We start from the raw sequence: 110,206 nt of genomic DNA, 5'->3' as shown, positions 1-110,206 counted from the left end.
GCCCTCGGCCTGGAACCCGACCTGGACGTGGTGTTCGCCGCCGACCCGCGGGGGGTGTCCGACGCTGATCTGGTGGTGCTGCCCGGAACCCGGGCAACCATCAGCGATCTGGCCTGGCTGCGGTCACGCGGAATCGATTCCGCGATCGCTGGGCACGCCGCCGCGGGCAAGCCCGTGCTCGGGATCTGTGGCGGCTTCCAGATGCTGGGCCGAAAGATTCGCGACCCCGAGGGAATCGAGGGAGCGCCCGGTGAAGTGGCGGGGCTGGGACTGCTGGACGTCGAAACATGTTTCGCCGCAGAGAAGGTGCTGCGGCTGTCCGATGGCGGTTACGAGATCCACCATGGCCGGATCAGCCGCGGAGACGTCGCAGATGCGTTTCCCGGTGGAGTCCGCGCCGGCCAGGTTTTCGGCACCATGCGCCACGGCTGTCTGGAGGTCGACGCGCTGCGCGCGGCGTTCCTGGCCGAAACCCTCGGGGTGGCGCCGTCGCAGGTGTCCTTCCCCGCCGCCCGGGAGCGCCGGCTCGACCTGCTCGGGGATCTGATCGAAGAGCACCTGGACGTCGACGCCCTGCTGGAGCTGGCGGGCGGCGGGCCACCGTCTGGGTTGCCGTTCTTGGCGCCGGGGGCACCGTGACGCGCGTGCTGCTGCTCGGCGGCACCGCCGAAGCCCGGGCCCTCGCCGATCGGCTGGTCGCTGCGGGTGTCGACGTCACGACGTCGCTGGCCGGCCGGGTCGCCGATCCACGATTGCCGGTCGGGGAGGTGCGGATCGGCGGGTTTGGCGGAATCGACGGTCTGCGAGCGGCATTGGTCGACTACGACGTCGTCGTGGACGCCACCCATCCCTTCGCGACGACGATGTCGGCGAACGCGGCCGCCGCGTGTGCGGCGGCCGGGCGGCCACTGTTGCGCCTCGAGCGGCCCGGCTGGTCGCAGCGTGCCGGGCAGTTATGGCATTGGGCCGACTCACACGAGCAGGCCGCGCAGATCGCCGCCCGGCTGGGCCGGCGGCCGGTGCTGACGATCGGGCGTCAGCAATTGGCGTCCTACCTGCCGGCGCTGGCCGACGCGACGGTGCTGGCGCGCGTGGTCGAGCCACCGTCGATCAGCCTGCCGCCCAGCTGGTCGGTGATCAGGGACCGCGGACCCTACGCGCTGCCCGGAGAACTCGCGCTACTGCGCGATCACCGCGCCGACGTCGTCGTAACGAAAGACTCCGGCGGCGAATACACCTGGCCCAAGATGCTGGCCGCCGAGGAACTCGGCCTGCCGGTGGTCGTCGTGCGCCGCCCGGCCCGGCCGGCGGGTGTGGCCACGGTGAACGACGTCGAGCACGTGTTGGCCTGGGTGCGTCAGCAAAACTAGGGTCCCAGCGGATCTGGACGAGCGGATGGTGGAGGGAGTGTCGTTACTATGCCGCCCTGGCTGGCCCTACCGCCGGAGGTTCACGCAACGCTGCTCAGTTCCGGCCCGGGGGTGGGGCCTCTCCTGGCGGCAGCGCAGTCCTGGGCGGCGTTGAGTGCCGAGTATGACGCGGTGGCAGCCGGCTTGGGCGACGTGCTCGATACGGTCCGGGCGGAGATGTGGCAGGGGGTGGCCGCGGAGCGTTATGTGGCCGCCCATACGCCGCATCTGGAGTGGTTGACGTCAGCGAGGGCGGCCGGGGCACGAGCGGCCGCTCGCCACGAGATCATGGCCGCGGCTTACACTTCCGCGTTGGCGAGCATGCCGACGCTGGCCGAGTTGATCGCCAATCGCACCGGCCATGCGACGTTGGTTGCGACCAACTTCTTCGGTGTCAACACCATCCCGATTGCGGTCAACGAAGCCGACTACGGACGGATGTGGCTGCAGGCGGCCGCCACCATGGAGACCTACCAGGGGGTTGCCGACGCGACGTTGGCTGCTGGGCCAGGTGGCATGCCCGCACCGGCGGTCGTCGGCAGAAGTGATTTCAGCCCCGACGGTGACGATGACAATGACCCCTATGGCATCAAGGAACTGATCCGCAAGTTGACCGACCTCTACCACCTGCTGTTCGACGGTCCCTTCGACGAGATCGCCGAAATCCTGGCGTCGACATTGCCCGGGATCGCTGCGGCCGCAGCCGGGGCCGGTCAGGTAGGCGCCGGCGCGGTGCCGACGGTCGCTCCCGGCCTTGCCGCCGCACCGGTCACCTCAGGTCGCCCACCGGCGGCGCCGGCCGTGTTGGCGGGCACCCGGGGCTGGCCGGGCGTTGCGACTGTTCCGACCGCTCCGGCCGGTTCCGCGACGACGTCCGTCTCGAGCCCCGGTGCTGCGGCGTCCCCCAGCGTCGCCGTGGCGCCCGCCGTGGCCCCGCCACGGCGGGCGCGCCACGCGGTTGCCGGGAGCGGCCCCGACACCCCCAGCGATCCGACGCTCACCGACGGCGAGAAGGCCCCGGCGGCAGCGATCCGTGCTATCGAGTCGAGCCGTAAGCCGGCGCGGCGGCGCCGCCGCAAACCGGCGGCGGTGCACGAGACCGTTACCGCTGCGGGGACCATGTCACCGCCGCCGGACTCCGCGCCTGGCGCCGAGACTTCGGGGCGTTCCGGTGGCCGGCGTTTGGCTGCCGCTCCGCGTGCCGCTGGTTTGACGACGACGAATGACGGCCACGTCGGCTCCACGCGGAGAGTCCCAATGCTTCCGGCGACCTGGACAGAGCCGACCGGCGAGGAACGGGCCTGAGCGTCGTCGCGGTGTGACGAACTACCAGCTGGCTGCCATGGCTTGCAGTGAGATTCCCGCGGTCAGCAGTGCACCGACCTTGACCACCTCCAGCCCCGCGTAGGCGTAGTGGGCACGGGAACGCTCGATGATCCCGCCGGGCGGGGCGGTCTGCGCGGCCAGCACCGCATCCGAGCGGCGGCGCAGCCGGGGCCGGACCACCAATATCTGCACGCTCAGCACCGCCACCGCAACGCAGACCCCGGCCAGCGAAATCGGTCCGGGGAGAGCGGTGGCCACCGCTAACACCACCACCGTCGCCAACACGATCTCCACCGCATTGAGGGCCCGGAACACCAATCTGCCGATACCCAACCCCAGTGGGATGGTGATTCCCGGCGCGCGGAACTTCAGGGGCGCCTCCAGAAACGAGATCGCCAGCACCATGCCCAACCAGGCAAAGACGACTGCCGCCGCGAGAGCGCTCATCCCATCGCCTCCTCCAGATGTCTGTGCCTGCCAGTTGCAGGTAACCTATCTGTGTCATTCGGTAACAGACAAGGGTCTTTAGGCGGTAATCCAGGCCACACGTCGTCGGGCACACTGACAGGCGTGATTGTGGAACATGGAGTACTGCCCATCCGGCCCGGCAGCGAAGCCGACTTCGAAGCAGCGTTCGCTAAGGCGCGGCCGTTGATCGCCGCCCAGCCCGGATTCCTCGGGATTTCGATGTCCCGGTCGGTTGAGTCGCCGAACCTCTACCTGTTATTGGTGCAGTGGGAGAACATTGAGGCGCACACCGAGGGATTTCGGAAGTCGCCGGAATTCGAGCAGTGGCGCGCATTGCTGCACGGCTTCTACGACTCACCACCGGTGATCGAGCACTTCGTCGGTATCGACTGAGGAGATGGCCGCCCGTGGACACACAGCGCACCCTGGAGTTCAACGCCCGTAACATCGCGGAATTCCGCAGCAGCGGTGGGAAATTGGGCGGACGGTTCGAAGGAGCCCCGGTCCTGCTGCTGACCACCACCGGTGCCAAATCCGGACAGCAGCGCACCAGCCCGATGATGTATCTCCCCGAGGGCAACCGGATCATCGTGTTCGCCTCGAACGAGGGCAAGGACAACCATCCGAGCTGGTACTACAACCTGCGGGCGAACCCCTCGGCGACTGTCGAACTCGGCACCGACACCTTTGCGGTCACGGCCACCGAGATCACCGGCGCCGAACACGACCGGCTCTATGGGATCCAGGCCGAGCGTTACCCGGGCTTCGCCACCTACCGCGAACGCACCCAGCGGGTCATCCCGGTGGTGGAGCTGATCAGATCCGACGCCTGACGCCTGCTAGGCGGCTTCGTCGCCGGGTGGGTCGGTATCACCCCGTAGGAGTTCTTCGGGGTGGTGGGCGTGGTTGATTTGGGGTGGTCCGGTGCCGTCGGTCCAGCCGAGGCGTCCGTTGGTGGGGATGGTGTGTTGGTGGCCGTCGGTGGTGTCGGTGTGGTCGCAGCCGCAGGCGAAGAACAGTTCGTCGGCGTTGGTGCGTCCGCCTTTGGCCCAGGGTGTGGAGTGGTGCACTTCGCAGTGATAGCCCGGCTGCAGGCAGTTTGGTCGGGTGCAGCCGCGGTCGCGGGCGTAGCAGATGAGGCGTTGGTCGGCGGTGGCGATGCGTTTTTGGCGGCCGAGGTAGAGCGGGCGTTTGGTGTGGTCGTCGAAGACGGCGAGGTAGTGAATCGATTGGGCGGCCATGGCGATCAGGTCGCGCATCGGCAGTCGGGATCCGCCGCCGGTCAGTGCCGGCGGTGGCATCGGGACCGAGGGGTCGCTTGTGGCGTGGGCGGCTTGGTTGAGTTCGGCCAGGGTGGTGGTGACCACGACGGTGACGGGGTGGCCGCGGTGGGTGCCGAGTTTGCCGGAGGCGATGGCGGTCGATAGGGCTAGGCGCAGGGCGTCGTGGCAGCGCTGCGCTGGACTGCGGGTATCACCGGCGGCCGGGGCGGTGGCATCGGGGTTGTGGCGTCCGGGGCGCACCGCGGCCGCAACCGCTTCGAAGTAGGCCCGGGTTTGAGGGTCCAGGAGGCCGGTGAGTTTGGACATACCGTCGGGTCCTTGGCGGCCCAGTGTCAGTGCGCGCCGTCGTGCGCGGTCCGGTCGCTGAACAGGCCGTCGGGGTTGAGGTGATCGGCGATGCGTTGCCCGATCTTGGTGAGCACCCCGGCATCGACTCTGCTGGCGTGGGAGACCAGGGCGGCCTCTGCCTGCGCGATCTGGGGCGGAGTCACCGAGGTGGGCAGAACATCGACGGCTTGGCAGATCGCGCGGATGTGGTCCTCCCCAATAGAACCGGATTCGACAGCGGTGGCCAGTGCCGGGAGCTCTGGTGGGATCACCGCGCCGGTCAGGGAGCGTCGGGGTCGAATGCGGGCCGCCAGGCGGCAACGCCGGGTGATCTCGCGTGGGGTGATGCGCAGCCGTTTCCAAACGGCGGCTCGTGCTTCGGCGATCGAACCGCAGCCGTCGGGTGGGTCGGCCAGTTCGCCGAAGATCCGATACATCAACCCGCGATTCACACGTTCCTGGTTTTCTAGCCGGTCGGCGACCTCGATGCGAATGGCGTTGCCCACCAGATCGGTCGAGGTCGCCCGCAACACCGCGTGGGCGGCGTCAATGGCATCGAGGGCAGCGCAGATCTGCTCTCGCGCCGCCACCGCACCCAAGGCTGTTGCCATACCCCGACGCTAAAAACCACCCCCGACACCAACACCAACGCCAAGCACGCAAAACGCCCGACTGTGGATCAACCCGCAACTGTGGATAAATCCCGTAGCATCGCGACCCATGGTTCGCTGCGCCTATGCCCATGACGCGGTCGTGGTGATGGAGCCCGGCGGTAGCCCGAACGCGCCCGGCGGAGCAATCGCCCGAGCATTGTGCGGCAGTTGGGATCACGCGCCGCCGTGCCCGCTAGCGCCCCACCACGTCGCCCACCATGTTGTCGGCGACGAAGTGGTATTGCGGGTGCTGTTCGCCACGGAAGCCGCCGACGAGCCACGCGTGCGAAGCCTGATCGGCGAAGCGCTTACTGCCGGTGAGCTGACCGGCCCCGACGGGCTAGTCAGCACCTGGCGGCTGAAAACGACAGCTGCCAGCAATATTCGGTCGAGCGAAGAGGACCACGCCGCGGACCTGACACGCGCCTGAAGGTGTCAGTCCCGGATATGCGCCAGCCGACTGGGGCGTTCCATGAATCGCGCATCGGGGGCAGCGAAGCCGAATTGCTCATACAAGCTGTGCGCGTCAGCGGTGTGCAGCGTCCACCGGAATTCCCGACCGGGGCCTTCGTCGATCATCGTCCGCAGCAACCCCTTGCCTATCTCCTGGCCGCGCTGATCACGAGAGACATAGACGTCATTCAGGTACGCGAAGGCAGCACCGTCGGACACCGCGCGGCAGAAACCGATCATCGCGCCGTCGTCGGCCCGGTAGGCGCCCACCATGCGCCACGCGCTGTCGAGCTGACGGTCGAACATGGCGCGGGTGCGGTACTTCGCCCAATAGGTGTGCTCGACCAGCTCGTTCCAGAGCCAGTCTCGATCCACGCGCGCCACGTCGGTCGAGAACTCAACACCGTCGAGGTTCGCCACCGCTACCTCCTCATCAGCCTCGGGTCAGGCACCACGCCACCGCGGTCAGCAGGGCGCCCATGCCCACTCGCCGGGCCAGCCGCGTCGTCCGCGGAATGTCGGACGGCGCAGGCGCCCGACCGTAGCCCATCCGGGCGCGATCTTCACGCCGATTTCCGTAGTACGTGTTGACCCCGCCGAGTTGCAGCCCCAGCGCCCCGGCGAAGGCGGCCTCGACCACCCCGGCGTTGGGGCTGGGGTGATGCCGGGCGTCGCGGTGCCACGCCCGCAGCGCTCCAGCGGGATCAGGACCCAGGGCAGCCGCCAGGCCACCGCTCAACCGGGAGGCCGGCAATCCCAGCAGGTCATCCAATCGTGCTGCCGCCCAGCCGAACCGGTCGTAACGGGTATTGCGGTGCCCGATCATCGCATCCAGGGTGTTCGCGGCGCGGTGTGCGACCAGGCCCGGAACACCGGCCACCGCACCCCACACGAACGACGCCACCACCGCGTCGGAGGTGTTCTCCGCCACCGATTCGACGACGGCACGCGCGACCTCATCCGGACCCAACGCGGTCGTATCACGCCCGACCAGGTTGCGTACTCGGGTCCGGGCCGACTCCAGGTCGCCGGCGGCCAGGAAGGCGTGCACCGTTTCGGCTTCGCGTTCCAGGGACCGGCCGCCGAGCACCGCCCAGGTGGTGAGGGCGGTCAGCGCCATGCGCACCAACGGATTCCGAGCCCTGCGCTCGGCGAGATACGCCAGACCGGTGACGCCGCCGACCAAGACCAAGACGTGGGCGACCCCGCTGGCCCGATCGTCGCGGTAGATCCGCCGCTCCAACGCCAGCGCACACGTCCCGAACCCGGCGACCGGATGCAGCCGCCGCGGATCGCCCCAAGTGCGGTCGGCGGCGTAGCCGAGCGCCAGCCCGAGTGCCCGGACCGCAATCACCGCCGCGTCCGGTCGAGTACGGCCAGCAGTCGATCGGTCAGGTCCGGGGGCCGTACCGCTATCCGCACCCAGGTGTCATCCAGGCCCGGAAAAGTGTCGGCACGTCGCACCGCAATACCGTGCTCGCGCAACGCCGTATGCACTCCGCGGCCGACCTGGGCCAGAACGAACGGGGCCAAGCCTGCGACGAACCGCACCTCACGCGCAGCGAGTCCCTCATCCAAGTGCGCCCGCCAGGACATCAACTGCTGTGCCCGGCACTCACTCTCGCGCAGCGCTCGCTCATCCGAGCAGGCCAGCATGGCGGCCAGTGCCGATGCGGACACCGACCAGGGAATCTGCAGTCGCGCCGCGTCGGCGAGCAGTGCGGGATCGCCGAGCAGGTATCCCGCGCGTACCCCGGGTATCGACCAGTGCTTGGTCAGGCTGCGGCTCACTAGCAGCCCCGAATGCCGCTCGCCGGAAAGGGTTTCCGGCTCGCCGGGAATGGCATCGAGGAATGCCTCGTCGATCAGCACCACCCGGCCCGGACGCAACAACTGACGCAGCGTCTGCGCCGGATGCAAAACCCCGGTCGGATTGGTCGGATTACCGACCACGACGAGGTCGGCCTCCTCGGGCACCGCATCCGGGTGCAGCGCGAAGCCGTCGTCGGCCGTGCACAGCACCGTACCGACGCTGTGGCCCGCGGCGGTCAATGCGGCATGCGGGCCGGTGTACTGCGGATGCACCACCACCGGGGAGCGCCACGGTCGCATGCGAGCCACCAGGTCGAAGGCCTCCGACGCGCCCGCCGTGGGCAGTACCTCAGCGGCGGTGCGACCGTGCCGGGCGGCCAACGCGGCGCGGGCCGCCGACGCCTCGGGGTAGGACACGGCGTCATCGAGGGAGGCATGTAGGGCGTGCTCGAGCCAGTCCGGGCGGGGCCCGGCATAGACGTTGACCGCGAAATCGAGCAGACCCGGCGCGGCCTCGACATCGCCGTGATGGTGCAGATCCGGACCGCCGAAGCCGTGCACCGCGTCGGCGAACCGCTGCGCCAACCCGGGATACCCGGCCCAATGGGTATGCAGGTAGGACGCATTCAGGCTCGTTGAGGCAAAACCGTCCGGGCCGCCGGGAAGTTGCCAGGCCGCGCTGACAGCGCGGTCGAAAACGGCCTGGGTGCGGTGAAATTCGTGCCCGGTGACCCGATCTCCCGCCCGCGCCAGCAGATTGTCGGCCACCGCCGTGGCTTCCCGATAGCCCAACGTCAGGCGCGGGGTCATCGCCGCATCCCCCGGCAGTGCGCCGACCCCGGCGTCATCACCCACCCGACGACACAGGTACGCCAGCCCGCCGCACTCGGCGACGGTCGGCACGCCCGCCGCGATCGCTGACCGCAGCGCACCCAGCAGCGCGGCGTTGGCGCCCAACGGTTCTGCGTAGATCTCCGGAAACCCGCCGCCCAGATAGATCCCGGCGGTACCGGCCGGAAGGCACGTGTCGGTGAGCGGGTCGAAGCTGACCACCTCGCAACCGGCGGCGCGCAGCAGCTCGAACGTCTCGGTGTAGCCGAAGGTGAAGGCGCGCCCCGCGGCGACGGCCACCACTGGGCGGCGCCTGGACGCCGCGCTGACCTCGGCAGCCGGATCCCAGGCGCTGTCGGACAATTCCGGAGCCTGACCCGCCACCGCCAGCAACGCGTCCAAGTCCACGTGCTGCTCCATCAGCTCGGCAAGACGAGCGGCCATGGCCGCCGACTCGTCGCGCTCGGCCGCCGGCACCAGCCCCAGATGCCGTGACGGTGTCTGTACGTCCGCGTCGCGGGGCAACATCCCGAGCACCGGAATGCCGCTGGGGCGCAATGCGGTCACGACTTCATCGGCGTGCCGGGCGCTGCCGGCCTTGTTGAGCACCACCCCGGCGATGCGCACCGCCGGGTCGAAACCGGCAAGGCCCGCCACGACCGCCGCGTGTGTCCGGGAGGCATGCGAGACGTCGACGACCAGGACCACCGGCGTTGCCGTCAACGCCGCGACGTGGGCGGTGGAGGCCTCGCCGTCGGTGCCCAGGCGCCCGTCGAAAAGCCCCATCACGCCTTCGATCACGGCGACATCCGCGCCGGCGGCGCCGTGCAGCAGCAGCGGCACGATCCGGTCGGCGCCCACCAGATACGGATCCAGGTTGCGGGCCGGCCGGCCGGTGGCCAGCGCGTGATAGCCGGGGTCGATGTAATCCGGGCCTACCTTGTGTCCGCTGACTGCCAAGCCGCGGGCGGTGAGCGCGGCCATCACTCCGACCGCCACCGTGGTCTTGCCGTGCCCGGACGCGGGCGCGGCGATGACCAGCCGGGGAAGGGAGGCGGCCACCACACTCACCATTCGATGCCGCGCTGGCCCTTCTGGCCGGCGTCCATCGGGTGCTTGATGTTGGTCATCTCGGTGACCAGGTCGGCGACCTCGATCAACCGCGGATCGGCCCGCCGGCCGGTGATGACGACATGCTGATGGCCCGGACGGTTGGCCAAGGTCTCCACCACGTCCTCGACATCCACCCAGCCCCAACCCATCGGATAGGTGAACTCATCGAGGATGTACAGGTCGTGGGTCTGTGCCGCCAGACGTTCCTTGATCTGGGCCCAGCCCTCGGCGGCGTCGCCGGCGTGATCCTCCACGCCTCCGGCCTTGCGGCTCCACGACCAGCCCGAGCCCATCTTGTGCCACTGCACCGGGCCGCCCTCGCCGGTCTCGGCGTGCAGTGCGCCGAGGCGCTCGAGCACGGTCTGTTCGCCGACCCGCCACTTCGCGGACTTCACGAACTGGAAGACCCCGATGTTGAATCCCTGATTCCAACCGCGCAGCGCCAATCCGAATGCGGCAGTGGACTTCCCCTTGCCGTCGCCGGTGTGCACCATCAGCAGTGGCCGGTTGCGACGCTGGCGGGTGGTCAGGTTGTCGTCGGGCACCGTCAACGGTTGTCCCTGCGGCATCAGGCGGCTCCTCTTCCGGTGGCATCGCGAACGACGTCGGTCAGTGCCTCGGCGCTGACCTGCGGCAGCGGCACGTATTCGGCCCGCAAGTGCTCGGCCAGCGTCCGCGCCAACCCCAGTCGCATCCGGCCGTTCTCGCAATCCACCACGACCGCCGAATATCCCTGTCCGGCAAGCTGGTCGGCGGCCAGAAGCGAGCGCTCGACCGGTTCGGCTCCGGCGGTGGCCCGCCCATCGGTCAACACCACCAGCAGCGGACGGCAGGCCGGCTCACGCAGCCGCTCCCGGCGAATCACCTCGGCAGCCTCCAGCAGTCCCTCGGCCAGCGGGGTGCGGCCACCGGCGGGCAGCTCGTCGAGCCGGACGGCGGCAATCTCCACCGATCCGGTCGCGGGCAAAACCAACTCCGCCTTGGTGTCCCGGAACGTCACCACCGCCACCCGGTCGCGGCGACGGTAGGCGTCGAGCAGCAAGGACAAGATCGCGGTCTTGACATGGCGCATCCGTTCGATGGCGGCCATCGACCCGGACGTGTCGACCACGAACAGCACCAGGTTGGCCTCCTGGCCTTCCCGGACGGCGCGACGAAGATCGTTCGCCTGCAGGATCATCCGGCCTTGAGCACGGCCCCGGACGCCCTGATGCGGCGCAGCGGCGCGCAGCGTCTCGAACAGGTGCAATCCGCCGGCGCTGCCGGATGCGGTGGCGCCCACCCGGCGTCCGGAGCTGGTGCGGGCCCTGCTGCGCCGGCCGGCGCGTCCGGAACCCACGCCGTCGACCGAGAAAAGCCGTGCCCGGTAAGGGGAGTCGGCGCCCACCGTCGAGGTGGAGCCCGGCTTGGAGTGCCCAGACGGCGTCGGCCCGCGCTGTTGGTCCGGCGGCGGCGAACCACCTTCGGGCGGACCATCGGGCTCGGGACCGTCGGGTCCGGGACCGTCCGGGTCAGGCTCGGGCTCCTGCGGTGGCAGCAGTTCGTCGAGTTCGGCCTCATCGAGACCCGGCGCGTCGAACGGCTTGCGTCGCCGCCGATGCGGCAGGGCCAACCGGGCGGCCACCCGCAGGTCCTCGACATTGACCGCGTCGCGCCCCTGCCACGCCGCATGAGCCACCGCGGTGCGGGCACAGACGATGTCGCCGCGCAGGCCATCGACGTCGAACGCCGCGCAGATCTCGCCGATCTTCACCAGCGCCGCGTCGGTCAGCGCCACCTTCCGCAGTAGCTCCTGGGCTTGATGGATCCGGGCCCGCAGCCGGTCTTCGGCCGCGGCGTAGGTCGCGGCGAAACCCTCCGGGTCGGCGTCGAACGCCAGCCGCCGCCGTACCGCCTCGGCGCGCAGCACCGGGTCGCGCGGGGCCGACACCTCGACGGTCAGACCGAACCGGTCGAGCAGTTGCGGGCGCAGCTCGCCCTCCTCGGGATTCATCGTCCCGACGATCACGAACCGGGCGGCGTGGGTGACCGACACCGAATCGCGCTCCACCGTCAGCCGGCCCATCGCCGCGGCGTCCAGCAGCAGGTCCACCAGGTGGTCGGCCAGCAGGTTGACTTCGTCGACGTAGAGGATGCCGCGATTGGCGCGCGCCAACAGCCCGGGTTCGAAGTCGACGGTGCCGGCGGTCAGCGCCCGCTCCAGGTGGATGGAGCCCACCACCCGGTCCTCGGTGGCGCCGACCGGCAGCTCCACCAGGCGCACCGGGCGGGTCTCGACGGCGGCGTCGCTGGGGAACGGGCCATCGGGGGAGAGCGAATTCGCCTCAGCGGGATCGGAAGAGAACCGGTCGCCGGCCACCACATCGATGGGCGGCAGCACCTGGGCAAGCGCGCGAACCAGCGTCGACTTGGCGGTGCCCTTCTCGCCGCGGATCAGCACCCCGCCGATACCGGGGGAGATCGCGCTCAGGACAAGCGCCAGCGCCATATCGTCGAGGCCGCCCGGGGCATCCGGGTCGCCGCCGAGGACAGCGGGAAAGGGGTACAGCTGTTGCATTGAGGCTCCGCTCGTGTGGCCAACACCTGTGTGTTGGCGACGCGAAGCCGGTATTCGGACTGACCGTGGCGCACGGAAATGCGCCGCGGAACACCGTAGCGGGCCTGCGTCGGAGTCACACCGACTTCCCTGGCGCTTCGCGCCGATACCCTAACACCGACGGAAAGGACACCAGTGATGACCGCACCCGAAGCAGACCTGACCGGATGGGTCGCCGAGCCGTTCACCGGCGGCGAGTTCACCCACGACGTATACCGCAAGGGCGAGGGTCCCGGCGTGGTGCTGATCCCGGAGATCCCGGGGATACACCCCGGCGTGCTGGCGCTGGGAAATCACTTGGTGGACAACGGCTTCACCGTGGCGATTCCTTCGTTGTTCGGCGAGCCGGGTAAAGCGATTACGCCGGGCTACGCCGCGGCCACGATCGCCCGGGCCTGCGTGGCCCGGGAGTTCGCCGCGTTCGCCACCGACAAGCAGCGCCCGGTCACCCAGTTCCTGCGGGCGCTGGCCCGTGACCTCAACGAGAAGACGCCGGGCAAGGGCGTCGGGGTGATCGGCCAGTGCTTCACCGGCGGCTTCGCGCTCGCCGCGGCCGTCGACGACGCGGTGCTGGCGCCGGTGCTCAGCCAGCCGTCCGTGCCGATTCCGCTGACGCTCAAGCAGCGCCGTGACCCGGGGCTCTCCGAGGTTGAGCTGGGCGTCGTCGCCGACCGGGCCGCGGGCGGCGGCCTGTGCGCTCTGGGTCTGCGGTTCAGCGAGGACAAGATGGCCCCCGGTGACCGCTTCGCGACGCTCAAAGCGCGGCTCGGGGACGCTTTCGAGGTCATCGAGATCGATTCCTCGTCGGGCAACGCGCACGGTCTGTCCCGGATGGCGCACTCGGTGCTCACCGACCAGGTCCGCGAAGTCGACGGCCACCCCGCCTACGAGGCACGCAAACGGGTGGTGGAATTCCTCACGCAGCGTTTGACCTAGCTACGATCGCCGCTGTGCCAGCCCAGCCCAGCCCAGCCGAACGCATCGCCGTAGTGGGCATCGGCGCCGACGGCTGGACCGGCCTCGGCGAGCCGGCGCGGCAAACGGTGCTGGCGGCCGACCTCGTGATCGGCGGGCCGCGTCACCTGGGCCTGCTGCCCGCTGTCGACGGTCAGCAGCGCCACGCCTGGCCGTCGCCGCTGCGCGCCGGGCTGCCCGCGCTGCTCGACGGGCTGGACGGGCAGCGCGTGGTCGCGCTGGCCTCGGGCGATCCGCTGCTGTCCGGTGTGGGCAGCACGCTGATCGAGCTGTTCGGAGCGCAGCGGGTTGCGGTGATTCCGGCGGTCTCGTCGGTCACGCTGGCCCGGGCCCGGTTGGGCTGGCCCGCGGACTCCGCCGCGGTGATCCGGTCCGCCGACGTGCACGCGGTGCTGCGGGAGTTGGCGCCGGGCCGGCGGGTGCTGGTGCTGTCGTCCGACGAGTCCACCCCGGGGCAGCTGGCCGCCCTGCTGACCGTGCGCGGCTACGGAGCCAGCCGGATGGTGGTGCTCGGCGATCTCGGCGGTACGGCCGAATCGCGGCTGGAAACCTCCGCCGCCAGCTTTGCCGGTTCGGCCCCGCGGCTCAATATCGTCGCGCTGGAACTGGCCGGGCCGCCGGCGTACGGCTGGGCGGCCGGCCTGCCCGATGACGCCTACGACCACGACGGGCAGCTCACCAAACGTGACCTGCGGGCCGCCGCGCTGGCGCGACTGGCCCCGGCCCCCGGGCAGCTGCTGTGGGACGTCGGTGCCGGCGCCGGCTCGGTGGGCATCGAATGGATGCGCTCGCATCCGACTTGCCGTGCCATCGCTGTCGAGGCGAACGACACCAGGGCACAACGCATCTCGGGTAACGCCCGCAATCTCGGCGTGCCCGCGTTGCAGGTGGTACGCGGCGCGGCCCCGCACGCGTTGGCTGACTTGCCCGCACCGGACGCGGTGTTCATCGGCGGCGGTCTGAGCCGCGAGGGGGTGCTGGCGGCCTGCCTGGCCGCACTGGCACCCGGCGGCCGGGTGGTCGCCCACGGCGTCACGCTGGAGACCGAGGCGCTGCTGGCGGCGGCCTACCGCGAACACGGCGGCGAATTGACCCGCATCCAGGTGGAGCACGCCGCGCCGCTGGGTTCCTTCACCGGCTGGACGCCGGGCCGGACGGTCACCCAGTGGGCGTTAACCCGGTCCTGAGCGGTCTCGTGCCGGGTCATAGAGATGGCTCTCGCCGGCGCACGGATCGGGCAGATCGGCTACCGCGCGGCCGACCAGGATGACCGCGGCCGACCGCAGGCCCGCCGCCTCGACCGCGTCGGCGATGTCGGTGATCGTCCCGCGCAGCACCAGTTCCTCGGGCTGCGACGCGCGATAGACCACCGCGACCGGGCAGTCCCCGCCGTACTCGGGCGCCAGCTCGCCCATCAGCGCCCGGATGCGGGTGATCGCCAGGTGCAACACCAGCGTGGCTTGCGTCGCGGCGAATGCGGACAGCGCTTCGCGCTGCGGCATCGCGGTGGAGGCGACTTGCGTGCGGGTCAACACCACCGACTGCGTCACCAGCGGCACCGTGAGCTCACGGCCGAGCACCGCCGCGGCCGCCGCGTACGCCGGCACTCCGGGCGTCACATCCCAGGGCACCCCGGCAGCATCGAGACGGCGGGTCTGCTCGGAGACCGCGCTGTACAGCGAGGGGTCCCCGGAGACCAGCCGCACCACCGCACGACCCGCCCGATGCGCGGTGACCAGCCGGTCGGTGATCGCATCCAGATCCAGGTCGGCGGTGTCGACGAGTTCGGCCGCCTGCGAGCAGTGCGCGAGCACCTGCGGGTCCAGGTAGCTGCCCGGGTAGAGCACCACGTCGGCGGCGGCCAGCAGGCGGGCGGCCCGCACCGTCAGCAGATCCGCCGCGCCCGGGCCGGCACCGACGAACTGGACCGCTAGCGCACCCATCGCGGCGTCCACACCCGCCCAGCCGCCGTCGCCCGGGTCGACGAGGCCCCTACCAGGACAAGGCATTTCATGTCGATGCTGTCGGTGTCCAGCTCACCCAAAGTGGTCACGGTCAGCGCCTCGGACTCCCGGCCGATGTCACGCCCGATCACCACCACGGTCGCCGCGTCCCGGTGTTCCAGCAGCACTTTGCGTGCGATCGCGATCTGGTCGGGGCGGGCGCGAGACGCCGGGTTGTAGATCGCCAGCACCAGATCGGCCTCGGCGATCGCCCGCAGCCGCGACTCGATGACCGCCCAGGGCTTGAGCCGATCCGACAGGCTCAGCACCGCGAAGTCGGCCCCGATCGGGGCCCCGGCCGCCGCAGCCACCGCCTGCACCGCAGAGACCCCGGGCAGCACCCGCACCGAAACGTGTTGATACTGAACATCGGAGGCCGCCTCGAACACCGCAGATGCCATCCCGAACACCCCGGCATCTCCGCCGGAGACCACCGCCACCTTCTCGCCCCGGGCGGCCAGATCCAACGCGAAACGGGCCCGGTCCAGCTCGACGGTGTTGCCCGAGGTGTGTCGCTGCAGACCTTCCCGCTGCGGAACCCGCGCGACGTAGGGGCCGTAGCCCACCACGTGGTCGACGGTGGCCAGAGCCTCGGCAGCCTCGCCGGTCAGCCAGCCCTCGGGGCCCGGGCCCAGCCCGATCACCAGCAGCTCGGCGGCGGCACACACCGGCTCAACGATCGCAGCGGTCTGGTCTGACGGGGCCACCGACGTCCTGGAGCGCCGCCCGTTGCGGGAGTCCCCGTCCACCACGATCAGCGACAGGTAGGGGACGCTGGCCTCCTCTACCTCGGCGACCGGCAGCCAGCGCTGCTGAGGATGACTGGCTCGCTCGACGTAGTACGCGTGCTCCAACCGGCCCGCGGCGGCCAGGGCCCGGCGCACGGCCGGGAAGGTGCGGCCCAGCTTCATGATGATGGCGCCGTCGGTGTCGGCCAGCCGCATCGCCAGCTCATGCTCGGGCAAGGTGCCCGGCAGCACGGTCAGCACGTCGGTCTGGCGCACCAGCGGCATCCCGAGCGCGGCGGTGGCGGCGCTGAACGCCGGCACGCCGGGGATGATCTCGGTGTCGAAGCGCGTCGACAGCCGGTCGTGCATGTACATGAACGAGCCGTAGAACAGCGGATCGCCCTCGGTCAGCAGCGCCACCGTGCGGCCCGCATCCAGGTGGGCGGCCAGCCTCGATGCCGAGGCCTCGTAGAAGTCGGCGAGCGCTCCGGCGTAACCGCCGGGGTGATCGGTGACCCCGGTGGTGACCGGGTAGCGCAGCTCTTCCTCGAGGACACCGGGCCGGATCAGGTCGGCGGCGATGGTGCGCGCATACGACGCCTTGTTGACTCCGGCGTGGTAGGCCACCACGTCGGCGTCGGCGATGATCCGGGCCGCCTTGCGGGTGATCAGCTCGGGGTCACCGGGGCCCAGGCCCACGCCATAAAAACGGCCGGTCATTCGGCATCCGAGGCGAGTGCGTTCAACGCCGACGAGGTGATCGCCGACCCGCCGCGCCGGCCGCGCACGGTCACGAACGGGATGTCGATGCCGTGGTCGCGGTGCAGTGCGGCCAACGCCTCCTTGGACTCCGCGGCGCCGATGAACCCCACCGGGCAGCCGACGATCACCGCTGGGCGCGGCCCGCCGTCGATGATCGTCTCCAGCAGGTGGAACAGCGCGGTCGGCGCGTTGCCGATCGCCACGACGGCGCCGGCGAGCTCGGGTTCCCACAGCGAGACGGCCGCCGCCGAACGGGTGGTTCCCCATTCCTTCGCCAGCTCTGGCACCCGCTCATCGCGCAGGTAGCAACGCACCTCGTTGCCGGCGGGCAGCCGCCCGGCGGTGACGCCGACGGCCACCATCCGGGCATCGCAGAGGATCGGCGCGCCGCCGTCGAGTGCGGCCCGCCCGGCCGGCACCGCGTCCGGGTGAATCAGCAAGTCCTTGGCGACGTCGGTCTGCCCGGCACCGTGGATCATTCGCACCGCGAGACGCTCGGCGGTCGCCGGGATGTGCGACAGGTCGGACTCGCGGCGGATGGTCGCGAACGATTCGACGTAGATGGCCGGACCGTCGGCGATGTAGTCGTAATGCCGAGACGGGCGCGTGGGCCTGCTCACGGGTTCGCCTCCTGAGCTTGGGGGATGAAGACACCCTGCCACGGCGTCACCACGAGCTCGGTGTGCTCCATCAACGATCGCCCGTGGTCCGCCGTGAGCACGCCGTCGGGCACGTGCACGTGGGTGCCGCCGGGCACGCTGCCAAACGGTAACGGACCCGACCGGGCCGGGACGCGCGGGTCGGCAGCGAGGGCGGGTTGCAGAGGTCGATCGAGTTCGCGGACATGCCACGGCGCATCCGGCCGCCCGCCGCGTGCTCTCTGGAATGCAACCGCCAGCTCGGCGAGCCGGGCGGCGGCGTCATCGAGGCGGATTACGGCGCCCCAGTCGTCACCGATCCGCAGCTGTGCCTCAGTGTCACTGAGCGCCACCAGGCCCGCGTCGCTTTTCCGATCGATCAGGTCGCCGCGGCCGTCGTCGAGGACGAACAGGAAGCGGCCGGGCAACCGGGCGAGTCGCGGATCGGCGCACAGCAGCGCGTCCAGCCGAGTCGCCACCGGGCGCAGGTCCGCCCGTCCACCGGCATAGCCGGTCTGCGGCGAGACCAGGATGTTGCGGACCAGCTCGTGGCTGCGCGACGGCAACAGCCCGGTCGATTCCAGGGCGGCCACCGCGTCGGGGGCGAGTGCACCGGCGTGATCAGCCAACCCGCGCAACTGCAGGTTGGCCCGTTTGGTCAGGTACACCGAGCCGTCGGCGAACTCGGCACTGACCTGCAGCAGCCGGGCCAGCGAGGCGGCCGGCAGCCGGCCGCCGACCAGGCGCAGCCGCACCAGCAGTCCGTCGTCGGCCACCCAGGGGCGCAGCACCCCTGGGCATCGATCGGCGCGCGTGCGCGGCGTGATGATCACCGGTCGATTCTCACACCCCCGCGATTTCGGCGCGGAAATCGTCGCTGCGCGGGCAGAACCGCGCCGAAATCACGTGCCCGTCAGCGCCGCGGCGCCAGCAGAAGCTCATCTGAATGCGCGCCGTCGACGCGGAAGGTGACGGCAGGGAACAGGTCTGGCCGCTACCGGTCGGCAAGGCCAACCTCCTGAAGCTGCTCCCGGCATGGAATCAGCTGGAACTGTGGAATCGGCTGCGTTCGGAATTCCTCGGGCTGGGGCCCGATCCGCTGGACCGGACTGGCACGCGCATCACCTGCGGCTGAGAAGCCCGACCAGCCGAAAATTGGCCGGATCCATGCGGTCCCGGCGGGTTAGTATCGAGGCTTAGCGCGTGACAAGTATGGCCGTGGGCCGTTAGTCAATGCGGCCGGCGACCGTTATCGAGGATCGCCCATGACAACTGCTGCCGAACGTGAAGAACGCCTCTCGCTGATTTCGAGGTTGCATACCACTTTCCCGGAGGACCCGGAGTGGCCCTTTCCTGACCAGGTTCGACCGGACCACTACTGGGCCTATCTGAAGACATGCCACGACGTCGGCGGTGAGCTGGACGTGCCGGCGGTCTACGAGAACAAGGAAGAAGAGCACTGGGAGCTCATGACCTATGTGCTCTGCGAAACGCTTGGCTGGCGCGGGATTTGGGTCTCCGAGGAACGCCGGCGCATCGGTAACGTCGACGTGGGGCGCCCGATCTATCTCGGTTTGCCCTACTACGCGCGCTGGTTGTGGTCGGTGGGCCGGGTGCTGATCGAAAAGAAGCACATCACGTGGGGCGAGCTGACCGATCGTCTGGCACAGGTGCAGCAGCGGTATGCCGGATGCCCCGCGGGCACCCACCTGGACGCCCAGCCGAAATTCCAGGGCGACGGATCAAACGTGGTTCGCAACAAACATCATCTCGAAGCAGTGGGCATCGGCGATCCGCAGAAATTTGCCGGACTCGCCGATCCCGCGCGATTCGCACTCGGTGACCGAGTACGAGTCCGCAACCTGCCGGCGATGTTCTACACCCGCACCCCGGAATACGTGCGGGGCGCTCGCGGGACGATCGCCGAATTGGCTTATGAGAGTCCTGCTCCGGAGGACGAGACCTGGGAGCGTGAGGACGCCAAGCCTGAATGGTTCTACATCGTGCGGTTCAACCAGACCGAATTGTGGGATTCCTATACCGGTCCGGCTAACGACACCTTGCAGACCGAGATCCCGGAACGTTGGTTGGAGCCGGCCTAACCACCCCATCCGACGGAAAGAACAGACTATGGCCGATCACGATCACGATCACGCCCGCACGGTGAAACCGATGGTCGACGAGATCACCGAGTTCGAAGTTCTTGAAATCGCGTTGCGCGAGTTGTGCATCGAAAAGGGCCTGTTCACCGCCGAGCAGCACCGCCACCTCACCGAGTTCGCCGAGCAGATCGGCCCGACCGCTGCTGCTCGGCTGGTCGCCAAGGCGTGGCTCGACCCGGAGTACAAGGCGCTGGCCTTGAACGATCCAATCGCCGCCTGCAAACAGGTCGGTGTCGACTGGCTCGAACCCACCGGATTCGGCACCCCCAGTGACTTCGTCGCCTTCAAGATCCTCGAAGACACACCGACGGTCCACCATGTCATCTGCTGTGCGCTGTGCTCCTGCTATCCACGACCGATTCTCGGCAACTCGCCGGAGTGGTATCGGACCCCGAACTACCGGCGCCGGATCGTGCGCTGGCCGCGGCAGGTGCTCTCCGAATTCGGCCTCGAACTGCCGGAAGGCGTTGCGGTACGTGTCGAGGACTCCAACCAGAAGCACCGATTCATGGTGATGCCGATGCGGCCCGCGGGTACTGAAGGCTGGTCGGAGGACCAGCTGACCGAGATCCTCACCAGGGACTGTTTGATCGGGGTCGCGTTACCCAAACCCGGGGTCACCACCAACGTCATCACCAAGACCCGGCCCGCGAACAATCCGGTCGGCAGCAGCGGCGCGGCATCGTGAACCCCGTCGCGGACCGCCCATCGTTCGACGGTCTGGTGGGCGAGACCATCGCAACCCTCGCCCAGATCGCCGAGAGCAACCAGACCTGGCCCGTCATGGCGGCCAAGTACGGCGTGGAGAACCCGCTGCCGCCCTGGAAGACCAGCCTCGACGGCTTATGCGATGCGCTCGACACTACGTCATGCCAGATCGATGACTTCGACTTCACGTTCAAAGATCGCCGAGACGAGGAAGACGAATTGTCGGCGACGCGCTATCAATGCCTGCCCTACCCGGAAAGCCAGCTCATGGCGCTGGCGCATTCGCTCGTGGCTCGGGGCGTGATCGACGAGACCGAACTTCGGCAGCGGCTGGCGGTGATTCGCGCTCGGTTGGAAGCAGAGTAGCGCGCGGGATCAACCCGTCGTCAGCGCAGCCACCGCCGGCCCGAACATGGTGTCCTTGATCGCGCCCAGGGTGCCCGAATCCTTGCCGGCCAGCGGTCGCAGAAACTCGGTCGCGGCCGGAGTCACCGCGCCCTCGGCGGCGGTGGTGTCCACGATGCCGAAGGTTGCGGCGTCCACCCCGCCGAACCGGCGGCCGGTGGTCATCGACGCCACCTGAGCCTGCGGGGTGAGCTTGGCCTGAATCAGCGCCGCCATCCCCGGCGTGAACGGAATCCGGATGTCGACCTCGGGCAGACAGAAGAAACCGCGGTCGGCCCGCATCACCCGGAAGTCGTGGGCCAGTGCCAGCATTGCGCCGGCCCCGAAGGCGTGGCCGACGACGGCCGCCGCGGTGGGGATCGGCAGCGTCAGCACCCGCGCGAGCAGGGCGTGCACCCGGCCGACGTACCAGTCGGTGCGGTCGCCGTTGGCCATCAGCCAGTCCAGGTCCAGGCCGTTGGTGTAGAACTTGCCGCCCGCGGTGGTCACCAGGCCCTGCGCCTTGCCCTCGGCGTTGGCGGCCAACACGTCATCGAGCACCCCGTTGATCTCGTCGAGGAAGTCGGGGGAGAACCGGTTTTCGTCGTCGCCGAGGTCCAGCACGGCGATCGTGTCGTCATAGGTCAGGTTCATGGGGTGGATCCTTTCTGATTCATGCGGCGGTCCCAGCTTCGGCTCTCCTCCGTCGAGCCTTGCTGAACCGCCGGGGGTGGCCCGACCGACAGCACGGCGCGGACCGCCGCATGCAGGTGGGCGCGGGCGGTGGTGCTGCCCAACCGGTTCCGGCTGAGCACGATAGCGGTGGGTAGATCGACGACGCAGGTGGTGATGGCGTCGACCGCGGCGGCGTCGCGGCGCTGCCACAGGGCGTCCGCGAGCCGGATGAGCAAGCCGACCAGCTCGGCGTCGGCACCGCGGAGCTGCTCGGCCAGTTCCGGAGACAAATCGTCGTCGGGTAGATCGTCGCGCTGGATCGCGAACAGCAGCTTGCAGGCGTCGGGATGACGCTGCGCGAATGCCACCGGAGCGTCGGCGGCGGCAACGACCGCCTCGAGGGGGTCGCAGGCCGCGTCCACCAGCTCGCCCTGCACCGCCAGGAAGCGCCGGGTGGCCCGCAGCCAGGCGGTGGCGACCAGCCCGGCCCGCGAGCCGAACCCGTGGTAGACCGCACCGTTGGACGCGCCGGTGGCCTCCCCGATGGCGCGAATCGTCACCGCGGCAGGGCCCGACCGTGCGGCAAGTGTCTCGACGGCGTCGAGCACCTGCTCGGGGTCGTACACGCGCGGGCGGGGCATGGCCGTCACCGTAACAGAGCGAACGCTCTGTTACCAGGTGCGGTCGTCCGGACACCGGCGTGACAGGATCGGACAATCATGAGCACTCCCGGATCCCGTCCCGTCGTATTCTCCGGCGCCCAGCCGACCTCCGACTCGCTTCACCTCGGAAACGCCCTCGGCGCGGTCGCTCAGTGGACCAGCCTGCAGGACGGTCACGAGGCGTTCTTCTGCGTCGTGGACCTGCACGCGATCACCGTGCCGCAGGACCCGGCGACGCTGCGTCGCCGCACGCTGGTGACGGCCGCCCAGTACCTCGCGTTGGGCATCGACCCGGCCCGCAGCACCGTCTTCGTGCAGAGCCATGTCCCGGCCCATGCCGAACTCGCCTGGGTGCTCGGCTGTTTTACCGGTTTCGGGCAGGCGTCGCGGATGACGCAGTTCAAAGACAAGTCGCAGAAGCAGGGGGCCGACTCCACCACCGTCGGTCTGTTCACCTATCCGGTGTTGATGGCCGCCGATGTGCTGCTCTACGACACCGAGGTGGTGCCGGTCGGGGAAGACCAGCGCCAGCACCTGGAGCTGGCACGCGACGTCGCCCAGCGCGTCAACGCACGCTTCCCGGAGACCTTCGTCGTGCCCGAGCCGATGATCCCGAAGGCCACCGCCAAGATCTATGACCTGCAGGACCCGAGCGCCAAGATGAGCAAGTCGGCGGCCACCGACGCCGGCCTGATCAGCCTGCTCGACGAACCGGCGAAAAGCGCCAAGAAGATTCGTTCGGCGGTCACCGACTCCGAGCGCGAGATCCGCTACGACCCGGAGACCAAGCCCGGCATCTCGAATCTGCTGACCATTCAGGCCGCGGTCACCGGTTCGGATGTCGAGTCCCTGGTCAACGGCTATGCCGGACGCGGCTACGGAGACTTGAAGAAGGAGACCGCCGAGGCCGTCGCCGAGTTCGTCACCCCGATCAAGGCCCGGGTGGATGAGCTGCTCGCCGACCAGGCTGAGCTGGAGGCTGTGCTGGCCGCCGGCGCGAGCCGGGCGCGCGCGGCGGCCGCCGCCACGCTTGCGCGGGTATACGACCGGGTGGGATTCCTTCCAGCCCGGCCATGAGCAAAGCCGTGACCGACCAGTCCGACCCGGCCAAGCCCGGCGTCATCGATCGCCTGCGCACCAGGTACGGCTGGTTCGATCACGTCATGCGTGCTCAGGAACGCTACGACGACTGTCAGGGCAACTTCTTCGCCGCGGGGATGAGCTACTACACCATCTTTGCGCTGTTCCCGCTGGCGATGGTCGGCTTCTCCGTCGGCGGTTTCCTGTTGTCGCGTCGGCCCGAGGTGCTCGACGAGATAGAGAACCGGATCAAGCATTCGATCCCCGGCGAGTTCGGCAATGAGCTCGTCACGCTGATGGACAGCGCGATCTCCTCCCGTGCCTCCGTCGGGGTGATCGGCCTGGCGACCGCAGCCTGGGTGGGGCTGACCTGGATGGCCAACCTGCGCGAGGCACTGTCAGAGATGTGGGAAACCCGCTCGGACAAACAAAGTTTCGTCTCTTCCAAGCTGTCGGATCTGCTGGCGATGGTGTGGGCGTTCGGGGCCATGCTGGCCACCATCGCCCTGACCGCCCTGTCCGACCCAAAGCTGATGCGAAGTGTCCTGCGCTGGCTGGGCGTACCTGATTTCACCCTGCTGGGTGGGCTGTTGCGGGTCGCGTCGCTGATCATGGCGGCCGGGGTGTCGTGGCTGCTGTTCACCTGGATGATCGCGAGGCTGCCCCGGGAGTCGGTGAGCTTCGGCAGCGCGATGGAGGCCGGTGCTATCGCCGCGGTCGGCTACGAACTGTTCAAGCAGGCCGGCTCGGTGTATCTGCAGTCGGTGATCAACGGCCCGGCCGGGGCGGTGTTCGGACCGGTCCTGGGCCTGCTGGTGTTCGCCTACATCACCGCCCGGCTCATCTTGTTCGCCACCGCGTGGGCCGCGACCGCCCACGACCGGGCGGACAACCTGCGGGCCGACTGACGGTGTGACCGGCTCCCGAAACGGGTAGTAGGGGACCATGACGCGCGAATCCACCTGGCCGAGTCTTCGCGTCGAGGACTGGGGCCCGACTCGGGACACCCTGCACATGTGGGCGCAAATCATCGGCAAGGTCCGCCTGGCGCACGCACCCCTGCTGAACCACTGGTGGCAGGTGACGATGTATGTCACCCCGCGAGGCCTGACCACCTCGGCGATCCCTTATGGCAGCGATGTTTTCGACATCGAGTTCGACTTCATCGACCACCGGTTGGTGATCCGAAGCAGCTCTGGTGCCACCCGGGTCACTCCGCTTCGGGAGCAGTCGGTGGCGGAGTTCTACACCACGGTCATGTCCATGCTGGCCGAATTGGGCTTGCAGACGCACATCCAGTCGCACCCCAACGAGGTCGAGCCCGCCGTGCCGTTCGCCGACGACGTCGAGCACGCCTCCTACGACCCGCACGCCGCCCACTTGTTCTGGCGGCAACTCGTGCAGGCACATCGAGTGCTGGGACAGTTCCGATCTCGGTTCATCGGCAAAGTCAGCCCCGTGCATTTCTTTTGGGGGGCAATGGATCTTGCCTGCACCCGGTTCTCGGGCCGAAGCGCTCCGACGCACCCCGGGGGCGCACCCAACTGCGGCGACTGGGTGATGGTCGAAGGCTACTCACACGAACTCAGCAGCTGTGGCTTCTGGCCGGGCGGTGGCGTCGAAGGTGGCTTCTATGCGTACGCCTACCCCGAACCTGATAGCTTCGCCGATCATCCGGTTCGCCCCGCCGACGCGTTCTACAGCAAGCAGATGGGCGAATTCGTGCTGCCCTACGAGGTGGTGCGGCAAGCACCCGACCCGGACCGAGTCCTGCTGGAGTTCCTGCAAGACACCTACGAAGCGGCGGCTGTGCGTGGCAACTGGGATCGCGCTGCCCTGGAAGCTGACCCGGACCGTTGGCGGGTGCAATCACGTGGGTGAGCCGCACCCGCCACGCTCAGATCACTCCGGGCGGTGCGCGGTCAGCAGGAAGCCGGGCATCTGGCCGATCGTGGCGAACAGCGGTGCCGGCCGAACCTCATCGACGACCCAGCACGCGGAAACCTCGTCGCGCAGCTGCTCTTCGGTGAACTGGGTGGGTGTCGGACCCTCATGGTCGGCGAAAGCACCGGCGCCGAAGGCCAGAATGTAGAACCTCGCTCCCGGAGCGGCCGCGCGGTGCATGGCCCGCAGATAGTTCTCCCGCAGCTCGTCCGGCAGGGCGTGCAGCAGCCCGCTGTCGAAGATGGTGGAGAACCGGCCGTCGTAGCCCGTCAATGCGGTGATGTCGGCCGCGGCGAAGGTGGCCGTGCTCAGGCCGCGCTCGGCGGCGGCAGCGGTAGCGGCCGCGACCGCGGTGGGGGACAGGTCGATGCCGACCACCGTGTGACCGCGCGCGGCCAGTGCCAGCGACAGTTCGGCGTGGCCGCAGCCGGCGTCGAGCACGTCGTCGCGCACCGTGCCCGGCCGCGCGATCAGCGCCGCATACTCCGGTTGCGGCGCACCGATGTTCCACGCCGGTGTCTGCTGTTGCCGGTAGGCGTCGTCCCAGTCGATCTTGTGTGTCATGGTGTGTTCCTTTCGTTGTCGGTCACATCGCGGGCGGTGGTGCCCGGAGAGTCGAGGCCCCAGGCCACGATCCGCCGCGGGCGGATACGGATGATGTCGCCGGACAGCCCGCCTTCGGTGCTGCCCGCACCGGGTAGTGCGGTACCGATGCCGCGGATCTCGATGCCGCGGGCCTGCGGTGGCTGTATCGAGATCACGGTGTCGACGATGAAGGCCACCTGAGGTTCCCGGATCACGTTGCGCCACTTCTGGGTTTTCGAGAGTGCATGGCCGACGATGTCGATCGTGGTCTCGTCCGGCCCGAGGTGGACGCCGACCGGCCTGATCTGCGGGTCGCCGCTGGGGCCGAGGGTGGCCAGCCGGCCGATCTGCTCCTCGCGCAGGTAGGCCAGCTCGGCGGGGGTGAATATCATGCTCGCACCTTTCTTTCGTCGCTGAGCCGGTTGCGTAGCCGGCTGAAGATGCGCTCTACGCAAGCCAATTCGTCTGCGTCTAAGTCATCGAGGAACAGCTCGCGAACCGAATGGGCGTGCTGGGGCATTGCCTGCTGAAGGATCTCCAGGCCGGTGGCGGTGAGCACCGCGCGGTAGCCCCGCCGGTCGTCGGGTGCCGACTCGCGTACCGTCAGCCCGCGTTTGGTCATCGAATCGATCTGGTAGGTGATCCGGCTGCGGGAGAAGACCATCCGGTCGGCGAGTTCGCTCATGCGCATGCGCTGTTCGGGTGCCGTGGCGAGCAGCATCAGCAGGTGATAGTCGATCAGCGTGAGGCCGGTCCGCGCGCGCAGCAGCTCGTCGAGCCGGGTCTCGAGGTGGATGCTGCTCTCGATATAGGCGCCCCAGGCCTGTGCCTGTCGGTCGGACAACTTCTGGTCGGACATCGGTCACCTCGTCTCCAGCGGAAAGTCGTACGTTTTTTGATCAACGACGATTGTCGGGGCCGCTGCACCTGCTAAGCGGCTGTATGACACCACCATAGCTACACTAACCAAGTAATACAAATTTTAACTACAGGGCCAAGCTGGGCCGCGTTCCAGCCCGACGTGGGAGGCGGTTTCTTACTTCTCGGCCCGCACCGGGTAGCGGCTCATGATCGATACGCGGTTGAACGCGTTGATCGTGATCGCCGACCAGATCAACAGCGAAACCTGATCGTCGGTGAGGTGCTCGCGCAGCAACGTGTACTCGTCGTCATCCAGGTGGGTGTCGGAGATCCAGGTGACCGCTTCGGCGATCTCCAGGGCGGCCCGTTCGGTGTCGGAGAACAGTTGGGTGTCTCGCCAGGCCGGCAGCACCGCGATCCGCTGCACGGTGTCACCGGTCTCCAGTAGCGCCTTGCTGTGCAGGTTCAGGCAGAACGCGCACCCATTGATCTGGGATACCCGCAGATTCACCAGCTCCAGGACGGTCCGCGACAATCCGGCTTCTTCGGCGCGTGCTCGCACCTCTGCTGCGGCGTCCAGGTAGGACCGGTAGACCGAGGCGGACTGCTTGTTGACGGGGATCCGCGTCATGATCAGTCGCCGGCCGGGTCGACGAGGTCGGCGAACTCCGGGTGTTTGGTGATGTAGGCCTCCACGAACGAGCAGGTCGGTACGACGCGTTTGCCGGCCGCGCGGGTGTCGGCCAGGGCTGCGCCGATCAGTGTGCTGGCCAGGCCGCGCCCGCCGAACGCCTTGTCGATCACGGTGTGGTGGAAGACCCGCTGATCGCCGCGTTCGATGTAGTCGGCGAACCCGGCCTGCTCGCCGTCGACGGTGATCTTGTACTGCCCGTTGTCGTGGGTGACGGTCGGTTCGCTCATCTTTGCAGCCTATCGGAGCCAGGCGCCGCGCCGCATTACTCGCCAGACCCGCCAATCCCGATCCAGCACAACCAGGTCGGCGTCACGTCCGGCGGCCAGAACACCGGCCCGGTGCAGCCCGAGGATGTGCGCCGGCGTGGACGAGGTCATGCGCACGGCTGCGGCAATGGCGGCCTCGATGCCGATCTCCGCCCCGAGCAGTCGCACCGCGGTCGCGAACAGCCGGTCCATGGTGGCGGTGCTGCCGGCGATCGTCGCCGTACCGCGCAGGCGGGCCACCCCGTCGGCGACGTCGACGTCGAGCCCGCCCAGACGGAACGCACCGTCACCGACTCCGGCGGCGGCCATGGCATCGGTGACCAGTGCGACCCGGTCGGGGCCGGCCGCAGCCACCACATGCCGGATCGCCCCCGGGTGCAGATGCACGCCGTCGGCGATCAGCTCGACGGTCACCCGGGGATCGGACAGCAGTGCCGGAACCGGTCCCGGCTCGCGATGATGCAGTGCCCGCATCGCGTTGAACAGGTGCGTGCCGACCCTCGCTCCGGCGTCGATAGCCGCCTGCGTCAGTTCGTAGCTCGCGTCGGTATGTCCTACGGCCACAACGATTCCCGCATCCACCAAGCGCCGGATGATCGGAAAAGCGCCGGGTAGCTCGGGTGCCAGCGTGACCATCCGGATCGTGCCTCCGCCGGCGACCAGCAGCGCGTCAACCTCGGCGTCCGAGGGGGCACGCAGTTGTCCGCTGTCGTGTGCGCCGCAGTGCAGCCGGCTCAGCCACGGCCCCTCGAGGTGGATGCCGTCCACCACACCCCGCCGGGTCGCGGCAGCCAGTGTGTGCACCTGTGCCAGCAGGGTTTCCGGCGATGCGGTCACCAAGCTGGCTAGGCCGCCGGTAGTGCCGTGCGAAGCGTGCAGGGCCGCCGCGCGGTCCGGATCGTCCGCATAGGAGACGCCGGCGCCGCCGTGGGAGTGCATATCGACGAAGCCGGGCACCAGCACGCAGCCACCGAAATCGGTAGCTGGCCGAACCGGTGCTGGTCCGGCCCCGCAGTCGGCGATCCGCCCCTCGGCCACGGAGACCCAGCCGGGCCGGTGCACCGCGCCGTCGAGCACGACGGTGCCGGCGGTGATGACGGTCATGCCGAGGCCTCGCTGTCTGCAACCAGGGCGCTCGTGTCCCGGGCAGGCCCAACGTCCTCGGCGGGCCAGCGTCCGCCGTTCTCCCAGAAGTGCCGGATGTCTTCCAGTTGGCGGCCCTTGGTCTCCGGGGCGTAGCGGTACACGAAGCCCAGACTGAGCATCGCCAGCACACCGAACACCGCGAACGTCCCGGCGCCGCCCAGCGAGGAGAGCATGGTCAGGAAGACCGCCGCGACGATCGCATTGGCCACCAGATCAGAGGTCAGCATCGCCGAGGACCCCATGGCTCTCATCCTGGCCGGCAGGCTCTCGCCCGCATACACCCACACCAGGGAGCCGAACCCGAAGGTGTAGCCGACGGTGAACAGCAGCACTCCGCCGAACTTGACCGCCGCCAGTGCGGCACCGAACGTCTCGCCGGCGGCGAACACCGCGACCAGCAGCAGGTTGGCCACGACCATCGCGGCGATCCCCGACAGCAGGATCGGCCGCCGGCCGACGCGGTCGATGATCATCAATGAGACGACCATCGCGGCCAGGGCGGCGACCTGCACCAGCGCCGGCAGGACCAGCAACGCGAAATCGCCTTCGAAGCCCATCTTCTCGAACAGCCGGGGGCTGTAGTAGACGATCGCGTTGATCCCGGTGATCTGGATGAAGAAGCCCAGTGTCACCACGAACAGCGTCGCCCGCAGGTAGGGCGGCCGCAGCATCTCGCGCAGCACCCCGACGCCGCCGGCCCGCTCCTCGGCCAGAGTGCGGCCGATCTCGGCCAGCTCGCGCTGTGCGTCGGTGCCCGGCTCGATCCGCCGCAGTGTACGTTCCGCGTCGTCGACGCGGCCCTTGAGCAGATACCAACGGGCGGTGTCGGGGATACGTGCCAGCAGCAGGGCAACAAGCACCGCCGGGACCGCGGCCAGCCCCAGCATCGCCCGCCAGTTACCGGTGCCGGCCAGCAGGTAGGCGAACAGGTAGCCGGCGATGATCCCGATCACGGTGGCCACCCCGTAGGTGACCAGCAGTGCGCCCCGGGCGTGAGCCGGCGCCGACTCGGCCACGAACACCGGAACCACCACTACCGATACTCCGATGGTGATGCCGAGCAGCAGCCGCGCCACAGTCAGCGTCGACACCGACGTCGCCGCCGCCCCCAGCACCGCGAAAACCGCGTAGCCCAGCGCCACCGACACCATCGAGCGTTTGCGACCGATCGCGTTGGCCAGCCACCCGCCGGCCATGGCCCCGGCGATCTCGCCGATCACCGTCGCGGTGGCGATCATCTCCTGCTGGGACTCGGTCAGCCCGAAGTCACGTTCGATGAACAACAGCGCGCCGGCGATGTTGGACAGGTCGTAGCCGTAGATGACGCCGACACTGGCGGCGGCCACGCCCACCAGCAGCGCCAGCGGCGAGGAGCGGCGCAGTTCGGCGAATCGGCCCATCTGGCTCACGGTAGGGGATATGAATCCAGCCGATCAGGTGCGGGTGAGAACCCGAGGGCCGATCTGATGGGCGAGTTCGAGCGCGAGCTCCACCGCCAACCGTCGCGCGCTCGGCGGGTGACCCAGCAGCTCGGTGGCGCGCGCCACCCGCTGCAGCACCGTGTTCCGGTGGGCATGGAGGCGGGCCGCGGCCCGCGGCGCGTTCTCGGCCTCGTCGAGGAACACCCGCAGCGTCTCGCGCAGGCGCTCCGCGCTGGGGTCATCGGCAGCCAACGGACCGAGTGTGGTGGCCACGAATTCGGCTGCGCGGTCCAGGTTCTGGGCCGCCAGTTCGGTGACCTCCAGCTCGTCGTAGAGCCCGACCCGGGCCCCGGCAGGATGCGCGACAAGCACCCGCTGCACAGCCAGTGCCGCGGTGTGGGTGCGGCGGAAGCCGCCGATTCCGTGCCGGGCAGGGCCCACCGCGACGCGGATAGTGGGATGGATGCGATTGATCGCCTCCCGCAGTGCATCCAGCGCCGGGGCGGCCTCGCTGCCCACCCAGGCCCACAACGTGGACGTTCCGGCCGGCAACGTCAGGGGCCGCCGCGCGCCGGCGGCCTGCGCCAGCACCCCGGCGGCGGATTCCAACGCGCCCTGGATCTCGCCGAGCGGGGGAGCCCACAGCACCAGCGCGGTGTGGTGCCGGCCCAACTCGTAGCCCAGCTGGCCGCTGGCCCGACGGCTGTCGATCGGGGCGTCGTCGAGGATCAGCCGAATGGTCTCGGCGCGGCGCGCCAGCGCACCTCCGAGCACCTCCTCGCGTTCCCGCTGGGCCTCGGCGATGACCTGGCTGACCACGTGGTCGACGTACTCGAACATGCGTTGCGAAGAGGCGTTCAGTAGCTGGATGAGCAGTGGACCCGGCGGCACGATCTGGGCGGCGTGCGCCATGTAGCGCTGCCAGCCGACGTTCTGGCCGCGGCGGTAGGACTGGAACAGCACGTCGAGGCCGATGCCGCGCCGCGCAATGGTGCGGGCGACGTCCAGGGCCTCGGGTGGAACGTCGAAGGGGGCGGGCCGGTCATCACGGCGGGCGAACATGGTCATCACCCGGGCGAGATTGGCGCGGTTGCTCGCCGACATCTCCGCGGTCAGCGCCGCGTCAGCGCCCAGGAACGGCGACAGTTCGATCTCGGCGGCGTCCATCTCGGCGACCAGGTCATCGATTTCGGTCAGCATCAGTTCCGCCACGTCGCCCATCAGCGCGGTGACGTCGGCGGACAGCGGCGAGGACGGTGAAGCATCCATGGAATGAGTGTGCCATCGCACATATATCTGCAAAAGATCTGAGCGTACGGACATACCGCGGCCGGTCGTTGCGACTTTAACGTGAACCACGCCACACCCGGTGCTCAGAGGAGACATGCGTGACAATCACGACCGCCAGCCAGACGCAGACCGCCGACTTCGACGTCCTCATCGTCGGCGCCGGCATCTCCGGGATCGGCGCGGCCTACCACCTCAAGACTCGCCGGCCGGGCACCTCGTTCGCGGTCCTCGATGGCCGGGACTCCATCGGCGGCACCTGGGACCTGTTCCGGTATCCCGGCATTCGTTCCGACTCCGACATGGCCACCTTCGGCTTCGGCTTCGCGCCCTGGACGCACCGCAAGGCGATCGCCGACGGGTCGATCATCTTGGACTACCTGCGTCAGGTGGTCGTCGACAACGAGCTGTCCGACCACATCCGGTTCGGCTACCGGGTGCTGACCGCGGACTTCTCCCGGGAACGGGGCCGCTGGAGCGTCACCGCGCAGCACTCCGGAAGCGGCGCGACAGCCCGATTCACCGCACGATTCCTGTACCTCGGCACCGGCTACTACGACTACGACGCGGGCTTCACTCCCGAGTTCGCCGGGGTCGACGAGTTCGCCGGCCAGGTCATCCACCCGCAGCACTGGCCGCAGGATCTGGACTACACCGACAAGCGGGTGGTCGTGATCGGCAGTGGTGCAACGGCGGTCACCCTGATCCCCGCGATGGCCCCCAAGGCCGGTCACATCACCATGCTGCAGCGCTCGCCGAGTTACGTGTTCTCGATCCCGGCCGAGGACCCCGTTGCCAACATCTTGAACAAGGTGCTGGGCCCACAGCGCGCCAACCCGATCATCCGGCGCAAGAACATCGTGCTCAACCGCGGAATCTTCAAGGCCTGCAAACGCGCGCCGGGGCTGATGCGCCGGCTGCTCATCGCCAACGTGCGCCGCCAACTGCCGAAGAACTTCGACGTCGACACCCACTTCACCCCGCGTTACGACCCGTGGGACCAGCGGCTGTGCATGGTGCCCGACGGTGACCTGTTCAAGGCGATCTCGTCCGGGCGGGCCAGCGTGGTCACCGATGTGATCGACAGATTCACCCCGACCGGTATCCGGCTGGCCTCGGGCCGGGAGCTGGCTGCCGACCTGGTCGTGACCGCCACCGGACTCACCATGTCGGCCTTCGGCAAGATCACTCTCAGCGTCGACGGCCAGGCGGTGAATCCCGCGGATACCACGGTCTACAAGTCGATGATGCTGTCCGGGGTACCGAACCTGGTGTTCGCCTTCGGCTACACCAACATCTCCTGGACACTGAAAGTCGACCTGGTCTGCGAACACTTCTGCCGGTTGCTCGACCACATGGATGCCCACGGACACCAGCGCGTCGAGCCGGTTCTCGACGAGGACATGCAGCGGGTGCCACTGCTCGATCTGGGCTCGGGCTACGTGCAGCGCGGCGTCGCACATTTCCCGCGCGCCGGAACGACCGGGCCGTGGACGGCCGACATGGCCTACGAAAAAGACGTCGAACGGCTACGTATGGGGCCGGTCGAAGACAGTGCGCTGCACTTCAGCGCCAACCGGCCTGCTGTGCGGGCATCGGTAGCGCGGTAGTCCTATCGCCACATCACAGACCCCAAACACCCACTCAGAACCGACCTTTCATCACCTTTTGGAGAATCCCATGACACACATCGCAGTCACCAGCTGTTCCACCGTCGCCAACCGTGAGGAGCGCCGTCGGCTCTCCCGCCGGCTGGTTCGCGTCGCCAGCGTGGCCGGCAGCATGGCCGCCGGCGGGCTGGCCATGGCGCTGACGGCGCCGCACGCGGCCGCCGAGGCCGCCGCCCTGCAGGGTGCCGTGGCGGCCCTGGAGCAGGCGCAGGCCAGCATCGCCGAGTTCGATGCCAACAACCCGCTGTTCGACTTCATCAATCACGGTGCGTCGGATGGCATGCTGCCGCAGTACGTGCAGAACATGTCGGCAACCACCCTGGCGCTGCTGCTCGCCCAATACAACACCGGCATGCTCAAATTCCCTGGCCTGGGCGAACTTCCGGTCCTCAACGGCGCCGGCTACCTGGCGGCGCCGTTCATGTGGAACGCTTCGGCCGCCGACCCGCAGTCGTACCTGATCTACGGCAACCCGGACAACCAGTACGGTCTGATGCCGCTGGACCCGAACGCCAGCTACACCATCACGGTGCACCCCGGTGACGGTTCCATCGGCGGCGGCCTGGCCACCTACTCCGGCAGCGTCGTCAACTCGAACTTCGCCCCGATGGAGAGCTTCAGCTTCGCGGGCGCCACCCCCAATGCCGATGGCAGCTACACCATCATCGTCAGCCCTACCGACCCGGGCAATGGCGCCAACTGGTTCAGCAGCGCCGGGGCTACCTCGCTGCTGGTCCGCGACACCGTCGGTGACTGGGGTCAGATCCACAACGACGTCCACATCGTCAAAGACGGTGCGGACCAGAGCGTTCCGTGGCTCAACGATGACCAGATCACCACCATCCTGGGCATCACCGGCAAGGTGCTGCCGCTGGCGAACATGTCCGACACCTACTACCACCAGATCCAGTACCCGCTGCTGAACGACCCGAACGAGTTCAGCAAGCTCGGCGACACCGCCGCCAACGTCCCGGGACTGACCCTGCCAGGCCAGGTCACCAGCCTGGGCAACTTCGCGCTGGAGCCCGGCCAGGCGCTGGTGCTCAAGGTGCCCGAGCTCGAGGCCGGCTACCACGGCCTGCAGGTCACCAACGAATGGGGACAATACGTTCCGTTCGCCAGCGCGACCGGCAGCCTGAACAACACCCAGATCTTCCAGGGCAACGACGGCTACACCTACTACATCCTGAGCAACCAGAACCCGGGCTACGCGAACTGGGTGAACATCGGTGACCTGACCAACGGCGGCGTCATCCTGCGCTGGCAGGACGTCAGCGGGGAGATCACCAACCCCAACATCGAGACCAGCGTGGTGCCGATCTCCGAGGTCAAGGATTACCTGCCGGCGGACATGCCGACGGTCACCCCGGAGGAGTACGCCACCCTCGCCCAGGAGCGGCTGCTCGAGTACGGCTACTCCTTCCACCAGTCGTCGAACATCAACTGGCTCTGGGACAACCTGCAGATCGGCCAGATCAAGGCCGCGATCGGCTCGGACACCTTCGACCAGCTGTTCGGCGGCCAGGACTCGGTGCCGTCGGTCTTCGACCGGATGACGTCGACCGACCTCGGGCCCAACTGGGGCAACGTGTTCAACAACGTGCTGGCCCACCCCGAAGGCGCCTTCAACGCGCTGATCAACAACCTGCCGCTGGCGATCAAGGACGTCGAGTTGCCGAGCGTGCTAGCCGGGCTGCAACTGCAGCACCTCACCGAGCAGACATTGGCGGCGATGCAGACCGGCGAGTACTGGTCGGACTCGTCGAACCTGTTGTCCAGCTTCAACGCGTTCGGCACCGTCATCAACGACGCGCTGTTCGACCCGGCCACCAGCATCACCGCCGGCTTCCTCAACGCGCGCGACGACTTGTCGGTGGGGCTGCTCAACGCCACCGACGACACCGCGCTGACCAATACCTTGTGGGCGCAGCTGTCGGAGCTCAACGACACGCTGGCGCAGGCACTCGGCGGTATGGCGCTGTGAAAACCACTGCGGCGGTACTGCTGGAGCCGGGCAAGCCGTTCGAGATCATGGAACTCGATCTCGACGGCCCCGGCCCCGGGGAGGTACTGATCCGGTATGTCGCTGCCGGACTGTGCCATTCGGATCTGCACCTGACCGACGGTGATCTGCCACCGCGGTATCCGATCGTCGGCGGGCATGAGGGCGCGGGGATCATCGAGGACGTCGGCCCCGGGGTGACCAAGGTCGCCCCGGGTGATCACGTGGTGTGCTCGTTCATCCCCAGCTGCGGCAAGTGCCGCTACTGTGCCACCGGTCGCCAGAGCCTGTGCGATATGGGGGCCACCATCCTGGACGGCTGCATGCCGGACGGCACCTTCCGATTCCGGGGCGCCGGAGAGGAATTCGGTGCCATGTGCATGCTGGGCACGTTCTCCGAGCGTGCCGTGATCTCTGAGCATTCGGTGGTCAAGATCGATGACTGGCTGCCGCTGGAGACCGCGGTGCTGGTCGGCTGCGGGGTGCCGACCGGTTGGGGTGCGGCCGCCTACGCCGGTAACGTCCGGCCCGGGGACATCGCGGTCATCTATGGGGTCGGCGGTATCGGTATCAACGCCGTGCAGGGCGCACTGCACTCGGGAGTCAAGTACGTCATCGTGGTCGACCCGGTGGAGTTCAAGCGCGAAACTGCCCTGAAATTCGGTGCCAGCCATGCGTTCTCATCGGCGAGCGAAGCGGCCGAGATGGTCCACGAGCTGTCCTGGGGGCAGGGCGCCGACCAGGCGATCGTCACCGTCGGCACGGTCGAGGAGGAAGTGATCGCCGCGGCGTTCGACGTCGTCGGCAAGGGCGGGACCGTGATCGTGGTCGGCCTGGCCAGCCCGGAGAAGCTGACGGTCCATGTCTCGGGCATGATGCTGACGTTGATGGAGAAGACGATCAAGGGATCACTGTTCGGCTCGGCCAACCCGCAGTACGACATCGTGCGGCTGCTGCGGCTCTACGACGCCGGTCAACTCAATCTCGACGAGTTGGTGACCGCTCGGTATCGGCTCGAGGACGTCAACCAGGGCTATCAGGATCTGCGGGACGGCAAGAACATTCGCGGAATCGTGCTGCACGCCGGAGCGTGACCCTTCAGCGCGACAGCGGGTGCTCGGCCAGGGTCGCATACCAATAGGTCAGCGCGGCCGCGACGAATTCGACGGCGCAGGCCGCGGTGAAGGCCGGATGCGGCATGCCGACGTCGGCCATGGACATCAGCCGGGACACCCCGAGCAGCGCCATGGTGGCGGCCAGCAGGCGTACCGCTCCGGTCGGGATCGGGGAGCGCCGAAAGGCCTCGAGGTAGCCGACCCCGAAGCCGATCAGCAGGGCGCCGGCCGCGCGGGCCTCACTGTCGACGGTCGCGTTGACGGCTTGGCCGTCGGGAATGGAGTCCAGCGAGAACGCCATGCGGCTGATCCCGATCCCGACCAACAGCAGGCCGGTGAGCCAGCCGAAGATCCGTAGGGATCGGATCACCATGCCGAGCCCCTGCCGGGGCGGCGGTTCACCGCCCGGGCACCCATGATGAGTCCGAACACCACGATCGTCCCGAAGATGCCCACCCCGACGCGCACCGGCACCGTGTCGTCGGACGGCGCCAGCAGCATGGCCTGCGGGTTCGGGGCGTCGGCGGGGCTGCGGGCCGCCACCAGCGACGGGTCGGGCTCGATCAGCGTCCCGACTCGGGTGCCGGCCGGGACGGCGAAGCCGTAGTCGAGCAGCTGCGCGGCCTGCTGCCAGGGCGGGATCGGCTGCCGGGTGCCGCGCAGCAGCACTGCCACCAGCCGGCGTCCGTCCCGGGTTGCGGCCCCGACGAACGTCTGCCCGGCGTCATCGGTGTAGCCGGTCTTGCCGCCCAGTGCGCCCGGGTAGTTGTAGAGCAGCTGGTTGTCGTTCTCCAGCTGGTAGCCGGGAGTGTCGCCGTAGCCCGGGAAGTCGAAGGTGCGGGTCGCGACGATGTTGGCGAACGCCGGGTTGTTCCAGGCGTACCGGTAGAACAGCCCGATGTCGTAAGCCGAGGTGCTCATGCCGGGCCCGTCCAGCCCGGAGGGGGTGGCGGCGCGGGTGTCGCGGCCGCCGAGCCGCGCGGCCAGGGTGTTGATCTTCTGTAGCGCCACATCCCAGCCGCCGAGCTGCATGGCCAGGGCGTGCGCGGCGTCGTTGCCCGATCCCATCAGCAGGCCGTGCAGCAGTTGGTCGACGGTGAAGCGGCCGCCGGGGCCGACGCCGACCCGGGTGCCCTCGGCGTTGGCGTCTTCCTGGGTGCCGAGAACCACCATGTTGGGGTCGAGCTCGTTCAGCGACGCCATCGCGGTCAGCACCTTGATCACACTGGCGGGCCGGTGTCGGCCGTGCGGATCGCGGGCGGCGATCACCGCACCGCTGTCCAGATCTGCCACCAACCAGGACTCGGCGGAGACCTCGCTGGGAACCGGCGGGGTGTCGGGTGCGACCACGATTCCACAGCCGGCCAGGGCCTCGCCGCCGACCGGGGTGGCCGGCACGGGCAGCGGCAGCGGGGGAGCGCCGGCTTGGGGCACTTCGGAGGCGTCAACCGCGGGCGGGGTGCTGACCTGGTACGGGCAGCCGACCGTTCCCGCGTTCAGGCCGGGGGTGGGATCCGCGGTCGCCAGGGGCGCGGCCGTGGCGAGAAAACCCGCCGCCACCAGGGCTGACACCGAGCGCAGAGAAGTCATCGTGTGTGCAGGGTAGGTCACCGGCGGGGCGAAATCCGGGAGCCACGCTGTGGCTGGTGGGACGGAAGTTACAGCGGGAGGCTACAGCCGGAAATACGCCAGGCCCGGCCCGGCGATCCGGCCCATCCAGAGCCGGCCGTCGGCCTCCACCACACCGGTGGCCAGCCCGAAGTCGGGGTGTTCGGTGCGGTACTGGGCCAGCACCCGCCCGTCGCCGGCGTCGAAGCCGACCACCCACACCACTGACTTCGGGTCGGGCAGCCAGCGATACGGCAGCAGCCGCCACAACAGCCGGCGCAACACCGGCGAGCGCGGGCTCAGCCAGTCCGACAGCGCGTTGCGGTCGGAGACCATCGCGACCCAGATCCGTCCGTCGGGCCCGGTCGAGATGTTGTCGGGATGGCCGGGTAGTTCCTCGACAAGCGGGCCGATCGAACCGCGGTGCGGACCGGCCAGCCAGTACTTGGACAGCCGCCGGCCGGTGCTCTCGGCGAACACCACGGCCGATTCGTCGGCGGTCAGCGTCACCCCGTTGGCGAAGTGCAACCCCGTTGCCAGCACGCTTACCGTGCCGTCGGTGCTGCGCTGCATCAGCGATCCGCTGCCGCGGGCTTCGATCACCGAGCCCTTGTAGTGCTCGTAGTGGAACCGGCTGGTGGATTCGGTGAAATAGATTGTGCCGTCGGCTGATTCGACGGCGTTGGAGCAGAACGTCAGCGGCCGGCCGTTCACCTCGCTCACCAGGGTCTCCAGCTGTTGGGTCTGCGGGTCATAACGCAGCAGGCCGCGGTGGCTGTCGCAGATCAGCAGCCGGTGATCGCGGGTGAACGCCAACCCCAACGGACGCCCGCCGGTGTTGGTCACCACCCGCGGCGTTCCGTCGGCACCGACCGCGATGATCCGCCCGTCCTCGACTCCGGTCCAGACGGTGCCGTCAGCGTCGACCACGACGTCCTCGGGGGCGTTGCCCGGAATGTCGACGAGTGTCAGTGCCGGTGCGGGATCCGGCGGCGGCAACGGCCGTGATCCCGGGGGCTGCCAGCGGACGGGGTCGATACGCGGCTTGGACACTCCTGCATTGTGTCGCAACGCTCTTAGTCCAGGCAGGCCTAGGCTGGTGGCGATGACCGCATCGGTGGAGGACTTCGAGGCGCTGCGGCCTCACCTGCTGGCGGTGGCCTACCGGCTCACCGGCATGTTCGCCGACGCCGAGGACATCGTGCAGGACGCCTGGCTGCGGTTCGACGCCGCCGAACGTGACCACATCGTCGACCCGCGGGCGTGGCTGACCACGGTGGTGAGTCGCCTCGGCCTGGACCGACTGCGTTCGGCGGCGCGGCGCCGCGAGTCCTATCTCGGCGAGTGGCTGCCCGAACCGGTGGTGACCACCACCGACGACGCCGATCCGTTGTCGTCGGTGGTGGCCGGTGAAGACGCCCGATTCGCCGCCATGGTGGTGCTGGAGCGGCTGACTCCCGATCAGCGAGTGGCGTTTGTGCTGCACGACGGGTTCGCGGTGCCGTTCGGCGAGGTGGCCGGGGTGCTCAACACCACCGAAGCCGCAGCCCGCCAGCTGGCGTCCCGGGCGCGCAAGGCCGTCACCGCTGATCCGCCGCCGCGGCCCGATCCGCGCCACGACGAGGCGGTCGGCTCACTGATGGCCGCGATGGCATCCGGCGATCTGGCGGCCGTGGTGGCGCTGCTGCATCCCGACGTGACGTTCACCGGCGACGCGAATCGCCGGGCGCCGACCGCCCCGCGGGTCATTCGCGGTCCAGAGAAGGTGGCGCGGTTCCTGCTCGGCCTGGCGCGCCGCTACGGCCCGACCCTGATCACCGCAAACCAGCTGGCCCTGGTCAACGGCGAACTCGGCGCCTACACCCCAGGCGCGCCCGGCGCCGACGGGTTCCCCGAGCTGATGCCGCGCGTCACCGCGATGACGGTGCGCGACGGGCGAGTGGTGGCGATCTGGGATATCGCCAATCCGGACAAGTTCACCGGGTCCCCGCTGCGCCCCGCCAACCGATCGGAGAGGGAACGTGGCCAATAGCATCTCAAAGAAAATGGGGGCGTTGATGTTTCGCGCCATGGACAAGATGCGCCACCGCGACGCCTTTGACATCGCCGAACCGACCGGCACGGACTTCACCGGTTTCGACAAGTCCCGCCAGATCCTGCTGGTCACGTTCAAACGGTCGGGGGAGGCGATGCCGAGCCCGATCAACCACGGCGTCGATGCCGGAAAGCTCTACGTCCGCACCGACGCGTCCACCGGCAAGGTCAAACGAATCCGCAACAACCCGAACGTCGTCGTGGTCCCCAGCAGCTTGCGCGGCAGACCCGAAGGGCAACCGGTGGCCGCGATCGCCCGGATTCTGCCCGAGTCCGATCATGCACTCGCCGAACGTGCGATCGCCGCCAATTGGAGTCCTGCGATGCGGCTCTTCGAGCGCGGTCTGGACAAGGGCAGTGCGGCGGCCGGCCTCCCGATCGCTTACATCGAGATCACTCCGGCGAGTCAGCCTCGTTGATCTTCGGTGGCCCACGGCACCCGGCATGCGTCTCCGGAGTTGAAGCCCTGCTCGGTGATGCCCAGCGCCGAGTACATCCGGGATCGCATGTTCTCCACCCCGATCTGGTAGGTCAGCTCGATCACACCGGCGTCGCCGAACCGGTGCTGCAGATCGGCGACCTGTTCGTCGGTGACCGAATGCGGATCGGTGGTCATCGCGTCGGCGTAGGCGATCGCGGCCCGCTCGTCCTCGCTGTAGAGCGGGGAGGTCGCGTAGTCGTCGATGTGCTTCAGCCGGTCGGTGTCGATGCCTTCCAGGCGTTGCAGCATGGATCCGAAGTCCACGCACCACGAGCAACCGACGGTGCGGGCGGTCCAGAACACCGCCAGATCCCGCGGGCCGGGCGGCAACTTGCGCGACGCGGACTGCAGCAGGCCTTCGTGCACCGCATTGGCCACCAGCAGTCGCGGGTGATGCGCGGCGACGGCGAAGGGCTCCGGCACTTCACCGAAGCGCCGCTTGGCATAGCGGTACATGGCACGCACCAGCACGTTGGTGCGTTTCGGCGGTAGTGGGTCGATGCGAGGTTTGGTAGTCATACCCCTTAGACGGGACAGCCCGGGAAAGTGTGACGAGCAGACGCGGCCCTCAGATCAGGAAGGGAACCAGCGCCTTGCGGTCGGTCGGGTAGTCGACGAACTTCTCCTGGTACCACTTGTGGGTGCCCAGGGCCCGGGGGATCAGATTGCCGGCGGTGATCAACAGGATGGCGACGCCGGGCAGCGCCCAGGTCAGGATCGCAAAACCGGCCCACGCCGTCATCTCGCCCAGGTAGGCCGGGCTGGTGACGAAGCGGAAGCCGCCGCCGAACGGGATCTTGTACTCGGCGCCGCCAGGGTTGTTCTTGTCTCGCAGGTTGCGCACGATCGACTCGGAGTTGACCAGCAGCGCGAACCCGCACAGGTAGACCGCCAGGCCCACCAGGAACCGCGGGTCGGTCAGCCAGCCGGTGCCGTACTGGTGAAAGTAATCGTGGCTGAACAGCGCACCGTTGAGGTAGCCGTGCATGGACGTGACGAGCATGCCCATCACCACCACCGAGATGTTGAAGGTGCTGCGCTTGCCGGGCACCTGGCGGATCGCCAGCGGGAAGAACCAGCCGCGGTTGGCGTAGTGCAGCGCCCAAATGCCGGCCAGCACCAGCGACGTCGGCTCGAAGCGGGCCGGTCCGCTGAGGTAGGCGACCAGAAACACCACGGTCGCCGGGATCTCCATCAGCCACCAGCCGAACTTGGGGTTCAGGTTCAAGCCGAGCTTGGTCGTCGAGAACCGGCCGTACGAGCTCTGGCCGAAGAAGCCGCCGACGATCACGAACGCCGCGAAGGCGAACGCTGCGGTCAGGACGGTGTCGTAGACGGTGTTGCCGGTGTACCAGTGCATCCCTGTGTCCTATCACGCCTTCGGATCTAGCTGGCGAGCAGACGCCAAAGCCCCCATTTCGTGGCGGAATAGGGGGCTTTCGCGTCTGGTCGCGGAGGGTCAGCGAGCGAACATCAGCGCCCGCTTGACCTCCTGAATCGCCTTGGTGATCTCGATACCGCGAGGGCAGGCGTCCGTGCAGTTGAACGTGGTGCGGCAGCGCCACACCCCGTCCACCTCGTTGAGGATGTCCAGGCGCTCGGCGGCGGCCTCGTCGCGGCTGTCGAAGATGAACCGGTGGGCGTTGACGATCGCGGCCGGCCCGAAGTAGGCCCCCTCGCTCCAGTACACCGGGCAACTCGTGGTGCAGATGGCGCACAGGATGCACTTGGTGGTGTCGTCGTAGCGTGCACGGTCGGTCTGGCTCTGGATGTGCTCACGGGTGGGGTGGTTGCCCGAGGTGATCAGGTACGGCTTGACCGCCTTGTAGGCATCCATGAACGGTTCCATGTTGACCACGAGGTCTTTTTCCACCGGGAGCCCGCGCAGCGGCTCGATGGTCAGCGTCAGTTCCTTGCCCGGCTTTTTGGGCAGGATGTCGCGCATCAGCAGCTTGCACGCCAGCTTGTTGTTGCCGTTGACCCGCACCCCGTCGGAGCCACACACGCCGTGCGCGCAGGACCGGCGGAAGGTCAGCGTGCCGTCCAGGTAGCTCTTCACGTAGATCAGCAGGTTGAGCAACCGGTCAGTCGGCAGCGCCGGAACCCGGAAGCTCTGCCAGCCGCCGGTGGCGGCGTAGGCGTCCGGGTTCTCCGGGTTGTAGCGGGCGATCTTGAGCGTGACCATCTGCGCGCCCTCGGGAACCGGGGGCAGCGGCGGGTCACCGGCGGGGGCAGAGTCGACCAACGCCGCCGGTGCAGCGCTCGACGGCCCGGGGGAGCAGCAACCGCCCTCGGACGAGCAGCAACCGGAGTCAGCTGAGGAGGACATCAGTACTTCCGTTCCTTCGGTTCGTAGCGGGTCTGCACCACCGGCTTGTAGTCCAGCCGGATGTCGGCGATCAGTTCGGAGCCCTGCTTGTAGGCCATGGTGTGGCGCATGTAGTTGACGTCGTCCCGGTTGGGGTAGTCCTCGCGCGCATGCCCGCCGCGCGACTCCTGGCGGTTCAACGCACCCAACACGGTGACCTCGGCCAGCTCCAGCAGGAAGCCCAGCTCGATCGCCTCCAACAGGTCGGAGTTGAAGCGCTTGCCCTTGTCGTGCACGGTGATCCGGGCGTAGCGCTCCTTGAGCGCGTGGATGTCGCTCAGCGCCTGCTTGAGGGTCTTCTCGGTGCGGAACACCGCGGCGTTGTTGTCCATCGACTGCTGCAGCGCGCCACGGATGTCGGCTACCCGCTCGTTGCCGTGCTCGGAGAGGATGTCGGCCACCCAGCCGGTCACCATGTCGGCGGGGTTCTCCGGCATATCGATGAACTCGTGCGTGTTGGCGTACTCGGCGGCGGCGATGCCCGCACGGCGGCCGAACACGTTGATGTCCAGCAGCGAGTTGGTGCCGAGCCGGTTGGCGCCGTGCACCGACACGCAGGCGCATTCGCCGGCGGCGTAGAGGCCCGGCACGGTGTTGGTGTTGTCGCGCAGCACCTGGCCGGTGTTCGTGGTCGGAATGCCGCCCATGACGTAGTGGCAGGTCGGGTAGACCGGCACCAGTTCCTTGACCGGGTCCACGCCCAAATAGGTGCGGGCGAACTCGGTGATGTCGGGCAGCTTCTCCTCGAGCACCTCTTCGCCGAGGTGACGCACGTCGATGTAGACGTAGTCCTTGTTCGGTCCGGCGCCGCGGCCCTCGAGCACCTCGAGCACCATCGAGCGGGCCACGATGTCGCGCGGGGCCAGGTCGACGATCGTCGGGGCGTAGCGCTCCATGAACCGCTCACCGTCGGCGTTGAGCAACCGGCCACCCTCGCCGCGCACGGCCTCGGAGATCAGGATGCCCAGGCCGGCCAGACCGGTCGGGTGGAACTGGTGGAACTCCATGTCCTCCAGCGGAAGACCCTTGCGGAACACGATGCCCAGGCCGTCGCCGGTCAGGGTGTGCGCGTTCGAGGTGGTCTTGTACATCCGGCCCGAGCCGCCGGTGGCGAACACGATGGCCTTGGCGTGGAAGACGTGGATGTCACCGGTCGCCAGCTCGTAGGCAACGATGCCGGTGGCCACCGGGCCCGACGGCGTCTCGGTGAGCACCAGGTCCAGGGCGTAGAACTCGTTGAAGAACTCCACGCCGTGCTTGACGCAGTTTTGGTACAGCGTCTGCAGGATCATGTGGCCGGTCCGGTCGGCGGCGTAACACGCGCGGCGCACCGGGGCCTTGCCGTGATCGCGGGTGTGCCCGCCGAACCGGCGCTGGTCGATGCGGCCCTCGGGGGTCCGGGAGAACGGCATACCCATGTTCTCCAGGTCCAGCACCGCGTCGATGGCCTCCTTGGCCATGATCTCCACGGCGTCCTGGTCGGCCAGGTAGTCGCCGCCCTTGACGGTGTCGAAGGCGTGCCACTCCCAGTTGTCGTCCTCGACGTTGGCCAGCGCGGCGCACATGCCGCCCTGGGCCGCGCCGGTGTGGCTGCGCGTGGGGTACAGCTTGGTCAGCACCGCGGTGCGGGCCCGCGGGGCCGCCTCGACGGCCGCGCGCATCCCGGCGCCGCCGGCACCGACGATCACCACGTCGTATCGATGTTCTTGAATCACCGCGATATCACCCGTTCGCTACCGAATCTGCCGTCAAGAAATGTTCGCGTCGAAGCTCAGCAGCACGTAGCTGCCCAGTGCCAGCGTGAAGATGATCGACACCGCCAGCAGCGTCATCAGCCAGAACCGGCTGCGGGCGCTGCGGGTGTAGTCGCCGATGATCGTGCGCATGCCGTTGCCGCCGTGCAGTTGGGCCAGCCACAACAGGAGCAGGTCCCAGATCTGCCAGAACGGCGAGTGCCAACGCTCCGCCACGTAGTTGAAGTCAATGCGGTACACGCCGTCCTGCCACATCAGCATGACGAACAGGTGCCCGAGCACCAGGAAGATCAGCACGGCGCCGGAGAACCGCATGAACAGCCAGGTGTACTTCTCGAAGTTGGGCATCCCGCTGTGCCGCTGCGGCGCGCGTGGGTCGCCGAGGCTGGCCGGACGGTCGCGGTCCAGGCCGCGAACGGGGGCTATCGGGCCCCGGCTGCCTTGTACGTCAGTTGTGCTCATAGGAACCGCTCCACCATGTGCATGCCGATCCGAACCACGACCGGGACCATTACCACCAGCCAGATGGCGCCGACGGCCACCAGCATCTGGCGGTGCCAGCGGGTGCCCTGCCACCAGAAGTCGATCAGGATCAGCCGGACCCCGTTGAGGCCGTGGAACAGCACCGCGGCCACCAGGCCCAGCTCCATCAGGCCGACCAGCGGGGTCTTGTAGGTCGCGATCACCTCGGTGTAGGCCTCCGGGCTTACCCGCACCAGGGCCGTGTCGAGCACGTGGACAAACAGGAAGAAGAAGATCGTCGCACCGGTGATCCGGTGCAGCGCGAACGCCCACATTCCCGGGTCGCCCTTGTACAGACTCTGCCGCCGGAACCGCGTCGCATCCGACCGCGGCCCCGGCGCCGCAGTCGCATCGGCGGATGTCGCCGTCATCAGCGCCTCCAAATTTTCTGCAGCGGCCCGCTGCGCCCGGCTATACCGCGCGTACGGTCGCTCCGCAACGCCATCGCTGTCAATAAACCTCGGCAAGGACTCTAAACCCAACAACAGGTCCGAAACGACCACACGAAAGTTACTGACGAGTAGCCAGGGCCTGCGACTACGCTGAAATTTGATCGTTGCTGACGGACGGACGAGGTGATGTGGTGCACTCAGGTCGACAAGAGATCTGTTGAATGTCCCACGAAATTGACTGGGATATGTTGCGGCGCAACGCAATCGATGTTTCGACTAATGCCTACGCGCCATACTCGGGACTGCGCGTCGGCGCGGCCGGACTGACCGATGACGGCCGGGTCGTCACCGGCTGCAATGTGGAGAATGTCTCATATGGGCTGGGCCTCTGTGCTGAGTGCGCGGTGGTTTGCGGGCTCTACGCCGCCGGCGGCGGACGGCTGGTGGCGCTGTCGTGCAGCAACTCCGACGGAGATCTGCTGATGCCGTGCGGCCGCTGCCGTCAGGTACTGCTCGAACACGGCGGTGCCGAGCTGCTCATCGACCACCCGGCAGGGGCGCGGCCGTTGGCCGAGCTGCTGCCGGACGCCTTCGGGCCCGACTTCTTGCCGAGAACCGCGCTGCCATGACCCTGCTGACCGCCTTCGACGCCCCGACGCTGATCGCCACCAAGCGTGACGGCCACCGGCTGCCCGACGCCGGGATCGACTGGCTGATCGACGGCTACACGGCAGGGCTGGTTGCCGAAGAGCAGATGTCGGCGCTGCTGATGGCTATCTACCTGCGCGGGATGGACGCGGCCGAAACCGTGCGCTGGACCTCGGCGATGATCGCCTCGGGGGAGCGGATGGACTTCACCGACCTGAGCCGCGACGGCAAGCCCCTGAAAACGGTGGACAAGCATTCCACCGGCGGCGTCGGCGACAAGATCACGCTGCCGCTGGTTGCCGTCGTTGCCGCCTGCGGAGCTGCGGTACCCAGCGCGTCGGGGCGCGGCCTGGGCCACACCGGTGGCACCTTGGACAAGCTGGAGTCGATACCGGGCTTCGAGGTGGCGTTGTCCACCGCGCGGCTGCGCGAGCAGTTGGCCGGGGTCGGCGCGGCCGTCTTCGCCGCCGGCGCTCTGGCACCGGCCGACGCCAAGCTCTACGCGCTGCGTGACGTCACCGCCACCGTGGAATCGCTGCCGTTGATCGCCAGTTCGGTGATGAGCAAGAAGCTCGCCGAGGGCACCGCGGCCCTGGTCTTGGACGTCAAGGTCGGGTCGGGCGCGTTCATGCGCTCCGCTGAGCAGGCTGGGGAACTGGCCCAGATGATGGTCGGACTGGGCGCGGCGCACGGGGTTGCCACCCGAGCCCTGCTCACCGACATGAGCACGCCGCTGGGGTGCGCGGTCGGCAACGCCATCGAGGTGGCCGAAGCCCTGGAGGTGCTGGCCGGCGGCGGCCCGGCCGATGTGGTGGCGCTGACGGTTCGGCTCGCCGAAGAGATGCTGGCCTTGGCCGGGATCGACGGTGCCGACCCGGCGCAGACCCTGCGGGACGGCACCGCGATGGACCGATTCGGCGCGATGGTCGCCGCCCAGGGCGGGGATCTGGGGATGCCGTTGCCGGTGGGTGCGTGCGCCGAGACCGTGAACGCGCAGCGCGGCGGCTTCATGGGCGACATCGATGCGATGGCGGTGGCCCTGGCGGCATGGCGTCTCGGCGCGGGCCGGTCCCGGCCGGGGGAGCGGGTGCAGCACGGCGCCGGGGTGCGGATTCATCGCCGGCCCGGCGATCCGGTGGCGGCCGGCGACACCTTGTTCACGCTGTTCACCGACACCCCCGAGCGCATCGCCCCCGCACTGGCCGAGCTCGGCGGCGGCTACTGCGTCGGCGACACACCGCCGCAGCCGCGACCTTTGATCATCGAGGCGACCCCATGATGAAGCCATGAGCACACCAGTGAGTCTGGAGACCGTGGGGCGGGTCCCCAAGGCGCTGCTGCACGATCACCTGGACGGCGGCCTGCGCCCGGCCACCGTCGTCGACATCGCCGGCCAGGTCGGCTACGACGACCTGCCGGAGACCGATCCCGAGGAACTGGCGACCTGGTTTCGAACGCGCTCCCACAGCGGCTCGCTGGAGCGTTATCTCGAACCGTTCAGTCACACCGTGGCCGTGATGCAGACCCCCGACGCGCTGTATCGGGTCGCTCGCGAATGCGTCGAGGACCTGGCCGCCGACGCCGTCGTCTACGCCGAGGTGCGATTCGCGCCCGAACTGCACATCGAGGGCGGGTTGTCGTTCGACGAGGTGACCGATGCGGTGCTGGCCGGTTTCGCCGACGGCGAGCGTGATGCCGCGGCAGCCGGCCGGGAGATCACGGTGCGCTGCCTGGTCACCGCCATGCGCCACGCGGCGCTGTCCCGCGAGATCGCCGAGCTGGCCATCCGGTTCCGCGACAAGGGGGTGGTCGGTTTCGATATCGCCGGCGCCGAAGCCGGCTATCCGCCGAGCCGGCATCTGGATGCGTTCGAGTACATGCGTGACCACAACGCGCGCTTCACCATTCACGCCGGCGAGGCATTCGGGCTGCCCTCCATTCACGAGGCGATCGCGTTCTGCGGGGCCGACCGGCTGGGGCACGGGGTGCGCATCACCGACGACATCACCGTCGACCCGGAAGACCCATCAGGGACGGTGCGGCTGGGCCGGCTGGCGGCGATCCTGCGCGACAAGCGGGTCCCGCTGGAGCTGTGCCCGAGCTCCAATGTGCAGACCGGGGCGGTCGACAGCATCGCCGAGCACCCGTTCGATCTGCTGGCCCGCGCTCGGCTGCGGGTGACGGTCAATACCGACAACCGGCTGATGAGCGACACCACCATGAGCAAGGAGATGCTGGTGCTGGCCGAGACTTTCGGGTACGGCTGGGCCGATCTGCAGCGGTTCACGGTGAACGCGATGAAGTCGGCGTTCATCCCGTTCGATCAGCGGGTGCAGATCATCGAAGAAGTGATCAAACCGCAATATGCGGCATTGATCGACTGATTCACCGCCGAAACTGGCGAAGGCCGGACAATCGCGGTGGCGATTGCCCGGCCTTCGATCCAGGGATCAGTGCTCGGTGACGGTGGCTTCGGCGTCGCCCTCTTTCCACGTGACGATGCCGTGCTCGAAAGTGGTCTGCTTGGACCCGTCAGCGTTGGTGGTCTCGTCGCTGGTCGGGTAGCCGAGCTTGCCCTGCGAACCGCCCAGCTCGTTCCACTTGTCGCGGATCTTGCCCCACACCACGTACGAACGGGTGGTGTGAACGATCACGCCGCCGTCGAACTGCTGGTAGATGCCGCCGTCGGGGTTCTTCTGCTCGGCACCGGTGGGCTCGCCCAGGTCCTGCTTGGCGGTCGCGTCCAGGGAGTCGAGCTTGGCCAGAATCGGCCCGGCGACGGTGTATTCCTTGCCATCGGCGCCGGTGATCACGGTGGAGCTGGCGGCGCTCTCCTCCGACGGAGAGTTGACCGCCGACGAAATCACCGAGCTGGCCGAAGATGCAACCGAGCTGGCCGAACTCAGGGCCTCGCTGGTCTTCTCCTTGGCGGTGCCGTTGCAACCCGTGCCGATCAGCGCGACTCCCAAAACTGCTGCGGATACTGCTGCGGCCCGCTGTGTCGCCTTGCGCATGTGTAGTCCTTTCGAATTGGAAGGCCCCCGCAAACCGCACGGCTCGGCCCGAGTGTTATCGGGCCAGATGTTAGTCGTGAATATGACCACTCGGCAATGAATTGGAGTAATTGATTGCCGTAATTCGAAGTGAATTCCGCAGTAGTGACATGTCTTCCTGCGTACGCCTTGCGCCCGTGCTGACGCGACCGGGCGGCGCAGCCTTATTCGCGCCGCAGCCGCGACTGCACGAACTGTTCGAGCTGCTCCCATTCCTTGACGGCGGGCGCGTACGGGCGCTGCGGCTCGCTGACCGATTCACGGTCGAGGACGTAGCTGACCATCCGGCCCAGCGGACGGTCCGGCGCGAGGGTGTCGGCGACGACGCCGTCCTCGGCGTAGGTGCCCACGTCCTGCAGGAACTCGACGGCCAGATCGAGCTGCTCACGGTCCACCGCGTCCGGCCCGTCGGTGAGGTCGTCGGTCATTCCGGAGAGCACGTAGACGTTGTCATCGGTGATGTCGATCGACAGCGAACCGTCGGTGGCCGCGGTCCGGATGTCGTCGTAGGTGCTCAGATCCGACAGGTCGTGGTCGTGCTCATCGGCCAGGTAGCGGGCCAGGGCGCGCTCGGAACCGAACACGCTGATCCGGCCGTTGCGGCCCAGGAACACCGGCTGGTCGCCGAGGTAACAGCGCAGCGTGAAGAACGTCCCGTTGTCGGTGATGATCCGAATCGGGTCGATGCCCACCTTGGTCCAGAAGTTGGCGTCACCGCCAAGCACCACTCGGTCGCCCGAGGCCCGCTCGGTCGTCGCCGCGGCCGGCTCGTCGTCACCATTCTCTTCGTCGGCAGCCTCGGTGTCCTCGACGTCTTCGTCGGCCGGCTCCGGCTCGGCCGGGGCTTCTGCGGCCAGCTCATCGGCCGCCTGCGATGCCGCGGCGGCGTCGACGTCGGGCGTGGTGATGATCTCTTCGATCGCGGTCAGCACTCCGCCCCAGTTGCGGCCGATGATCTCGGCGATCAGTTCCCAGCGCTTGCGGCCGGCCCGGCCGGTGAAGTTGTCGACGCCGCCGGCCAGCCAGCCCAGGTTGGGGTTGCCGTTGAAGAACTTCGTCACCGCTGTCAGGTCGCACACCGAGCCGATCGCCGAGACGATCTCCAGGGCATTGGCCAGTGACTGGACGGACTGCTTGGTCGGCTTTTCGGCCAGCAATTCCTCGACCGCGATCAGGTCGTACTGTCGGTTGCGGCTCGGGTTCAGCTTGTGGGCGTTGGCCTGGACAAGCTGCGTCCAGGCCGGGTGGTCCGCCAGATCGTTGTTGGCGTTGACCCGTACGAACGCGACCAGGTCGGCCGCGGTGGCGAAACCGTAGAGGTCTTCATCCCTGCCCAGGAACGCCTGCCATTCGTCACCGGAGTCACGCCAGCTCGGCGCCCACAGGGTATAGCGGTCACCATCGGTCACCGTGAGGCGGATCGGTACAAGGTCAGCTGCCATGGCGCACAGAGTAACGATGCAGCCCGCGCGGCCCGAAGGCGGGATTAGCACCCTGATTGGCGGCGGGACGCTTCGCATCCTGAATTAAAGAATCCTGAATTTTGCGGTGATCGGGTCGGCGGCGGCCGCCGGGTGGCTAGCGTCGCTGCTGTCCGAGAACCGGGGCCGGGGGAGGTCGCCATGACGACTGGTCGGTTGCGCCCGGCGGGCGCGATGTTGCTGGCGGTGCTGTGCGCCGCGGTATTGGCCCTGACATCGGCGTTGTCTGCGGCGGTGGCCTACAGCGTGGACCAGCTGGCGATCCGGCTGCGGTTGCTGGCCGACACGGGCTGGATCATGAGCGGCACCGGCGTGCCCGATCCCAGCGTCGGGCCCTACCTGGGGCAGATCCTCGCGGGATACCTGCAGCCGTCGTCGCCGCTCTTCGCGGGCCAGCCGACGTTCCCCGGTTACGACTTCCAGGGCTTGGCCACGCCAGAGCAGTTCTGCCCGTTCGTGTGCATCCCGGGCCAACCGGCGCTCAACTTCGGGCAGTCCCTGAACACCGGGGTCGGCTTGCTGAACCAATCGATCCTGCCGCAGCTGCTGGCCGGCGACAACGTGACGGTGTTCGGTTACTCGCAGAGCGCCGCCATCGCGACCATCGAGATGAACAATCTGATCGCCAACGCCGGGACCGCCGGCTACCCGACGCTGGATCAGCTGGGCAACATGCACGTCGTTCTGATCGGCGACCCGAACAATCCGATCGGCGGGATCCTCGATCGCTTCCAATTCCCCGACGACCAGCACCTGCCGTTCGTCAACATTCCGCTGAGTCTGGACGCCACCCCGACCGAGCACATCGCGTCGGACATCTACACCGGTGAGTACGACGGCTGGGCCAACTTCCCGCAGGACCCGACCAACATCCTGGCCGTCATCAACGCCCTTATCGGCATCCTCACCGTGCACCCGTACTACCCCGACTACACGGCAGAGCAGCTGGCCAGTGCCATCAACGTCGGCACGATCGGCGACGCGAACTTCTACATGATTCCGCAGAACCTGCCGATCCTGCAGTTCATGTTCAACGGGGGGACTGCGGGGCAGTTCTTCGGCGACTTCTTCTCGCCGTGGGCCAGGCTGATCATCAACTGGGGCTACGGCAATGCCGGTGACCCGGCCGTCAACGGGCTATACCCGATCGCGGCCGGCGACTTCATCAGCGGCAGCGCCTACCAGCAGGCGTTCGGGGTGGCGGGCGGGCCTTGGGCGATGACGCCGACCGGCGAGCTCTACGACGGATCCAGCGTGATGGGCCTGTTCGAGCGGATGGACCCGCTACAGATGCTGGCCGGGGTCCAGAACGCGCTGATCCAGAGCCTTGTCGGCCCGTGGGCCGACGTCGCGGCCGCGGCCAGTGGCGGGGTCCTCAGTGCCACTGACATCAGCACCATCACCGGCATCACCGACTTCCTGCAGACCATCACCGGCTACGACCTGATCAACTCCATCGACCAGTTCCTGATCAACGGCTGGAGCGAGTTGGCCACCGCACTGAACCTGGGCGATGTGCTGGGCCCCGACGCCCTGCTGAGCGGGGCCGCGGTGCCCGGCGACGGGCTGCTGGATCTGGTCGGTCTGGGCTTCAGTCTTTTTAACTTCTTCGGCGCTTAGACCGGCCCGCCTGGAGCAAAAGCCAGGTCGAATGCCGTCGATTTGACAACACGCGTTTTCTCTATGAAGGTCAACGCTGAAAACCACCTAATAGATTAATGTGATCTTGCCAGGTGGGGGTAATTGATCGCCGATGACATATTCGAACCGACCCGGGAGGTCTGCGATGACGGTTAAGCGAGTGCATCCCCTGGGGGCGAAGCTGTTGGCCGCGCTGTGCGCCGTTCTCCTGGGCGTGTCGTCGCTGCTGAGCCCGGCGTTGGCGTCCCGGATCGAGAAGGTGATCCGCGACGTCACGTTGCTGGCGGGTGAGGGCTGGATCATGACCGGCACCGGCTGGTCCGACCCGACCACCCTCCCCGGCTACATGGATGCGGTGCGGGCCTACTACCTGCAGCCCGCCACGACGTGGTTCGCCGGGCAGTCGACGTTCGCCGGCTACAACTTCGAGGGCCTGGCCACCCCGGAGCAGTTCTGCCCGATCGTCTGCCAGCCGCTGCCGGTCCCGCAGTTGAACTTCGCGGACTCGCTCGCGCAGGGCGCGGCCAGCCTGGACGCAGCGATCCGCCCACAACTGGAGGCCGGCGACGAGGTCACGGTGTTCGGTTACTCGCAGAGTGCGGTGGTCTCCACCCTGGCAATGCAGAAGTTGCTCGCCGACGTGCCGGGTGGCGCCTACGACCCGTTGAACCTGCACTTCGTGCTGATCGGGGATCCGAACAGCCCGATCGGCGGCATCCTGAGCCGGCTGCACTTCGCCGACGGCCTGGACGGGGGCATGCAGCACATCCCGTTCCTTGGCATCCCGGTGGGCATCGGAGCGGGTCCGACCGACTTCTCGGCCAGCATCTACAGCACCGAATACGACGGCTGGTCCAACTTCCCGCTCGACCCCACCAACGTGCTGGCTGTGCTCAACGCGCTGATGGGAATCCAGGCGGTGCACGGCGCCTACTTCAACGACAACCTTGCCAACGCCATCGACCTCGGTTCGATCGGGTCGAACGACTTCTACATGCTGCCCACCGAGCAGCTGCCCATCCTCGGACCCCTCTATGGCCTCGGTGACATCGGCAAGTTCGCCGCTGACGCGGTGGCGCCCATCCTGAAGACGTTCATCGACTGGTCCTACGGCAACCCGGGCGCCCCCGACGCCGGAATCACCGTGAACGGTGTCGACCCGATCGGCGCGGCCGGCTCCTGGGCGGTCACCGCGACGGGCCAGCTGTCGGAGGACACCGGTGTCGCCGGGTTCCTGCTGCGGATGGACCCGCTGCAGATGCTGGCTGGCCTGCAGTACGCCGGCGTGCAGAGCCTGACCAACACCATCAACAACCTGCTGGACTTCGTCGGGCAGGGCCCGCTGTCGGACTCGTTCGTCGACACGCTGTTGTCGGGCTACAACCTGACGCTCGGCCTGGACCAGGCGCTGCTCACCGGATGGCAGAACCTGGCCACCGAATGGAACCTGCTCGACGTGCTGGGCCCGGACGCCATCTTCAACGGCGCGCCGCTGATCTCGGCCCAGCCGCTGCTGGACCTGGTCGGGGTGGGCTTCAGCTTGATCAACCTGCTCGACGCCTAGATCGATGCAGCACCGGCGATCGCTGGGGGCAGCACTGCTCGTAGCGGCGTCGGTGCTCTCGGTGACCTGCGGGCCAGGGACACCGGGACCCGGCGCGGCAGATCGGCCAGGCGTTGCGCTGTTGGGCAACGAGGGCTGGATCATGGGGCCGACCAGCATTCCCGACCCCACGGTCGGCGGCTACATGGACGCGGTGTTGGACCTGTTCCTGCAGCCGGCCTCGCCGTGGTTTCCGGGGCAGCCGACTTTTCCCTCCTACGATTTCGCCGGTCTGGTCACCCCTAACCAGTTCTGCCCGCTGGTGTGCTTGCCCCCACCGAACCCCTATCTGACCTTCGCCCAATCGATAGCCCGCGGCACCGAGATCCTGCAGGCCGCGGTGGTACCGCAACTGGAGAATGGCGACAACGTCACGGTGTTCGGCTACTCGCAGAGCGCCACTGTCTCCACCCAGTTGATGATTGACCTGCTCGCCAACGCACCGGGCGGCGGCGGGGGCGTTTATGACCCGGACAACCTGAACTTCGTGCTGATCGGCAATCCCAGCAACCCGCTCGGCGGCGTGTTGACCCGCTTCCCCGCCTATCCGGTGTTGAGCGATCAGCCGATCACCCTGCCGTTCTTGGGCATCCCGTTGAGCATCGGGCCGACGCCGACCAGCGGCTTCGACACCACCATCTACACCGGCGAATACGACGGCCTAGCCAACTTCCCGCAGGACCCGGCCAACCTGCTGGCCATGGTCAACGCGCTGATCGGCACGGCGACCGTGCATTTCTCCTACATCGACTTCGACAACCTGGCCGACACCATCGACCTCGGCAGGATCGGGGACACCGACTTCTATCTGATTCCCCAGCAGTTGCCGATCCTGTGGCCGATCTACCAACTCGGCGACGTCGGCAAGGTCATCGGGGATGCGTTGACACCGATGCTCAAACTGGTAATCGACTGGGGCTACGGCAATCCGGGTGACCCATTCGTCGGCATCAACGGCACCGATGCCGTAGGGCCCTGGGCTGTGACCGCCGGCGGCCAGTTGGCCGACGGCTCCGATGTAGCCGGTTTCGGACTGCGGATGGACCCATTGCAGATGCTGGCCGGTCTGCAGTACGCCGTCGTGCACAGCTTCGTCGACCCGGTCAACGACCTGTTGGGTTTCGCCGGCCAGTCGCCGCTTTCGGATTCGTTCGTCGATGCGCTGCTGACCGGCTATCACCTCACCAACGCCGTGGACGCCCACCTGCTCGACGCCTGGAACGAGCTGGCGGTGTCGTTGAACGTCGCCGAATGGCTGGGCCCCGACGCCGTGTTCAACGGCGAACCGTTGATCTCGCTTGCGCCGATGCTGGAGATGGGCGCGGTGGTCTTCGAGATGCTCAACTTCCTCGGCGCATGACCCGTAGGGTCGGCGGCGTGAATGTGTGCGTCGTCGACCACCCGCTGGCCGCGGCGCGGCTGACCGCGCTGCGCGACGAGTGCAGCGACAACGCGGCGTTCCGGTCGGCGCTGCGCGAGCTGACCTGGATGCTGGTCTACGAGGCCACCCGTGACGCGCCCCGCACGGACGTCGTGGTGCGCACCCCGCTGACCGACACCGGCGGCGCGCGGCTGGCGCGGCCACCGCTGCTGGTGCCGGTGCTGCGCGCCGGACTGGGCATGGTGGAAGCGGCGCACGCCCTGATCCCCGAAGCCGATGTCGGTTTCGTCGGGGTGGCGCGCAACGAGGCAACCCATCAACCGGTGCCGTATTTGGCGTCGCTTCCGGCGGACCTGAGCGCCACCCCCGTCATGGTCCTCGACCCGATGCTGGCCACCGGCGGCTCGCTGGTGCACATCCTGGGACTGTTGGTCGATCGCGGCGCCACCGACATCACGGTGCTGTGTGTGGTGGCGGCACCGGAAGGCGTTGCGGCACTGGAGCAAGCGGCACCGGGAGTGCGGCTGTTCACCGCCGCCGTTGACGACGGACTGAATGAGGATGCCTACATCGTTCCGGGTCTGGGCGATGCCGGCGATCGTCAGTTCGGGCCGCGCTGAGCTACCAGTCGCGGACGGCGTCGGCCAGCATTGCGCATACCCGCGCGGCTTCCGCACGGTTGTCGGCCAGCTCATCCGAGGGCGGGCGCGCGACTTCGAGATAGCACTTGAGTTTCGGTTCGGTTCCCGAGGGGCGCACCACCACCCGTACCGAGCTGCCGTCGAACTCGCCGGTGAACTCCAGCGCATCGGTAACCGGTCCGCTGCGGTGCAGCAGATCGGTTGCGGTGACGGCGAATCCGGCCAGCGTCCCCGGGGGATCGGCGCGTAGCCGGGCCATCACGGCAGCTGCCTCGGCGGGGTTGGCGACCCGGCGCGTCACCGCGTCGGTGACGTGCACGCCGTGCCGGCGGGCCAGCTCGTCGAGGGCGTCGGGAACCGAGCTGCCGCGGCCGGCCAGGGCCGCCACCAGATCGCAGACCAACACCGCGGCGCTGATGCCGTCCTTGTCGCGCACCGCCTCCGGGTCGACGCAGTAGCCGATCGCCTCCTCGTAGGCGTAGGCCAACGTGGCGCCGGGCAGGTCGTTATCGGCGCGCGCCAGCCACTTGAACCCGGTCAGGGTCTCCACATGGCGGGCACCGTAGCGCGCTGCGATGCGCACCAGCATGCGTGACGACACCACGCTGCTGGCCACCACCACGCCGGCCGCCCGACCCGCGGGTAGCCGTGACAGCAGGTAATCACCTAACAGCCAACCGGTTTCGTTTCCGGTCAGCATCCGCCAGTCGTCAGGCCCGTTGATGCCGACCGCGCACCGGTCGGCGTCGGGATCCAGGGCGATCGCGACGTCGGCGCCGACGTCGGCGGCCAGCGACAACAGCGCATCGGTGGCCCCGGGTTCCTCCGGGTTGGGAAACGCCACGGTGGGAAAGTCCGGATCGGGGTCGAACTGGGACGTCACCGGGTGGACGTCGGCAAACCCCGCGGCGCGCAGCACCTCGACCGCAATCTTGCCGCCCACGCCGTGCAGCGGTGTCAGCGCTACTCGAACCCGGCCGCCGTGGCGCCGTACTGCGGCGGCCCGCCCGATGTAGCGCGCAATGAGTTCATCTCCGGCCGGTGCAACAGGGCGGCGGGCGATGGCGTCGGCCGGGGGAGCGTCGGCCATCGCTGCCTCGATCTCGGTGTCCGTCGGCGAGACGATCTGCACGCCGCCCTCGAAGTACACCTTATAGCCGTTGTCTCCTGCCGGATTGTGTGAGGCGGTGATCTGGATGCCGCCCGCCGCACCGGTTGCGCGCACCGCGAACGCCACCACCGGCGTCGGGCATGGTTGGGGAAGAAGCACTACCGAAAATCCTGCGGCGGCAAGCACTTCAGCCGTCGCGATCGTGAACTGCGCCGAGCCGTGACGTGCGTCGCCGCCGACCACCACCGTGGAACCTGTGCGTCGCTGTGCGCTGAGCACCTGCGCTACCGCCCAGCTGGCGCGCAGCACCACGGCCAGATTCATCGCGTCCGGCCCGCCCCGCACCGGCCCACGCAACCCGGCCGTGCCGAACCGCAGCGGTGTCGCGAACCGGGTGGCTAACTCGCCCGGACTGCATGCGCGCAGCTCCGCCGCGGTCACCGGGTCGGGGTCGTGGGCGATCCAGTCCTCGGGGGTCACCCGTTGATTGTGACAAGCGATAACTCGACATGTGTCAATTACTTGCTACGATGCGCGGGATTTGTGCCCAACGTGACAATGGAGTGCCGGTGGCTGGTTCGACATCCTCGCTGGTAAGTCGTTCAACTGCCCCGTCGGTGAATCGACGAACGCTCATGCCGGTAGCCGTCGTGGTTGCCGTGGCCGCGGTCGTCCACGGGGCCTTCGCCCTGAACTACGGCTGGCACCCCGACGAGTTCTACTACGTGATCTGTGGCCAGCACCCGGCCTGGGGATACTTCGACCACCCGCCTCTGGTACCCCTGCTGGCCCGGGTGGCGGCCGTGGGTGGCTTGCTGGGGCTGCGGTTGTTGGCGATCGCGATACATCTGGGCGCCATCGTGTTGGCGGCCCTGTTGGCCGCCGAATTCGGTGGGCGGCGGGTGGCCCAGGTCATCACGGCGGCCGCCGTCGCGGCCAGCCCGCTGTTCATGGGTGCCGCGATGTTCTTCGGGACCACCGTGGTCGACCAGCTGATCTGGATTGCGGTGCTGCTGCTGGTGACGCGGGCGTTGCGGATCGGAACGGTGCTGGCCTGGTTGCCGGCCGGCGTGGTGGCCGGCATCGGGCTGGAAGCCAAGCAGACCGTCGCGTTGCTGCTCATCGGTACCGGGGTCGGTCTGGCGATGTTCCGGCGTGACGCGCTGCGCACGACCGGATCGTGGCTGGCCGCCGCCGTGGCGGTGGCGTTGGCGGTCCCCAACCTGATCTGGCAGGCCGCGCACGGCTGGCCCAGTCTGACGTTCGCCCATGCCATGTCGGTGCGGATGGGCGGCCCGGCGGGATCGCTGATCCAGCTACCGCTGCTGCTGTTGTTGTACGCGGGCCCGCTGCTGGTGCTGCTATGGGTGATCGGGGCCCGCTGGCTGGCGTCGCCGGAGGGCCGGGACCACCGCTGGGTCTTGGTGGTGCCGGTGGTCGCACTGGTGTTGTGCGTCATCACCGGCGGCCGGTGCTATTACGCCGGGCCGGTGCTGGCGGCGCTGTTTGCCGCCGGCGCCGTCTATATCGAAGCCGAGAATCCCGACCGGCCACCGCGAGGGTGGGCGATTGCCCTGGTCGCGCTGTTTGCCGGCGCGGTCGTGTTCTGCCTGCCAGTGCTGCCACCGGCGAACGCCACCACATTGCGGAAGGTCAACCCCATTCCGATGGAGACCTACGGCTGGCCGCGGTTCATCGACGAGGTCGCGTCCGCTGCGGCTTCGCTGCCCGACGACGTGCCGATCTTCACCAGCAATTACGGCGAAGCCTCGGCGCTGCGCGTCCTCGGGCCGGCGGCCGGCATCAACCGACCGGTGGTAAGCGGCGACAGCAACTACGCGCAGTGGGGCCCGCCGGCCGGCAGCGCCGACACGGTGCTGTGCGTCGGGCGATTCCCGGTCGTGAAGCTGACCCAGTATTGGCGGCACGTCACCTACCTGTCGTCCATCCGGTTTCCCACCGGGGTGCGCAACGGGGAGAGCTCCGCGAAGATCTACCTGTGCGAGCAGCCGGTAGGCAGCTGGGCAGCGATGTGGCCGCGGATGCGGCACAGCTCCGGAGTGAGCTACTGACCTGAGGGTGCCGGCAGCCGGGCGATCACGTCGGCCAGCAGCGCGCCCATCCGGGCCGCCGACTCCCGACCCGCGGCCAGCACCTCGGCATGACTGAGCGGCTCACCGGTGATCCCGGCCGCCAGGTTGGTCACTAGCGACAGGCCCAGGACTTGGGCACCGGCCGCCCGGGCGGCGATCGCCTCGTGCACGGTCGACATGCCCACCAGGTCGGCGCCCAGGGTCCGCAGCATCCGGATTTCGGCGGGGGTCTCGTACTGCGGGCCGGCCATCCCGGCATAGACCCCTTCGGCGAGGGTGGGGTCGACTTGGTGAGCCAGCGCGCGCAGCGACGGGGTGTAGGCATCGACCATGTCGACGAAGTGCGCGCCCTCAAGGGGGGAGCGTCCGGTCATGTTCAGATGGTCGCTGATCAGCACCGGTTGGCCGACGTGGTAGCTGGCCCGCAAGCCGCCCGCCGCGTTGGTCAGCACCACGGTGTTGGCTCCGGCTGCTACGGCCGTGCGTACCGGGCGGACGACGTCGGCCAGCTGATGGCCCTCATAGGCGTGGATCCGGCCGACCAGCACCAGCACCCGGTGCGGGCCGATCTGCATAGATACCAGCTCACCGGTGTGGCCCGCTGCGGTCGGCGTGCTGAACCCGGGCAGGTCGGCCATCGGCAGGGTCGCAGTCGCGGTGCCGAGGGCTGCCACCGCGGGCGCCCACCCGGAACCGAGCACGACCGCCACGTCATGCGTCTGCACGCCGGTGCGCCGCGCTACAACCGCGGCCGCCTGAGTTGCCAGCGGTACCGTCACAGGCATTGAGCTTAGTAGCGCGCCACGATGGGATACTGCCTGAATGTCTCCAACTCCCGTGTCGCACGCTGTCGAGGCGTGGCTGGCGGCCCATGCCGAGGAATTGGTGGCGTGGCGACGGCATCTGCACCGGCATCCGGAGCTCAGCCGGCAGGAGTTCGCGACCACCCAATTCATCGCCGAGCGTCTCGCCAGTGCCGGACTCAACCCCAAGGTATTGCCCAGCGGAACCGGACTGACCTGCGACTTCGGCCCCGAGGATGGGCCTCGTGTCGCATTGCGGGCCGACATCGACGCCTTGCCGATGACCGAACAGACCGGGGCGTCGTACGCCTCGCTGGTACCGGGGGTGACGCACGCCTGCGGTCACGACGCGCACACCGCGATCCTGTTGGGTGCGGCGCTGGCCCTGGCATCCGCGCCGGAGTTGCCGGTCGGGGTGCGGCTGGTGTTCCAGGCGGCCGAAGAACTGATGCCGGGTGGCGCGATCGACGCGATCGCCGCGGGCGTGTTGAGCGGGGTCAGCCGGATCTTCGCGCTGCACTGCGATCCGCGGCTCGAGGTCGGTCGGGTGGCCACCATTCCGGGGCCGATCACCTCGGCGGCCGACACCATCGAGATCACCCTCAGCGGTCCCGGCGGACACACCTCGCGGCCGCACCTGACCGCTGACCTGGTCTATGGGTTGGGCACGCTCATCACCGGGCTGCCCGGGGTGCTGTCTCGGCGCATCGATCCCCGAAACAGCACGGTGTTGGTCTGGGGTGCAGTGAATTCCGGTGCCGCCGCCAACGCTATACCGCAGTCGGGGCGCCTGGCCGGTACGGTGCGCACGGCCAGCCGGGACACCTGGGTGGCGATGGAGAGCATCGTCGAGGAGGCGGTGACGTCCCTGCTGGAGCCGCTGAATATCGAGCACACGCTGAACTACCACCGCGGAGTGCCGCCGGTGGTCAACGAAGCGGTGTCGACGCGGATGCTGACCCACGCGATCGAGGCCATCGGGCCCGAGGTGCTGGCCGAGACCCAACAGTCCGGTGGCGGGGAGGACTTCTCCTGGTATCTGGAACAGGTGCCCGGTGCCATGGGCCGGCTCGGGGTGTGGCCGGGTAGCGGGCCGCAACTGGATCTGCACCAGCCGACGTTCGATCTCGACGAGCGCGCGCTGGCAGTCGGGGTGCGGGTGATGGCCGGCGTGGTCGACCAGACCGATCTGCTCTAGCCCCCTCTGGCGCGAGGCCCCATTTGGCGCGAGCTGGGGGCACCTCCCGCTCGCGGGGGAGCGTGTTTGTACGCCGACACGCCGCAGATTCCGTACAACGATGCACCCTCGCGGCTCCGGGGCATTCACAGTCCGGCCGTTGTCCACAGTTGGGGCCGGTCGGGCCGGATGAGGGAATCGGCTTTCGTTCTCGGCGTCGACGATCGGGCGCATGGATCAACGACTGCACCGGCTACTCGATCGCCAAGGCGGCGTGGTTACGTCCGCTCAGGCGCTGACCTATCTGACCCGACGGGGACTTGAATCAGAGCTGAAACACGGCTCACTGCAAAAGATTTGGTACGGAATCTATGGCTACGGACGTATCACGACCGAGCTGCGGCTGCGTGGGCTGGATCTGGCCACTGGCACCCCCGTCGCGGTCTGTCTGGGGACGGCGGCCGCGGCATACGGCTTCGACACCGAGGAGCCTGTCGATTTACATGTACTCAACCCGCGGGATCAGCAACTCAGGTCAACCGACGGACTGGTGGTGCACCGGCGCGAGGGCGCACCGCTGAGCGAAGTCGCGGGCCGACCGGCGACCACGCCGGAGTGGACGGCGATCGAGGTGGCCCGCACCCTTCGTCGCCCACGGGCGTTGGCGACACTAGATGCCGCGCTGCGCAGTGGGACCTGTACCCGCCGCACGCTGCAACGCGCCGCGATCCGCCAGGCGGGCCGACGCGGCATCGTGGCCGTGCGCGACCTGCTACCGCTCGCTGACCCGCTGGCCGAATCCGCGATGGAGAGCGAGTCGCGGCTGATGATGGTCGTCGGCGGCCTGCCGACCCCGGTCCTGCAGCATCAGATCGTGGACCGCGATCATCGGACCTGGCGCGTCGATTTCGCCTGGCCGGAGCAGCGGGTCGCGGTGGAATACGACGGTGTCGTCTGGCATGAGGGGCCGGACGCGTTCGTCTACGAGCGTCAGCGGCGCGCCGCACTGCAGGAAGTGGGCTGGGTGGTGGTCTCGATCATCGCCGATGATGTTCGGCGCCGGCCGTGGGAGACCGTCCGCCGTATCGAAACTCAGCTGGGACGCGCTGCCGCCTGACCCGGGCCGCCCTGCACGAGGGTGCACAGTTGTACAGCCGTGCCGGCGTGTCGCCGTGCAAACACGCTCCCCCGCGAGCGGGAGGTGCCCCCAGCGCGAGGCGCCAAAAAAGCTAGCTGCCGGGGCCGATGTTGCGGGCCGGGCGGGTCCGCAGATTGCGCACGTACTCGTCTGGGGCACCGGCGATCTGGGCGGCCTCGGCCACCACGCCCAGGTATCTCGCCGACGGCAGCCCGCGCTCCCAGGCATCAACGACGTACAGCCACGCCAACACTGGGGCCGGCTCGCTGTCGGCCGGGTCCGAGGTGATCCCGTCTACCCGGTCCACCCGGAGTCGGATCTTCTTGTGGATGCCGAATTCCGAGCCTTCCCAGCTGTCCATGTTCTTCTCGTCCTCGGGAGTTACGTCGTAGAGAACGACGAAAACACTCGAGTCCGGGTCCTCGACCACGGTCGCCAGGGCGCCTTCCCAGCCGATGTCCTCGCCGGCGAACGTCAGCCGCCAGCCGTGCAACCAGCCGGTGCCGGTCATCGGGGAATGCGGCGCTCGTTGCAGCATCTGTTCTGGATGCATGTTCGACCCGTAGGCGGCGTAGAGCGGCACGGCAGAAATCTTAAACGCCGCGCTGCGGATAGGTTAGTCGCTGTGACTTCTCCCTCGACGCGCATCGTGATTGTCGGCGGTGGCCCGGCCGGCTATGAGGCGGCGCTGGTCGCGGCGGCCAAGGGGCCCGAAGCGGTATCGGTGACGGTGGTCGACTCCGACGGCATCGGCGGGGCCTGCGTGTTGTGGGACTGCGTACCGTCCAAGACCTTCATCGCTTCGTCGGGAGTGCGCACCGAGCTACGACGTGCCCCGCACCTGGGTTTCGACATCCATTTCACCGACGCCGAGATCGAGCTGAGTCAGATCCACGAGCGGGTGAAGTCCCTGGCCGCGGCGCAATCCGATGACATCCGCACGCAGCTGCTCAACTCCGGTGTCGAGGTCATCGCCGGCCGCGGCGAGCTGGTCGATCCCGAATCCGGCCTGGCTCATCATCGGATTCTGGTCACCGAGCACGCCGGTGCGCAGCGGGTGCTCGACGCCGACGTGGTGTTGATCGCCACCGGGGCCAGTCCGCGGACCCTGCCCGGTGCGGAGCCGGACGGCGAGCGGATTCTGACCTGGCGCCAGCTCTATGACCTGCACACGCTGCCCGAGCATCTGGTGGTGGTGGGTTCCGGGGTCACCGGCGCGGAGTTCGTCAACGCCTACACCGAACTCGGTGTCAAGGTGACGGTGGTGGCCAGCCGGGACCGGGTTCTGCCGCACGAGGACCCCGACGCGGCTCGGGTGCTGGAGAGCGTGTTCGCCGAACGCGGCGTGACCCTGGTCAAGAACGCCCGGGCCGCCTCGGTGACCCGCGAGGGCCCACCGTCCAACGGAGTGTTGGTCACCATGACCGACGGCCGCACCGTGGCGGGAAGCCATGCGCTGATGACGGTCGGCTCCGTGCCCAACACCTCTGGCCTGGGTTTGGAGCGAGTTGGGATAACCCTGGCGGCGGGCAATTACCTGCAGGTGGACCGGGTATCGCGGACGTCGGTGCAGGGGATCTACGCCGCCGGCGACTGCACCGGACTGCTGCCGTTGGCGTCGGTCGCGGCCATGCAGGGCCGGATCGCGATGTATCACGCGCTGGGGGAGGCGGTGGCTCCGATCCGGCTGCGCACGGTGGCGGCCGCGGTGTTCACCCGGCCCGAGATCGCCGCGGTGGGGGTGCCGCAGTCCCAGATCGACGACGGCACGGTGCCCGCCCGCACCGTCATGCTGCCGTTGCAGACCAACGCCCGGGCGAAGATGAGCCGGATGCGGTACGGGTTCCTCAAGCTGTTCTGTCGGCCGGCCACCGGAACGGTGATCGGTGGGGTGGTGGTGGCCCCGATCGCCTCCGAGCTGATCCTGCCGATCGCGCTGGCGGTGCAGAACCGGATCACGGTGGCCGACCTGGCGCAGACGCTGGCGGTCTATCCGTCGCTGTCGGGATCGCTCACCGAGGCGGCTCGCCGGCTGATGACGCACGACGACCTCGACTGAGCGGGCAGTACTCCAAGCGAGCGTCGCAGCGTGTTTGGGCGGGCGGCCACGTAGCCTGGCACACGTGAGCACGCTGGGACCGGACCAACGAGTACGAGCCTGGGAACGACTGGGCAATGAGCAGTTCGACGTAGTGGTGATCGGCGCCGGGGTGGTGGGCGCTGGCTGTGCGCTCGACGCCGCCACCCGGGGCCTGCGGGTGGCGCTGGTCGAGGCGCGCGACTTCGCGGCCGGGACCTCGAGCCGCAGCTCGAAGATGTTCCACGGTGGACTGCGTTACCTCGAGCAGCTGGAGTTCGGGCTGGTACGCGAGGCGCTGCACGAACGCGAGCTGTCGCTGACCACGCTGGCGCCGCACCTGGTCAAGCCGCTGCCGTTTCTGTACCCGCTGACCCGGCGGTGGTGGGAACGGCCGTACGTGGCCAGCGGGATCTTCCTCTACGACCAGCTGGGTGGGGCGAAATCGGTTCCCGCGCAACGTCATCTGACTCGCGCCGGTGCACTGCGGTTGTGTCCGGGGCTGAAGCGCGGCGCGTTGATCGGCGGCATCCGCTACTACGACACCGTCGTCGACGACGCCCGCCACACCCTGACCGTCGCACGCACCGCGGGGCACTACGGCGCGGTCATCCGCACCTCCAGCCAGGTCGTCGCGCTACTGCGCGAAGGCGACCGCGTGACCGGGGTGCGGGTCCGCGACTCCGAGAACGGCGAAGTCACCGAAGTCCAGGGACACGTGGTGGTCAACGCCACCGGGGTATGGACCGATGAGATCCAGGCGCTTTCGCGCCAGCGCGGCCGGTTCCACGTACGGGCCTCCAAGGGCGTGCACATCGTGGTTCCGCGCGACCGGATCGTTTCGGAAGCGGCGATCATCCTGCGGACCGAGAAATCGGTGCTGTTCGTCATCCCGTGGGGCACCCACTGGATCATCGGCACCACCGACACCGACTGGAACCTGGACCTGGCCCACCCCGCGGCCACCAAGGCCGACATCGACTACATCCTGACCCACGTCAACACCGCGCTGGCCACGCCGCTGACCCACGCCGACATCGAAGGTGTGTACGCCGGGTTGCGGCCGCTGCTGGCGGGGGAGAACGACGACACCTCGAAGTTGTCGCGCGAGCACGCGGTCGCGGTTCCGGCGCCGGGCCTGGTGGCGATCGCCGGCGGCAAGTACACCACCTACCGGGTGATGGCAGCCGACGCGATCGACGCCGCTGCCGAGTACATCCCGACGCGGGTGGCTCCCTCGATCACCGAGAAGGTGCCGCTGTTGGGCGCCGACGGCTACTTCGCGCTGATCAACCAGGCCGAACACGTGGGTGCCCACCAGGGCCTGCACCCCTACCGAGTGCGCCACCTGCTGGACCGTTACGGCTCGCTGATCCACGACGTTCTAGCGGTCGCCGACGGGCAGCCCGAGCTACTGGACCCGATCGCCGAGGCACCCACCTACCTGAAGGTGGAAGTCGCCTACGCGGCCGGCGCGGAGGGCGCATTGCACCTGGAGGATGTACTGGCCCGGCGGACCCGGATCTCCATCGAGTACGCCCACCGCGGGGTCAACTGCGCGCGCGAGGTCGCTGAGGTGATGGCGGCGGTGCTCGGCTGGGACGACGCCGTCATTGACCGGGAGGTGGCCAACTACTCCGCACGGGTGGAGGCCGAGATCCTCTCGCAGGAGCAGCCCGACGACGCATCGGCGGATGCGCTGCGAGTCAGTGCGCCCGAGGCGCGGGCCGAAATTCTGGAGCCGATTCCGCTTACCTGAACCAGACGTCATTACGGCGGGTACGATTCAAGGAATCTTTCCAGTCTTTTAGGCTGATATCAGCATTCACATGTGTTTGACACACATTTCAGGCGGGGCTACTTTCTGGCCATGAGCTGGATCACATGGGGGATCCGGGCATGGGGAAGGGGCGGCTCATGTCGGGTGGGATCGGGGTGTGGCGCTCTCGCGAGCTGTCCGGATGGGGCGGTGCGCTAGCCGCCGCCGTGGTCGCCGGGGCCGGCCTGCTCGGTGTCGGTACGGGCAGTCCGCAGCTCGTCAGCCCACCGATAGCCTCAGCGCAGCACCGGGTGGTGCTGACGGCGTATCCGACGTTTTCGCAGAGCTTGCAGACCCTGCTCGACAACATCTCGCTGGGAGATCTCAACCAGGTGCTGGCCGCGCTGGGCAATGTGCCTGGGACCAGCACGCCACTGAGTGTCAGCTCGGATGTGTCGGCACTGCTGGCCTCCTTCAACCCCGACGGAACCACGCTCTCCGGTATCGCCGACATCTTCGGGATCTCGCTCACCGAACCGCTCTACAGCGCGAACGCCGCGGTCAATTCGCTGCTGGGCACCGGCAGCCTGTTCCTGGTGGACGGCGTGCCGATCGGCAACGCGGACCTCGGTGAGCTGGTGGATGTGGTGCTGGGCGACGGCGCCGGTGCGCATTCACTGACCGACCTGGCCAACGCGGTGGGCCTGGGTACGCTGCTCGGTCAGTTCGCCAGCATGATCAACGCGCTGGCCTTGCCCAACGAGAACGTCATCACGTGCGGTCTGCTTACCTGTGGGCCAGCTGACTTGACGGTCAATAGTTCGTTGGTCGACTGGCTGAGCGGGATTGTCGGGGTCGCCACCGCCGACATCGTCAAGCATCCGCTTGTCGGCAGTCCCACGGTTCTGGCCGGCAGCGCCTACACGCTGGGGGAATACCTGCATACCCTGCCGGTCAGCGCCACCAACAGCACCACCATGGACAACGCGACCTTGGCGCTGCTGTTCAGCCTGAACCCGGCCCAGACCTGGGATAAGTACCTCGACGGGCTGCCGTTCGGCGGGACACTGCTCGACCCCTCCGGCGAAACCTGGGGCGAGCAGAGCCTGGGCACCTTCCTGGCCAGCTTCCTGCCCGACGGCAGCACGCTGGCTATCACCGGCGACACCCTGGTCACCGACCTGTTGGAAGCTTTCGGCCTGCTGGCCCCGTAGTCGCGATCTTTCTCGTCGCGCCCGGTCTGTCTCCGCGGACCGGGCGCACTTCTGGTTGGATCAGCGCGCGATAAGCGCACCTGTGGCTTTGCTGGCGGCCAAATAGGGCGCATTGTGCGCATTTCGCTCAGCGCCGAAAAATAGCTCAAGTATTTTTAGTCACGAATTTCATACCGATGGACCGCAACGGCGTGATGTTAATGCCCAATAGCTATTAGCTGGCGGCGCGGCGCCATCGGCTGGGCTGAAATGCCGAGAAACGGCTGAGCTTCTTGCTGTTGGTGGTAGATCACCGGGCTCCCATGACATCTGCGGAGGTAGTTACCTAGGGGGCATGTCCGTGCCGGTGGGCTGGAAGTTTGCTGTGGGCGAGCGTTGCTAACTCTGGAATGCCTACCAATGAAACCGTTGACAACAGTCTGAGCCCATAATAAGTTAATGGCGATGTGGGTGTCGCATCGACTTAACGTTCGATCCCAGGAGGGGGACCTATTCATGTCTACTTGTTCCACTGTTGCCGCGCCAATAGGTGCGCGCGGCTTTGCGGTCAAAGCCGGCGCGTTAGCGGCCGGGACCGTGTTTGCCGGGACCGCCCTGCTTGGCGGTACGGCTGTCGCTCCGACGATCACCGCCGGCCTTACCGCGTCGGTGCAACACGAAGTCGCGCTGACCGCCAGCTTCCCGACCTTCAGTGAGAGCCTGCAGAGCCTGCTGAATGCCATCGACTTCGGCAACATGGGTCAGGTCCTGGGGATCTTCGGTGACAACATCTCCACCACCTCGAGCCTCGCGGCCCTGCTCGCCGCGCTGAACCCCGACGCCATGACCCTGGACGCCGCGACTCTGGGCCTGCTCTCCACCGACATCACCGCGCTGCTCGACGACGTCGACTTCGGCGGAGCCCCGCTGGGCTCCATTCCGATCGACGCCTTGCTCGGCGGCTTCATCGGCGGCGACGGTGCCAATACGGAACTCGGTACCCTGCTCGGCTACCTCGGACTCGGTGCGTACGCGGGCCTGCTGAACATCCCCTTCACCGACTTCACCCCGGAGATGACCGTCGCCCAGCTGCTCGACACCCTGATCGGGATCGACGGTACCACCACGCTGAACGACCTCCTGGATCAGAACGGGATGCAAGACGCCACCATCGGCGGCCTGCTGGGTATCACCCCCGAGCAGCTCGACGCGGGCTGGGACAAATTCGTCGACGGCATGGTCGTCGGCGGCACACTCGCCGATCCGGACGGCAGCGGCGTGCTGGGCGACGAGACGCTGGGATCGCTGCTGACCGCCCTGCTGGGGACCGGCGCCGACCCGGTGACCGATGCCACCACGCTGACCGCCTTCCTAGACGATCTGGGCATCTTCGCGATGCTCGGTGTCAGCTGAGCTGATAACTCCGCGTTCACAAGCCACATCGGCCACAACCCCCGACGGTTGTGGCCGATGTGTCGTTGTGCGCCCGGCGCGGGGCCCCGCTGACCTGGCGTAATGTGCGCCGCTACCGGTACGGTGGGCACCATGTCCGCGCAGCCGCTCCGCACCGGAATGCGTGCGATTCTGCTGCCGACCGACCGAGACCTACGGCCTCGGGGCACCAACGGCTACACCACGTGCTGGGGCAACAATGCCCACGGCAAACTTGCCGGCTGTCCACCGGCGCAGCGCTGATCTGCAACGTCTTTCATTGTGGAGGCCCGAGACCTCGGGCCTTCCGTCACTCGAATCAAAGGCCCTCCCTTGACCTCTGGTCGCCCCCCGCTTTTCGGCCGCGGATCGTCGGCCGAAGCCAGTCGGCTCGCCGACGTGCTCCGCAAGGAGACCGTGGGCGGGGCACTGCTGCTCGTCGCGGCCACCGTCGCCATCGTGTGGGCCAACTCGCCGTGGGCAGCTGCCTATTACCGGTTGGGCGACATCACTTTCGGCCCCCGCGCCTGGAATCTGCACCTCTCGGTGTCGGCTTGGGCGGCCGACGGCCTGCTGGCGATCTTCTTCTTCGTGGTCGGCCTGGAGCTCAAGTACGAAGTGCTTGCCGGCGACCTGCGTGATCCGCGTCGCGCAGCGCTTCCCGTCGTCGCAGCGGTCGGCGGAATGGTCATGCCCGCAGTGATATTCGTCGCCGTCAACGCCCACACTGGTGGCGGAGCGCTACGCGGGTGGGCTATTCCTACCGCCACCGACATCGCGTTCGCACTGGCCGTGCTGGCCGTGATCTCCTCGCACCTGCCCTCGGCATTACGCACTTTCCTGCTGACCTTGGCTGTGGTCGATGACCTGTTGGCGGTCACCGTGATCGCGGTGTTCTACACCGACGACCTCAACCTCGTCGCTCTTGGGCTGGCACTCGTCCCGTTGGCGTTGTTCGCGGTGGCGTCCCGCCGATTCGACAACGCCGCGGTGCTGCTTCTATTGGCCGCTGCCACTTGGTATCTGGTCCACGAATCCGGTGTGCACGCCACCGTCGCCGGTGTCCTGCTCGGCCTGACGGTTCCGGTCCGCCAGGCGGGCAAGCGCGACACGTCGCCGCGGCATCGGCTGGACGCAAAGAGTCTCGAGCACCGGATTCGCCCGCTGTCCGCCGCGCTGGCGGTGCCGGTGTTCGCGTTCTTCGCGGCCGGCGTGACCTTCGGCGGCCTGCACGGATTGGCCACCACACTGCACGATCCGGTTGCCATCGGCGTCGCCGCCGGCCTGGTGGTAGGAAAAGCGGTGGGCATCGCCGGCGCGGCCGTGCTGACCGCCGCACTGACCCGAGCCGAGCTCGACACCTCACTGAAGTGGGTCGACGTGGTCGCGCTGGCCTTGCTTGGCGGCATCGGGTTCACCGTCGCACTGTTCATCGGAGACCTCGCCTTCGGCGATCCCGTTCGTCAACAACACGTCAAAATGGGTGTGCTGATCGGCACCCTCACCGCGGCGATGCTGGCGGCGGTGCTGCTGACCATCCGCGACCGCGCCTACGCCCGCGACGCCGACAGTGCGCCGGCGTTCGACCTGAAGCTGCCGTGACCCGGCGACGCCCCGCCCCGCTGCCCGTGCGTGATGGTCTGGGGCCGGCCCGGCTGCGTTTGCACGGCGGCCCGGTCGCCGCCGAGCTGCGCAGCCGGTTCGGTACGGCCACTGCGGCGAAAGTGGCTGCGGGTGAAGTGGTTACCGCAGACGGGGCGGTCGTCGACGACACCACGGTGTTGCCGGCGGGGGCACATGTCTTCTTCTATCGCGATCTGGCCGACGAGGTGCCGGTACCGTTCGACCTTCCGCTGCTGCACCGCGATGCGGATCTGGTGGTGATCGACAAGCCGCACTTTCTGGCGACCATGCCGCGCGGCAGCCATGTGGCCCAAACCGCTTTGGTGCGGCTGCGGCGTGAACTGGACCTTCCAGAGCTGAGCCCGGCGCACCGGTTGGATCGACTGACCGCCGGGGTGCTGCTGTTCACCACCCGTCGAGAGTTGCGGGGGCCCTATCAGACCCTGTTCGCCCGCGGCGCGGTGCGCAAGCAGTACCTGGCGCGGTCATCCGCCGAGCCGACCGTCGCGTTCCCGCAGTTGGTACGCAGTCGCATCGTCAAAGAGCGCGGTTGCCTGCAGGCGCGCGAAGAACCCGGCGAGCCGAACGCCGAGACGCTGATCGAGTCGATGGGTGACGGCCGCTACCGGCTTACCCCGCGTACCGGGCGTACCCACCAGTTGCGAGTTCACCTGGCCTCACTCGGTCTGCCGATCGACGGCGACCCGCTGTATCCGCAGGTCATCGAGGTTGCCCCCGACGACTTCTCGCGGCCTTTGCGACTGCTGGCCCACCGGCTGGAGTTCGACGATCCCTTCACCGGACGGCCCCGTGGTTTTGTGAGCGAACGCGACCTCGACGCGAACTGAGTCCCGCCGCCGGGGTTTCGGCTGTGACAGTCCTGGGTACAGCAAGGCACGACCAGAGCAGAGGGGAGTCTGATTCTGATGAAGGCACACAGCAAGATGACGATCGCAGTGCTCGGCAGTGCAGTCGCGCTGGTAGCAGCCGGGTGCAACGGCACCAAAGAAGAGGGGCCGAGTACCACCACGACCACGACTACGACGACGACCACCACCACAGAGACCACACTCGAGCCGGTACCGGGCGGACCGGGCCCAGAAAGTCCGGGCGAACCGGGCGAGCCGGGTGGCCCGACCGGTGGTGGCGGGCCCGGTGGCGGCGGTGGTCAGATTCCCGGTGGCCCGACCGGTGGTGGTGGGCCCGGCGGGGGCGGCGGTCAGATTCCCGGTGGCCCGACCGGCGGCGGAGGACCCGGCGGCGGGGGCGGCCAGATCCCGGGCGGCCCGTCCGGTTGGGGTGGTCCCGGCGGCGGTGGAGGTTGCGTGCCCGGTGTCGGCTGCGGCGGGTGGCCGTGATCGGCCAACCGTTCGAGTGCTGACAGCCGCAAGCCGGCCGGCAAGCTAGCCGGCCGGCTTCGGTTTGTCAGCGGCCGGGAACCCCGGTATCACCGCTGACATGACGGGCACCAGAACGCAATACGCTCGCCGTTGCGGTCGGAATCCACGCTGGTGCCGCATCGCCGACACGGCAGGCCCGCCCGGCCGTACACCCACAGTTGTCGGCCCGGCCGAGTGTCGCCGGTGGTACAGCGCGACCACCGCAACCGGTTAGCCCACAACATCTCGCGTGCCCGCAAAACCAGTCGGTCCGGATCATGCAGTTCCGCAATGGGTGTCGTCGGCAGCCGGCCGACGATGAAGCACAACTCATTGCAGTAGACATTGCCGATTCCGGCCATCACCGTCTGATCCAACAGTGCCGATGCCAGCGGACGTTGCGGATCGGCGACCAGGCGCTCGACGGCCAAGCCCGGATCCCAGTCGGCGCCGAGCAGGTCCGGTCCCAGGTGCGCGACGGCGTTGCCGTCATGGTGGCGGTCCAGCACCTCCAGCACACCCAGATTGACACCGGTGGCGCGAACGGGGCCTGCTTCCAAAATGATTCGCACCCGATGATCGACCGGAAGGCGGCCGATCCGCCAACTGCCCTCCATTTTCAGATGCGAATGGATGCTGGACGATCCGACGCGGATGAAAAGATGCTTGCCGCGGCTGATCACCTCATCGACGCGCTGCCCGCTCAGATCGATGCCCGCGTATCGTGGAACTCGGATATCGCAGCGGGTCAAGGTCTTTCCCGCCAACACGGTGATCAGCACCGTCGCAGTGTGAAATACGGTGTCTCCCTCGGGCATCAGCGCATCCGTAATCCGCGTGGCGTGCGGGAGAACCCGGCCTCGATCAACGCATCCAGTGTCGGAGAATCGGGCAGCTCCAATACCGGCACCCCGTCGACCCGCTCGATGAGAATCCCGTCCACCCGCCGGTCGGCGATCAGCCGAGCCAGCGCCCCGGCGGCGGCACGCTGTGCCTCGGCGGTGTCGGCGAAGTTCAGCAGCGTTCGGCCGCCTCGCTCGACGAACCACGCCAGCTCCCCGTCGACCAGGACCACCAGCGCGCCGGCCTTGCGGCCCGGTCGGGCCGTTCCCGGGTGTGCCGGCCAGCTCAGTGCCGCGCCGTACGGGTTGGCCGGGTCGGCGGCTGCCAGGGCCACCGCGTGGTAGTCGGGCCGGGCCGGGTCGACACCGTCGAGGTAGCCGCGAAGCCGGTCCACGGTGGAGGCCAGCGCGAACTGCGCCGCCCCCAGTGACTCGATGAAATAGCCACGTTGGCATCGCCCGGCTTCCTCGAACGCGGTCAGCACCTTGTAGACGGTGCTGAAACCGCCCGGCACCGCCTCGGCGGCGACTGCGCCGCGGGTCAACACGCCGTAGCGGTTCAGCAGCAGTTCGGCGGTGTGGTGCGCCCGCACGGTCGAAACCTCTTGCGGGGCGGGCAGAACCGACCAGCGACCGGCCACGGCCGGGTCGGCGGCGCGGGCAGCGGCGTGCGCGACGCTGTAACGGCTGAGCCGGGGCGGGCGTCTACTGCGATGCGCCGGAGTGGTGCGCCGGGTGCCGGCCAGCACCGCGCGCACCGGAGCGAAGGTGTCGCCGGTGACCCATCCGGCCCAGATCAGCTCCCATAGTGCGGCTTTGCGTTCCGCCTCGCTCGCGTCACCGCACAGCTGACGGAAGAAGAACGCACCGCCACCGTGCAGGGCATCCAGAATCGCGCGGTGGGCGTCGCCGAATTCGATCGGCGTCGCGGGTGACAACGTCAGGGGCGCCGAATCGGCGGTGTGAAAGCTGATCCAGCCGTCGGTGGCCGGGGCGCTTCCGGCCGGAGCGCCCGCGCCCGACCACAGCACTTCCCCGGAGGCCAGCAGTTCGTCGAGCATGGCCGGTGAGTAGTCGCGCACCCGCGGCCCGAAGATCAACGGTTCGACCGCCGACGCGGGCAGTGCCACGCCGGCCAGTTGCTCGATCACCCCGGCCAGCCCGTCCACGCCGGTGGTGGCGACGTCCGGAGTGCCCGGAGTGCCGATCTGCTGCCAGGCCGGCAGGAAGCGCCCGTAGGCGGCCGGCGACACCGGCTCGATCGCCGCTCGCAGCGCGGCCAGTGACCGGCGCCGGAGGATCCGCAGCACCTCGCTGTCGCACCACTGTTCGCCGGGGGAGTCCGGGAAATCGGCGAATTCGCCGCGCACCACCCGTCCGTCGGCGGCCAGGCGTCCCAGCGCGTCGGCCGCGACCCGCACTCCCAGCCCGAACCGGTCCGCGGCCTGCCCGGTGGTGAACGGCCCCCGGGTGCGGGCGAAGCGGCCCAGCAGCTCACCCAGCGGATCGGCGACCGGTTCGGTGAAGCCCGTCGGCACCCCGGGCGGTACCGCCACCCCGAGGCCGTCGCGCAGCCGCCCGATGTCCTCGATCGCCACCCACCAGCGCTGCCCGCCGAACGCCACCGTCAGCACCCGCCGGGCGGCCAACAGGTGTTCGAGCCAACCGCTCACCGCCGCACCGGCGGCTCGGGCGCTGACCTCTCCGGTGGTGAGTGGACCGAGCAGTCGCAGCAGATCGGCCACCCCTTCGGCGTCGCGGGCGGCCTTCTCCGGCGTCAGATGCTGCAGTTGTGCGGTCAGGCCGGTGATCACCTCGGGGTCGAGCAGTTCGCGGAGTTCGACTCGGCCCAGCAGTTGCGCCAGCAGAGTGGGATCCAGTGACAAGGCCGCCGCGCGGCGCTCCGCCAGCGGGCTGTCGCCTTCGTACATGAATGCCCCGACGTAGCCGAACAACAGCGACGCCGCGAACGGTGACGGGGTGGCGGTCTCCACCTGGGACACCCGCACCCGGCGTTGGGCGATCTGGGCCATCAGCGCCGTCAGCGCGGGGACGTCGTAAACGTCCTGCAGGCATTCGCGCACCGTCTCCAGCACGATCGGGAACGTCGGATATTTGCGGGCCACGTCGAGCAGTTGGGCCGCTCGCTGGCGTTGCTGCCATAGCGGGGTGCGCCGGCCGGGGTGCCGGCGCGGCAACAGCAATGCCCGGGCCGCGCATTCCCGGAACCGGGAGGCGAACAAGGCCGAGCCGCCCACCTCGGCGGTGACGATCGGCTCGATCTCATCTGCGTCGAACACGAACAGTTCCGCGCCGGGGGCTTGCGCACCGGAGTCGGTGTCGGGCAGCCGGACCACGATGCCATCGTCGGAGGCCGTTGGCTTCTCGTCGATGCCGTAGCGCTCATGCAGCCGCCGGCCCACCGCCAGTGCCAACGGGCCGTGGACACGTAGTCCGTACGGGGAGTGCAGGACCACCCGCCAGTCACCGAGCTCGTCGCGGAACCGCTCGACCACCAGCGTGGTGTCGGTGGGCACCGCCCCGGTGGCGGTGCGCTGATCGTCGAGCAGTCGCCTCAGATTGTCGATCGCATAGTCGTCGAAACCCAATCCCGCGCAGCGCTTGTCGAACGACTCAGGATCAAGTCCGGCCAGCTCGCCGGTGAATTCGCCGAGCGCCGCACCCAGCTCGGCGGGCCGCCCGACACCGTCGCCGTGCCAGAACGGCAGCCGGCCCGGCTGACCGGGTGCCGGGGCAACCAGCACCCGGTCGTGGGTGATCTCGGTGATCCGCCAAGTGGTGGCGCCCAGCGAGATGATGTCGCCGGGACGCGACTCGTAGACCATCTCCTCGTCGAGTTCGCCGACCCGGGAGGGCTTCTCCGCACCCGCCAGGTACACCGCGAACAGTCCGCGGTCGGGGATGGCGCCACCGGAGGTGACGGCCAGTCGCTGCGCGCCGGGCCGGCCGGTCAGGGTCCCGGTGTCTCGGTCGTAGACCAAACGTGGTCGCAATTCCGCGAATTCAGTCGACGGGTATTTGCCGGAGAGCAAATCCAGCGTCGCCTCGAAAACACCGCGCGACAGGGTGGCGAACGGAGCACTGCGACGCACGGTGTCGAACCAGGCTTCGGCGTCCAGTGGCTCCAGCGCGGCCGCGGCCACCGTGTGCTGGGCCAGGATGTCCAGTGGATTGGCCGGTACGGACAGGGTTTCGATCTGGCCGGCGAGCATCCGCTGTACTGCGACCGCGCAGCCGATCAGGTCGGTGCGGTGTTTGGGAATCAGTACGCCCGAAGAGATCTCGCCGACCTGGTGTCCGGCTCGACCGACGCGCTGCAGTCCGCTGGCCACCGACGGCGGCGCCTCGATCTGGATGACCAGGTCGACCGCGCCCATGTCGATACCCAGCTCCAGGCTCGAGGTCGCCACCACCGCGCGCAGCCGCCCGCTCTTGAGGTCCTCCTCGACGTCGGCTCGGGTCTGCAGTGATACCGAGCCGTGGTGGGCTCGCGCCAGGGGGGCCGCCTCCTGCGCGGTGTCAACGCAACGCTCTGCGTGAATCTCGTTGAGCCGACCGGTCAGCCGCTCGGCGAGCCGCCGCGAGTTGGCGAAGACGATCGAAGACCGGTGGGCTTCGATCAGGTCGACGATGCGTTCTTCGACCTCGGGCCAGACGGTGCCCTCGGCCGGATTGGCCATGTCCGGCACGGGGACCTGAACGGTCAGTTCGAACGTCTTGGCGGCCGGTGGAGTCACGATCGTGGTGGGGGACTGGCCGGACAGGAATCGGGCGACTTCTTCGGCCGGGCGCACCGTGGCGCTCAACCCGATTCGCTGAGCGGGACGCTCCAGCATCGCGTCGAGGCGCTCCAGGGACAGGGCCAGGTGGGCGCCCCGTTTGGTCCCGGCCACTGCGTGTACCTCGTCGACGATCACCGTGCGCACTCCGGTCAACGTCTCCCGTGCCGCCGACGTCAGCATCAGAAACAGCGACTCCGGGGTGGTGATCAAGATGTCGGGCGGCTTGGCGACCAGCGCGCGGCGCTGCGCCGGCGAGGTGTCGCCGGAACGCACGCCCACGGTGATGTCGGGAGCGGGCAGCTCGCGCCGTGCGGCCATCCGGGCGATGCCCGCCAACGGAGTGCGCAGGTTGCGCTCGACGTCGACGGCCAGCGCTTTGAGCGGCGAGATGTAGAGCACCCGGGTGCCCTGACCGGGCTGTGCGGTCAGTTGATCCAGCGCCCACAGGAACGCCGCCAGCGTCTTACCGGACCCGGTCGGGGCGACCACGAGAGTGTTGTGGCCGTCGGCGATCGCCGACCAGGCCTGCTCCTGGGCCGGCGTCGGCGCCGTGAAGGTGCCGGTGAACCAGTCCCGGGTCAGCGCCGAGAACCGAGCCAGCGGCGCTGGGGTTCCGGGGTCTTGTGCGCTCACCCAGCCATGGTGCCAAGTTCGGAGCCGGAATGCTCCCGGGCTGCGGTTTTGCGCTCGACGTCGCCGGGTATCCGGCAACGGTGATTTCGGTGATCGGAGGCGGGGGATGATCATTGCCGATGACGGTGCGACGGCGGTCCGGCCGATCTTTGCCGATGCGCAACCGCGCGTGGCAGGGGCTGCGCCGCCCGAAGCGCTGCCCCGCGATTGGACGTGGGCCAACTGGGCGCTGTCGCTGCTGACCGCGCCGGCCGCCGCACTGCTCATGGCATTCGCGCTGGCCAGGGTATCCGGTTCAGCGCTGTGTAACAGGGCGGCGTGCCCGGAACTCAAGGTGAACGGGTCGCTGTTCGGCGTGCTCTATCACGGAGCGGCCGGTGTAGCGGCGCTGACGCTGTTCCTCGCCTTCTTTCTGGCGACGCACCGCCGCGGGATCGTGGTCTGGGCGTGCGGGTGGGCGCTGCTGTTGGCCGACTTGGCGGTTTTGATCCTGAGGTTTTGACGGCTCCAGTGGCGGATCTACAGAGGGGGGTCGCGAGATGTCTGGCTTGATGAGAATGGCCGCCGCGGTTGGGTTTGCCGCCTTGGCGCTGACCGGAGGGCAGGTAGCGGCCGTTGCCGACCCGGACACCGATCCAGTGGTCAACACGACCTGCAGCTACTCGCAGGTGGTGTCGGCGATGAACGATCAGTCACCCGGAGACGCCGAGCAGTTCAACGCGACGCCGGCCGCGCGGTCCTGGCTGCAGAACTTTCTGGCCGCCCCGCCCGAGCAGCGCCAGCAGATAGTCGACCAGGCGCAGGGCACGCCCGATGGCGCGCATTACGTTGCGCTCGTCGGCCCGTTGGCCAACGCCTGCGACAACTACTACTGAGCTCACTCCTCGACGGCGTAGAACGAGTCGCCGTCTTCGGGACTTCCGGACACTTGCGCGCGGTGTCGACCGCCTCCCACAGCTTCGTCGGGATCGTGGTCAGGGCCGGCCACATCGGGTTGCTCGGCCGCCAGCTTGGCGTCCAACGACTGATGTGCCGTCTCGCTGTCAGCGGCTTGCCAGTCGTCCGGCGGAGTGACGGCCGCGTCGCCGTCGTCATTGCGCAGTTCGTCGGAATCGGTGGCCTCACTCGGCGGTAGCGTGTCGTCGCCGGTGGTGTCGGTGGCCGCTGAATCGAAATCGGGTTGTTCTGTCATGGCATTTGGCTCTCTCAGTTGGCGATGGCCCATTGCGATGAAGGCAACTCCGGCGTCATGTAACCGACACCGCGGACCGTATCGACGATCGACTCATGGTCGGCGCCGAGCTTGGCGCGCAATCGCTGCACGTGGACGTCGACTTTGCGACGGCCGCCCTCGCCGCCCCATATCTCGCGCAGCAGGCGGGCCCGGGTGAATGCTTGCCCGGCATGCTGTACCAGATAGTTGAGCAGTTTGAATTCGGTGAGTGTGAGGTCGAGATCGCGATTCGACAGCGACGCGGTGAAGCTGTCCGGGTGGATGACCAAGGCGCCGAATTCCAGTGTGGTGTGGGTGGATTCGCGCCGGCGGGCCAAGGCCAGACGCAGGCGCGCGTTCGCCTCGGCGGGGCCTGCGGTCGCGATCAGCACATCGTCGACGTGCCAGTCGAGGCCGACCGCCGCGAAGTCGTCGGCGGCGACCACGGCCAGCACGGCGGCTGACGGCTCCCAGGCCCCAAGTTTGCGGCAGCTCTCCCGCGCCGCCGGTACATCAGCACAGCCGTCCACCAAAACGGCCCTCGCGCCACGGCAGTCGGCCCGTGCGGTGACGGACAGTGGGCTGCGGACGATCGAATGCCCGAAGACACCCAACCCCGACAATGACTGCGCGAATTCGTCGCGGTCGGTCAGTAACACGATCTCCATCGCCTGGCTCCAACCCATGGATGCTATGCCGTCTCAAGGCTTTCAAGGTTTTTACTACCCGTTGCACCCAGGAAGTAACCCCCTGACGTGGCGACAGGCCCGGCCCGCCAGGCGGACCGGACCTGCCCTCCCCTCGGGCTACTGGTGCGACTGCTCGCGCGCCTCGGCTGCCTTGGCGCCGGCCCGAGACGATTCGGCCTCGGCCTGGTGCTTGGCGGCGTCGCGCTGCGCTTCGCCCTTGTCCTGCTGCGCGCGGCCCTCACGGGCCATCTCGTCGTTGCCGGTCACGGCCCCTAGCGCCTCCTTGGCCTTGCCCTTGACGCCCTCCACGGCGCCGCGGATGCCGTCCTCGGTGGCGCTGCGCTTGTCGTCCGACATACGTCCTCCCTTCGTGTTCTGTAACAGGCCCACGCGGTGTAAAGGCCCGCCACAACGGCAAGGCTTCCCGGGCGGCCGTGCGCCCAAACGTTGACCCAAACGAATGAATCGCCTTGACGCAGAGCTCATCAGCGCGGACGGTGGGATATGTGGGACCGCGCACACCGTCGCGCTCTGCTCCCGGTGGTGATCGGTTGGGCCAGGAGGACCGGGAGGTTCGAGCGGCTGCTCGCTTCGCGGGGACGGTCACCGCCGCCGCGCTGGCGTTTGTCGTGATAGCGGTGTTGTGGGTGGGCACCTGCGATCCACAGTCGGTCACGGCGGGGTGCGGACGGCCCTACCGGACCGTCCTTGCCGTCGGCGCACCGGTGATCCTGGCCGCCGGTGGATTGCGTGCTTTTGTGCGCACCTACCTGGTGTGGCGTGCGCGGGGTATCTGGTGGGGCTGGCATGGTGCCGGATGGTTCCTGTTGACGTTGATGTTGGTCGTCTTGCTGGTGAGTGCTGTGCCGATCATGGGCGTGGACCGATGACTGGACCGGCGTTGGCTTCGCTGTTGCATGACTGTGAACGTCCTGTAAAGGAGGCTCTGGGATCAACGTATCGGCATACGATAGTTTTGGGTCGCGGACGGGTTCACCTCATATCGGTCGACTTCTGGAGCGGCTCCGAACTGCTGTTCAGGAGGAGGAATTGCGATGGGTGACACCTTTCATGACCCGGTCGACCATGTCCGGACGACTCGGCCTCACGCGGGCCGCGCCATGATCGACGTCATGGGTTGGCCGGGCTATTCACTGCTGGTGGTGGGCATGGTGGCCGGCATCGGCTGCCTCGCCGCATTTGGGACCGGTCACGATCGCCAGGGGATCGAAGTCGCGGTCATCGCGGTGCTCGCCGCCGTCCTGGGCACCGTGTGGCTGCTGATCGAGGATCGCCGGATCGGCAAAGTGAACCGTCAGTGGCAGCTGGCGCACGCCGAGATGCGCCGGCAGCCCTCCACGAGTTAGCCCGAGGGGGTCAAGTCGGCCCGGCCGGTGTTCCGGCCGGGCCGCTCTGTAACGAGCGCCAAACTGACTAGGCGCCGAAATTCAATGATTGAGTTCCCCGGCGATCGGGTACAGACTTCCCATGACTGATCTCCGGGCAGCCGGCGTGCGATGTTGACGGTGTCGGCTGAACGCGAAATGCGCGAGGGTGCCTGCAGGCGAGGGTGGTGAGCAGTCGATTGACACGCAGCAGTAGTCTCGGTCCGATTTCGCCGGGAGGCCTCATGACCGACATTGACAGTGACCGGGCTCAGCGGTCGTGCAGCGAACGGGCCGTCGAACTGCGGGTTACGCCCCGGCTGGAAAGCCTGGCGGTGGTGCGCATGTTGGTCGGTGCGATCGCAACCTACGAGGATCTTGACGTCGACACCGTCGCTGACCTGCGGCTGGCGATCGATGAGCTGTGCACGCAGCTGATCCGTAGCGCCGCGCCCGGCGCGATGCTCACTGTCGTCATCGACCCGCACGACGATCACGTGACGATCCAGGCGTCGGCGGCCGGCGACGGGGCCGGCGTGCTGACCCCGGGAAGTTTCAGCTGGCACGTGCTCACTTCGCTGGTCGACGACGTCGAGACGTTCCGCGACGGGCACGAATCCAACGGCGCGGGTGAGGTATTCGGGGTCACGCTGACGACCCGCCGGGCGGATTCCGGGAGGTGACTCCGCGTGCCGCCGGCAGCGGCTCACAGTCTGGATCGGAGTACGCCGACGTCGGCGACATGTTTCGTGAGCTCGCCCAATACGATGCCGACTCGCCCGACTTCCGCAACCGCAAGGACAAGATCGTCGAGCGGTGCCTGCCGCTGGCCGACCACATCGCCCGCCGGTTCGAAGGCCGCGGGGAGTTACGGGACGACCTGGTCCAAGTAGCTCGGGTGGGTCTGGTCAACGCCGTGACACGCTTCGACGTCGAGACCGGCTCGGATTTCGTCTCGTTCGCGGTTCCGACGATCATGGGCGAGGTCCGCCGCCACTTCCGTGACAACAGCTGGTCGGTCAAGGTTCCCCGCCGGCTCAAAGAGCTGCACCTTCGGTTGGGTGTGGCCACCGCCGAACTGTCGCAACGCCTGGGACGGGCGCCGACCGCCTCCGAGCTCGCGGCCGAACTTGAGTTGAGCCGCGACGAGGTGGTCGAAGGATTGGTCGCGGGCAGCTCGTACAACACGCTCTCGATTGACGGCGGCGGCAGCTCGGACGAAGATGACGTCCGCTCGATCGCTGACACCCTCGGTGAAGTTGACGCCCGGATGGACCGCATCGAGGATCGAGAGGCGTTGCGGCCCTTGCTCGATGCCCTTCCCGAGCGCGAACGTACCGTGCTGGTGCTGCGGTTCTTCGAGTCGATGACCCAGACCCAGATCGCCGAGCGGGTCGGCATCTCCCAGATGCACGTGTCGCGCTTGCTGGCCAAATCGCTGGCGAAGCTGCGCGATCAGCTGCAGTAGCCCTGCTCATCGCAGCCCGTAGATCTGCGACCACAACCGGCTGAGTTCGGCTTCGTGGGCATCGCCGAACATGTAGGCCGGCGAGGCGATCGGTAGCGCGCGCTCGACCCGGACCAGAACGGCTTCACGACACGGAAACTGGGGTCCGTGGGTGTCGATGACCCATCGCCTTAGCCACTCGTAGACCTCGTCGCCGGGCGGTCGCAACTGCGCGGTGCCCTTGAATCGGTAGCCGCGCCGTTTGAGGAAATCCACCACGTTGACCTCGATGCGTGGGTCGCGGCGCAGGTCGGCCGCCGTCGTCGGCGACGCCATGTGCATGAATGCCAGGTGTTCGTCGCCGTAGACCAGCAGGGACTCCTTCGGTGACAGGTTCGGCGACCCGTCCTCGCAGACGGTGGCCACGAACGCCAGCTTTGCGCTCGCGACGATCTGGCGCATGTCATGGTCGATGATGCACACCGCTCACCTCGTCGCTTCGCAGCCGTCATTCACCGTCCAGCGCTCGGTTACCCGCCCTTGCGCGGGGTAAACGACATCGGCGGCTGTTCAGCTGCCGGCGGTCAGGCCGCGGGTGGCCGGGCCTTCCAGAAGGGTCCCGTCGGGGGCGAATCGCGACCCGTGTAGCGGGCACTCCCAGGCCCGGTCGGCGTCGTTCCAGGTGACGATGCCACCCAGGTGGGGACAGACCGGGGAGAGGCGGTGTTCTATGCCGTCCACCCGACACTGGGCCTGCAGGCGCCACGGAGGTCCGCTGACCACGCCGGCGTCGGTGCCCAGACATTGCTGGCCGACGTGGGCCGTCGGCATGATCCAGCCCTTCGCCAGGTTGACGCCGACCGCGAGGTTGGCTGCCAGGGCCGTCGGCAGGCCCCGTAGCTCGCTGGTTCTCCAGCTGGCGAACGCCCGGTCCCAGTTCGGTCGCTCGCCGAGCAGCCGGCCCGACAGCGCCAGTGCGGCGGCCGCCCCGTTGGTCATGCCCCATTTATTGAACCCCGTTGCCACGTAGATGGTTTCGTTCTCCGGAAGGATGGGGCCGACGTAGGGCAGCTCGTCGACGGGCGCGTAGTCCTGCGCTGACCACAGGTGCGTGCGGGTGGCGCCCGGGTAATGCCTGACCGCCCATGACTCGAGTTCGGCCAGCGCATCCATCGGGTGCTTTTCGCGGCCGACGGTGTGGCCCGCCCCGCCGACCAGGAGCAGTTCCGAGCCGTTGACCGGGGCGTAGCGCAACGACCGCGTCGGTGAATCGGTGGAGATCATCATGGGCCGGGTGACCTCGCCGGGCACGTCGAACGCCATGCAGTATGACCGGCTGGGTTTGACGCGGGCAAAGTATCCGCCGCGGTCCAAGATCGGGATTCCGGTGGCCAGCACCAGTTGGGTGGCCTGCAATTCAGCGTGCCGGTGCGGGCCGTCGACTTCCAGCCGAAGTCCGTGGCGGCTGCTGGAAACTCGCTGTACCCGTGTGTGTTCCAGCAGTTGTCCGCCGGTGGCGAGCAATTCGCCGCGCAGCGCGTCCAGAAACGGCATCGGGTCGAACTGCGCCTGTTCGGGCAGCCGGACACCGCCGTGGTAGGAGAATGGCACGTCGGCGTGCGGCTCCCACGTCGCCCGCAGTCCCAGCGCGCGGCAGGCCTCGAATTCGGCGTGCGCCGCCGCCACCCCCCGTTCGGACTGGGCGAAACTGTAGGCGTCCTCGCGCTGGACCGGCACCCCGGCAGCCGCACAGAACGAGATCAGCCAGTCCTGTCCGGCGCGGTTGCCGTCCAGATACGCAGCGGCCAGGCTTTTGCCCTGCCGCGCCGTGATCGTCGACAGCTGGGTGCCCTGCAGCAGGCTGATCTTGGCGGTGGTGTTCCCCGTCGCGCAGGCTCCGACCGTCCTGGCCTCCAGCACCAGCACTTGGCGGCCTGCGCGCGCCAGCAGCACTGCGGTCATCAGACCGGTGATACCGGCGCCGGCCACCACCACGTCGGCGACACCGGGCAGATCTTCGGCGGTGCCCGAAGCCGGGGATGTTCCGATCCGGTCGGCGAGCCACAACGAGGTCATGGTCGATCAGTACCCCGCGGGGCGGTGGTGAAACGTTGGGGGTTAGCCGGCCTGGCCAATGCGTTTGCACCGAGCTGCTGGCGGGTAGCCCGGCGGTGTTCGCTCAACACGACGGAGGCGACCCGATGCGGGCAGTCACATGGCAGGGCAAGCGCAAAGTCCAGGTCGACACCGTCCCCGATCCGGTGATCGAGAAGCCGACCGACGCCGTCATCGAAGTGACGACCACCAACATCTGCGGATCCGATCTGCATCTCTACGAGGTGCTCGGTGCGTTCATGGACCCTGGTGACATCTTGGGGCACGAGCCGATCGGCATCGTGACCGAGGTCGGTCGCGCTGTCAGTAACCTCAAACCCGGTGACCGAGTGGTCATCCCGTTCCAGATCGCCTGCGGCCATTGCTGTATGTGCCGACATGGGCTGCCGACCCAGTGCGATACCACCCGGGTGCGCGAGCAGGACACCGGAGCTGCACTGTTCGGTTACTCCAAGCTCTACGGCCAGGTTCCGGGCGCGCAGGCGCAGTACCTGCGGGTGCCCCAGGCGCAATACACCCACATCAAAGTTCCTGAAGGCCCACCAGACTCGCGGTTCGTCTACCTGTCCGATGTGCTGCCGACGGCGATGCAGGCAGTTGACTACGCCGCGATACCCGACGGCGGATCGGTGACGGTGCTGGGACTCGGGCCGATCGGTGACATGGCGGCCCGGATCGCCACGCATCAGGGGGCCCGGGTGATCGGCGTGGATCTGGTGCCCGAGCGGCTGGGCCGGTTGGCCAGGCGCGGGATCGAAATCGTCGATCTGAGCGAGGTATCCGACCTTGGTGAGGTGATTCGCGACCGCACCGACGGTCGCGGGACCGACGCGGTGATCGATGCCGTCGGCATGGAGGCACACGGCTCCGGCGGCGCCAAGGCCATCCAGCAGCTCAGCTCGCTGCTGCCGGACGCCGTGGCCGGACCGTTGATCAGCAAGGCCGGCATCGACCGGCTGGCCGCGTTGGACGCCGCGATCGACATCGTGCGTCGCGGCGGCACCCTGTCGATCGTCGGTGTCTACGGTGGAAAGCTCGACCCGTTGCCGATGTTCACCTTGTTCGACAAGCAGATCACACTGCGGATGGGACAGGCCAACGTCAAACCGCGGGTCGACACCCTGATGCCGTTGCTGACCGACGACGACCCGCTGGGCGTCGACACTTTCGCCACTCACGTACTGCCGCTGGAGCAGGCGCCAGAGGCCTACGAGATGTTTCAGGAGAAGCGCGACGGCGCGGTGAAGATCACGCTCAAGCCGTAGTTCAATTCGTGTCAGGCCCGGTCAACTGGTGTGCGGTCTCGAACAGCAGCGCGTGTGCGAAGGCCTGGGGCAGGTTGCCGCGCAACTGGCGTTGGCTCACGTCGTATTCCTCGGCGAGCAGACCCGGCGGGCCACACGCGGTGCGGCCCCGCTCGAACCATTGAAGAGCTGCAAGGTCATTGCCCTGTTGGTGATCGGCCAGCGCCATGACGAAGCTGCACAGCAGAAAGGCCCCCTCGGCCTCGCCGAGGCCGCGCCGGTCGGGCCGGTAGCGGTAGACGAAACCGTCTTGGGTGAGGTCTCGGCGCACGGCGGCCAGGGTCGCCAGGGTGCGGGCATCGTCGGCCGTGACGGCTCCGCGCAGGCCCGGCAGCAACAGCGCCGCGTCGATCCCTGAGTCCTCGGGTGCGCGTTGCCATCTCCCGTCGCGGTGCAGACAATCACTGCTGGCGTCGCTGACCAGTTTGTCGGCCAGTTGCTGCCACTGGGCACCTTCGGCCAGCGACGCCACGCCGGCGATCCGGCGCAGCCCGGCCGCACACATCAGCCGGGAATGTGCCCAGCGCTGGTTGTCGAGTTCCCAAATCCCGGCATCCGGTTCAACACAACGCTTTTCGATCGCATCCACCAGTGTGTGCACCGCACCCCAATGGGTGCCGTCCAACCGGTCAAGCCGGCCGGCGGCGGCCAGCAGCAGCAGCGCCTCCCCGAAGGTGTCGAGTTGGAACTGCTGGCCCACCCAGTTTCCGGTTTTGGCCGACGCGCCCGGGTACCCGGGCAGCGACAGGTCGTGTTCGGTGGGTGGTGTCGTGGCGTCGACGCAGTACGCCGGTCGCAGGTCAGGCCCGTCGGCCAGCACCCGCTCGGTGACGAACCGGACCGCGTCATCGAGCAGCGGATGCGGGCCGGCGGCCGCAATCGCCTGTCCGGTGTAGCACTGGTCGCGAATCCAGCAGTAGCGATAGTCGTAGTTGCGCCCTTCTTTGGCCCGCTCCGGCAGCGACATCGTCGCCGCCGCAACCATGCCACCACCGGTACTGGTCAGGCCGCGCAATACCGCATAGGCCAGTTGCGCATCGATATCAGCCAGCGTGCCGGTGACCTCGGGAACAGCGTGCTTCCAAGCGCTTTCGGTAGCGGACCAGGCCTGCGCCGCGTTTACCGGCCGCGCCGGCAGCTCACGATCGGACAACTCCAACACCAGATCGTGGTCGCTTCCCGGCGCGACATCGAGCACCATGCGCAGCGATCCGTCGGTGGCTGGGTGCGCCGCGGCCCCGCCCGCCCACCGGAATCGGTGTGGCCCCGAGCGTCCGGTCCAGACGCCGTCTTCGCAAGAGAGCCCCGACATCGCGGTGGCGCCGAAGTCGGCGCGAACGTCGAGTGCGACCTGCATGCGCATCGGCCGATCGAGTGCGCGGACGCGGCGTAGTACCACTGCGGTGTGCATGTCCCCGGGGAAGGCCAGCGCCTCGCGACACTCCACGATCCCATCGGTGGTGACCCAGCGGGAACGCCAGATCAGCGATCGGTCCTCGTATCGGCCGCCCCACACATAGCGCAGCTCTGGGGTGACGGCATAGACCCCGGCGCCGCCGAGCAGTGAGGAGAAGACCGCCGGACTGTCCCAGCGGGGCAGGCACATCCAGCAGAAGTCGCCACGCGGCCCAACCACGATCCCGCGTTCGCCATCGGCGATCAACGCATACTGGCGCAGCACCTGAGGCGGGAAGCGTTCAAGCAGCGGAGGTCCCTCGCCCATGGCAGATGCATACCCGCCGCCGCGCGCGGGTAGTCACCGATTCATGAGCCTGCCCTGCGGCATGCCGGTCCCCGTTGACTCGGTTGAGGTCGCCGCCTACTCGATTCCCACCGACGCGCCGGAATCCGACGGCACCGCAATGTGGGATTCCACCACGATGGTGCTGGTGAGGGTGCACGGCGCCGGACATATCGGCACCGGCTACACCTACGCCGGCACCGCGGCGGCCACGGTGGTGCGTGACGAGCTGACCGAGGTCGTCACCGGAGGCGATGCCACGGTGCCACCGGCACGCTGGGCCGACATGGTGCACGCGGTGCGCAACCTGGGCCGGCCCGGCGTGGTGGCTGAGGCGATCGCCGCCATTGACGTCGCGATGTGGGACCTGCGGGCCCGGCTGCTCGACGAACCGTTGACCGTCGCGTTGGGAGCGGTGCACGAGGTCACCCCGATCTACGGCAGTGGGGGCTTCACCTCGTATGACGACAACCGCTTGTGCCGCCAGCTCGGCGGATGGGTCGAAGAGGGCATCGGCCGAGTCAAGATGAAGGTCGGCCGCGACCCCGCCGTCGACGCCGCACGGGTGGCGGCGGCCCGCCGGGCGATCGGCGCCAACACCGAGTTGTTCGTCGACGCCAACGGCGCCTACCAGCGCAAGCAGGCGTTGGGTTGGGCTGGGCGCTTCGCCGAGCATCAGGTGAGCTGGTTCGAGGAACCGGTCAGCTCCGACGATCTCGAAGGGTTGCGCCTGCTGCGCAACCGTAGTCCGGCGGGGATGGATATCACCGCCGGCGAGTATGGCTATGACGTTCCCTATTTCCAGCGAATGCTCGACGCTGGTGCCGTCGACTGTCTGCAGGCCGACGTCACCCGCTGCTTGGGTATCACCGGAGTGCTGAAGGTGGGCGCGTTGTGCGATGCCCGCGGTTTGGATCTGTCGTTGCACTGCGCGCCGCAGATCAGCGCGCACGTCGGCACCGCGCTGTGGCATCTGCGTCACTTGGAGTATTTCCACGACCATGTGCGGATCGAGCGGATGGCCTTCGACGGTGTCCTACTCCCGCAACCAGGCGGCGTGCTGCGTCCCGACCGCAGCTGCGCCGGGCACGGGTTGACGGTCAAAGCGACTGACCTGGAACACTTTCGGGTGGCTTGAGGCGTTCGACGGCGAAGTCCGCCGCTTGCGCGGTCATGCCGTTTGCCGCGTACGTGGCGTGCGCGGCGCCATCGCCGCCCACCGAGCAGACCGGATCGCCGGGGGCGCATAGGTCGATCGTCTTGGCTGCGTAACCCGGCCCGACCGTCACGGGCGGTGCGCCGATGGAGTTCAGGAACGTCGCCGAAGGCCTTCCCAGCAGCGCCACGGCGGCGACGTGCCCGGCCGCCTCGGGCGGTAGCGCGGCGCCGAGCCCGCCGGCGGTCGGTTCGGTGACATACCCCATCAGCGCGGCGCCGCGCGAGTATCCGCCGAGGACCATCTGGGTGCTCGGACAGCCGGCTGCCATATCGCGGATGTGGCCGGTTGCGTCATTGACCCCGGCGGCGGACGGACCGAATTCGGGTACCGCCGGAAAGTTGACCGGGTAGACATCCACATTGCGACCCCAGGTGCGCCACCGTAGTGCGTCGATGAACTGCTGGCCGATCCATCCGACGCCTGGGGCCTCGCCGGTGCCGCGGGCGAACACCACCTGAACGTCGGGGCAGCCGGTGGCGCCCGCGTCGCCGCCGGCGGGCGAACACAGCAGCGTCCACCCAGACAGGGTCACCGCGGTGAGGATCCGAGTAATCACAGCACTTCGTCCGATACCCACTACAACCGGCGAGCAAACCGTGGTTTAGCGCGGGCGAAAACGGCAAGCCTAGTTCGGTGCCGTCGTCGACGGAACATGTGACAAACATGAGTTGAAGGATTGAAGGGGAGAAACCAATGATCACAACGTCTTTGACCAGACTTGCCGCAGCCGGCGGCATGGCGCTGGCGTTGGCGAGCGGCACCGGCTTGGCAAACGCCGCACCGGCCCAGCCGACCCAGCCAGCTCAACCGGGCCAGCCGGCCCAACCCGGACAACCGGCCCAGCCGGCCCAACCCGGACAACCGGTACAGCCGGGCCAAACAAACCAGTGGTCGCAGAACCCCGCGGTGAACACGACCTGCAGCTACTCCCAGGTCGTGGCGGCAATGAACGCGCAATCGCCGGACACCGCAGCACAATTCAACGCGGCACCCATGGCGCAGTCGTTCTTGCAGAACTTCCTTGCGGCACCGCCGCCGCAACGTGAGCAGATGCTCGAGCAGGCCCAGGCAGTGCCGGAGGCGGCGCAGTACGTCAACCTGGTCGGGCCCATCGCCAAGACCTGTGACAAATACTGAGTGATGACTCAATCGACCGGGGCCGGCAGCACCATCGCGGACGCGGCCAAGCGGGAAGCCGACGCGTACCGCGGCGACAACCCGCGCCCACTGGGGGGGATACGTGATTGTGCTGCTGGTCTACGGCGGGTTGGTCGCGGCGGTAACCGTGGCCGCCGCGGCCACCGGCCGCCGTCTGCCGCAGGGCTGGAGGGCCGCAGACCTGCTGACGGTGACTCTCGGTACCCACAAACTGTCCAGAACGTTGGCCAAGGACGCGGTGACCAGCCCGCTGCGCGCGCCTTTTGCCCACTACACGGGGACCGGGGGCCCCGCCGAGGTGATGGAGGAGACCAGGCACTCCAGCACATTGCGTCACAGCTTGGGGGAGCTGTTGACGTGTCCATTCTGTCTGGACATGTGGGTGGTCACCGCATTCACCGCCGGGTTGGTACTGGCCCCGAGGCCGACCCGCCTGGTCGCGGGTACGTTCAGCGCGCTCGCGGGCGCTGATTTCCTGCAGCTGGCCTACGCGAAAGCTCAGCAGATGACCCAGCAGTGAGATCGGAGATTCCGCGATGCCAAAGCGATCGACGACCACGGCATTGGCCGGCCACCGGCGGTCAGCCGGCGCTGCGGTGTCGAGAGGTTGGCGGTCGTATCGAAGTGCGCAGGGTAGACCCGCAATGATCAGCATCGCCTTCAACCTGCCGCGGACGGTGACCCTGGCCGCCGACGCCGCACTGCTGGGCTTGGCGGGCCTGCATGCCTACCTGCTGGCCACCGCAGTGCACCGTCCCGGCTATTTCGCGGTGTATTGCGTCGCGATGATCATCGGTTGTGTCATCGCCGCCGGAATTACCTGGATCGACGTCGACGATATTGTGCCGGCCGCGGGGTGGAAGGCGGGCGGGATCCTGTGCACGGCTTTCATGATCGGCTATCCGATCAGCCGGATGGTGCGCCTGCCGGGCTTGTCGGCGCTCACGGGGCGATGGGATCTGGCTCCGGGAAACCTGGCGCTGGCCTGCGCGGCGGCTTTCCTCGGGCTGTATCTGACGGTGCTGTTCGGGGTCAATGTGGCGTTCGGGCAGCGCAGGGGCTGGTATGACTGATGCTGCTCGACTATCCGGCCTGGCTGCGGATTGACCACTGGCTCAACGTCTTATTCCTGACCCTGCTGCTGCGCAGCGGCTTCGAGATCCTGTCCACCCATCCAAAGCTGTACTGGCACGCGGACAGTGCTCCCGGGACGGAGTGGGCGCGCTTCACCGGCAAAGTGATGCCCACCAACAAGCTCTACGACACCCTGGACGAGGAGGAGGACTACCACCCTCTGATCGCGCTGCCTGGCCATAGGGAGCTGGGCATGGGCCGCCATTGGCACTTCGCCGCGGTCATCGGCTGGATCCTGCTCGGAACTTCGTACTACATATTGCTTTTCGTGACCGGGCAGTGGCACCGATACTGGCCCTATTCCTGGTCGATATTCGCCGAGGCCTGGAACGATATCGTCACCTACGCCAGTTTCAATCTGCCCCCGTTGCTGCCGGGCGAACCGCTGGACGCCATTCAGAAGCTGACTTACGCCGCGGTGATCTTCGTGTTGGCACCATTTCAGATCCTCACCGGGGCCGCGCAATCACCGGCGATCGAGGCACGCTTCCCGCGGTATGTGCGGCTGTTCGGCGGCCGGCAGGCTGCCCGCAGCCTGCACTTCCTCGGCCTGGTTGCGTTCGTGGTGTTCATCGTGATCCATCTGGCGATGGTCTTCTTCTGGGGCTGGGGCCGCCTGACGGCGTTGATGATCTTCGGGTCGGTTCGCAACGCCTACTGGGCGACTGGCCTGTCATTGCTCATCATCGCGGCGATCGTCGCGGTCCACATTGCGGCCACGCTGTGGAGCCAGCGCAGCCCTTCGTCGGTGCGTCGGGTACTCGGCGCGCTGATCAGCGTGCCGCGCAAGGGCCTGTTGCGCCGGTTGGACTCGCGGCAGAACTACCCGGTGCGCATGCTGTCGACGGAGCACCGTGTCAATGGCAAACCGCCGACCGCCGACTATTACAAGGTGATGGCGGTGCACAACTTCGTCGATTGGCGCCTGCGGGTCGGCGGGCTGGTGGAGCAACCGACGACGCTGGACCTGGCTGGGGTTCGGGCGCTGGCTGAGCCGCAGACTCAGCGGGTACTGCACAACTGCGTGCAGGGCTGGACGTCGGTCGGCGAGTGGACCGGAATTCCGCTGGGAACCCTGGTGGATCTGGTGCAGCCGTTGCCGCAAGCCCGCTACATCTGCTTTATGAGCATGCAGGACAACAGCACTGACGAGCCGAGCGCGGAAGGTGGGGGTCAGTTCTACGAGGTACTCGATCTCACCCTGGCCCACAAACCGCAGATGCTGTTGGCCTACGCGATGAACGGTCAGCCGTTGCCCATCAAGCACGGGGCGCCCCTGCGGCTTCGGGCGGAGACGCAGGTCGGTTTCAAAATGGCCAAGTGGATCAATCAGATCGAGTTCGTAGACGACTATGCCCATATCGGGAAGGGGCGCGGTGGCTGGCGCGAGGACAACGTCTACTACGGCATGGACGGAGAGATCTGACATGACCGCAATCGTCGATGCGCGCCCAGAACTGATCGATCTGGGCCAGATCGCCAGCGCTCGGGTGTCGGAACTGGTCACGGTGCGCGGCGGATACTGCGCGGCCTGCGGTGGAACCGATTTCGCGGTGGGACAGGCGCTGTACCTGGGTTTCTTGTTCCTTGATGAAGACGACGACGCCTACCTCGTCGCACTGACCTGCCGTAATACCTCGTGTCCGCAGCCACGAACCGCGATCCGGCTGCGATCAGGCGAATTCCTGGACTATTAGCGGGGCAGGGCGGGGCGGGCCAGACCGAATCGTTCTACCAGATCCGCCACGTCGCGCAGCTCGTCGCAGAGCACCGCAAAGCGGCACTCTGCATCGTCGTCGAGCAGACCACGGCTGTGGTAATACACCAGTCGGCGCAGCCGTCCGGCCATCGCGGTGCCCCACCGGATACTCAGGTCGTAGATCTGTTCGTCGTCGACGTCGCTGTGCCGCCCCAGATCCTGCAGCGCGCGCAACTGCTCGGTGAGCACCGCAACATCGTCGTCGATGCTGATCCTCATAGCGGCGGCTTGGTGACGCTGACCACGAGCGGCTGGCCCCGAAGGGTCAGGTATATCCGGTCGGGGCCGATCGCCATGCCGGACAAGGGTGCGGACCGGGCCGGCCCGGACGGTAGACCGGCCCGGTAGTCAAGGACACTCAGCAGCGGAATGCTGGCGTGTGGATAGCCGGTGAAAGTCGCCGACTCGAAAACGGTCACGTCGGTGTCGGTGCCGGCGTACACGCGGGTGTCGTCGGAGCCCAGGTAGCGAATCGGCGAGGAGACCGGCGAGCGGCCGACGACTTGCAAACCGTGCCCGCCGCGCGCGGATTCGACGGCGTAGAGGGTGTCGCCGCGCGCGTCGGCCAGATAGACCCGGCCTGCCGCCGTGCCGTCACCCGCTGCCACGAGAACTCTTGCGTCGTAACGACCGCGTTGCTCGGGCGGCGACGACGAGCCCTTGTAGTACGACAGACCGTCCGGCCCGTAGACGTGGTATTCGATAGTGCGCCCGCGGTTGGCGCCGTCGATAGCACCGGTGGATCCCGCGGCTACCCGGGCGCCGGGCAGTTTCCGCAGGCCGTACTCCTCGACTGGGGTAACCGTCGCGCCGTCGGCGGACAGCGCGAGCAGCAGCCGCATCCCCGAATCTTCGGCCAGCGTGGTTGGCGCCGGCCCGGCATCGATGTCGCCGACTTGCCGTAGGCCGGTCAGCTCCACCGCTGCTACTCGTTCGCGTGTCGGCTGCGGCACGAACACGGTTCGATCATCGGCGCGGCTGATCTGAACATTGCGTCCGGCGCCGAGTGGTTCAGACAACCGGGTGGCCGCCTCGTCGGGGCGGGCGGGGTGATCGACCGCCGCCAATCGCCCGTCGTCGGTAAGCGCGAGTAGCGCCCCGGTGGCATGCGACCACACGGGGGAGTGCAGCGGCACCCGCACCGGTACCGAGACGGCTTGCGGCGCGCTCTGCGAGACCGGCGCCGCGCAGCTGGCGCAGGCAAGGAGGCCGACGACTGTCGCCCCGCACCCGGCCCCCCAATTCATGACGGCGGGGTACCCCCGCACGTGCACTACTACACCGCTTCGTTTGTGGGACCGGGCAGTCGGGTATGCGAGTCGCTACCGGGGAGCCGACCGCAGCACAGAAAGGAGAGGTCATGTCCGGATCGCTGGAAGGACGGCGGGTCGCGTTTTTGGTGGCGCCGGAGGGTGTCGAACAGGTCGAGCTGACCGAACCGTGGCGGGCGGTCACCGAAGCCGGTGCGCGTCCGACGCTGGTGTCCACAGCCGACGGCCCGGTTCAGGCCTTCAACCATCTGGACCGAGCCGACAAGTTCGACGTGGACCGACAGGTCAAAGATGCCTCGGCGGATGACTTCGATGCACTGGTCCTGCCGGGCGGGGTGGCCAACCCCGACCAGCTGCGCACCGACGAACGCGCGGTGTCGTTCGTGCGCGAATTCTTTGACGTCGGTAAACCTGTCGCCGTTATCTGCCATGGCCCGTGGACACTGGTCGAAGCCGGAGTCGTTGCCGGCCGGCGAATTACGTCGTGGCCCAGCTTGCGTACCGACATCGTCAATGCGGGCGGCGATTGGGTCGACCAGGAGTTGGTGCGCTGCGACTGCGGTCCATCGATACTGCTGTCGAGCCGCAAACCCGACGACCTGCCGGCCTTCTGTGATGCACTGGTGGACGAGTTCGCGGCCCGGGGAGCGACGCTGTGATGGCAGAGCCGATGCCGGTGCCAGTCGAGAGCGACAACCGCCGCGCCCGACTCTGGGTCAACTGGGCCGCTGCCCTGCTGACTGCCGCCGGCGCCGCCCTGGTGATGGTGGTCGCGACGGGGGCCGTGATGAGCACCGCCGCCTGCAGCACCGCCGAGTGCCCCGACCTCGGGCCCAGTGGAGTGGTCTTCGGAATGCTCTACTACGGCGCGCCCGTCATTGCCGCGTTGACCATCCTGGCCTCTTTCTTCACGGCGGGGCGCCGGCGTGGATTCTGGGTGCCGGTGGCCGGTTGGGCGCTGCTGGGGATCGATCTGCTGGCGCTGGTGATCGCCTTCCGGCGCTAGAGGGCAGGCGGCTCGTCAATGGATCAGCGCCGAGCACCTGTGCTGGAAGCCCTCGCCGACTACCAACGCAGGGACCGGTACGGGTTCAGCCCGCCAGGACACCGCCGTGGACGCGGCGCAGACGAGTCGGTGCTCGACGTGCTGGGCGCCGATCTGTTCGGCGCCGATGTACTCGCCCGCGGTGGTTTGGATGATTGGGAAGCGCGTGGGGAGTTCCTGACCGACGCCGAGCAGTTGATGGCCGACGCCGTCGGTGCCTCGTCGGCGTTCTTCTCCACCTGTGGCAGTTCGCTTTCCGTTCGCGCCGCGATGATGGCGGTGGCCGGCGGTGCGGACGGCGGACTGCTGCTGCCGCGCGACTGCCACAAGTCCGTGGTGGGTGGACTGATCTTCTCCGGCATCCGGCCGCGCTGGATCGTCCCGCGGTGGGACACCGACCGGCATCTGTGCCATCCGCCGTCGCCGGAACGGGTGGCCGGTGCGTGGGAGGAGAATCCCGACGCCGCGGGCGCTCTGGTGGTCAGCCCGTCGCCGTACGGTACCTGCGCGGACCTGGCTGCCATCGCCGAGATATGTCATGACCGGGGCAAGCCGCTGATTGTCGATGAGGCCTGGGGCGCGCATCTGCCCTTCCACGAAGATCTTCCGACCTGGGCGATGGACGCCGGCGCAGACGTCTGCGTGGTCAGCGTGCACAAGATGGGCGCGGGATTCGAGCAGGGCTCGGTGTACCACATTCAGGGCGATCTCATCGACCGTGAGCGGCTGACGGCGTGCGCCGATCTGTTGATGACCACCAGTCCCAGCGTGCCGATCTACGCAGCACTGGATGGCTGGCGGCGTCAGATGGTGCACCACGGGCATGAATTGTTGGACGCCGCACTTAAATTGGCAGGCGAGGTGCGCGGGCGCATCGGGGAGATTGCGGGAGTCGAAGTGCTCGAAGACGCGTTGCTCGGTGTGGAGGCCTCGCACGATCTGGACCGACTGCAGGTCCTGATCGACGTATCGGGGACCGGGACGTCGGGCTATCAGGCCAGGGATTGGCTACGCGAACAGCGTTTCCTCGACGTGGGATTGGCCGATCACCGGCGCATCCTGGTCACCATGTCCTTCGCCGATGACTCCGGTACGGCTGACCGGCTGCTGGACGCGCTACACGGGTGGCGCGACGCCGCGGCATCTTTCCAACGACCGCCGAAGATCCGATTGCCTTCGCCGCAGGAGCTGCAACTGGAGACCGTGCAGTTGCCCCGGGAAGCATTCTTCGGTCCTACCGAGATGGTCGCCGCATCGCGGGCTGCCGGACGCATCGCAGCAGAGCAGATCACCCCGTATCCGCCGGGCGTGCCGGCAGTGGTGCCCGGCGAGCGCCTCGACACCGCCGTCATCGACTATCTGCGGTCCGGTCTGGCAGCCGGGATGGCATTGCCCGACGCCGCGGATTCGTCACTCGAGCAGATCCGCGTGGTGGCCTAAGGGCCGGCGCGGGTTTTGCCCCAACATCGTCGGGGTAGCCCATAGCCATGGCACAGACGACATTGCACAGCCGGACGGACGTGGTCGATTTCCTCACCGAGCAGCATCAGCGCATCAAGACGCTGTTCGACGAGACACTGCTGGCCGCCGGCTCCGAGCGAGACGAGTCGTTCGTCCGGCTGCGCCGGCTGCTGGCCGTTCATGAGACGGCCGAAGAGGAGATCGTGCATCCGCGAGCTGCCCACGAGCTCGACAACGGCCGCGCGATGATCGATGCGCGGTTGGCCGAGGAGAAGAAGGCCAAGGAGGCCCTGGGTGAGCTGGAGAACGTCAACGTCGATTCGGAGTTCTTCACCGAAAAGCTTCGGGAGCTTCGCGACGATGTCCTCGAACATGCCGGCCACGAAGAACACGACGAATTTGCCCGGCTGCGTGACGAACTCAGCGAATCCGAACTGAAGCTGTTGGAGAGGGCGGTCAGGCTCGCCGAGGCGATCGCTCCCACCAGGCCACACGCCGGGGTCGAGGGCGCACTGGCCAACGCGTTTGTCGGGCCCTTTGCCTCCATGGTGGACCGGGCTCGCGACGCGATCCTGGGGTATGACTCATGATCGGCCTCGGGTTGCTGCTGCTGCTGATCCTGGGCCTGGTTTTCGACATCTACGTCCTGTGGGCGGTCGGGATCGTCCTGCTGGTCGTGGGAGCGGTGTTCTGGCTGTTGGGGGCGGTGGGGCGCCCCGTCGCCGGCAGACGCTACTGGTGTTGATCGGCTCCGTGGCCTAAGTCAGACTCGCCCGCCCGCGCCCAGCGTGCCCTGCATATCTGCCTTCATGGCCACCAGTTGCGCGTTCCAGTAGCCCCAGCTGTGCACCCCGGCGGCGTCGATGTTGAACGTCGCATTGTGACCGCCCGAACCGGTGTAGGCGTCGCGGAAGGCGACGTTGCTCTGCATCACGACCTGCTCGATCACCTGGCCGGGAAGGCTGCCCTCGCCGATCTCGGACGGGGTGCCGTTGCCGCTGTAGATCCACAGTCGAGTGCCGTTGCCCGCCAGGCGCCCGGCCTGGACGGTTGGATCGTTGCGCTGCCATCCTGCGCTACCCGAGGGACCCCACATGTCCTGGGGGTTGAACCCGCCCTCGTCGTTCATCGCCATTCCGATCAACGTGGGGCCGTTGCCGCTGGACGGCGTCAGCAGCGCCGAAAGTGAGGCGGCATAGGCGAATTGCTGCGGATGGTAGGCCGCTAGGATCAACGCCGACGACCCGGACATGGAGATGCCCACCACCGCGTTGCGAGTGGAGCGCACACCTTTCCCGGCGAGGAAATTCGGCAACTCGCTGGTCAGAAACGTCTCCCATTTGTAGGTCTGCCCGTTGGCCGACCCGTACCAGTCGGTGTAGAAGCTGGAACGCCCACCGACCGGTGCCACCACCGACATCCCGGAACCGGCGTACTCGCTGAACGCCGGCGTTTCGATGTCCCAGCCGCTGCGATCGTCGCGGGCCCGCAAGCCGTCCAACAGGTAGACGGCCGGTGCGCCGCCGCCCTGGAATTCAACGGTGATGTTGTGGCCCATGCTCGGCGAGGGCACAGACAGGAATTCGGGCCCCGCGGCGCCGGCGGGCGGGGCCGATGCGCCCAGGCCGATCAATGCCGGCAGCAACGCTGCCGCCGCCGCGACCGCGCTGACCCGGCGCGGCCGGTGCGTTGCGTTGTTCCACATCGTTCTCCCCTTTCGCGCAGACCCGAGGTCCAAGGCCCGTCGGCCGGGTGTGCGAGAGGGGAGGGATCGACACAGGTCCCGAAGGCTTTGGGTCCACCCGTCGGCATTGCGAGAACCCGCGGATGGCTGCCCTGCAGTCTGAAGACAGATATCTGACCTACTTGTCTTAACAAAGTGGGGGACCGTTGTCCAGAGCGTTCGCCAAAGCACTGCCGCGAAAAAAATTTCTGCGCAGGCGGTTTGAGCCGGGGGCGCGGTGGGCACCTACACCGACATGTCCGCTCGTACCAGCCTCGATTCCATTGGCTCGCTGGCGATCGCGGTATCGGCAGTCGGTGCCGCGATGCTTTTGACCCCCGGCGTTCCCGCCGCGAGGGCGGCCCCGTGTCCCGACACCGAGGTGGTGTTCGCGCGCGGAACGGGTGAGCCACCGGGCGTCGGCCCGACGGGCCAAGCGTTCCTCAATGCACTGAACGCCCGCTTGGGAACAAGCCCAGCCGTCTACGCGGTCAACTATCCGGCCAACGACCACTGGGATACCGGGGTCGACGGTATTCGGGACGCCGGTGCTCACGTCGTCTCCCGCGCGACCAGCTGTCCCCGAACCAAGATGGTGTTGGGCGGTTACTCCCAGGGCGCGGCCGTGATGGGTTTCGTCACCTCGGCCCAAGTGCCTGACGGGGTCGACCCGGCGACCGTGCCCAAGCCACTGGAGCCCGACGTCGCCGATCACGTGGCCGCGGTCGTGTTGTTCGCGATGCCCAACGAACGGGCGATGAACTTCCTCAAGGAACCCACGATCGTCATCGGTCCGCTGTATCAGGCAAAGACCCTGCAGGTGTGCGCCGTCGAGGACGCGGTGTGCTCCGACGGCATGAACTTCGCGGCGCACGACAGCTACGCCGGGGACGACGCAACGATGGTTCAACAGGGGGCCGACTTCGCCGCCCGCCAGCTGATCCAGGGCCGCGTGGGATAGCGCACTGACACCCCGCCGACATCGCCGACGACGGTGGCGGCGCGAGCAGATCCGGGTCTCCGACCCTGACGAGGTGCGGCGTCGCAGCCGGGGCCATCGGTGCATTCGCGCTGGTCTTCACCCCCGAAGTCGCTGGAAGGCGGCTCCCCGGGTCGGGGCCGGCGGTGGAGAGTGAAGCACGGGCCCGCGAAATCGCCGGAGGGCGCGAGGGCTAGTGGACGTGCCGGAAGCCCTGCACGCCGGCCAGCGCGTCGGCCACCGACGGCGTCGTCGGCACAGCGTTGCCCGGGTCGCAGATTCGCAGCAGGCGTGACACCACGTCGCCGGGCACCGTCGTGCAGTAGACCATGGCTTCAGCGCAGCGGTCGGTGATGGTTTTTAGGGCTGAAAAGCCAGCGGTACCAATGAATTCCAGATCATTGAGGTCCAGCACCAACCACTCGCAGTAGCCCGCGCAGCGTTGCACGTAGTCGGCCAGTTGACCGGCATTGGAGGCGTCGAGTTCACCGCCCACGCTGATCACTGCTCCAGAGCGGCCCCACCGGGTGACGGAACGGGCCGTGCGGCTTGCCCAGGTATCGGACGGGGGAAGGGAATGTATTCGGTTCGCCGGGAACACCGATCCGGCGGTTTTCAAAGCGGGCATTGAATTACTCCATCAGTCGAAACTCGTACTGTGGATCGCGTCGATGCGAGTTACACCTTCACGGATGAGATGCAGGGAGTGGGCCTCCCTGGCTAGCGTGGTTGACGCGTCTTTCCGGGTGGCTGTGAACTCAACCTGCTAACGAACGTACGCCGATCTTCGGCGCACTGCAACGATTCGGTAACGGTAGTTATCCTGAGGGCCCCCGAATTCCCTTGCAGCAAACCGCTTCGGGGACCTTTTCCACGTTTAGGCGCCGGTGTCGCGGGTAACAACCGGTTATGGCATTTCCGCAGACCACCCAGCGTTCGCTGCTCGTCTGGCATGTGCACGGGTCGTGGATGGACTCCTTTGTCGCCGGCGAACACCGCTACCTCATTCCGGTCAATGCCCCGCGTGATCCCGACGGGCGGGGGCTGTGCGGTCGCGACTGGCCGCGGGCGCAAGAAGTGCCGTTGGCCGAATTGCGCGACCAAGACATCGACCTGGTGGTACTGCAGCGACCCCACGAGCTGGAGCTCACCGCCCGCCTGCTGGGTCGCCGGCCCGGAATTGATGTTCCCGCGGTCTACGTCGAGCACAACACCCCGCGGCCGTTCGTGGTGGAAAGTCTGCACCCGATCGCGGACCGCGACGACATCCCGCTGATCCACGTCACTGCGTTCAACCAGCTGATGTGGGACAACGGCCGGGCCCCCACCACGGTGATAGACCACGGAATCGCCGACCCAGGCCATCTCTACACCGGCGACATCGCCGCCGCCGGTGCATTGATCAACGAACCGCTGCGGCGGTGGCGCATCGTCGGTGCCGATCTGCTGGGCGCGTTGGGGCAATCCGCTCCGGTCGACGTCTGGGGGATCGGCACCGAAGACCTCAACGATCCGGTGCATCGGTGCACGGGTGTCGTCGGCCGCGGCGATCTGCGCACCGATCAGCTGATGAAGGAACTGGCGCATCGCCGGGTCTATCTGCACACCGCGCGCTGGACGTCGTTGGGCTTGTCGCTGCTGGAAGCCATGTTCCTGGGAATGCCGGTGGTGGCGGTGGCCTCCACGATGGCACCGATGGTGGTGCCCCCCGAGGCGGGCGTCGTCAGCGCGGACCTCGACACTTTGCGGACTGCGCTCAGCGGGCTGGTCGCCGACCGCTATCTGGCCGAGGTGGTCGGCAAGGCGGCCCGCAACTACGCCACTGAACACTTCGGCCTCGACCGATTCCTGCGTCAGTGGGACCAGGTCATCGAGGCGCAATGCAGCGCCGCGAGTAGCGGGGGAGTGCTGCCGTGAAGATCGCAATGATTTCCGAACATGCCAGCCCGCTGGCCGCGCTGGGTGGAGCCGACGCCGGCGGCCAGAACGTCCACGTCGCCGAGCTGTCGGCGGCACTGGCCCACCGCGGCCATGATGTCGACGTCTACACCCGCCGCGACAACCCGGATCTGCCCGAGCGGGTGCGCACCGACCAGGGCTACACGGTGGTTCACGTGCCCGTGGGGCCACCGCGCCAGGTGCCCAAAGACGAACTGTTGCAATATATGGTCGCCTTCGGGCGGTACTTGGACGCGCAGTGGGACCGCGAGCGGCCAGACATCGCGCACGCGCATTTCTGGATGTCCGGGATCGCCGCGCAGCTGGCTGCCAAACGCCGCCGGGTGCCCACGGTGCAGACGTTTCATGCGTTGGGCGTGGTCAAGCAGCGTCACCAGGGGCGCCGCGACACCAGCCCCGCCGAACGGCTGCGGCTCGAGACCCGCGTCGCGGAAGAGGCGACCTGGGTGACCGCTGGCTGCAGCGACGAGGTTTTCGAGCTGATGCGCCTCGGCCGAGATCGGTTGCGAATCTCGGTGGTGCCATGCGGTGTCAACGTGGAGCAGTTCTCCCCGCGCGGTCCGATCGCAGAACACTCGGGGCGGCGGCGCATCGTTGCCGTCGGCCGGTTCGTCCCCCGCAAGGGATTCGACACGGTGATAGAGGCGTTGACCACCGTGCCCAGCGCTGAGCTGGTGATCGCCGGCGGACCCCCGCAGGCCGAACTCGACACCGTTCCGGAAGCCTGTCGGCTGCTCAAGCTGGCCGCCGACCTCGGTGTGGCGGAACGGGTGTCGCTCTGCGGCTCCGTTGCCCGCGCCGATATGCCGGCGTTGCTGCGGTCTGCCGACGTCGTCGCATGTACGCCTTGGTACGAGCCGTTCGGCATGGTGCCCTTGGAGGCGATGGCGTGTGGGGTGCCGGTGGTGGCGTCGGCGGTGGGCGGGATGCTCGACACCGTCGTCCACGACCTGACGGGCCTGCTGATACCGCCGAAGGACCCGCGCGCCTGTGCGAACGCGATCAACGCCATCCTGCGGAATCGCCGCACCGCGTCCAGCTTTGGCAAGGCCGGGCGAGAACGGGCCCGTTCGCGGTACTCCTGGGATCGGATCGCCACCGACACGTTGCGGGTGTACGACCGGCTTCTACCGGCGGCAGCGGCCGGACGCATCACGGCCCGGGCGTCGGGTTCGTGGTAGTGGCCTGACCCCCATGTAATGCCTGAGGATTACCTGGCAGGCCGTTCGGCTCCGGCACAGATTGTCGTCCGCGACGTTGAAGTGGTTGATGCGACTGAGCAATCGGAGGAGCATGGATGCACCTAGCGGGGGACCTGGGCGGAGCGAAGACATGGCGGTGACGAGCCGCAACGACATGATGCGCGACGTGGCGGAGTTGGTGCAGACGTTGAATCAGCGCTCGCGCGTCGAATCCGAGGGCGCGCTGGACGAGTTGCTGGTGAACCTACTCGCGCACATGTCCTGCGCCCAGCACGCCGGAGTCACGCTCACCACGTCTGTCGGCGACGTGCAAACCCTTTCTGCGACAGACAGGTACCCGGCTGTACTTGATGACATTCAGCGCCGCCATCGGGAGGGGCCGTGCCTGGCCGCGGCGTGGAAGCACCACGTCATTCGCCTGGATGACATCTCCAGCGAGGAGCGCTGGCCGTCGTATTGCCAGGAGGTCGCGGACACGACACCGATCCGGTCCATCCTGGCGTTCGAACTGTTCACCGGTGAGGACACCACGGGTGCCTTAAACTTCTACGCCCAGTCCGCCAACGCTTTCGATGATGATTCGGTGGAGTTGGGTTTGGTCCTGGCCACCCACGCCGCGCTGGCCTGGCACATGGTTCGTCGCGACGAACAGTTCCGCAGTGCGCTGGCCTCGCGCGACGTCATCGGCCAGGCCAAAGGCATGCTCATGGAGCGCTTCGACATCGACGCGGTGCAAGCTTTTGAGCTGCTCAAGCGACTGTCGCAGAATACGAATACTCCGCTGTTCGGGGTGTCGCAGCAGCTGGTGGGCCGGCAAGGTTCCGGTCAGTGAGGCCACGGCCGGCGGTCGTGCGTCAACGGACTGACGAGCCTAAAGTCGATTCTCCGAACCGAGTACTGCCCATACAGCTTTGCCGGTCGGAGCGGGAGTGCTGCCCCAAGCGCGGCACAGCGCACTGATCACAGCCAGTCCAGACGTCCGGTCTGCGCCACCTGCGGCGGTTTCGTGCAGAACAGCCGGAGCGTTGTTGGAATCTTGTACCGCGATGGTGACTCCGGAATCAGAGTTCTCCAATAAGACCGTCGGCGGACTCTGGGTATGCCGCAACACATTTTCCACCAACACATCGATTACCACCTTCGCGGTTGGGATCAGCTGATCCAGTGACCATTTGGACAACCACTCGGCTACGAACTCGCGTGAATAGTGCAAGCTGCTCAGCCGACGCGGCAGTTCGGTTCGGATCCTTTGGCGAATGGGCTTGAAGCGCCCCAGTGATCCCAATGCGCTTTCAACGGTGAGATGCGCCGGGACATGTTGTGTTACCCCGGCTTTCGTGATCTGCGCTGCCACGTCGGTTCGCCCACAGATCAAAAGAATCGGGATTTCGGGCCAAACGCTGACATACCAACGAGCGCTCGAGAACGCCGACCACGCAGAGGGAGCGGGGACGTGCAGACAGCTGACGTCGACCAGTACCGCCGGTGGTTCGTAGAACGCCGCCTTGATCACGCTATCGCGCAGTTCGAGGTAGGTACTGCTGTCCAGGGTGCCAACGACGGTCAATAGGCACACCCCGCCCAGAGTGCTAGCCTCCACCCTGAGCCGGTCCGCAGTCATCGCAGGCGCTCACCACCTTCCACCTGAGTGGCTACCCACCGGCGCCGGCAACCTCACCTTTGGTGGCGGATGGAGTTTTCAACTCACCGTTAGAAGTGTGTGGTCCAGGTCGGAGAGCACCTCGGCAGGCAGCCTGCCGGTGAAGGCAGCCAGGAACCGGGCTGCCAGGTCACGTACCTTGACGTTGGTCTCCTGGGAACGCCACACCAGGATGTCGAACGCGCGCTCGGCGGAGATGCCGTAGGCGACCATCAGCACGCCCTTGGCCTGCTCGATCACCGCGCGCGATTCGGCTACCTCGGAGACCGCGGCGCTGACGTCGGCCTGCAAAACATCGGTGACGTCCACATAGAAACCGGCCGTGCCCGTCACCGTGCCGTCGTCGTCGAGCATGCGATCGCCGACCACGATCACCCAGTGCTCCTGGCCGCCGGTGTCGATGATCCGATGCCGGCTGCTGAAGGACTCGCCTTGAAGGACCCGCTCCAACACCGCGGCCACCTGGGCGCGGTCCTCGGGATGTTTGTGCTGTAGCAGCAAGTCGGTGCTGGGTGTCACCGTGCCCGGCTCATAGCCGTGCATGCGGGCGACCGTATCCGACCACTCCCAGCGTTGCTCGCCGAGCCAGTACCGGAACCGGCCGACCCGCTGCGGCTCGCCGTGACCGACTACCAGATCGAGATCACTCTCGACCTCGTCGTCGCCAATCGGCGTCGTAAATGAAGCGTTGACATCCCCGACCACCGCATACCCGCCTTCTCGTACCCCAACAGTATGAGCTGATTCCAACGGCCGGCGGGCAAACCGCGGCCTGGAATCGCAGGAATGAACGCACACGGGCTATCCAGGCCGGCGCTGCGTCCTGAACGCCCTAGCGACGCAACTATCCACAATTTCCAGACGCTGCGCAACCACCACCGGGTTTTCCCGTCGGCCGTGCCGGGTACGCGCTGTGACAGGTGTGTTCCAGCAAAGTGGACCGCCGCTGAATATCGACTCGATGGAAGGAGTCAGAAGTGAAGCTCTCCAAGACTGCAGCCAAGACGGCCGCCGGCGCGGCTGGAATCGCGGTGCTGAGTGTTCTCTCCGCGACCACCGCCATGGCCGAGCCGGCGATCCAACCGTTCGGCACGCCCGAACAGCTCAACGACGGGGCGATGGCAACGTCCTACACGGTCAGCAACCTGGGACCGGCGAGCGTCACCATTCCGGGCTACCAGCCCCGCGGCAAGCTGTATCAAGCTGACGTGACCGCACGTGCCGACCGCGGAACGGTGACCCCGGTCGTGTCGGACTTCAACGCCAGGGCGGCCAACAGTGACACCTACCGCGTGATCAACACCGTCCCGACGCCGGGCGGCATCAATCCCGGGCCGATCGGCCAGGGGGCTGCCGCCAACGGCAAGATCTACTTCGATGTCACCGGCCCGCCGCCGGACGGAGTGGTCTACAACGACGGCGTGCAGGACGTGCTGATCTGGACCAGCAAGGCCTGACGCCGAACCGAGATGGGCCCGATCGGGGGTCGGGCCCATCCGGATGTGGTTGCTCTGCGGTACAGCGTCTTAGGGGCGTGGAGTTCGCCGAGCACAACTTCGCGCAGAGGTTTGAGAACTCCCGCCGGTAAGGACGAAGTTCGTCCACAATGTTTACGCCCAGGCTTCCGGGGTAAACGTCCTCAGCACGCGCCATTGACGACGCGTCAGCGACAGACCTATCAGGAGGACATCATGGGCGTGCGGGGCATACCGGGCAAGACGCTGGGCTCGATGGCAGCGATCGCAGCTATGGCGGGGGCAGCAGTCGTGGTGGTGGCGGGGCCGGGTTCGACTGGCTCGGCGAAGGCAGACCCGGACTTGGAAGCCACGACAGTATCGAGCACCACGAGCTCAGCGACCACCACGATCTCGGGAACCACATCTGCCAGCGCCCCGGCAACCGGGAACTGAACAGCATCGCCTTCTCGGGTCAGGTCTGCAATCGTTGCCGCAGCAGCGACTTGCCCTCCTCGGCGCCCTTGCGGTTCGCCGTATGGGCGCGCCGAAGCAACTCGGCCAGCTCCGGTCGCCGGTGCGATCCGCATCGAAGACGCAGAGGTCTAGCCGCAGCGCGTTCCGAACCGCTAACCACGATTAGCCACCGCAACGGCGGGTATGTCATGACTCATGACGACCCTGGGTTACGCGTTGTCCTGCGAGGAGTTCCACCCCAACGAGCTGGTTCGCCAAGCGGTCCGGGCACAGCAGGCGGGCTTCGAGGCGCTGTGGATCTCCGATCACTTTCACCCGTGGAATGACCGGCAGGGCAACAGCCCGTTCGTATGGTCGGTCATCGGCGCGCTGTCGCAGGCCTGCGCACTGCCGATCACCACCGCGGTCACCTGCCCCATTGTGCGGACCCACCCGGCGGTCATCGCCCAGGCGGCCGCGACCAGTGCCGCGCTACTCGAGGGCCGCTTCACGTTGGGAGTCGGTACCGGGGAGGCGTTGAACGAACACATCACTGGCCGACGCTGGCCCACGGCAGCCATCCGGCGCGGCATGCTCGACGAGGCGGTCGCGGTGATCCGTGAACTGTTCACCGGCGCGCAGGTCAACCACCATGGGCGCTACTACACGGTAGAGAATGCCCGGCTCTATACCCTGCCGCCGCAACCGACTCCCATCTATGTCTCGGGATACGGTCCGCACTCGGCGCGACTGGCGGGTCGGATCGGCGATGGCTACCAGTGCAGTATGCCGGCGGCAGAGCTGGTGTCGGAGTTCCATCACGCCGGCGGCATCGGCAAGCCCGCCCAAGCGGGGTTCAAAGTGTGCTACGGACCGTCGAAAGAGGATGCGGTGCGTACCGCGCACGCCACCTGGCCCATTGAGCAGCTACCCGGCGAACTGGGCCAGAACCTTTCCACGCCGGTGCATTTCGAGCAGGCGTCGAGTTTGGTCACCCCCGAGGCGGTGGAACGATCAGTGCCTGCTGGGCCGGACGCCAAACCGTATCTGGACCGGATCCGCGAGTTCGCCGACGCCGGCTTCGACGAGGTATACGTTCAGCAGATCGGAGCAGACCAGGAGAGCTTCTTCGCCTTCTGGGAATCCGAGATCGCGCCCGAGCTGGCGGCGTCGGCGTAATGGTAGCGACGAAAGAGCCAGGGGCGCAGCGCTATCTACCGGAACGACGGACGCTGGGGGCGCTGCGTGAGGCGGCTGCGCAGTGCCGCGGTTGCACGCTGTACCGCGACGCGACGCAGACCGTGTTCGGCGAGGGGCACCGGGGTGCGCCGCTGATGCTGGTCGGTGAGCAACCCGGCGATCACGAGGATCTCGAGGGCCACCCTTTCGTCGGCCCGGCCGGGCGATTGCTGGACCGTGCGGTACGCGACGCCGGCAAGACCCGGCGCAGGTGTATGTGACCAACGCGGTCAAGCACTTCAAGTTCACCCGCCGCGAGGGCAAACGCCGGATCCACCAGAAGCCGGGCCGCACCGAGGTGGTGGCGTGCCGGCCGTGGCTGATCGCCGAGATCGACTCGGTGCGGCCGGAAGTGGTGATCTGCCTGGGCGCCACGGCCGCACAGTCGTTGCTCGGACCCTCGTTTCGTATCTCCACCGGACGCGGCGAGCTGCTGTGCCTGCCTGGCCTAGCCGGGTCCAACGGCCGGCCGCGGGTCCTGGCCACGGTTCATCCCTCGGCGGTGCTTCGTGACCGCAGCGACCAGCATGCGCAAGCCTACGAAGCATTCGTCGACGACCTGCGGATAGCCCGCAACGCCGTGACCGGAGGTAGCGCACCGCTGGTGCACCCCGCCGTTTGACAAACCCGGTGGCGGGTAACCGTGTGCGTGTTGAAGGGAGCAACCAATGCCGAAAACCGCGGACTTCATCCTCGATAGGCTGCGTCAGTGGGGGGTGCACCGGATCTTCGGCTACCCCGGTGACGGCATTCTCTCGATGGTCGGCGCCTTGGACCGGGCCGGCGGAGACCCCGAACTCATCCAGCCGCGCCACGAGGAGATGGCGGCTTTTATGGCCACCGGCCACGCCAAATTCACCGGCGAGCTCGGGTGTTGCTTGGCCACCTCGGGCGGCGGGGCGATCCACCTGCTCAACGGGCTCTACGACGCCAAGCTGGACCACCAGCCGGTGGTCGCGATCATCGGTCAGCAGAAGCGGATGTCGCTGGGCGCGGCCTTCCAGCAGGAGATCGACCCGAACTCGCTGTACAAGGACGTCTCTTCGGACTTCGTTCAAACCTGCATGGCGCCGGTCCAAGCTCGCCACCTGGTGGACCGGGCCTGCAAGGTGGCGCTGACCAATCGGACCGTGGCGACCATCATCCTGCCCGAGGACGTCGCCGAGGAAGAGGCGGTCCCGTCACCGCCACGCCAGCATGGGGCCGTCTTCAGCAGTGTCGGGTGGACCAAACCGCGGATGATCCCGCCGCAGCACGAGCTGCGCAAAGCCGCCGAGATCCTCAACGAGGGCGAGAAAGTGGCGATCCTGGTGGGCGCGGGAGCCGCTGACGCCGCCGACGAAGTGGTCGAGGCCGCCGATCTGCTCGGCGCCGGTGTCGCCAAGACGTCGTTGGGACGCGCCGCGCTGCCCGATGAATTGCCGTATGTGACCGGGCCGATCGGACTGCTGGGCTCCACGGCCAGTGAGGCCATGATGTCGGGTGCCGACACCTTGCTCATGATCGGGACCAGCTTCCCCTACGCCGAGTGGTTGCCCAAAGAAGGGCAGGCTCGCGGGGTGGAGATCAACCACGACGGCCGGATGATCGGGGTGCGCTACCCGGTCCAGGCCAATCTGATCGGTGACTCCAAAGACACTCTGGCCGAACTGATACCGCTGTTGAACCGCAAGAAGGACCGGTCCTGGCGGCGCAAGATCGAAAGCGAAGTGGAGACCTGGTGGCGGGTTCTCGACGACCGGGCCCACGATAAGGCCAGCCCGCTCAATCCCGAACTGGTGGTGCACGAGCTCGCCAAGCGTCTGCCCGACAACGCCGTCGTCACCACCGACGCGGGGTCGGTCGCCAACTGGTGGGCGCGGCACCTGCGGCTGCGGCGCGGCATGGCGGCCTCACTGGCCGGGAACCTCGCGACCATGGGGCCCGGCACTCCGTATGCGATCAGCGCCAAGCTCGCTCACCCGGACCGGCCGGTGATCGCCGTCGTCGGCGATGGCGTCTTTCAGATGAATGGGATGGCCGAGATGATCACCGTGAAGCGCTATCTGGACCGGCTGTCTGATGGACCGCTGATCTTCTGCGTATTCAACAACCAGGACCTCAACCAGGTGACCTGGGAGCAGCGGGCCATGGGCGGCGAGCCCAAGTTCGAAGACTCGCAGATGATCCCGGACGTGCCTTACGCCGAATTCGCCAAACTTCTCGGCTTGACCGGAATTCGATGCGACAGCCCGGATACGATCGGCCAGGCCTGGGACCAGGCGCTGTCCGCGCCCGGTCCAGTAGTGCTCGAAGTCGTGGTGGACCCCGATATTCCACCGGTCCCACCGCATATCGAAAAGATGATCGCCAAGAACACCGCCAAAGCGATCATCAAGGACCCGGACCGCGTAAGCGTCGTCACCAAGGGTGCTAAGCAGAAGATGCACGAGTTCACCGAGTCGGCCAAGCAGTCGGTGCGCGACATCCGCAGCAAGAACGGCGGGTAATCGCCGATGACCACTTTGGGGGTGCCCGGCGCCCTGAGTCGCCGGCCGCCGCACCTAGACGGTGTCTACGTGCCGCAGGAGGATTCGCATCTTCTCATCGAGACCATGGAACGCACGGGGTTGGCCCGCGCGGCCCGGGTGCTGGACCTGTGTACCGGCAGCGGGGTGGCGGCCATCGCGGCGGCCGAGCTGGGTGCACAGAGTGTCACTGCGTTCGACATCTGCCCGCGAGCGGTTCGGTGTGCCCGGGATAACGCGCGCGCCGCCGGTGTCGACGTAGTGATTCGCCAGGGACCGTGGAGTGGCGCATTGCGCTGTGCCCCCTTTGATCTCGTGGTAGCCAACCCGCCTTATGTGCCCTCACCGAGCGGCGGTGGGCCTATTCCGTCGGCGGGCGGTCCGGAATGGTCGTGGAACGGCGGCGTCGACGGGCGGGTCGTGTTGGATCCGCTCTGCCGGTCGGCGGCGGCGCTGTTGCGCAGCGGCGGTTCCCTGCTGCTGGTGCAGTCCGCCCTGGCTGACGTCGCGCACTCATTGCACAGCCTGCGGGAATCGGGACTGTCAGCCGAGATCGCCGCCGTCCGAAGTATTCCGTTCGGACCGGTGCTCTCGGCGCGCGCCGGCTGGCTGGAATCCACCGGCCGGGTATCGAACGGCTGTCGTGTGGAACAACTGGTGGTGATCCGGGCGGATAAGCCATGACGACTCCGGACAAGAGGCTAGTTCGGCCGATTCGTAACGGCCCGGTCCTGGTCGCCGGTCCGGTGCGCATCGAGACCCCCGAGGGGGTCATCGAATCCGATCGCTTCATGGTGGCCATCTGCACCTGTGGGCGCAGTCGCAACTATCCACTGTGCGACACCAGCCATCGGCGTCGGAGAGTGCCAGACCGTCGAACCGACGCGGACGTCGTCAAATCCGAGTAGCTGTCGGCGGTTGCCTTATCGGTCGGCGTCGTAGTCGTCGTCGGGGAGCGGAATGCTGATGGCCTGATCGATCAGATCGGCCGGGTTGGCTTCGGTGTCGTCGGCGTTTTGCAGGACGGCCGGATCCAGCCCCCCGTCGTCGCTCTCGTCGGCGGGGATCCGCTGCTCGGCGAGATCTGCCTCCGGAACGTCTTCGGTCGCCGGTAGCCGTTCAGGGTTGGTCATCATGACCCCTTTCGTTTCCGCGTTCGGGGCGGGTCGGCGCGTTGGGCGGCAAGCAGTGCATAGTCCGTTTTCAGTTGGGAGTTGTCCGATCGCAGCCGGCTGTTGTCGGATTCCAGCCTGGTGTTGTCCGACTCCAATCGGGCGTTGCGCGCCTCCAGGCCGAGGATGGTCCCGATACCTGCCAC

114 protein-coding genes, 6 pseudogenes and 1 riboswitch (2 of these 121 cut by a window edge) are annotated in these 110,206 nt (G+C 67.8%); of the genes and pseudogenes, 68 read left to right on the top strand and 52 right to left on the bottom strand.

Features of this window, described 5'->3' with window-relative positions; all coding sequences use genetic code 11:
* The 3 genes in view from ACKY0X_RS17145 to ACKY0X_RS17135 are tightly spaced (at most 48 nt apart) and all read left to right on the top strand, a layout consistent with a single transcriptional unit that may run on beyond the window.
* Positions 1 to 639: the 3' portion of a cobyric acid synthase gene (locus tag ACKY0X_RS17145; protein WP_409427009.1), read on the top strand. 813 nt of this gene lie to the left of the window's left edge; the window shows 639 of its 1,452 coding nt (coding positions 814-1,452); its start codon lies off the left edge, out of view; its stop codon occupies positions 637 to 639.
* On the top strand, positions 636 to 1,370 hold the full coding sequence (locus ACKY0X_RS17140; protein ID WP_409427008.1) for a cobalt-precorrin-6A reductase: 735 nt from the start codon (positions 636 to 638) through the stop codon (positions 1,368 to 1,370). Before ACKY0X_RS17145 ends, ACKY0X_RS17140 begins: the two co-directional genes overlap by 4 nt.
* A gap of 48 nt (positions 1,371 to 1,418) precedes the next feature.
* On the top strand, positions 1,419 to 2,714 hold the full coding sequence (locus ACKY0X_RS17135; RefSeq protein ID WP_409427007.1) for a PPE family protein: 1,296 nt from the start codon (positions 1,419 to 1,421) through the stop codon (positions 2,712 to 2,714).
* 21 nt (positions 2,715 to 2,735) lie between these two features.
* On the opposite strand, the gene ACKY0X_RS17130 is transcribed toward ACKY0X_RS17135, so the two are convergent.
* Entirely contained in the window at positions 2,736 to 3,182 is a 447-nt protein-coding gene (locus tag ACKY0X_RS17130) for a hypothetical protein (protein WP_409427006.1), read from the bottom strand.
* Positions 3,183 to 3,305: 123 nt separating this feature from the next.
* Between ACKY0X_RS17130 and ACKY0X_RS17125 the strand changes: the two genes are divergently transcribed.
* Together ACKY0X_RS17125 and ACKY0X_RS17120 are read left to right on the top strand one after the other, a co-directional pair.
* Positions 3,306 to 3,596, top strand: coding sequence for an antibiotic biosynthesis monooxygenase family protein (locus tag ACKY0X_RS17125; RefSeq protein WP_046283492.1), 291 nt, complete (start codon positions 3,306 to 3,308; stop codon positions 3,594 to 3,596).
* Positions 3,597 to 3,610: 14 nt separating this feature from the next.
* Positions 3,611 to 4,036, top strand: coding sequence for a nitroreductase family deazaflavin-dependent oxidoreductase (locus tag ACKY0X_RS17120; protein ID WP_409427005.1), 426 nt, complete (start codon positions 3,611 to 3,613; stop codon positions 4,034 to 4,036).
* 6 nt (positions 4,037 to 4,042) lie between these two features.
* Here the strand turns inward: ACKY0X_RS17120 and ACKY0X_RS17115 are convergent.
* Positions 4,043 to 5,250 (bottom strand): annotated as a pseudogene (locus tag ACKY0X_RS17115) (DUF222 domain-containing protein).
* A 283-nt stretch (positions 5,251 to 5,533) separates the two neighbouring features.
* Between ACKY0X_RS17115 and ACKY0X_RS17110 the strand changes: the two are divergent.
* On the top strand, positions 5,534 to 5,896 hold the full coding sequence (locus tag ACKY0X_RS17110) for a hypothetical protein (protein ID WP_046283489.1): 363 nt from the start codon (positions 5,534 to 5,536) through the stop codon (positions 5,894 to 5,896).
* A 5-nt stretch (positions 5,897 to 5,901) separates the two neighbouring features.
* Here ACKY0X_RS17110 and ACKY0X_RS17105 read toward each other — a convergent pair whose 3' ends face one another.
* From ACKY0X_RS17105 to ACKY0X_RS17085, 5 genes are read right to left on the bottom strand one after another with little or no spacing between them, the layout of a single operon-like run.
* On the bottom strand, positions 5,902 to 6,339 hold the full coding sequence (locus ACKY0X_RS17105; RefSeq protein WP_409427004.1) for a GNAT family N-acetyltransferase: 438 nt from the start codon (positions 6,337 to 6,339) through the stop codon (positions 5,902 to 5,904).
* A 13-nt stretch (positions 6,340 to 6,352) separates the two neighbouring features.
* Positions 6,353 to 7,273 (bottom strand): cobalamin biosynthesis protein, encoded by a 921-nt coding sequence (locus ACKY0X_RS17100; RefSeq protein ID WP_409427003.1) that lies wholly within the window; start codon positions 7,271 to 7,273, stop codon positions 6,353 to 6,355.
* On the bottom strand, positions 7,270 to 9,624 hold the full coding sequence (locus ACKY0X_RS17095; protein ID WP_409427002.1) for a cobyrinate a,c-diamide synthase: 2,355 nt from the start codon (positions 9,622 to 9,624) through the stop codon (positions 7,270 to 7,272). The genes ACKY0X_RS17100 and ACKY0X_RS17095 overlap by 4 nt, the downstream gene beginning before the upstream one ends.
* 5 nt (positions 9,625 to 9,629) lie before the next feature.
* The gene (gene cobO / locus ACKY0X_RS17090; RefSeq protein ID WP_409427001.1) at positions 9,630 to 10,244 is read right to left on the bottom strand and encodes a cob(I)yrinic acid a,c-diamide adenosyltransferase; all 615 of its coding nucleotides are present in this window, start codon (positions 10,242 to 10,244) and stop codon (positions 9,630 to 9,632) included.
* Entirely contained in the window at positions 10,244 to 12,232 is a 1,989-nt protein-coding gene (locus tag ACKY0X_RS17085) for a magnesium chelatase subunit D family protein (protein WP_409427000.1), read from the bottom strand. The genes cobO and ACKY0X_RS17085 overlap by 1 nt, the downstream gene beginning before the upstream one ends.
* A 27-nt stretch (positions 12,233 to 12,259) precedes the next feature.
* A riboswitch (cobalamin riboswitch) is annotated at positions 12,260 to 12,400 on the bottom strand.
* Between the two features lie 9 nt (positions 12,401 to 12,409).
* Here ACKY0X_RS17085 and ACKY0X_RS17080 point away from each other — a divergent pair.
* Positions 12,410 to 13,207 (top strand): dienelactone hydrolase family protein, encoded by a 798-nt coding sequence (locus ACKY0X_RS17080; RefSeq protein ID WP_409426999.1) that lies wholly within the window; start codon positions 12,410 to 12,412, stop codon positions 13,205 to 13,207.
* Positions 13,208 to 13,221: 14 nt separating this feature from the next.
* Positions 13,222 to 14,433 (top strand): precorrin-6y C5,15-methyltransferase (decarboxylating) subunit CbiE, encoded by a 1,212-nt coding sequence (cbiE, locus tag ACKY0X_RS17075; protein ID WP_409426998.1) that lies wholly within the window; start codon positions 13,222 to 13,224, stop codon positions 14,431 to 14,433.
* Here cbiE and cobM read toward each other — a convergent pair.
* Genes cobM through ACKY0X_RS17055 form a run of 4 tightly spaced genes read right to left on the bottom strand, consistent with a single transcriptional unit; the run spans position 14,419 to position 18,210 of the window.
* Positions 14,419 to 15,189 carry a precorrin-4 C(11)-methyltransferase gene (gene cobM, locus ACKY0X_RS17070; protein ID WP_409426997.1) on the bottom strand — a complete coding sequence of 257 codons (771 nt, stop codon included), beginning with the start codon at positions 15,187 to 15,189 and terminating at the stop codon, positions 14,419 to 14,421. The two genes, cbiE and cobM, sit on opposite strands and share 15 nt — an antisense overlap.
* Positions 15,177 to 16,697, bottom strand: coding sequence for a precorrin-2 C(20)-methyltransferase (locus tag ACKY0X_RS17065; RefSeq protein ID WP_409426996.1), 1,521 nt, complete (start codon positions 16,695 to 16,697; stop codon positions 15,177 to 15,179). The genes cobM and ACKY0X_RS17065 overlap by 13 nt, the downstream gene beginning before the upstream one ends.
* Positions 16,694 to 17,359, bottom strand: a complete 666-nt coding sequence (locus ACKY0X_RS17060) for a precorrin-8X methylmutase (RefSeq protein WP_065041558.1) — start codon at positions 17,357 to 17,359, stop codon at positions 16,694 to 16,696. Before ACKY0X_RS17060 ends, ACKY0X_RS17065 begins: the two co-directional genes overlap by 4 nt.
* Complete coding sequence (locus ACKY0X_RS17055; protein ID WP_409426995.1) at positions 17,356 to 18,210, bottom strand: nitrite reductase; 855 nt, start codon at positions 18,208 to 18,210, stop codon at positions 17,356 to 17,358. Before ACKY0X_RS17055 ends, ACKY0X_RS17060 begins: the two co-directional genes overlap by 4 nt.
* A 113-nt stretch (positions 18,211 to 18,323) precedes the next feature.
* Here ACKY0X_RS17055 and ACKY0X_RS17050 point away from each other — a divergent pair, with 113 nt between their 5' ends.
* The 4 genes from ACKY0X_RS17050 (at position 18,324) to ACKY0X_RS17035 (ending at position 20,613) form a co-directional block, all read left to right on the top strand.
* Entirely contained in the window at positions 18,324 to 18,512 is a 189-nt protein-coding gene (locus tag ACKY0X_RS17050; protein ID WP_409426994.1) for a hypothetical protein, read from the top strand.
* Positions 18,513 to 18,642: 130 nt separating this feature from the next.
* The gene (locus ACKY0X_RS17045; protein ID WP_409426993.1) at positions 18,643 to 19,479 is read left to right on the top strand and encodes an SH3-like domain-containing protein; all 837 of its coding nucleotides are present in this window, start codon (positions 18,643 to 18,645) and stop codon (positions 19,477 to 19,479) included.
* 28 nt (positions 19,480 to 19,507) lie between these two features.
* On the top strand, positions 19,508 to 20,227 hold the full coding sequence (scnC, locus tag ACKY0X_RS17040) for a thiocyanate hydrolase subunit gamma (RefSeq protein WP_065041562.1): 720 nt from the start codon (positions 19,508 to 19,510) through the stop codon (positions 20,225 to 20,227).
* Between the two features lie 95 nt (positions 20,228 to 20,322).
* Positions 20,323 to 20,613, top strand: a complete 291-nt coding sequence (locus ACKY0X_RS17035; protein WP_409429674.1) for a thiocyanate hydrolase — start codon at positions 20,323 to 20,325, stop codon at positions 20,611 to 20,613.
* Between the two features lie 9 nt (positions 20,614 to 20,622).
* Here the strand turns inward: ACKY0X_RS17035 and ACKY0X_RS17030 are convergent, their stop codons facing one another.
* Together ACKY0X_RS17030 and ACKY0X_RS17025 are read right to left on the bottom strand one after the other, a co-directional pair.
* Positions 20,623 to 21,285: an enoyl-CoA hydratase-related protein gene (locus ACKY0X_RS17030; RefSeq protein WP_409426992.1), complete on the bottom strand. Its 663-nt coding sequence runs from the start codon at positions 21,283 to 21,285 to the stop codon at positions 20,623 to 20,625.
* Entirely contained in the window at positions 21,282 to 21,947 is a 666-nt protein-coding gene (locus ACKY0X_RS17025; RefSeq protein WP_409426991.1) for a TetR/AcrR family transcriptional regulator, read from the bottom strand. The genes ACKY0X_RS17030 and ACKY0X_RS17025 overlap by 4 nt, the downstream gene beginning before the upstream one ends.
* A gap of 78 nt (positions 21,948 to 22,025) precedes the next feature.
* Here ACKY0X_RS17025 and trpS point away from each other — a divergent pair, with 78 nt between their 5' ends.
* From trpS to ACKY0X_RS17010, 3 genes are read left to right on the top strand one after another with little or no spacing between them, the layout of a single operon-like run.
* Positions 22,026 to 23,045 carry a tryptophan--tRNA ligase gene (trpS, locus tag ACKY0X_RS17020; RefSeq protein WP_409426990.1) on the top strand — a complete coding sequence of 340 codons (1,020 nt, stop codon included), beginning with the start codon at positions 22,026 to 22,028 and terminating at the stop codon, positions 23,043 to 23,045.
* On the top strand, positions 23,042 to 23,956 hold the full coding sequence (yhjD, locus tag ACKY0X_RS17015) for an inner membrane protein YhjD (RefSeq protein WP_409426989.1): 915 nt from the start codon (positions 23,042 to 23,044) through the stop codon (positions 23,954 to 23,956). The genes trpS and yhjD overlap by 4 nt, the downstream gene beginning before the upstream one ends.
* Positions 23,957 to 23,993: 37 nt before the next feature.
* A complete protein-coding gene (locus ACKY0X_RS17010; RefSeq protein WP_409426988.1) occupies positions 23,994 to 24,929 on the top strand; it encodes a DUF5996 family protein in 936 nt (311 codons plus the stop codon).
* Between the two features lie 21 nt (positions 24,930 to 24,950).
* On the opposite strand, the gene ACKY0X_RS17005 is transcribed toward ACKY0X_RS17010, so the two are convergent.
* The 8 genes from ACKY0X_RS17005 to ACKY0X_RS16970 form a co-directional block, all read right to left on the bottom strand.
* Positions 24,951 to 25,556 (bottom strand): class I SAM-dependent methyltransferase, encoded by a 606-nt coding sequence (locus ACKY0X_RS17005; RefSeq protein WP_409426987.1) that lies wholly within the window; start codon positions 25,554 to 25,556, stop codon positions 24,951 to 24,953.
* Positions 25,553 to 25,969, bottom strand: coding sequence for a PPOX class F420-dependent oxidoreductase (locus ACKY0X_RS17000; RefSeq protein ID WP_409426986.1), 417 nt, complete (start codon positions 25,967 to 25,969; stop codon positions 25,553 to 25,555). The genes ACKY0X_RS17005 and ACKY0X_RS17000 overlap by 4 nt, the downstream gene beginning before the upstream one ends.
* Positions 25,966 to 26,436: a MarR family winged helix-turn-helix transcriptional regulator gene (locus ACKY0X_RS16995; protein ID WP_409426985.1), complete on the bottom strand. Its 471-nt coding sequence runs from the start codon at positions 26,434 to 26,436 to the stop codon at positions 25,966 to 25,968. The genes ACKY0X_RS17000 and ACKY0X_RS16995 overlap by 4 nt, the downstream gene beginning before the upstream one ends.
* A gap of 177 nt (positions 26,437 to 26,613) precedes the next feature.
* The gene (locus ACKY0X_RS16990; protein WP_082108124.1) at positions 26,614 to 27,069 is read right to left on the bottom strand and encodes a carboxymuconolactone decarboxylase family protein; all 456 of its coding nucleotides are present in this window, start codon (positions 27,067 to 27,069) and stop codon (positions 26,614 to 26,616) included.
* Between the two features lie 2 nt (positions 27,070 to 27,071).
* Positions 27,072 to 27,359: a GNAT family N-acetyltransferase gene (locus tag ACKY0X_RS16985; RefSeq protein ID WP_105295312.1), complete on the bottom strand. Its 288-nt coding sequence runs from the start codon at positions 27,357 to 27,359 to the stop codon at positions 27,072 to 27,074.
* A gap of 9 nt (positions 27,360 to 27,368) precedes the next feature.
* On the bottom strand, positions 27,369 to 28,502 hold the full coding sequence (gene nagA, locus ACKY0X_RS16980) for an N-acetylglucosamine-6-phosphate deacetylase (RefSeq protein ID WP_409426984.1): 1,134 nt from the start codon (positions 28,500 to 28,502) through the stop codon (positions 27,369 to 27,371).
* Complete coding sequence (locus ACKY0X_RS16975) at positions 28,499 to 29,944, bottom strand: sugar porter family MFS transporter (protein WP_409426983.1); 1,446 nt, start codon at positions 29,942 to 29,944, stop codon at positions 28,499 to 28,501. The genes nagA and ACKY0X_RS16975 overlap by 4 nt, the downstream gene beginning before the upstream one ends.
* 33 nt (positions 29,945 to 29,977) lie before the next feature.
* Positions 29,978 to 31,234 carry a PucR family transcriptional regulator gene (locus ACKY0X_RS16970; RefSeq protein WP_409426982.1) on the bottom strand — a complete coding sequence of 419 codons (1,257 nt, stop codon included), beginning with the start codon at positions 31,232 to 31,234 and terminating at the stop codon, positions 29,978 to 29,980.
* A 125-nt stretch (positions 31,235 to 31,359) separates the two neighbouring features.
* Here ACKY0X_RS16970 and ACKY0X_RS16965 point away from each other — a divergent pair, with 125 nt between their 5' ends.
* The 3 genes from ACKY0X_RS16965 (at position 31,360) to ACKY0X_RS16955 (ending at position 36,018) form a co-directional block, all read left to right on the top strand.
* On the top strand, positions 31,360 to 32,862 hold the full coding sequence (locus tag ACKY0X_RS16965; protein ID WP_409429673.1) for a flavin-containing monooxygenase: 1,503 nt from the start codon (positions 31,360 to 31,362) through the stop codon (positions 32,860 to 32,862).
* 70 nt (positions 32,863 to 32,932) lie between these two features.
* Positions 32,933 to 34,906 (top strand): hypothetical protein, encoded by a 1,974-nt coding sequence (locus ACKY0X_RS16960; protein ID WP_409426981.1) that lies wholly within the window; start codon positions 32,933 to 32,935, stop codon positions 34,904 to 34,906.
* Entirely contained in the window at positions 34,903 to 36,018 is a 1,116-nt protein-coding gene (locus ACKY0X_RS16955; protein WP_409426980.1) for an NDMA-dependent alcohol dehydrogenase, read from the top strand. Before ACKY0X_RS16960 ends, ACKY0X_RS16955 begins: the two co-directional genes overlap by 4 nt.
* 4 nt (positions 36,019 to 36,022) lie before the next feature.
* On the opposite strand, the gene ACKY0X_RS16950 is transcribed toward ACKY0X_RS16955, so the two are convergent.
* From ACKY0X_RS16950 to ACKY0X_RS16940, 3 genes are all read right to left on the bottom strand, one after another.
* A complete protein-coding gene (locus ACKY0X_RS16950; RefSeq protein WP_409426979.1) occupies positions 36,023 to 36,412 on the bottom strand; it encodes a DUF4345 domain-containing protein in 390 nt (129 codons plus the stop codon).
* Positions 36,406 to 37,629 carry a D-alanyl-D-alanine carboxypeptidase family protein gene (locus ACKY0X_RS16945; RefSeq protein ID WP_409426978.1) on the bottom strand — a complete coding sequence of 408 codons (1,224 nt, stop codon included), beginning with the start codon at positions 37,627 to 37,629 and terminating at the stop codon, positions 36,406 to 36,408. The genes ACKY0X_RS16950 and ACKY0X_RS16945 overlap by 7 nt, the downstream gene beginning before the upstream one ends.
* 81 nt (positions 37,630 to 37,710) lie before the next feature.
* Complete coding sequence (locus ACKY0X_RS16940) at positions 37,711 to 38,700, bottom strand: SMP-30/gluconolactonase/LRE family protein (protein ID WP_409426977.1); 990 nt, start codon at positions 38,698 to 38,700, stop codon at positions 37,711 to 37,713.
* A gap of 52 nt (positions 38,701 to 38,752) precedes the next feature.
* Between ACKY0X_RS16940 and ACKY0X_RS16935 the strand changes: the two genes are divergently transcribed.
* Complete coding sequence (locus ACKY0X_RS16935) at positions 38,753 to 39,679, top strand: sigma-70 family RNA polymerase sigma factor (RefSeq protein WP_409426976.1); 927 nt, start codon at positions 38,753 to 38,755, stop codon at positions 39,677 to 39,679.
* Positions 39,680 to 39,692: 13 nt separating this feature from the next.
* A complete protein-coding gene (locus ACKY0X_RS16930; RefSeq protein WP_409426975.1) occupies positions 39,693 to 40,160 on the top strand; it encodes a PPOX class F420-dependent oxidoreductase in 468 nt (155 codons plus the stop codon).
* Here the strand turns inward: ACKY0X_RS16930 and ACKY0X_RS16925 are convergent.
* The 6 genes and pseudogenes from ACKY0X_RS16925 to sdhC form a co-directional block, all read right to left on the bottom strand.
* A pseudogene (locus tag ACKY0X_RS16925) lies at positions 40,148 to 40,780 on the bottom strand (carboxymuconolactone decarboxylase family protein); the annotation flags it as partial. The gene ACKY0X_RS16930 and the pseudogene ACKY0X_RS16925 overlap by 13 nt on opposite strands.
* Before the next feature lie 10 nt (positions 40,781 to 40,790).
* On the bottom strand, positions 40,791 to 41,582 hold the full coding sequence (locus tag ACKY0X_RS16920) for a 3-oxo-5-alpha-steroid 4-dehydrogenase (protein WP_409426974.1): 792 nt from the start codon (positions 41,580 to 41,582) through the stop codon (positions 40,791 to 40,793).
* Positions 41,583 to 41,681: 99 nt separating this feature from the next.
* Positions 41,682 to 42,551, bottom strand: a complete 870-nt coding sequence (locus tag ACKY0X_RS16915) for a succinate dehydrogenase iron-sulfur subunit (RefSeq protein WP_231384114.1) — start codon at positions 42,549 to 42,551, stop codon at positions 41,682 to 41,684.
* Entirely contained in the window at positions 42,551 to 44,305 is a 1,755-nt protein-coding gene (gene sdhA / locus ACKY0X_RS16910) for a succinate dehydrogenase flavoprotein subunit (protein WP_409426973.1), read from the bottom strand. Before sdhA ends, ACKY0X_RS16915 begins: the two co-directional genes overlap by 1 nt.
* 33 nt (positions 44,306 to 44,338) lie before the next feature.
* The gene (locus tag ACKY0X_RS16905) at positions 44,339 to 44,806 is read right to left on the bottom strand and encodes a succinate dehydrogenase hydrophobic membrane anchor subunit (protein WP_065041863.1); all 468 of its coding nucleotides are present in this window, start codon (positions 44,804 to 44,806) and stop codon (positions 44,339 to 44,341) included.
* Positions 44,803 to 45,240, bottom strand: a complete 438-nt coding sequence (sdhC, locus tag ACKY0X_RS16900; protein ID WP_109413662.1) for a succinate dehydrogenase, cytochrome b556 subunit — start codon at positions 45,238 to 45,240, stop codon at positions 44,803 to 44,805. Before sdhC ends, ACKY0X_RS16905 begins: the two co-directional genes overlap by 4 nt.
* A gap of 239 nt (positions 45,241 to 45,479) precedes the next feature.
* Between sdhC and ACKY0X_RS16895 the strand changes: the two genes are divergently transcribed.
* The 3 genes from ACKY0X_RS16895 to ACKY0X_RS16885 are packed head-to-tail and all read left to right on the top strand — an operon-like array spanning position 45,480 to position 48,290.
* Positions 45,480 to 45,887 (top strand): cytidine deaminase, encoded by a 408-nt coding sequence (locus ACKY0X_RS16895; protein WP_409426972.1) that lies wholly within the window; start codon positions 45,480 to 45,482, stop codon positions 45,885 to 45,887.
* Positions 45,884 to 47,185 carry a thymidine phosphorylase gene (locus ACKY0X_RS16890; RefSeq protein WP_409426971.1) on the top strand — a complete coding sequence of 434 codons (1,302 nt, stop codon included), beginning with the start codon at positions 45,884 to 45,886 and terminating at the stop codon, positions 47,183 to 47,185. Before ACKY0X_RS16895 ends, ACKY0X_RS16890 begins: the two co-directional genes overlap by 4 nt.
* A 7-nt stretch (positions 47,186 to 47,192) precedes the next feature.
* Complete coding sequence (locus ACKY0X_RS16885; RefSeq protein WP_409426970.1) at positions 47,193 to 48,290, top strand: adenosine deaminase; 1,098 nt, start codon at positions 47,193 to 47,195, stop codon at positions 48,288 to 48,290.
* Positions 48,291 to 48,356: 66 nt separating this feature from the next.
* On the opposite strand, the gene ACKY0X_RS16880 is transcribed toward ACKY0X_RS16885, so the two are convergent.
* Complete coding sequence (locus ACKY0X_RS16880; protein WP_046286538.1) at positions 48,357 to 48,920, bottom strand: LGFP repeat-containing protein; 564 nt, start codon at positions 48,918 to 48,920, stop codon at positions 48,357 to 48,359.
* A 203-nt stretch (positions 48,921 to 49,123) separates the two neighbouring features.
* A complete protein-coding gene (locus tag ACKY0X_RS16875; RefSeq protein WP_409426969.1) occupies positions 49,124 to 50,401 on the bottom strand; it encodes a primosomal protein in 1,278 nt (425 codons plus the stop codon).
* A gap of 180 nt (positions 50,402 to 50,581) precedes the next feature.
* Here ACKY0X_RS16875 and ACKY0X_RS16870 point away from each other — a divergent pair, with 180 nt between their 5' ends.
* The 4 genes from ACKY0X_RS16870 (at position 50,582) to upp (ending at position 55,685) form a co-directional block, all read left to right on the top strand.
* Positions 50,582 to 52,060 carry a PE-PPE domain-containing protein gene (locus tag ACKY0X_RS16870; protein ID WP_409426968.1) on the top strand — a complete coding sequence of 493 codons (1,479 nt, stop codon included), beginning with the start codon at positions 50,582 to 50,584 and terminating at the stop codon, positions 52,058 to 52,060.
* Between the two features lie 166 nt (positions 52,061 to 52,226).
* Positions 52,227 to 53,645: a PE-PPE domain-containing protein gene (locus tag ACKY0X_RS16865; protein WP_409426967.1), complete on the top strand. Its 1,419-nt coding sequence runs from the start codon at positions 52,227 to 52,229 to the stop codon at positions 53,643 to 53,645.
* A gap of 4 nt (positions 53,646 to 53,649) precedes the next feature.
* Entirely contained in the window at positions 53,650 to 55,044 is a 1,395-nt protein-coding gene (locus tag ACKY0X_RS16860) for a PE-PPE domain-containing protein (protein ID WP_409426966.1), read from the top strand.
* Between the two features lie 17 nt (positions 55,045 to 55,061).
* The gene (upp, locus tag ACKY0X_RS16855; RefSeq protein WP_409429672.1) at positions 55,062 to 55,685 is read left to right on the top strand and encodes a uracil phosphoribosyltransferase; all 624 of its coding nucleotides are present in this window, start codon (positions 55,062 to 55,064) and stop codon (positions 55,683 to 55,685) included.
* A 1-nt stretch (position 55,686) separates the two neighbouring features.
* Here upp and ACKY0X_RS16850 read toward each other — a convergent pair whose 3' ends face one another.
* The gene (locus tag ACKY0X_RS16850) at positions 55,687 to 57,297 is read right to left on the bottom strand and encodes a phospho-sugar mutase (RefSeq protein WP_409426965.1); all 1,611 of its coding nucleotides are present in this window, start codon (positions 57,295 to 57,297) and stop codon (positions 55,687 to 55,689) included.
* Positions 57,298 to 57,452: 155 nt separating this feature from the next.
* Here ACKY0X_RS16850 and ACKY0X_RS16845 point away from each other — a divergent pair, with 155 nt between their 5' ends.
* Positions 57,453 to 58,889 (top strand): ArnT family glycosyltransferase, encoded by a 1,437-nt coding sequence (locus ACKY0X_RS16845; RefSeq protein WP_409426964.1) that lies wholly within the window; start codon positions 57,453 to 57,455, stop codon positions 58,887 to 58,889.
* Here ACKY0X_RS16845 and ACKY0X_RS16840 read toward each other — a convergent pair.
* Complete coding sequence (locus tag ACKY0X_RS16840; protein WP_409426963.1) at positions 58,883 to 59,695, bottom strand: purine-nucleoside phosphorylase; 813 nt, start codon at positions 59,693 to 59,695, stop codon at positions 58,883 to 58,885. The genes ACKY0X_RS16845 and ACKY0X_RS16840 overlap by 7 nt on opposite strands.
* A 37-nt stretch (positions 59,696 to 59,732) precedes the next feature.
* On the opposite strand from ACKY0X_RS16840, the gene ACKY0X_RS16835 reads away from it, so the two are divergent.
* Both ACKY0X_RS16835 and ACKY0X_RS16830 read left to right on the top strand, forming a co-directional pair.
* Entirely contained in the window at positions 59,733 to 60,911 is a 1,179-nt protein-coding gene (locus ACKY0X_RS16835; RefSeq protein WP_409426962.1) for a M20 family metallopeptidase, read from the top strand.
* Between the two features lie 211 nt (positions 60,912 to 61,122).
* Positions 61,123 to 62,007, top strand: a complete 885-nt coding sequence (locus tag ACKY0X_RS16830) for a DUF559 domain-containing protein (RefSeq protein WP_409426961.1) — start codon at positions 61,123 to 61,125, stop codon at positions 62,005 to 62,007.
* 112 nt (positions 62,008 to 62,119) lie between these two features.
* Here ACKY0X_RS16830 and ACKY0X_RS16825 read toward each other — a convergent pair whose 3' ends face one another.
* Positions 62,120 to 62,611, bottom strand: coding sequence for a gamma-glutamylcyclotransferase (locus ACKY0X_RS16825; protein ID WP_046286473.1), 492 nt, complete (start codon positions 62,609 to 62,611; stop codon positions 62,120 to 62,122).
* A 42-nt stretch (positions 62,612 to 62,653) separates the two neighbouring features.
* Between ACKY0X_RS16825 and ACKY0X_RS16820 the strand changes: the two genes are divergently transcribed.
* The 8 genes from ACKY0X_RS16820 (at position 62,654) to ACKY0X_RS16785 (ending at position 71,469) form a co-directional block, all read left to right on the top strand.
* Complete coding sequence (locus ACKY0X_RS16820; protein ID WP_409426960.1) at positions 62,654 to 64,087, top strand: NAD(P)H-quinone dehydrogenase; 1,434 nt, start codon at positions 62,654 to 62,656, stop codon at positions 64,085 to 64,087.
* A gap of 64 nt (positions 64,088 to 64,151) precedes the next feature.
* Entirely contained in the window at positions 64,152 to 65,864 is a 1,713-nt protein-coding gene (locus tag ACKY0X_RS16815) for a glycerol-3-phosphate dehydrogenase/oxidase (RefSeq protein WP_409426959.1), read from the top strand.
* Between the two features lie 158 nt (positions 65,865 to 66,022).
* Positions 66,023 to 67,078 carry a hypothetical protein gene (locus ACKY0X_RS16810; protein WP_409426958.1) on the top strand — a complete coding sequence of 352 codons (1,056 nt, stop codon included), beginning with the start codon at positions 66,023 to 66,025 and terminating at the stop codon, positions 67,076 to 67,078.
* Between the two features lie 576 nt (positions 67,079 to 67,654).
* Entirely contained in the window at positions 67,655 to 68,470 is an 816-nt protein-coding gene (locus tag ACKY0X_RS16805) for a hypothetical protein (protein ID WP_409426957.1), read from the top strand.
* A 132-nt stretch (positions 68,471 to 68,602) separates the two neighbouring features.
* On the top strand, positions 68,603 to 68,752 hold the full coding sequence (locus ACKY0X_RS16800; RefSeq protein WP_409426956.1) for a hypothetical protein: 150 nt from the start codon (positions 68,603 to 68,605) through the stop codon (positions 68,750 to 68,752).
* Between the two features lie 69 nt (positions 68,753 to 68,821).
* Positions 68,822 to 70,090 carry a Na+/H+ antiporter NhaA gene (nhaA, locus tag ACKY0X_RS16795; protein ID WP_409426955.1) on the top strand — a complete coding sequence of 423 codons (1,269 nt, stop codon included), beginning with the start codon at positions 68,822 to 68,824 and terminating at the stop codon, positions 70,088 to 70,090.
* A complete protein-coding gene (locus tag ACKY0X_RS16790) occupies positions 70,087 to 70,959 on the top strand; it encodes a pseudouridine synthase (protein ID WP_409426954.1) in 873 nt (290 codons plus the stop codon). Before nhaA ends, ACKY0X_RS16790 begins: the two co-directional genes overlap by 4 nt.
* A 78-nt stretch (positions 70,960 to 71,037) precedes the next feature.
* Positions 71,038 to 71,469 (top strand): hypothetical protein, encoded by a 432-nt coding sequence (locus tag ACKY0X_RS16785; protein WP_409426953.1) that lies wholly within the window; start codon positions 71,038 to 71,040, stop codon positions 71,467 to 71,469.
* An 89-nt stretch (positions 71,470 to 71,558) separates the two neighbouring features.
* Here ACKY0X_RS16785 and nei2 read toward each other — a convergent pair whose 3' ends face one another.
* The gene (nei2, locus tag ACKY0X_RS16780) at positions 71,559 to 72,308 is read right to left on the bottom strand and encodes an endonuclease VIII Nei2 (protein WP_409426952.1); all 750 of its coding nucleotides are present in this window, start codon (positions 72,306 to 72,308) and stop codon (positions 71,559 to 71,561) included.
* Positions 72,308 to 76,768, bottom strand: coding sequence for an ATP-dependent helicase (locus ACKY0X_RS16775; RefSeq protein WP_409426951.1), 4,461 nt, complete (start codon positions 76,766 to 76,768; stop codon positions 72,308 to 72,310). Before ACKY0X_RS16775 ends, nei2 begins: the two co-directional genes overlap by 1 nt.
* Positions 76,769 to 76,874: 106 nt before the next feature.
* Here ACKY0X_RS16775 and ACKY0X_RS16770 point away from each other — a divergent pair, with 106 nt between their 5' ends.
* Both ACKY0X_RS16770 and ACKY0X_RS16765 read left to right on the top strand, forming a co-directional pair.
* A complete protein-coding gene (locus tag ACKY0X_RS16770; protein ID WP_409426950.1) occupies positions 76,875 to 77,270 on the top strand; it encodes a hypothetical protein in 396 nt (131 codons plus the stop codon).
* 55 nt (positions 77,271 to 77,325) lie between these two features.
* Positions 77,326 to 77,643 (top strand): hemophore-related protein, encoded by a 318-nt coding sequence (locus ACKY0X_RS16765; protein WP_409426949.1) that lies wholly within the window; start codon positions 77,326 to 77,328, stop codon positions 77,641 to 77,643.
* Positions 77,644 to 77,645: 2 nt separating this feature from the next.
* Here ACKY0X_RS16765 and ACKY0X_RS16760 read toward each other — a convergent pair whose 3' ends face one another.
* The 3 genes from ACKY0X_RS16760 to ACKY0X_RS16750 form a co-directional block, all read right to left on the bottom strand.
* Complete coding sequence (locus ACKY0X_RS16760) at positions 77,646 to 77,960, bottom strand: hypothetical protein (protein ID WP_409426948.1); 315 nt, start codon at positions 77,958 to 77,960, stop codon at positions 77,646 to 77,648.
* 14 nt (positions 77,961 to 77,974) lie between these two features.
* Entirely contained in the window at positions 77,975 to 78,649 is a 675-nt protein-coding gene (locus ACKY0X_RS16755; RefSeq protein ID WP_409426947.1) for a winged helix-turn-helix domain-containing protein, read from the bottom strand.
* A gap of 138 nt (positions 78,650 to 78,787) precedes the next feature.
* Positions 78,788 to 79,027, bottom strand: a complete 240-nt coding sequence (locus ACKY0X_RS16750) for a CsbD family protein (protein ID WP_409426946.1) — start codon at positions 79,025 to 79,027, stop codon at positions 78,788 to 78,790.
* 149 nt (positions 79,028 to 79,176) lie between these two features.
* Between ACKY0X_RS16750 and ACKY0X_RS16745 the strand changes: the two genes are divergently transcribed.
* From ACKY0X_RS16745 to ACKY0X_RS16730, 4 genes are all read left to right on the top strand, one after another.
* Positions 79,177 to 79,560, top strand: coding sequence for a hypothetical protein (locus tag ACKY0X_RS16745; protein WP_409426945.1), 384 nt, complete (start codon positions 79,177 to 79,179; stop codon positions 79,558 to 79,560).
* 165 nt (positions 79,561 to 79,725) lie between these two features.
* Positions 79,726 to 80,037: a protein UsfY gene (gene usfY, locus ACKY0X_RS16740; protein WP_409426944.1), complete on the top strand. Its 312-nt coding sequence runs from the start codon at positions 79,726 to 79,728 to the stop codon at positions 80,035 to 80,037.
* Between the two features lie 263 nt (positions 80,038 to 80,300).
* On the top strand, positions 80,301 to 80,738 hold the full coding sequence (locus ACKY0X_RS16735) for an ATP-binding protein (protein WP_046282897.1): 438 nt from the start codon (positions 80,301 to 80,303) through the stop codon (positions 80,736 to 80,738).
* Positions 80,735 to 81,523, top strand: coding sequence for an RNA polymerase sigma factor SigF (locus ACKY0X_RS16730; protein ID WP_046282898.1), 789 nt, complete (start codon positions 80,735 to 80,737; stop codon positions 81,521 to 81,523). Before ACKY0X_RS16735 ends, ACKY0X_RS16730 begins: the two co-directional genes overlap by 4 nt.
* Before the next feature lie 6 nt (positions 81,524 to 81,529).
* Here the strand turns inward: ACKY0X_RS16730 and ACKY0X_RS16725 are convergent, their stop codons facing one another.
* Positions 81,530 to 81,985 (bottom strand): pyridoxamine 5'-phosphate oxidase family protein, encoded by a 456-nt coding sequence (locus tag ACKY0X_RS16725; protein WP_409426943.1) that lies wholly within the window; start codon positions 81,983 to 81,985, stop codon positions 81,530 to 81,532.
* A gap of 87 nt (positions 81,986 to 82,072) precedes the next feature.
* On the bottom strand, positions 82,073 to 83,578 hold the full coding sequence (locus ACKY0X_RS16720; protein ID WP_409426942.1) for an FAD-dependent oxidoreductase: 1,506 nt from the start codon (positions 83,576 to 83,578) through the stop codon (positions 82,073 to 82,075).
* Between the two features lie 125 nt (positions 83,579 to 83,703).
* On the opposite strand from ACKY0X_RS16720, the gene ACKY0X_RS16715 reads away from it, so the two are divergent.
* Positions 83,704 to 84,882 carry an alcohol dehydrogenase catalytic domain-containing protein gene (locus tag ACKY0X_RS16715; protein WP_409426941.1) on the top strand — a complete coding sequence of 393 codons (1,179 nt, stop codon included), beginning with the start codon at positions 83,704 to 83,706 and terminating at the stop codon, positions 84,880 to 84,882.
* A 1-nt stretch (position 84,883) separates the two neighbouring features.
* Here ACKY0X_RS16715 and ACKY0X_RS16710 read toward each other — a convergent pair whose 3' ends face one another.
* Positions 84,884 to 86,644, bottom strand: a complete 1,761-nt coding sequence (locus ACKY0X_RS16710; protein ID WP_409426940.1) for a glycoside hydrolase family 15 protein — start codon at positions 86,642 to 86,644, stop codon at positions 84,884 to 84,886.
* A 43-nt stretch (positions 86,645 to 86,687) separates the two neighbouring features.
* Between ACKY0X_RS16710 and ACKY0X_RS16705 the strand changes: the two genes are divergently transcribed.
* The gene (locus ACKY0X_RS16705; RefSeq protein ID WP_409426939.1) at positions 86,688 to 87,800 is read left to right on the top strand and encodes an enolase C-terminal domain-like protein; all 1,113 of its coding nucleotides are present in this window, start codon (positions 86,688 to 86,690) and stop codon (positions 87,798 to 87,800) included.
* Here the strand turns inward: ACKY0X_RS16705 and ACKY0X_RS16700 are convergent.
* Entirely contained in the window at positions 87,763 to 88,413 is a 651-nt protein-coding gene (locus tag ACKY0X_RS16700) for a cutinase family protein (protein ID WP_409426938.1), read from the bottom strand. The two genes, ACKY0X_RS16705 and ACKY0X_RS16700, sit on opposite strands and share 38 nt — an antisense overlap.
* 365 nt (positions 88,414 to 88,778) lie before the next feature.
* Here ACKY0X_RS16700 and ACKY0X_RS16695 point away from each other — a divergent pair.
* The 5 genes and pseudogenes from ACKY0X_RS16695 to ACKY0X_RS16675 form a co-directional block, all read left to right on the top strand.
* Positions 88,779 to 89,018 (top strand): annotated as a pseudogene (locus tag ACKY0X_RS16695) (hemophore-related protein); the annotation flags it as partial.
* A 3-nt stretch (positions 89,019 to 89,021) separates the two neighbouring features.
* Positions 89,022 to 89,559 (top strand): annotated as a pseudogene (locus ACKY0X_RS16690) (DUF1360 domain-containing protein).
* 124 nt (positions 89,560 to 89,683) lie between these two features.
* Positions 89,684 to 90,112 carry an oxidoreductase gene (locus ACKY0X_RS16685; RefSeq protein WP_409426937.1) on the top strand — a complete coding sequence of 143 codons (429 nt, stop codon included), beginning with the start codon at positions 89,684 to 89,686 and terminating at the stop codon, positions 90,110 to 90,112.
* Positions 90,109 to 91,599 carry a molybdopterin-dependent oxidoreductase gene (locus ACKY0X_RS16680; protein ID WP_409429671.1) on the top strand — a complete coding sequence of 497 codons (1,491 nt, stop codon included), beginning with the start codon at positions 90,109 to 90,111 and terminating at the stop codon, positions 91,597 to 91,599. Before ACKY0X_RS16685 ends, ACKY0X_RS16680 begins: the two co-directional genes overlap by 4 nt.
* 1 nt (position 91,600) lies before the next feature.
* Positions 91,601 to 91,870: a hypothetical protein gene (locus tag ACKY0X_RS16675; RefSeq protein WP_065039066.1), complete on the top strand. Its 270-nt coding sequence runs from the start codon at positions 91,601 to 91,603 to the stop codon at positions 91,868 to 91,870.
* Here the strand turns inward: ACKY0X_RS16675 and ACKY0X_RS16670 are convergent.
* Both ACKY0X_RS16670 and ACKY0X_RS16665 read right to left on the bottom strand, forming a co-directional pair.
* Positions 91,867 to 92,151 (bottom strand): hypothetical protein, encoded by a 285-nt coding sequence (locus ACKY0X_RS16670; RefSeq protein ID WP_409426936.1) that lies wholly within the window; start codon positions 92,149 to 92,151, stop codon positions 91,867 to 91,869. The two genes, ACKY0X_RS16675 and ACKY0X_RS16670, sit on opposite strands and share 4 nt — an antisense overlap.
* A complete protein-coding gene (locus ACKY0X_RS16665; protein WP_409426935.1) occupies positions 92,148 to 93,179 on the bottom strand; it encodes a hypothetical protein in 1,032 nt (343 codons plus the stop codon). Before ACKY0X_RS16665 ends, ACKY0X_RS16670 begins: the two co-directional genes overlap by 4 nt.
* A gap of 113 nt (positions 93,180 to 93,292) precedes the next feature.
* Between ACKY0X_RS16665 and ACKY0X_RS16660 the strand changes: the two genes are divergently transcribed.
* From ACKY0X_RS16660 to ACKY0X_RS16640, 5 genes are read left to right on the top strand one after another with little or no spacing between them, the layout of a single operon-like run.
* Complete coding sequence (locus ACKY0X_RS16660; protein WP_065039069.1) at positions 93,293 to 93,862, top strand: type 1 glutamine amidotransferase domain-containing protein; 570 nt, start codon at positions 93,293 to 93,295, stop codon at positions 93,860 to 93,862.
* Positions 93,862 to 94,209 carry a hypothetical protein gene (locus ACKY0X_RS16655; RefSeq protein WP_409426934.1) on the top strand — a complete coding sequence of 116 codons (348 nt, stop codon included), beginning with the start codon at positions 93,862 to 93,864 and terminating at the stop codon, positions 94,207 to 94,209. Before ACKY0X_RS16660 ends, ACKY0X_RS16655 begins: the two co-directional genes overlap by 1 nt.
* 18 nt (positions 94,210 to 94,227) lie before the next feature.
* Positions 94,228 to 95,688 carry an aminotransferase class I/II-fold pyridoxal phosphate-dependent enzyme gene (locus ACKY0X_RS16650; protein WP_409426933.1) on the top strand — a complete coding sequence of 487 codons (1,461 nt, stop codon included), beginning with the start codon at positions 94,228 to 94,230 and terminating at the stop codon, positions 95,686 to 95,688.
* A gap of 47 nt (positions 95,689 to 95,735) precedes the next feature.
* Positions 95,736 to 96,299 carry a hemerythrin domain-containing protein gene (locus tag ACKY0X_RS16645; protein WP_409426932.1) on the top strand — a complete coding sequence of 188 codons (564 nt, stop codon included), beginning with the start codon at positions 95,736 to 95,738 and terminating at the stop codon, positions 96,297 to 96,299.
* A complete protein-coding gene (locus ACKY0X_RS16640) occupies positions 96,296 to 96,454 on the top strand; it encodes a hypothetical protein (RefSeq protein WP_409426931.1) in 159 nt (52 codons plus the stop codon). The genes ACKY0X_RS16645 and ACKY0X_RS16640 overlap by 4 nt, the downstream gene beginning before the upstream one ends.
* 18 nt (positions 96,455 to 96,472) lie before the next feature.
* Here ACKY0X_RS16640 and ACKY0X_RS16635 read toward each other — a convergent pair whose 3' ends face one another.
* Complete coding sequence (locus ACKY0X_RS16635; protein WP_409426930.1) at positions 96,473 to 97,414, bottom strand: esterase family protein; 942 nt, start codon at positions 97,412 to 97,414, stop codon at positions 96,473 to 96,475.
* 274 nt (positions 97,415 to 97,688) lie between these two features.
* Here ACKY0X_RS16635 and ACKY0X_RS16630 point away from each other — a divergent pair, with 274 nt between their 5' ends.
* Positions 97,689 to 98,393 (top strand): cutinase family protein, encoded by a 705-nt coding sequence (locus ACKY0X_RS16630; RefSeq protein WP_409426929.1) that lies wholly within the window; start codon positions 97,689 to 97,691, stop codon positions 98,391 to 98,393.
* 80 nt (positions 98,394 to 98,473) lie between these two features.
* Positions 98,474 to 98,608 (top strand): annotated as a pseudogene (locus ACKY0X_RS16625) (MFS transporter); the annotation flags it as partial.
* On the opposite strand, the gene ACKY0X_RS16620 reads toward ACKY0X_RS16625, so the two are convergent.
* Complete coding sequence (locus ACKY0X_RS16620; RefSeq protein ID WP_409426928.1) at positions 98,605 to 99,039, bottom strand: STAS domain-containing protein; 435 nt, start codon at positions 99,037 to 99,039, stop codon at positions 98,605 to 98,607. The pseudogene ACKY0X_RS16625 and the gene ACKY0X_RS16620 overlap by 4 nt on opposite strands.
* Before the next feature lie 281 nt (positions 99,040 to 99,320).
* On the opposite strand from ACKY0X_RS16620, the gene ACKY0X_RS16615 reads away from it, so the two are divergent.
* The 3 genes from ACKY0X_RS16615 to ACKY0X_RS16605 all read left to right on the top strand — a co-directional run bounded on the left by ACKY0X_RS16615 (position 99,321) and on the right by ACKY0X_RS16605 (position 102,404).
* Positions 99,321 to 100,328, top strand: coding sequence for a glycosyltransferase (locus ACKY0X_RS16615; RefSeq protein WP_409426927.1), 1,008 nt, complete (start codon positions 99,321 to 99,323; stop codon positions 100,326 to 100,328).
* Positions 100,325 to 101,551, top strand: coding sequence for a glycosyltransferase (locus ACKY0X_RS16610; protein ID WP_409426926.1), 1,227 nt, complete (start codon positions 100,325 to 100,327; stop codon positions 101,549 to 101,551). The genes ACKY0X_RS16615 and ACKY0X_RS16610 overlap by 4 nt, the downstream gene beginning before the upstream one ends.
* A 151-nt stretch (positions 101,552 to 101,702) precedes the next feature.
* Entirely contained in the window at positions 101,703 to 102,404 is a 702-nt protein-coding gene (locus ACKY0X_RS16605) for a GAF and ANTAR domain-containing protein (protein WP_409426925.1), read from the top strand.
* A 39-nt stretch (positions 102,405 to 102,443) separates the two neighbouring features.
* On the opposite strand, the gene ACKY0X_RS16600 is transcribed toward ACKY0X_RS16605, so the two are convergent.
* Positions 102,444 to 103,193: a sulfate transporter gene (locus ACKY0X_RS16600; protein WP_409426924.1), complete on the bottom strand. Its 750-nt coding sequence runs from the start codon at positions 103,191 to 103,193 to the stop codon at positions 102,444 to 102,446.
* A 78-nt stretch (positions 103,194 to 103,271) separates the two neighbouring features.
* Complete coding sequence (locus tag ACKY0X_RS16595; protein WP_409426923.1) at positions 103,272 to 103,937, bottom strand: PAS and ANTAR domain-containing protein; 666 nt, start codon at positions 103,935 to 103,937, stop codon at positions 103,272 to 103,274.
* 272 nt (positions 103,938 to 104,209) lie between these two features.
* On the opposite strand from ACKY0X_RS16595, the gene ACKY0X_RS16590 reads away from it, so the two are divergent.
* The 7 genes and pseudogenes from ACKY0X_RS16590 (at position 104,210) to ACKY0X_RS16560 (ending at position 109,796) form a co-directional block, all read left to right on the top strand.
* Complete coding sequence (locus ACKY0X_RS16590; RefSeq protein ID WP_409426922.1) at positions 104,210 to 104,689, top strand: MPT63 family protein; 480 nt, start codon at positions 104,210 to 104,212, stop codon at positions 104,687 to 104,689.
* A 195-nt stretch (positions 104,690 to 104,884) separates the two neighbouring features.
* On the top strand, positions 104,885 to 105,142 hold the full coding sequence (locus ACKY0X_RS16585) for a hypothetical protein (RefSeq protein ID WP_409426921.1): 258 nt from the start codon (positions 104,885 to 104,887) through the stop codon (positions 105,140 to 105,142).
* A gap of 216 nt (positions 105,143 to 105,358) precedes the next feature.
* Positions 105,359 to 106,321 carry a TIGR03557 family F420-dependent LLM class oxidoreductase gene (locus ACKY0X_RS16580; protein WP_409426920.1) on the top strand — a complete coding sequence of 321 codons (963 nt, stop codon included), beginning with the start codon at positions 105,359 to 105,361 and terminating at the stop codon, positions 106,319 to 106,321.
* Positions 106,321 to 107,003 (top strand): annotated as a pseudogene (locus tag ACKY0X_RS16575) (UdgX family uracil-DNA binding protein). The gene ACKY0X_RS16580 and the pseudogene ACKY0X_RS16575 overlap by 1 nt, the downstream one beginning before the upstream one ends.
* A gap of 46 nt (positions 107,004 to 107,049) precedes the next feature.
* Positions 107,050 to 108,870 (top strand): thiamine pyrophosphate-requiring protein, encoded by a 1,821-nt coding sequence (locus tag ACKY0X_RS16570; protein ID WP_409426919.1) that lies wholly within the window; start codon positions 107,050 to 107,052, stop codon positions 108,868 to 108,870.
* A 6-nt stretch (positions 108,871 to 108,876) separates the two neighbouring features.
* A complete protein-coding gene (locus ACKY0X_RS16565; RefSeq protein WP_409426918.1) occupies positions 108,877 to 109,572 on the top strand; it encodes a HemK2/MTQ2 family protein methyltransferase in 696 nt (231 codons plus the stop codon).
* The gene (locus ACKY0X_RS16560; protein ID WP_409426917.1) at positions 109,569 to 109,796 is read left to right on the top strand and encodes a CDGSH iron-sulfur domain-containing protein; all 228 of its coding nucleotides are present in this window, start codon (positions 109,569 to 109,571) and stop codon (positions 109,794 to 109,796) included. Before ACKY0X_RS16565 ends, ACKY0X_RS16560 begins: the two co-directional genes overlap by 4 nt.
* Before the next feature lie 15 nt (positions 109,797 to 109,811).
* On the opposite strand, the gene ACKY0X_RS16555 is transcribed toward ACKY0X_RS16560, so the two are convergent.
* Positions 109,812 to 110,024 carry a hypothetical protein gene (locus ACKY0X_RS16555; protein ID WP_409426916.1) on the bottom strand — a complete coding sequence of 71 codons (213 nt, stop codon included), beginning with the start codon at positions 110,022 to 110,024 and terminating at the stop codon, positions 109,812 to 109,814.
* Positions 110,021 to 110,206: the 3' end of a MerR family transcriptional regulator gene (locus tag ACKY0X_RS16550; protein ID WP_409426915.1), read on the bottom strand. Its footprint extends 201 nt past the window's final position; the window shows 186 of its 387 coding nt (coding positions 202-387); its start codon lies off the right edge, out of view; the stop codon is at positions 110,021 to 110,023. Before ACKY0X_RS16550 ends, ACKY0X_RS16555 begins: the two co-directional genes overlap by 4 nt.

Source organism: Mycobacterium sp. SMC-11 (genome assembly GCF_046250095.1).
In the GTDB taxonomy this organism is placed as follows: domain Bacteria; phylum Actinomycetota; class Actinomycetes; order Mycobacteriales; family Mycobacteriaceae; genus Mycobacterium; species Mycobacterium heraklionense_A.
Note: the sequence above shows the minus strand (reverse complement) of the source record. Positions and strands in the feature narration are given on the sequence as shown.

Bases quoted from the DNA above. Each gene is read 5' to 3' on its own strand.
- ACKY0X_RS16920 (WP_409426974.1), bottom strand. From the start codon at position 41,582: ATGCACTGGTACACCGGCAACACCGTCTACGACACCGTCCTGACCGCA.
- usfY (WP_409426944.1), top strand. From the start codon at position 79,726: ATGGGTGACACCTTTCATGACCCGGTCGACCATGTCCGGACGACTCGG.
- ACKY0X_RS16770 (WP_409426950.1), top strand. From the start codon at position 76,875: ATGATCATTGCCGATGACGGTGCGACGGCGGTCCGGCCGATCTTTGCC.
- ACKY0X_RS16995 (WP_409426985.1), bottom strand. From the start codon at position 26,436: ATGTCCGACCAGAAGTTGTCCGACCGACAGGCACAGGCCTGGGGCGCC.
- nei2 (WP_409426952.1), bottom strand. From the start codon at position 72,308: ATGCCCGAGGGAGACACCGTATTTCACACTGCGACGGTGCTGATCACC.
- ACKY0X_RS16635 (WP_409426930.1), bottom strand. From the start codon at position 97,414: ATGTGGAACAACGCAACGCACCGGCCGCGCCGGGTCAGCGCGGTCGCG.
- ACKY0X_RS16860 (WP_409426966.1), top strand. From the start codon at position 53,650: ATGCAGCACCGGCGATCGCTGGGGGCAGCACTGCTCGTAGCGGCGTCG.
- ACKY0X_RS17035 (WP_409429674.1), top strand. From the start codon at position 20,323: ATGGCGGCCAAGTACGGCGTGGAGAACCCGCTGCCGCCCTGGAAGACC.
- ACKY0X_RS16810 (WP_409426958.1), top strand. From the start codon at position 66,023: ATGTCGGGTGGGATCGGGGTGTGGCGCTCTCGCGAGCTGTCCGGATGG.
- ACKY0X_RS17065 (WP_409426996.1), bottom strand. From the start codon at position 16,697: ATGACCGGCCGTTTTTATGGCGTGGGCCTGGGCCCCGGTGACCCCGAG.
- ACKY0X_RS16945 (WP_409426978.1), bottom strand. From the start codon at position 37,629: ATGACTTCTCTGCGCTCGGTGTCAGCCCTGGTGGCGGCGGGTTTTCTC.
- ACKY0X_RS16785 (WP_409426953.1), top strand. From the start codon at position 71,038: ATGAAGGCACACAGCAAGATGACGATCGCAGTGCTCGGCAGTGCAGTC.
- ACKY0X_RS16715 (WP_409426941.1), top strand. From the start codon at position 83,704: ATGCGGGCAGTCACATGGCAGGGCAAGCGCAAAGTCCAGGTCGACACC.
- ACKY0X_RS16875 (WP_409426969.1), bottom strand. From the start codon at position 50,401: ATGGCAGCTGACCTTGTACCGATCCGCCTCACGGTGACCGATGGTGAC.
- ACKY0X_RS17005 (WP_409426987.1), bottom strand. From the start codon at position 25,556: ATGACACACAAGATCGACTGGGACGACGCCTACCGGCAACAGCAGACA.
- ACKY0X_RS16710 (WP_409426940.1), bottom strand. From the start codon at position 86,644: ATGGGCGAGGGACCTCCGCTGCTTGAACGCTTCCCGCCTCAGGTGCTG.
- ACKY0X_RS16845 (WP_409426964.1), top strand. From the start codon at position 57,453: ATGCCGGTAGCCGTCGTGGTTGCCGTGGCCGCGGTCGTCCACGGGGCC.
- cobO (WP_409427001.1), bottom strand. From the start codon at position 10,244: ATGCCGCAGGGACAACCGTTGACGGTGCCCGACGACAACCTGACCACC.
- ACKY0X_RS16570 (WP_409426919.1), top strand. From the start codon at position 107,050: ATGCCGAAAACCGCGGACTTCATCCTCGATAGGCTGCGTCAGTGGGGG.
- ACKY0X_RS16905 (WP_065041863.1), bottom strand. From the start codon at position 44,806: ATGAGCACAACTGACGTACAAGGCAGCCGGGGCCCGATAGCCCCCGTT.
- ACKY0X_RS16605 (WP_409426925.1), top strand. From the start codon at position 101,703: ATGGCGGTGACGAGCCGCAACGACATGATGCGCGACGTGGCGGAGTTG.
- ACKY0X_RS16630 (WP_409426929.1), top strand. From the start codon at position 97,689: ATGTCCGCTCGTACCAGCCTCGATTCCATTGGCTCGCTGGCGATCGCG.
- yhjD (WP_409426989.1), top strand. From the start codon at position 23,042: ATGAGCAAAGCCGTGACCGACCAGTCCGACCCGGCCAAGCCCGGCGTC.
- ACKY0X_RS17000 (WP_409426986.1), bottom strand. From the start codon at position 25,969: ATGATATTCACCCCCGCCGAGCTGGCCTACCTGCGCGAGGAGCAGATC.
- ACKY0X_RS16800 (WP_409426956.1), top strand. From the start codon at position 68,603: ATGTCCGCGCAGCCGCTCCGCACCGGAATGCGTGCGATTCTGCTGCCG.
- ACKY0X_RS16650 (WP_409426933.1), top strand. From the start codon at position 94,228: ATGGATCAGCGCCGAGCACCTGTGCTGGAAGCCCTCGCCGACTACCAA.
- ACKY0X_RS16705 (WP_409426939.1), top strand. From the start codon at position 86,688: ATGAGCCTGCCCTGCGGCATGCCGGTCCCCGTTGACTCGGTTGAGGTC.
- ACKY0X_RS16555 (WP_409426916.1), bottom strand. From the start codon at position 110,024: ATGATGACCAACCCTGAACGGCTACCGGCGACCGAAGACGTTCCGGAG.
- ACKY0X_RS16580 (WP_409426920.1), top strand. From the start codon at position 105,359: ATGACGACCCTGGGTTACGCGTTGTCCTGCGAGGAGTTCCACCCCAAC.
- ACKY0X_RS16655 (WP_409426934.1), top strand. From the start codon at position 93,862: ATGGCAGAGCCGATGCCGGTGCCAGTCGAGAGCGACAACCGCCGCGCC.
- ACKY0X_RS16600 (WP_409426924.1), bottom strand. From the start codon at position 103,193: ATGACTGCGGACCGGCTCAGGGTGGAGGCTAGCACTCTGGGCGGGGTG.
- ACKY0X_RS16890 (WP_409426971.1), top strand. From the start codon at position 45,884: ATGACCCTGCTGACCGCCTTCGACGCCCCGACGCTGATCGCCACCAAG.
- ACKY0X_RS16865 (WP_409426967.1), top strand. From the start codon at position 52,227: ATGACGGTTAAGCGAGTGCATCCCCTGGGGGCGAAGCTGTTGGCCGCG.
- ACKY0X_RS16755 (WP_409426947.1), bottom strand. From the start codon at position 78,649: ATGGAGATCGTGTTACTGACCGACCGCGACGAATTCGCGCAGTCATTG.
- ACKY0X_RS16840 (WP_409426963.1), bottom strand. From the start codon at position 59,695: ATGCCTGTGACGGTACCGCTGGCAACTCAGGCGGCCGCGGTTGTAGCG.
- ACKY0X_RS16975 (WP_409426983.1), bottom strand. From the start codon at position 29,944: ATGGGCCGATTCGCCGAACTGCGCCGCTCCTCGCCGCTGGCGCTGCTG.
- ACKY0X_RS16885 (WP_409426970.1), top strand. From the start codon at position 47,193: ATGAGCACACCAGTGAGTCTGGAGACCGTGGGGCGGGTCCCCAAGGCG.
- ACKY0X_RS16750 (WP_409426946.1), bottom strand. From the start codon at position 79,027: ATGTCGGACGACAAGCGCAGCGCCACCGAGGACGGCATCCGCGGCGCC.
- ACKY0X_RS17030 (WP_409426992.1), bottom strand. From the start codon at position 21,285: ATGAACCTGACCTATGACGACACGATCGCCGTGCTGGACCTCGGCGAC.
- ACKY0X_RS16970 (WP_409426982.1), bottom strand. From the start codon at position 31,234: ATGGATGCTTCACCGTCCTCGCCGCTGTCCGCCGACGTCACCGCGCTG.
- ACKY0X_RS17085 (WP_409427000.1), bottom strand. From the start codon at position 12,232: ATGCAACAGCTGTACCCCTTTCCCGCTGTCCTCGGCGGCGACCCGGAT.
- ACKY0X_RS16870 (WP_409426968.1), top strand. From the start codon at position 50,582: ATGACGACTGGTCGGTTGCGCCCGGCGGGCGCGATGTTGCTGGCGGTG.
- ACKY0X_RS16660 (WP_065039069.1), top strand. From the start codon at position 93,293: ATGTCCGGATCGCTGGAAGGACGGCGGGTCGCGTTTTTGGTGGCGCCG.
- ACKY0X_RS16930 (WP_409426975.1), top strand. From the start codon at position 39,693: ATGGGGGCGTTGATGTTTCGCGCCATGGACAAGATGCGCCACCGCGAC.
- ACKY0X_RS16615 (WP_409426927.1), top strand. From the start codon at position 99,321: ATGGCATTTCCGCAGACCACCCAGCGTTCGCTGCTCGTCTGGCATGTG.
- ACKY0X_RS16880 (WP_046286538.1), bottom strand. From the start codon at position 48,920: ATGCGCAAGGCGACACAGCGGGCCGCAGCAGTATCCGCAGCAGTTTTG.
- ACKY0X_RS17025 (WP_409426991.1), bottom strand. From the start codon at position 21,947: ATGCCCCGCCCGCGCGTGTACGACCCCGAGCAGGTGCTCGACGCCGTC.
- ACKY0X_RS16935 (WP_409426976.1), top strand. From the start codon at position 38,753: ATGACCGCATCGGTGGAGGACTTCGAGGCGCTGCGGCCTCACCTGCTG.
- ACKY0X_RS16720 (WP_409426942.1), bottom strand. From the start codon at position 83,578: ATGACCTCGTTGTGGCTCGCCGACCGGATCGGAACATCCCCGGCTTCG.
- ACKY0X_RS16895 (WP_409426972.1), top strand. From the start codon at position 45,480: ATGTCCCACGAAATTGACTGGGATATGTTGCGGCGCAACGCAATCGAT.
- scnC (WP_065041562.1), top strand. From the start codon at position 19,508: ATGGCCGATCACGATCACGATCACGCCCGCACGGTGAAACCGATGGTC.
- ACKY0X_RS16560 (WP_409426917.1), top strand. From the start codon at position 109,569: ATGACGACTCCGGACAAGAGGCTAGTTCGGCCGATTCGTAACGGCCCG.
- ACKY0X_RS16675 (WP_065039066.1), top strand. From the start codon at position 91,601: ATGACCGCAATCGTCGATGCGCGCCCAGAACTGATCGATCTGGGCCAG.
- ACKY0X_RS16665 (WP_409426935.1), bottom strand. From the start codon at position 93,179: ATGAATTGGGGGGCCGGGTGCGGGGCGACAGTCGTCGGCCTCCTTGCC.
- ACKY0X_RS17045 (WP_409426993.1), top strand. From the start codon at position 18,643: ATGACAACTGCTGCCGAACGTGAAGAACGCCTCTCGCTGATTTCGAGG.
- trpS (WP_409426990.1), top strand. From the start codon at position 22,026: ATGAGCACTCCCGGATCCCGTCCCGTCGTATTCTCCGGCGCCCAGCCG.
- ACKY0X_RS16985 (WP_105295312.1), bottom strand. From the start codon at position 27,359: ATGAGCGAACCGACCGTCACCCACGACAACGGGCAGTACAAGATCACC.
- ACKY0X_RS17050 (WP_409426994.1), top strand. From the start codon at position 18,324: ATGCGCGCCGTCGACGCGGAAGGTGACGGCAGGGAACAGGTCTGGCCG.
- ACKY0X_RS16760 (WP_409426948.1), bottom strand. From the start codon at position 77,960: ATGACAGAACAACCCGATTTCGATTCAGCGGCCACCGACACCACCGGC.
- ACKY0X_RS16830 (WP_409426961.1), top strand. From the start codon at position 61,123: ATGGATCAACGACTGCACCGGCTACTCGATCGCCAAGGCGGCGTGGTT.
- ACKY0X_RS16950 (WP_409426979.1), bottom strand. From the start codon at position 36,412: ATGGTGATCCGATCCCTACGGATCTTCGGCTGGCTCACCGGCCTGCTG.
- ACKY0X_RS16645 (WP_409426932.1), top strand. From the start codon at position 95,736: ATGGCACAGACGACATTGCACAGCCGGACGGACGTGGTCGATTTCCTC.
- ACKY0X_RS16620 (WP_409426928.1), bottom strand. From the start codon at position 99,039: ATGCCCGCTTTGAAAACCGCCGGATCGGTGTTCCCGGCGAACCGAATA.
- ACKY0X_RS17130 (WP_409427006.1), bottom strand. From the start codon at position 3,182: ATGAGCGCTCTCGCGGCGGCAGTCGTCTTTGCCTGGTTGGGCATGGTG.
- ACKY0X_RS17010 (WP_409426988.1), top strand. From the start codon at position 23,994: ATGACGCGCGAATCCACCTGGCCGAGTCTTCGCGTCGAGGACTGGGGC.
- nagA (WP_409426984.1), bottom strand. From the start codon at position 28,502: ATGACCGTCATCACCGCCGGCACCGTCGTGCTCGACGGCGCGGTGCAC.
- ACKY0X_RS16835 (WP_409426962.1), top strand. From the start codon at position 59,733: ATGTCTCCAACTCCCGTGTCGCACGCTGTCGAGGCGTGGCTGGCGGCC.
- ACKY0X_RS17110 (WP_046283489.1), top strand. From the start codon at position 5,534: ATGGTTCGCTGCGCCTATGCCCATGACGCGGTCGTGGTGATGGAGCCC.
- ACKY0X_RS16565 (WP_409426918.1), top strand. From the start codon at position 108,877: ATGACCACTTTGGGGGTGCCCGGCGCCCTGAGTCGCCGGCCGCCGCAC.
- ACKY0X_RS16915 (WP_231384114.1), bottom strand. From the start codon at position 42,551: ATGTCCTCCTCAGCTGACTCCGGTTGCTGCTCGTCCGAGGGCGGTTGC.
- ACKY0X_RS16960 (WP_409426981.1), top strand. From the start codon at position 32,933: ATGACACACATCGCAGTCACCAGCTGTTCCACCGTCGCCAACCGTGAG.
- ACKY0X_RS16990 (WP_082108124.1), bottom strand. From the start codon at position 27,069: ATGACGCGGATCCCCGTCAACAAGCAGTCCGCCTCGGTCTACCGGTCC.
- ACKY0X_RS16670 (WP_409426936.1), bottom strand. From the start codon at position 92,151: ATGAGGATCAGCATCGACGACGATGTTGCGGTGCTCACCGAGCAGTTG.
- ACKY0X_RS16735 (WP_046282897.1), top strand. From the start codon at position 80,301: ATGACCGACATTGACAGTGACCGGGCTCAGCGGTCGTGCAGCGAACGG.
- ACKY0X_RS17135 (WP_409427007.1), top strand. From the start codon at position 1,419: ATGCCGCCCTGGCTGGCCCTACCGCCGGAGGTTCACGCAACGCTGCTC.
- ACKY0X_RS16685 (WP_409426937.1), top strand. From the start codon at position 89,684: ATGATCAGCATCGCCTTCAACCTGCCGCGGACGGTGACCCTGGCCGCC.
- ACKY0X_RS17080 (WP_409426999.1), top strand. From the start codon at position 12,410: ATGACCGCACCCGAAGCAGACCTGACCGGATGGGTCGCCGAGCCGTTC.
- ACKY0X_RS16765 (WP_409426949.1), top strand. From the start codon at position 77,326: ATGGCCGCCGCGGTTGGGTTTGCCGCCTTGGCGCTGACCGGAGGGCAG.
- ACKY0X_RS16640 (WP_409426931.1), top strand. From the start codon at position 96,296: ATGATCGGCCTCGGGTTGCTGCTGCTGCTGATCCTGGGCCTGGTTTTC.
- cobM (WP_409426997.1), bottom strand. From the start codon at position 15,189: ATGGGTGCGCTAGCGGTCCAGTTCGTCGGTGCCGGCCCGGGCGCGGCG.